Source organism: Paraburkholderia sp. BR13444 (assembly GCF_040948755.1).
Classification (GTDB): domain Bacteria; phylum Pseudomonadota; class Gammaproteobacteria; order Burkholderiales; family Burkholderiaceae; genus Paraburkholderia; species Paraburkholderia youngii.
Genome location: NZ_JBFPKM010000013.1, coordinates 1 through 113,045, shown reverse-complemented (window position 1 = coordinate 113,045; position 113,045 = coordinate 1). Strand labels below are relative to the sequence as shown.

The window sequence follows — 113,045 nt, the reverse complement described above, 5'->3', positions numbered from 1 at the left end:
GTCGAAACGAAGCAGTCGAAAAGGCGCCATTGCGCATGGTTTCTCGACCAACTTCGTGGCCTTGGGTATGAGCAGCGCGGCGAGTGGCTGTTTAATACGGCAAGGTTGGGTTATGTCTCGATTGGCCGGTATGTTGACAGCGTGCTGTCGGCGAACCCAAGAGCGTTAGCCGCGACGAGCGGCGGCCCGGACCTGGTCTTAAAGCTGAAGACCGGGGACGGCGCTGGACGGCCGGTTATGAAGTTCATGCAGCGTGTCGAGATGGATGCACACAAACTCGACGGACGCTTTTGTGTGTCGCTTCCCCTGATGGGGGGCGGTTTCCAGGAGAAGATCGTTCATCGCCTGTGGGTCATCGTGATCCTTGAGGTGGTTTCGCGCGCGGTACTCGGCTACTACCTCAGCATGAGGCGGGAAGTATCAAAAGACGACGTCCTGCGCGCGCTCAAACGGGCATTGAGCAGGTGGTGCGTGCGCCCAGTGAGTTTCTGCGACAAACCGTATCTGTCCGAAGCCGGGCTCCTCTCGGGGCTTGGCGACGATTTCGCCGGACTGTGCTGGGATGAAACCAGCGTAGACGGCGCCCTGGCGGAAACCTGCCAGCACGTGCGCGATGCGCTGCGCGATGCGGTTGGCGCCACGGTACTTGACCCAAAAAACTCGTTTTCGAAACGTCGAAGCAAGGACGATCGGCCATTTATCGAAGCTTTTTTTTCGTAACCTGGCGGGACAGGGCTTTCAGCGCCTTTCCAACACCACTGGCGGCAAGCCTCAGGACCGCAAGGGCCGGCAGCCGGAAGAGGTTGCCCTGGCGAGCCGATTCCAGTACGAGTATGCGGAAGAGTTGCTTGACGTGCTCGTCGCAAACTACAACGCCACGCCACACAGCGGCATCGGCAACCGGACGCCGCTGGCGTATGCGAAGTTCCTGTATCAGCATTCGCAGCAAACCTTGCGTCGAGCCGATCCTGCCGTTGTAGACGCACTATTGAGCATTCGCAAGCGCTGTATCGTGCGCGGCGGCGCGCAGACGGGGCGCGCCCCGTTTGTCGAGTTCTATTACGGACGCTACACGAACGAGGTGCTTCACAATCGGCACGACCTCGTCGGGTCCGCGATCTGGGTGGTCTGTCACAAGGAGGACGATTGCCGGGTCGCGCTCGCCTCCACGCTCGACGGCATGTTGCTCGGCGTGCTGCGGGCGGCGCCGCCCTGGAACATCTCGCCGCACAGTCTTTCCGTTCGAGCTGCAATCCGTCAGGCCTGTTCGCGCGGGCAGTTCACGATCCCGGCGGGCGCAGATGCCATCGATGCCTTCATGCGTTATGTAGAAAGCCACGCGCATCACCGCTTGCCCGTCCATCCGGCCTACCTGGAAGCACGGCGCATATTGTCTGCGGCTGCCGACCCGTCAATCGGGGCTGCCATGCTGGACGCAGCGATGGCTCGGGGCCAGCAGGCGGCCAGCGACGCTTCCGGCGACGACAGCACGGGCGGTAAGGCCACACGCAGCCCGGTGCGGCACGGCGCGGCGGCTCCACCGAAGCAGGCGGGTCCCGGCGCCACGCTCCCGCCACGTCGAATGGCGGAATCGCGGTAGGCCATGCGGTTCTCCCTGCCCGAGCGCGTCGATCCGCGACATTGCATCGTGACGAAGCAGTACGCGGTATATACGCCACCCATGCACGAAATGATCGAGCAGATCGGCGAATGGATCGACCAGCAACGACCGGGCGGCTACATCTATGGCGCCTCGCGGCTGGGCAAGTCGCGCTGCGTACAGTGGTATGTTGAAAAGGTGCTGCAAGAGCGCTTTAGCGCCGTGGTGCCACTGGTGGTGTGGAACCGCCGTCCGGACAGTCAGACAAGCGAGGCGGGATTCTGGCATCAACTGTTGCTCGCTTCACACTTCGAATTCGCCCATCCGACGAAACCGCCGAAAAAAGCGGAAGGGATCTACCTCTGCAAACAGCGCTTCATTGCTCTTGCGAATAACGCGAAGCGAAATTACGTGATGCTAATCATTGACGAAGCGCAGGATATCACGTTCCGGGAGTGGAAATGGCTGCTCGGTATCCAGAATGACCTCGATTATGAAGGCTACCTGCTGAGCGTTTTTTCCGTCGGCTCGCACCAGCTGAACTATCGTCATGAGTATATGGCGATCACGGGCAACGCCCACTTGGCCGCGCGTTTTATGGCTGCGCATGCGCGGTTTCATGGTCTGCGCCCGCCGGACGAAATCGCATACGTGCTCAACGGCTACGACATCGATTCTGAGTGGCCACCTGGGAGCAGCGTTTCATACCTGCAATACTTCGCACCGGGCGAATTCAGGGAAGGGCGCCGGCTCGCGGACTGCGCAAGTCACCTATGGAAAGCGCTTATTGAGCTTTCGCCCGAATCTGCACGCCGGCATTTCGAGTTTCCCATGCAGCATGTCGCCAGGGCAACCGAGGCGATACTCTTCCAGTTGGCCGTGGGCGAGACCTGGGACGAGGTGACGTCCTACGAAAACTGGCTGCGTGAACTCGCGAAATCCAATTTTTCGGATCACATGCGAATAATCGCCAACAGCAACTGACGGATATGGCTGCGTATCCCTCCGTCAACTGGTGGCCCGGCAATCTCCGCCCGTATGAGTCCAGGCTGTCGGTCCTTGTCCGTTTCCGGGAGTTGAACGGTATCAGCAGCGACAGGTGTTTGAGGTTCCTGAGCATTGCCCCGGATCCAGATTCGCCGCTGCCGCACGAGGAGGCAGTTCGTCTGTCGGAGATCCTGCACGAAGCGTTGCCTGATGTTCAGGCTTTCATTTCGCCGTCCGTCGTGTTCGTAAATTGTGGGCACTACGGCCCCCCGCCAAACAGGCGCGATCGTCATTGCGTGCGCTATTGCGACGCATGTGCACAGCGCGGCTACCACAGCTATCTGCATGAGCTGGGTTGGCTTTCCAGATGTCCGTTCCATATGTGCGAACTGAAAGACGCATGGGTCGGAGTGCATGCAGGTTCCGTCGCGGCCGGACACATGGCTGCACTCAAAATCGTGATGCAGGAGCACTGCGGGTCTTGGCCCCATTGCAACAACTCTTTTCCTTCTGGCGAAGATGAATATCTGTCGCTTCTTCGAGACTGGGTCACCCGCGCTAGCCTGGCCGCAGCACACATGGCGCGAAGAGAGATATGGCGCTCAGGAGACGATGGATTTCTGGGAAACCTCTCATTGGCCCAAGCTTTTGGCCAGTTGCGTGCTCTCGTGCCGATGCCTGAAGTAATTGAGTCTCTCCTTGTAAAACCTGGAGACACCTGGGGCATGGAGACCTGTCGTTTTCCACCGCAGACCAGGATCAAGCTCGAGCATCTCCGGTCACGAGGTCTCGGATTCGCCAGCGTCCTTGACTTCTACAAGTGCATCAGCGCGTTTTCCGTGGCTTCGCCTTCTTTTGTCACCCTCGCCAGGCATGCCCAGGATTCCCTCCGGGAACGCCACGGCATCTGTCGCTGTGAATGGAAACTGACGGTTGAAGGGTGGCACCCCAACTGGGTCAGGACGCATAGGGAGGACAGCAAACACTGGTCGTTCCGATGCCCATTTGACGTTGCTCTCGCTGAACTTGATCTCTGTTGGGCGCATCAGGATCCGGGGCAAATCGGCCGAAATCCAACTCAAAAACTGGCGCGTTTCGTCGGACTGGCTCACGAAATGCGTGCTGCGGGGCTTATCCGATATGTAAAGGATTCCAAGATATCAACCAAGGGGTACCTCTATACCGATCAGGAGATAGCATCGTGTTGCGCGTGGTTGCACGGTTCACCGCTCTCGGAGTTTCTCGAAAAGGCGGCAGAGTGGGAAGTCGAGGCCACACGCAGCGCTGTCTCGGTGTGGCTGGATAACATTGACCGTGGGCGTCCACCTGGGCAACGGGATGACCCAAAATATTGCATCCGCCTCCTGGAAACCGACGACGGATTGTCGCTCATCCGGTGGGTCAAGGAACCCGAAGGGCCGGTTCGTGCATGTACCTCGCCCGGGTGGCGAAAGACGGCCACCTGAATGCTGATTTTGTCTTCGCGCTGGCGATGAGGTACATGGTGACCGGCAGCCCCGATGACGAATGCAGTCTCTGGCGTCCTCATATACCATTGCAAAGATGCTGCCCGGGAGCCAATCATGGACGTGATCCGCAGCAAGCGCCCGATACAACCCGCAAATACCCGAAGGCCGCTGCGCAGGTGCGCGTGTTTTTGGGTCAGCCTCGATCGCGACACCAAGGGGGCGAGGAACAAAATTACTTGCAAAACGGGAACAAAGTTACTTGAACCAACGGCTGCGCCGTCAAACTGTTGCTGAGTCCGGAAAACCTGAAGCGTGCCGCCCGTTCGACCTTCGTACTGGATGCCGGTCTCAGCGCGTAGCGCTTGCAGACAGTCCCGGCTGTATTCGGCGAGGCGCACCATGCGCGCTTTGTTGATGGCATAACGTTCGGCCGTGCAGTTCTGCAGCATCTGCCACATCCACTGCAGCTGGAACTGCTTGTCCGCGTCGTCTGGGCGAATCGCGAGCGGTGCGTGCTTCTGAAACATCCATTTCACGGCTTTGAGCGGCACGCCCGGCGCTGCCCACGGCGCCGCGTAGCCGGGCGAAATCTGCCCCGCGTTCGCAAAACTCGTCTCCAGCGCGGGACCTCGTTCGCGGTCGATGACGGTGACCTCGTGTCCTGCACGTGCGAGATAAAACGCGCTCGTCACACCGACGACTCCACTGCCCAAAACAACAACTCGCATGGCGTCTGCCTGGTTGACAGTCTAGATCGCGCATCCTAGTCTGTGTGCAACGATGCACACATAAAAGTGCTCAGGAATGTGTGATGATCGGGTTCACTTCAACGATTTACCGATGACCTCGGGAGGTAATTATGGTTCTGCTTGCTCGCTTCACCCGGCACGCTTTGACGTGCCTGGCTGTAACCGGTCTTCTCGCTGTTGGCATCCCGGCTCACGCGGATGACGCCAGCGCCTGGCAAAGTGTCAAGAAAGCTGGTGTTCTCCGTTGCGGCGCGGCCATCGCGCCGCCCTATGTGATGCGTGACCCGAAGACGGGCGAATACAGTGGATTCTTTTCGGACCTTTGTCGCAGCTTTGGGCGGGACGTGCTTAAGGTAAAGGTTGAGTTCATCGATACCACCTGGGACAACATCGTCGCCGGTTTGCAGTCCGACAAGTGGGACCTCTCGATGGCGTTGAATGACACGCCGGAACGCGAAAAAGCCATTTCCTTCTCCGCCCCTGCCACGGACTACAACGTCTCCTTTGCCTACAACAGGAACAATCCAAAGATTTCCAAGGGCGCTCAAACCATCGCCGATATTGACAAGCCGGAAGTGACCGTCGCGGTCATGTCGGGATCTGCGCAGGACAAGGCGATTTCGGCCGCGCTGAAGCAGGCGCGCATCATGCGATTGCCGGGTAACGACGAGACCCGCCTCGCTCTCATGTCGAAGCGCGCGGACCTCCTCGCTGACGCAAACATCACCAACATGCTTCTGACGGAAGCGCATCCCGACTGGGCCGCAGTCATTCGTCCGCAGCCGCCGCTCGCGCAACAGGAAGTCGCCTTCGGTGTCAAGAAGGAAACGCCGGCCGCTGACATCGCCGTACTCAACAAATACGTGCAGGAACAGGTCAAATCCGGCGCAGTCGACCGCCTCATCAAGGTGTCTGTTCACGCCATGCTGGTCGCAAACAAGTAAAGCCACCGCCGGCGCGCACCGCGCATGAAATGCGCAGCGCCGAGTACGTTTGCAGAATCACGCGTCGATCAGACTCCGACAAGTTTGACGGCGTAACGCAGTACGCAAGACTGCGCATAGATTGAACAGGATCGCGAGATCGTTATCCGCCAGTTACCAAGCAGTACTGACTTGGCAGCGGCTGGCACGGTCGCCAGCCGTTGTTCATTCGAATCACACACCACGCGCCCGCGGGCGCGTTCGCTGGAGAGATTCCATGCATTCTTCGCAACCGCTGATCAGTCAACCCGATATTCCGTCGGGCGCGCTCGAATCAGCCAACTCAACCTTCGGCGATTTCGTGCAGTTTCGAGACGTCTACAAATCCTACGGTCCGAACCTCGTCGTCATGGACCACATGAACCTGGACATGCGCGCCGACGACAGGCTAGTCATCATCGGACCGAGCGGAAGCGGTAAAAGCTCGCTGCTTCGCGTCATGATGGGCCTCGAAGGCGTCCAGAGCGGCCAGATTGGCTTCCAGGGCAAGCCCTACATTTACGGAGCCGACTCGGGAAAGTCGAAGCGCATCGATACCAGGCTGCAGAAGCAGGTTGGCATGGTGTTCCAGCACTACACGCTGTTTCCGCACCTGTCCGTCCTGGGGAACCTCATCCTCGCCCCGATGAAGGTCAGCGGCATCACCAAAGCAGAAGCGACTGAGCGAGCTCGCAAGTATCTGGCCCGGCTCGGCCTTGAAAGCAAGCTCCACGCATACCCGAGCCAGCTCTCCGGCGGCCAGAAGCAGCGGGTGGCCATTGCGCGTGCCCTCATGCTCGAGCCCAAGCTGATGTTGTTCGATGAAGTCACGTCGGCCCTCGACCCGGAGATGGTCATCGAAGTGCAAAACGTGATGCTTCAGCTTGCGGAACAGAAGATGGCGATGATCATCGTGACGCACGATATGCACTTTGCGCGTGACATCGCCACTCGCGTGGTCTTCTGTGCGAGCGGAAAAATCGTCGAACAAGGCGCTCCGGCCGAAATATTCAAGTGCCCCAGGGAAGCTCGCACGCGTGAGTTCCTCGAGAAAGTGCTGCATCTCGACTGAGGTCCGAACATGAACTACCACTTCGATTTCCGCTTTCTCGAGGGCAGTTTCGGCGCACTGTTCGATGGCCTCAGAGTCACCATCGAGCTTGCTGTCGCCTCGAACCTCATGGGGCTTGTGCTCGGCTTCCTTCTCTGTCTCATGGCAATGAGCAGATGGGTCGCCGTGCGCTGGCCGGCTCAACTGTTCATCGAGTTTTTCCGCTGCACGCCGGCGCTCCTGCAGATCGTCTGGTTCTTTTACTGCATTCCGATGATGGTCGACGTCTTCATCGACCCCATCTTGATGGGGGTGCTCGCGCTTGGTCTCAACCTGACCGCGTTCAACGCTGAAGCCTACCGTGCAGGCGTCCAGGCGGTCCCCAAGGAACACCTCGACGCATGCGTCGCCTTGGGTCTCAAGCCGTGGCAACGCACCCTGTATGTCGTGCTGCCTCAAGCTCTTCGCAGCGCCATGCCGGTCCTCATGACCAATGGCATCGGCAGCCTGCAGCAAAGCGCGCTCGTCGCCATCGTCGCGGTCGCTGACTTGATGTATGTCGGCAAGAGTCTCGCGACGGAAGCCTATCGGCCGCTCGAAACCTACACGGTTGTCGCGCTCATCTACTTTGCCCTGTCCCTGCCCATCGCAAAGCTCGTCCATGTGATCGAGCGGCGTCAGGACCTGGCAGTCAAGCGTTGAGGAGAATGCCATGCACCTCGATTTCTCAGCTGTTCTTCCTTACTGGCTGGTCCTGCTCAAAGGGCTGGGTCTTACCGTTGCGTTCACGAGTAGCTGTGCCGTCATCGGAAGTCTCGCCGGGTTTGTGCTGAGCCTGCTTCGCATGTCGCCCAATCGCCTGCTCAAAGGTGCGACGACGCTTTACGTCGAGTTCTTCCGCGGCACGCCGCTGCTCATCCAGCTTTTTTGGGTGTTCTTCTGTTTTCCGGTCGTCTTCCGGGTCGATATACCACCCTATGTCTCGGTTGTAATTTCCTTGACCTTGTATATGGCGGCCATCACCAGCGAGACGTTCCGGGGCGCATTGAAGTCCATTTCCGCCGAACAGCACGATGCCTGTACTGCTTTGAGCCTGACGCCCCAGGCGAAGATCCTTTATGTGATTTTCCCTCAGGCGCTGCTGCGCGCGATTCCGCCGCTGCTCTCGAATGTCGTGAGTCTGTTCAAGGAGAGCGCGCTCATCTCGTCGGTGGGCGTAGCGGACCTGATGTTCGTCGGGCAGAACATCTCGAATAGCACAGCAAAGCCGGTCGAGTTTCTGACGACCGTCGCCATCATCTACTTCCTGGTGGCTTTTCCGCTTACGCGCCTCGTTGGCGTAGTCGAGTCGCGATTCCTCAGGCGCTTCGCTTACTAACCTTACCCGTCTACTGATGTTATTGGAGAAACACATGCAGATGAAAGGCATCCTGCCCGCACTCGTTACCCCGTTCAGCACTGCCGGTGCAGTCGACCACGACGTTCTCGCCAACATTCTTGAGTTTCAACTCAAGGCCGGCGTCGCCGGTTTTGTCCCTCTCGGTTCGACGGGCGAATACTACGCTCTCGCCCATGACGAGCGTCGCGCGATTCTCAAGACGGTTCTCGAAGTCGTCGGTGATCGCGGCACGCTCATCGCTGGTGCGAATGGTTCGTGTACTCGCGAAGTGATCGAGCAAACGCAACTGGTCCGTGACGCAGGCTACGAGAACGTTCTCATCGCTCCGCCGTATTACGCGCTGCCATCACAGGAAGAACTCATCGGCCACTACGAAGCCATTCTGAAAGCAGTGCCGGACGTCAACGTCGTCCTCTACAACTACCCGGTTCGCACGAATGTGGAGGTCGGTTTCGGCGTGCTGGATGCCTTCAAGGACAACCCGCGCGTCGTGGGGATCAAGGAAAGCAGCGGCAACCTGCTGCGGGCTATCGAAATTGGCGAGACGTACAAGGATAACTACCAGCTGTCCTGCGGTTCCGACGACCAGGCGCTCGACTTTTTCCTCTGGGGTGCGAGCAGCTGGATTTGTGGTCCGGCGAACTGTTTCGTGAAGCCGGTCGTGGACTTTTACAACAAGTTCTCCGCCGGCGACATTCGCGGCGCCCAGGACGTGATGCGCTCGCTCTTCCCGGTCATGGCGACGATGGAAGCTGGCAAGTTTGTGCAGAAGGTCAAGTATGGCTGCGAACTCGCAGGCTTCAAGGTGGGCTCTGCCCGCATGCCTCTGCAGCCTCTCACGGAACAGGAAAAGGCTGACTTCCGCAAGGTCTTCGAAGCCGCCCAGGCGTAAACGTGAAGCCGGCGGAGCAGTCCGCCGGCACTCTATCAAGGACAAGAGCGATGCGCTGGAACAGGACGCTTACGATGGTCGGTTGCCATGCGGAAGGCGAGGTCGGCAACGTCGTTACGGGCGGTCTGATTGACGTGCCAGGCAACACGATGTTCGAGAAGATGGTTTACCTTGAGGAGTATGGCGACGAGCTCCGCAAAATCTGTCTTTTCGAGCCTCGCGGCTCCGTGAATCACAACGTCAACTTCATTTTGCCTGCGACGGACCCGCGCGCGCAGATGGGTTACGTGATTGGAGAGTCCACCGAGTACGTCGCGATGTCAGGCTCGAACACCATGTGCGTGGCAACGGTGCTGCTGGAAACTGGCATCCTCAAGATGCACGAACCGGTGACCGAACTCATACTGGAGGCGCCAGCCGGACTCATCCACGCACGCTGCGAGTGTTCGAATGGCAAAGTAACGCGCGTCGAGTTCACGAATCAACCGGCCTTCGTCGCCAACCTGAATGCCGATATCGAAGTGAAGGGCCTCGGCAGTATCAAGATCGATGTCGCGTATGGGGGCATGACTTACGCTCTGGTCGACGCGCAGTCTCTTGGCTTCAGCATCACGCCGGATGTAGCGCGCGAGCTTTGCGAACTCGGCCAGAAAATCAAGGCAGCAGCCGTAGACCAGTTGCCGTTTTCACATCCTCTCAATCCGCTAATCAAGGGCGTCACGAACACCCAGTTCATGGGGCCACTCCAGCGGGAGAACGGCAAGCTCTTCGCGCGCAACACGGTGATTGTTTCGCCGGGACGATGCGACCGTTCTCCATGCGGAACGGGAACGTCAGCGCGCCTCAGTGTGCTGCACGCGCGTGGTCTGATCGACGTCGGTGAGACCTTCATTCACGAATCCATCACGGGGTCACGGTTCGAAAGCCGGGTTGCGTCGACGACACGTGTTGGCAACTACGATGCAATCGTGCCAGTGGTGTCGGGACAGGCATGGATTACCTCGATTTCGCAGGTTGGCGTTGACCCCACGGACAGGTTTCAGACCGGCTTCACCTTGGCAGACACCTGGCTTGAGGCGGTCGACAACAAGCTCATCAAATCCCACCAATCGATTGCAGGCTGAATCATGAAATCGTACGAACGACTTTTTATCGATGGTCGCTGGGTAGCGCCAGTCAAGAATGGCAGCTTTGAGACTATCGATCCGAGCAGCGAACAGGTTATTGCAAAGGTTGCGGCTGCGACCGCCGAAGACGTAGACCTTGCGGTGCAAGCCGCACGGAAGGCATTTGACGAAGGTCCTTGGCCGCGTATGAGCGGCGGCGAACGTGCCGAGGTCCTCCGTCGCATTGGTAGAGGTATTCGTGACCGCCTGCAGGAACTGGCGGAAATCGAAGTACGGGACAACGGCAAGCCACTTCCGGAGGCGCTCTGGGACGTGGGCGATGCCGCCGGCTGCTTCGAGTTCTATGCAAACCTGGCCGAGAAGCTTGATGAGAATGCCGAGACGCCGGTTGCTCTCTCTGATGAGCGCTTCAGCTCGGTTGCTCGCAAGGAGCCAGTCGGTGTGGCGGGCGCAATCATTCCATGGAACTTCCCGATGCTGATGGCGGCATGGAAAGTGGCCCCCGCGTTAGCGGCTGGCTGCGCCATGGTTCTGAAACCGTCGGAATTGACACCTCTCACGGCGCTTGAGTTAGCCAGCATCGTTTCCGCCGCCGACCTGCCGCCTGGTGTCCTCAACGTTCTGACGGGCCTTGGGAAGGACGCTGGCGCTCCGCTCGCCGAGCATCCGGACATCGACAAGCTTGCATTTACAGGCAGCGTGCCTACCGGCAGCCGCATCATGCAGGCCGCTGCGCGAGACATCAAGAATGTCAGCCTCGAACTGGGTGGGAAATCACCATTCATCGTTTTCGATGACAGCGACATCGAGGCGGCGGTCGAGTGGATCATGTTCGGCATTTTCTGGAACCAGGGGGAGGTCTGCTCCGCTACTTCGCGCGTGCTGGTGCAGCGTGGAATATATGACCGCCTGCTGGAGCGTCTGAAAGAAGAGACCCAGAAGCTCACCATCGGCAATGGCCTGCAAGACGGTGTGCTGCTCGGGCCTATCGTGAGCAAAGGCCAGTACGAGAAGGTTCGCGAGGCGGTCGAGCGTGGCGTGACCGAAGGCGCCCGGCTAGTGGTCGGCGGCGGCCGACCTGCTCACCTGGACAAGGGGTACTTCATGGAGCCGGTCGTCTTCGCGGACGTTCCGGCCGGCAGTTGGGTCTGGAACGAAGAAATCTTTGGGCCGGTCGTCTGCATCCGTCCGTTCGATGACGAAGCAGAGGCGGTGCGCTCGGCGAACGACTCCCGATTTGGTCTTGCGGCCGCGGTCATGTCGCGTGACAACACGCGTTGCGAGCGCGTGGCGAGGGCATTGCGCGCGGGGATTGTCTGGATTAACTGCAGCCAGCCGACTTTCACCGAGGCGCCGTGGGGCGGCTACAAGCAGAGCGGAATCGGTCGCGAACTTGGTGAATGGGGTTTGAACAACTACCTTGAAACCAAGCAGATCACGCGGTACGACAGTGATAAGCCCTGGGGCTGGTACATCAAGTAAGGTCTGTCAATCATGCGCTGGAAAAAGACGCTTCAAATCATCGACGTTCATTGCGAAGGCGAGATCGGCAAAGTCATCACCGGGGGAGTCATCGGAATCCCGGGTGCGACGATGCTCGACAAGATGAACTACATCAACGAGGTCGACGACAGCCTGAGAAGGCTCGTCGTCCTCGAGCCGCGAGGCTGTCTGCAGATGTCTGTGAACCTCCTGTTGCCGCCCACGCGTCCCGAAGCTCACGCGGGCTTCATCGTACTTCAGGCGGACAAGGCGCACCCCATGTCCGGGAGCAACGCCATCTGCGTTGTGACGGCGCTGCTGGAACTAGGCATGGTGGAGATGCAGGAACCTGAAACAACGGTCGTCCTTGACACGCCGGCGGGTCTGGTCACGGCAAGAGCCGCATGTAGTGACGGTCGTTGCACGGGCGTTTCACTCGATATGGTGCCGGCGTTCGTCGAGGAACTCGACTTCATTTTCGACACGCCGAAGTTTGGCAAAATCAAGGCGGACATCGCATTTGGCGGCGTCTACTATGCACTCGTCGACGTCGAGCAGGTGGGTTTGAAGATTGCGCCCGAGAACGCGCGCGAACTTGCCGAGTTCGGAGTCGGGCTGAAGGACGTTATCAACAGCCAGATCAGGATTCAGCATCCGCTTTTCCCGGAAATCAACGAAGTCGCCTATGTGATGTTCCGTAACCGGGTGAGCGAAGACCTTTACCAGACCTGCACAACGCTTCCGCCTGGTCGGGTGGACAGGTCACCGTGCGGCACGGGCAGTTCGGCCAATCTGGCCACTTTGTCGGCTCGCGGTCTCGTCGACGTCGGCAGCCGGTTGAAGTCGCGCTCGACCATCGGCGGCGAGTTCGTTGTCGAGCTGCGAGGAAAGACCGAAGTCGGCGGCAAGCCTGCCGTGTTGCCACGAGTGCAGGGGCGGGCCTGGGTCTATGGCATCCAGCAGCTTGGTGTCGACCCGGACGACCCGCTGGCTGCCGGTTTCATGCTGAGTGATACCTGGGGTTCCGGTTTTCCGAAGGCCTGAGGCGGCAGGAGCCCACACGATGATAAACTTGAAGGCGCGCCCGGCATTTCGGGCCCACGACTACGGCGGTGAAGCGATGAGCAAGGGAACGGAGACAGAATCCACCGTCCGCAGACACGGCGGGCGGTATATCTATGAGGAATTGCGCAAGCAGATTCTGACGTTGAAGCTCAAGCCAGGCGCGCCGCTCGACGAAGTCTCTCTGGCGGCGCAGTTTGGTCTGTCGCGCTCACCGGTGCGCGACGCGCTTGCGCGCCTCATCAGCGAAGGTCTCGTGACGATTCTCCCGAACCGCACGACGCTCGTGACGCCTTTCGAGATTGAAGAGTTCCCGAAGTACATCTCGGCGCTGGACCTGATTCAGCGCGCGGTGACGCGGCTGGCCGCCCAGCACCGGACGGAAGAAGACCTCAAGCGCATTCGAATGGCAGATGAGGAGTACATGCAGGCGGTCGAAAGCGGCGACTTCCAGGCAATGTCGGAGACGAACAAAGCTCTTCATATCGCCATCGCCCATGCGGCGAACAATCCGTACTTTATTGGGTATTACGAACGTCTGCTTGGAGAAGGGCAGCGCCTCCTGCATCTTCACTTCGACTTCACCGTTACGTCGCCGACCGCGACGAAGCTCGGTCGGGATCACGCGGAAATGATTGACGCGATTGCACAACGGGATGCCGACGAAGCCGAAAAACTGGCACACGAGCACACGATGCTGTTCCAGAAACGGTTCCTTGACTACATGCGGCAGAACATGACGGAATCGTTGGCTATCCTCTAATCGCCAGCCTAGCTCCTCCGAAGGCTGTTCTTTAACAAAGGAGCGGCCTTTTTTGTTACTGGTGAGAAGCGCTTCCCCGCAAGCCCTCCAGAAATGTCCAGAGTTCGGGAGCGTCAGATGTGGCCGCGTTAAACCTAAACCACTCGGACGTATGCTCGCCAGGGCGGAAGTATGAGCCGGGGGCGAGCCAGATTCCCTTTTTGAGGGCTTTGTTTGCGACCGCAATGCTGTCTTCCGGCCGGATCGGCAATCTGGCCCATAGAAAAAGGCCTGCGTTCGGCGTGTGAAATACCTCGAGACCGGCGCTGAGCATCGACTGCGTGATTTTGGCATGAGCGTTGAAGAGCCGCTCCCGGATATGTGCTGTGTGTCGGTCGTAGTGTCCCTCGATCAGAACATTCGCCACGGCACGTTCGGTCACCTCGGACGACGTTAGTCCGACCGCCATCTTCGTCAACGCAAAGCGAGACAGCAGCTCGCGACTGGCTGCAATATAGCCGACCCGCATTGCGGGCGTGATGGTTTTCGAAAAGCCAGACACGTAGATGACGCGTTGCAAACCCTCCATCGCGGCAAGGCAGGGCGCGCCCGCAGGCGCGAGCTCACGCGAAATGTCGTCCTCAACAATCCAGATGCCTTCACGGTCGGCAATCTGCAAAAGCCGGAAGGCCGAGGAAGCGCTCAGCGAAGTCCCAGAGGGGTTTTGCAGAACCGTGTTGACGAACATGATCTTCGGCTTGTGGGCCCTCACGACCTCTTCAAGCTGTGCACTGTCGATGCCTTCGGGCGTGCGCGGAACGCTGACGACATTGACGAAGGCGACTTTCAGGATCTCGAGCAGATTGCAGTAGCACGGATCTTCGACGAGCACAGTGTCGCCGGGTCGCAGCAGTGTGCGAACGATCAGGTCCAATGCCTGCGTGACGCCCTGGGTCAGCAGAACATCATCGCTGCCGACAGACAGCGAGTACCTTCTCAGTGAATTTGCGATGTGTTCGCGCAAAGACGCGAGTCCGTACGGATGACCATAGCCCCCGATACGCGGCCCGGGCACGCGGCTGACCACACGCAGGGCGTGCTGGAGACCGCTCTCGTTTATCCAGTCGTTAGGTATCCATCCGCAGCCAGCTTTGATGGGCACAGTCTTGTCCGCGAAAACATCGGACAGCAACCACGCCTTGTTGAGACTAGGTGCACTCCACGCAGGGGCGGCAGGTGGTTTCGCCGCCGGTGTAGCAATGCGGTAGCCAGCGCCGGCGCGCGCGATCACCAGGCCGAGTGAAACGAGACGCTGATAGGCCTCGGAGACCGTGTAGGTGCTCAGATTGTGGCTCTTCGCGAGGGCGCGGACTGAGGGAAGCGCAGTGCCCGCCGGAAATGTACCTTGTCTGAGTTCCTGTTCGATCGACGACACGATCTGGTCCACCAGCGTGCCTTCGTTCTTGCGGGAGCGCGACAGGTTCAGCTTGAACATTTCAATACAGTTCGAAGAGGATAATCAATACGGTCTGACTGCTCATTGCATGCTGTCCAGTGATTGTAGCGCGCTACCTGGATAAAGTTGGCTCACCTTCACGGAGTCACCAAATGAGCGCGAATCAACCGAACCTGGACCTGACGAAGTTCTGGATGCCTTTCACCGCGAACCGCCAATTCAAGGCTGCGCCGCGACTGTTCAAGGCTGCCAAAGGCATGTACTACACGACGGTCGATGACCGTCAGGTGATGGACGCGACGGCCGGACTCTGGTGCGTCAATGCGGGTCACGGCCGTACCGAAATCACGCGTGCCGTGAGCGAGCAGCTCGAGACGATGGACTACGCGCCAACGTTCCAGATTGGACACCCGCTGGCCTTCCAGGCTGCAGCGAAGGTCGCCGAGTTCATGCCGGCCGGCCTTGACCGCATCTTTTTCACCAACTCCGGTTCCGAGTCGGTCGATACGGCGTTGAAGATGGCGCTCGCCTATCACCGTGCTCGCGGCGAAGGTCAACGTACCCGTTTCATTGGCCGCGAGCGTGGCTACCACGGTGTGGGCTTCGGTGGCATTTCTGTGGGCGGCATCTTGCCGAATCGCAAGGCGTTCTCCGGCAACCTGATGCCGCACGTGGACCATTTGCCGCACACCTACAACGTTGCAGAAACGGCATTCACGCGAGGCCAGCCGACTTGGGGTGCCCATCTGGCTGACGAGCTCGAGCGACTTGTTGCGTTGCACGATGCCTCGACCATCGCAGCGGTCATTGTCGAGCCGCTCGCCGGCTCCACCGGTGTGCTCGTTCCGCCTAAGGGTTACCTCGAACGACTGCGCGAAATATGCACGAAGCACGGCATCCTGCTGATTTTCGATGAAGTGATTACGGCGTTCGGCCGCCTTGGCGCCGCAACCGCGAGCGAAATCTTCGGCGTCAAGCCGGACATCATCACGATGGCCAAGGCCATCAACAACGCGGCTATTCCGATGGGTGCCGTAGCGGCAAGCCGCACGATTCACGACACTGTAGTGAATGCCGGCCCCGAGAACGCGATTGAGTTTTTCCACGGCTATACCTACACCGCGCATCCGGCAGCTGCCGCCGCGGCGATTGCAACGCTGGACATCTACAGGCGCGACCGGCTTTTCGAGCGTGCAAAAGAGCTCTCCGGCGTGTTCGAAGACGCGGCGTATGAAGTGAAGGGTGCCCCGCACGTGAAGGACATCCGCAATCTAGGCCTGGTCGCAGGCATCGAGCTCGAGTCGCGTCCGGGTGCGCCGGGAGCGCGCGCCTACGAGGTCTTCCTGAAGTGCTTCGAAGCCGGTGTGCTGGTGCGTTACACCGGCGACATCCTCGCTTTCTCGCCGCCGCTGATCGTCGATGAGAAGCAGATTGACCAGATCTTCTCCACCGTGCGCAACGCCTTGCGCGACGTGGCCTGAGTTGAATCGCCCGGCCGTCATGGCCAAACTGGAATCCCGGAGTCTTCAAATGAACGTAGCAAGCGAAACGGCAAACCTCTCCGCCAAGCAGGTCAGCCACTTCATCAATGGTCAGGTCGTCGCTCCGTCGAGCGACCGTTTCAAGGACGTCTTCAATCCCGCCACCGGGGAAGTCACTGGCGCAGTCGCCCTTGCTTCTGTGGAGGAAGTCGACCGCGCCGTGCAGGCCGCAGCAGCAGCGTTTCCGAGCTGGAGCGAGATGGCACCGCTCAAGCGTGCGCGAATCCTGTTCAAGTTCAAGGAATTGTTGAACAGGCACCACGACGAACTCGCGATGCTCATCACCCGCGAGCACGGCAAGGTGTTCACCGACGCTCAGGGTGAAGTCGTCCGCGGCATCGAGGTCGTCGAGTTTGCGTGCGGCATCCCGAACCTCCTGAAGACGGACTTCACCGACCAGATCGGCGGCGGCATCGACAACTGGAATCTGCGTCAGCCGTTGGGCGTCGTGGCCGGCATCACGCCGTTCAATTTTCCGGTCATGGTCCCGATGTGGATGTTCCCCGTGGCGCTCGCTTGCGGCAACACATTCATTCTGAAGCCGTCGGAGCGCGACCCGTCGGCTTCCCTACGCCTTGCCGAGTTGCTCAAGGAAGCCGGTCTGCCGGACGGAGTGTTCAATGTCGTGAACGGCGACAAGGTTGCGGTCGATGCACTCATCGAGCATCCGGACGTGGCGGCCATCTCGTTCGTCGGCTCCACGCCGATTGCAGAGTACATCCATACGGAAGCGTCGAAGCGAGGAAAGCGCGTCCAGGCGCTCGGTGGCGCCAAGAATCACCTCGTCGTGATGCCTGACGCTGACCTCGATCAGGCCGTCGATGCACTCATCGGTGCAGCCTACGGCTCGGCGGGCGAGCGGTGCATGGCTATCTCGGTGGCGGTCGCCGTTGGCAATACGGGTGACCAGCTGATCGAAAAGCTGATTCCCCGCGTGAATTCGCTGGTCATCAAGAACGGCGAGAATCTCGATGCGGAAATGGGTCCGCTCGTGACGGCTGAGCATAAGGCGAAAGTCTCCGGTTACATCGAGTCGGGCGAAGCAGAAGGTGCAAAGCTCATCGTGGACGGGCGTGCTCATCCCGTCGCAGCGCAAGACGGCTTCTTCATCGGGGGCACCCTTTTCGATGATGTGCGTACCGACATGAAAATCTACAAGGAAGAAATTTTCGGGCCGGTCCTTGCCGTCATCCGTGTTCCGGATTTCGCCAGTGCGGTCAAGCTGATTAACGCACACGAATTCGGCAACGGTGTGTCGTTGTACACGTCGGATGGCGGTGTCGCCCGGGCCTTCACGCGTCAGATCCAGGTGGGGATGGTCGGTGTCAACGTGCCGATCCCGGTGCCGATGGCATGGCACTCGTTCGGCGGCTGGAAGAAGTCACTCTTCGGCGACCATCATGCGTACGGCGAAGAAGGCATCCGCTTCTATACGCGATACAAGAGCGTGATGCAGCGCTGGCCCGACAGCATCAGCAAGGGCGCTGAATTCACGATGCCGGTCGCAAAGTAATTCCAGCGCAGGTCAGGACCGATTTGATTCTTCAGGAGTGAACTCACTGTGGGTAAGCGAGAAGCGTGAGTGATTTCGGCCGGCTCCGTACCGAAGGCGCCGGCCCTTTTTTTGCCTCCAGATTACAAATCCCGGTCCGATCCGCGGAAGGCGACTTCGAATGCAATCGATTCCCGTGCTACCAGACAAGGAACACACTAATGACTCGTACAAATCTCGACGACAGTACGGCTGCTCAGGAACTTGCCATTGAGGGCGCGTTGGCACCGGCAGAGAGCCATGCTTCCAGCAACCCCATCGAAGGGCACACAGCAACATCACACCATCCTGACGCGCCCGGCGGCACCGTAGACGCGCGATTTGACTGGCTCGATAACGCTAGTCCGTTTGCACAGGTTGAATTTTAAAATCCCGGCGCCTTGATTTTGACGGTAACGCCGGCATTGGCAGCATTCTCGTTGAGGCGGTCGCTGAAATCGAGGCTGGACTCGCAATTGCCGCGCAAGTCGGTGGGTTGGACGGCCGCTCCAAGGCTGCAGGAAGCCTGAACGGTAGGAACGGACCAGTAAATCACAATTGCCTGTGCGATCGTTTTCCATGTGAGTGAGTGATTTTTACTGTTTATCGCCCATTTCAATTGAAAAATGACCACGCCGGCAGCGCCGGGAAAGCAGACTTTTACCAAAGGCAGAGTACGGCAATCGCCAAGTTGACACGAGAAGATGACCTTCCTAAACTGCATACATACTTGCACACAGCCAAACATACCGATTGGTGTATTTGGAAGGCTGTCTCGACGCCAGCCGCTGGGGCTGGAACCAGGTGCACTTCCAGCGTCGGCCAAGCATGGTTCCTGCCGCAGACGCATCAGCCAGGGTAAGACCTGGCGCTCACCTCGGACCGGTTCTCAGGGCAAGCGGTATCGCACCCATACGGAGGACTACTAATGGGGGCGGCGCCGTAGGTTGATTCGGAATTTGGGTGCAAAGCATTTGTTAGACCGAGGCGCAGGGGCAGACCGGAAGGCTTCGGAAATCGATGACGAAATTGTGATGGAGAATGAGATGAAATTGTCTGGTGTGATGCCGGCGTTGGTGACGCCGTTTGACGCGAACAACAAGGTCGACTTTAAGGCGCTCGAGAAGCACATGCTCAATCTGCGTGCTGCAGGAGTGACTGGTTGGGTACCCTTGGGCTCCACCGGCGAATACTTTTCGATGTCGAACGAGGAGCGCGAAGAGGTGCTCCGGTTCGTGAAGGACTTCGCCAACGACAATGAGGCCCTTATCGCGGGCACGAACGCACCAGCAACCCGCGAAGTCATAGAGAACACGGCGAAAGCAAAGGAAATCGGCTACGACACGGTCCTTCTGGCAACGCCGTTCTACACTCGTCCGACACAGGAAGAACTCCTTGCGCATTACCGGACCGTACTGGACGAGACCGGCGTCAACCTCATCCTCTACAACTATCCGCCGAAGGATGGCATCGAAATCTCGTTCGAGCTGATGGACGCGCTTGCTGATGACCCGCGCGTCATCGGCATCAAGGAAAGCTCGGGAGTTCTCCAGCGCGCTATCGACATCTACTCGCGTTACAAAGGCCGCATTGACCTCATCTCTGGCTCCGATGACGTCGCGCTCGATTTCATGTTCTGGGGCGCGGACACCTGGATTTGCGGTCCGGCCAACTGCATGGCGAAGGCTTGCTGTGACCTTGACCGTGTGTTCCGCTCCGGCGAGTTGGACAAGGCGCGTGAAATGATGGCAACGCTCTATCGTGCCATGAACATCCTCGAGAGCGGCAAGTTCGTTCAGAAAATCAAATACGGCTGCGAACTGCAGGGCACGCCGGTCGGTCATGCCCGTGCGCCTCTGGGAGAATTGACGGACGAAGAAAAGAAGGCATTCCGGGCAGCGATGGAGCCCATCCTGAACTGGTAGTGGTCATTGGCGGCTGGAGCGAGATCTCCAGCCAATTGCAAGCGTTCGCGGGGAGTATTTGTGGCACCTATCGTTGTCATCGGCGCTGGAATCATTGGAACCACCATCGCGTACGACCTGCAGCGACGCGGCCAGTCGGTTGTACTTGTCGACCGGGACGCGCCTGGTAAAGGGGCGTCGTTCGGCAACATGGCCAGTATTGCAGTGACGGAATTCATGCCGGCATCGCGCCCGGGAGTTTGGGCGCAAATGCCGAAGTGGATGCTGGACCCAGAAGGTCCCGTACGGATTCGACCCGGCTACATGCCGAAGCTCATACCGTGGTTCATGCGTTTTCTCTCTGCGAGCCGGCCTTCAAAGCTGCGTGAGCTGGAAGCCGCTGGAGCGGTACTGTGCGGCCGCGTCTACCAGGACCTGGACGCGCTTCTCAAGGAAACCGGCCTCGAGCACATGCTGAGCAAGGAAGGCTGCCTCAGCCTGTACACCGACGAGGCGGAGTTCCGGGCCGACCGCGAGCATATCGAAATCCTTGAGCGCTTTGGATTCCAGCATCAGGTCCTGGATGGGAGTGCCATTCGTGACCTGGAGCCAGCGCTGACGCACAAAATTGGGAAGGCCGTTCTCTTTCCGGACAACCGGTCTATCGCGGACCCATACAAGCTAGTCGTAGCGCTTTCAGATCAATTCAAGGTGCTCGGTGGTCGAATCGAACAAGGCGAAGTCGGCGGCTTCGAGCATGCCGAAGATGGAATCTCGGCGGTCAGACTGAAAGACGGTCGCCTACTGGAGGCGAGCCAGGTTGTGCTGGCCGCCGGAGCATTCACCGGTCGCCTATCTGCGCTACTGAATGAGCACATCCCGCTCGAAACCGAGCGAGGCTATCACACGCAGATCATGGCGCCGGGCATCTCCATGAAGCATTCGATCATCTGGCCCGCCAAAGCCTTCATGGTGACGCCTACTGCGGGTGGCATTCGCGTCGGTGGCACTGTGGAAATGGCAGGCCTCGACGCACCCCCGGACTATCGACGAGCGAAGGTTCTTGTGAAGCGAGCCAGGGAGGCGCTTCCCGAACTCAAGGCCGAACAGACCAGCGAGTGGATGGGTCATCGGCCAGCGCTTCCGGACACGGTCCCTGTCATGGGGCGGTCGGCCAGGCGTCGCAACGTGTTTTACGCCACGGGGCATGGACACCTCGGACTCACGTATGGCGCGACCACGGGCCGATTGATGGCCGACCTCATCACAGGCGTTACGCCGCCCGTAGACATGAGGCCCTATCGCGTCGACCGGTTTTAACTGATTTGAACTATCGGCAAGGCAATCTTTATGCGAAACGAACTTTACATCGATGGCAAGTGGGTCAAGCCCGTCAACGGCGAGACGCGCGATGTCATCAATCCGGCAACGGAAGAAGTCATTAAGACAATCAGCGCTGCCTCGGCTGAAGATGTGGACATTGCCGTCAAGGCCGCGCGTCGGGCGTTCGACCACGACGGTTGGCCCAGACTGAGCGGTGCTCAGCGCGCCAAATACCTCCGAGCCATTGCGAAGGGCATCCGCAAGCGTCAGGAAGAAATATCGCGTCTCGAATCCATCGATAACGGCAAGCCGTTTCCGGAAGCAATGTGGGACATTGGTGATGCTGCGGGCTGCTTCGAATATTACGCGGGTCTCGCAGAAGAGCTTGACAACCACCCCGAAGAAAAAATCCAGCTGTCCGATGGCCGATTCACGTCGAAGGCCGTGAAGGAGCCCATCGGTGTGGCGGGCGCAATCATCCCGTGGAATTACCCGTTGTTGATGGCGGCATGGAAAGTGGCGCCGGCACTCGCCGCAGGCTGCACGGTGGTCCTGAAGCCCGCGGAAGTGACCTCGCTGACGGCATTGGAGCTGGCAGCCATTGCGCACGAAGCGGAACTGCCGCCTGGCGTGCTGAATATCCTCACGGGCTCTGGCTCTGTTGCCGGTCAAGCGATCATCGACCACAAGGGCGTGGACAAGCTGGCCTTCACAGGCTCAGGCCCGATTGGTTCGCAAATCATGGCAGCCGCAGCACGCGACATCAAACGCGTGAGCCTCGAGCTGGGTGGCAAGTCGCCCTTCGTTGTTTTCGAGGATGCTGACATTGAACAGGCCGTCGAGTGGATTATGTTCGGCATTTTCTGGAACCAGGGGCAGGTGTGCTCGGCCACGTCGCGTGTCCTGGTGCAAAAGGGCATTTACAACAAGCTGCTTGCACGACTGATTGAAGAAACAAACCGCATCAAGGTTGGCAACGGTCTTGACGACGGTGTCCTTCTTGGACCGCTGGTTTCGAAGCACCAACACGAGCAGGTTGTGGCCGCCATCGAAGCCGCGAAGGCAGCGGGTGCGACGGTTGCTGCGGGTGGGACGCGCCCCAAAGGCTTCGACAAGGGCTACTACCTGCGTCCGACCATCCTGACGGATGTGCCGCTCGACAGCGATGCATGGGTCGAGGAGATCTTTGGTCCGGTCGTCTGCGTGCGTCCGTTTGAGACTGAAGAAGAGGCCGTCGCGCTCGCCAATGATTCGCGCTTCGGTCTTGCCGCGGCTGTGATGTCGAAGAATGATGCGCGCGCCGAACGGGTTGCCGCTGCCTTGCGTGCCGGCATTGTCTGGATTAACTGCTCGCAGCCAACATTCACCGAAGCGCCGTGGGGCGGTTACAAGCAATCTGGCATCGGCCGCGAACTGGGTCGCTGGGGCCTCGATAACTACCTCGAGACCAAGCAGGTGACCAGATTCGTCGGCGAAGAACCTTGGGGCTGGTACATCAGGAAGAGTTAAAGCAATGACCGTTGAGGGCCCCTCGGTATCGAGGGGCCCCATAAACTGCGTTAGTTCCGGCGAAGACGCGCTATCAGGTTGCGGAGCATGGCGGCGCGCTTGTTGCCGGAGACACGCGAGTTATCGATGACTCGTCCAGGCAGCCCGCGGTGGTCCGTGGCAGAGGGGAACCGCCGGCGAGTCCTTAGGCAGAGGGATTGAATTGAACAAACCGCTTGATGGTCAAACTATTCTCGTCACCGGCGCTACAGGCGGTATTGGCGCTGCCATCGTCGAGCGGCTCGCTTCTGAAGGCGCGCGGCCAATCATCCACTACGGTCGTGACAGAGCGAAAGCGCAGTCACTTTTAGCTCGCATCGAAGGCAACGGCGCAATCATTCAGGGCGACTTGTCGACTGCCGACGGCCCTTTTGAACTCTGGCGCGGAGCCATCGACATTGCTGGTCACATTCACGGCCTAATCAACAACGCTGGTATTCGTACTGAAGTCACGGTCGACGCCAGCCCTGCGGAGTGGCGCGCCGTTTGGCAGAAGGAGTTTCAAGTGAATGTTTTCGCTGCAGCCGACTTGTGTCGTGAAGCGGTCAAACACTTCAAATTGCACGGCGGTGGGCGGATCGTCAATATGTCGAGTCGGGCGGCCCAGAGGGGCTACGCGGCCAATGCCATGCCTTATGGCGCGACCAAGGCTGCGCTTGCGAACCTGACGAAATCTATCGCGCGCTCATTTGGGACCGACGGCATAACCGCTGTGAATATCTCGCCTGGGTGGGTGCTAACCGATATGGCAGAGGACTTCGTTGAAAAACATGGAATGTCCGCTGCAGTCGCCGATATCCCAATCGGCAAAATGGCTGCACCGTCGGAAGTGGCAGAACTGGTTTGCTTTGTCTTGCGGCCGTCGCAAGCGTCGCTGAACGGCGCGACTCTCGATGTGAACGGTGGTAGCTATATTCGTTAGCAGGATTCGCAAAACAGTGATGTGACGCCGAAGTCTCCGCTCGACGACGACCCAATGTAAAGTCGGATCGAGCAAACATATAACGCGTGAGTCTCCTGATGGAATCCAGCACGGTCCGCCTCAATCTCGATGAGTTGTACAGGCTTGCGTGTGAGGTGCTTCTGCGCAACGGCATGTCTCAATCCCACGCAACTGCGGTCGCAAAGTCGTTGGTGGCAGGACAGCGAGACGAGTGCCATTCTCACGGCGTGTATCGTCTGCTTACCTGCGTCAACGCGTTGCGTTCCGGGAAAGTCTCGGGCAACGCTGAACCGGAGGTCATTGATGCAGCGCCTGGCTTGGTGCGCGTCGATGCAAAGTCGACCTTTGCTCAAGTGGCTTTCGAAAAGGCGTCCCCACTGCTCGTTCGCAAAGCGAAAGAGAGCGGCATCGCCGCATTGGCCATCAATCATTGCTACCACTTCTCCGCTCTCTGGCAGGAAGTCGAACACCTGGCTGAGCATGGTGTCGCTGCGATGGCGATGACGCCCGCCCACCCCTGTGTCGCTCCGGCAGGAGGAACGAAGCCGCTGCTCGGAAACAATCCGTTCGCGTTCGCCTGGCCTCGACATGGTAAAAATCCGTTTGTCTTCGATTTTGCCACCAGTGTGGTCGCCCGCGGAGAGATTGAACTTGCCCGAAAGAAAGGGGAGTCGCTGCCCGACGGCTGGGCGCTCGACGAGAACGGTCAGCCAACCAATGACCCCGGGAAAGCATTGGAGGGCGCGTTGCTCACATTCGGTTCGCACAAGGGCTCGGCGCTGTCGGCAATGATTGAGCTTCTTGCCGGACCTTTGTTGAGCGACTCGATGAGTTTCGAGTCGCTGCAGTCGTATGCTGAAAGTGGGGTGCCGCTGCCTCGAGGAGAACTCATACTTGCGTTTTCGCTAGAGCGCTTTGCTGTTGGGACAGCTCGCGAGAATCAGGAGCACGCGGAGCTTCTGCTCGATAAGATCGTGGAGCAAGGGGCGAGATTGCCTTCGCAACGAAGATTTGCGGCACGAGCTAGAAGCATTGCCGATGGTGTGGTTCTCAGCGAGTCACTTTACAACGAGATTCGCGCGCTGTAGTGCTGGTTCGCCTCGGGGAATTTCGCCGCGTCGGGTCAGTTACATTCCGACATGTGAACGAAAACGTACCTGACTTTTTAACCATAGTTGGAGGAAGCTAACATGGCAGACGAGAAAGTCGCGCTGGTCACGGCGGGTGGTTCGGGTATGGGTGCCGCCGTCGCTCGACGGCTCAGCGCAGATGGCTACAAGGTTGGGGTGCTGTCGTCTTCAGGCAAAGGCGAGGCGCTAGCATCGGAACTCGGTGGAATCGGTGTGACCGGCTCCAACCAGTCGAACGACGACATCGGCAAACTGGTCGACCTGGCCATTGCGCGCTGGGGACGTATCGACGTGCTAGTCAACAGCGCAGGGCACGGTCCACGCGCCGCGCTGCTCGAGCTTACCGATGAGCAATGGCACCAGGGAATCGACACATACTTCCTGAACGTGGTTCGACCGACTCGCCTCGTCGTATCGCACATGAAGAAACAGCGCGCGGGCGTCATCATCAACATCTCGACGGCCTGGGCGTTTGAGCCAAGCGCGATGTTTCCGACGTCGGCGGTCGCTCGGGCAGGTCTTGCTGCCTTCACCAAGCTATTCGCAGACGAGCACGCGAGTGAAAACATCCGGATGAACAATGTCCTGCCCGGGTGGATTGACAGTCTTCCCGCGACGGAAGAGCGTCGTCAAAGCGTTCCGATGCAACGATACGGCACCAGCGAAGAGATCGCGGCAACGGTTGCGTTTCTCGCGTCGGACGGCGCGGCGTACATCACGGGACAGAACATCCGGGTCGATGGCGGGCTGATGCGCTCCATTTGATCCGTGCCCGTCTTAGCAGGATGTCCGGCCCCGGAAGAAAGGGGCCGCGTGCAATCTCGCCTGGATAGCGGCGCGATGGACGAGGCTGCCCGGAAAGTGGCGCTGCTCGGAAGGCAAGCATGGGAAAAGATATCGAAAAGTGCTCGTATTTCGATAGGAATTTGCAGAAAGGTCGTCGCGGCTGATTTTGGCTACCGGCTCGCATCACTAGGATGATTGCAGGCCAGCGCAGTGTTGCCTGGCCCAACGGGTCGTAGGTTCTGTCGATCCGTTCTGTCGATCCGATTTCCAGCCAACCTATCGAGAGTACGACCATGCAATCACCCCGGCCACTGATATGTCTCGCGTCTTTGACTCTTGTCCTGCAACCTCTCGCGGCTCACGCGGATTTGACGGTAAAGATCGGGCAGGTTTCCCCGCTTACCGGCGAGCTGTCCCACATCGGAAAGGATGACGAAAACGGTGTGCGGCTGGCGATCGAAGATCTGAACAGCAGAAAGATCCGGATTGGCGGGCAAAACGTTACGTTCGTGCTCGACTCCCAGGACGATGCGGCCGATCCCAAGACGGCGGTAACCGTCGCCCAGAAGCTGGTAGATGATGGCGTGGCGGGCGTCGTTGGCCACGCGAACTCTGGAACATCGATACCTGCTTCCAAAAGCTACTCGGATGCAGGTATCCCGATGATCACCGAATCGGCAACCAATCCGAAGCTCACGCAGCAAGGATTCACGAACGTTTTCCGTATGGTTGCGAATGACGTGAGACAGGGCTCGGTCATCGGTGCGTATCTGGTCCACGATCTTGGCGCGCGCAAAATTGCACTTGTCGATGATCGTACGGCATACGGTCAAGGTCTTGCCGATGAGATCGAAAAGTCAGTCAAAGCCGCCGGAGGCAGCGTGGTCGCTCGCGAATACGGCACCGACAAGACAACGAACTGGATGGCGATTCTCACCACCATCAAGAGCCGTCAGCCAGAAGGTATTGCTTTCACGGGTGGCGACACGCAAGCAGCGGCGTTCGTGCAGCAGGCGCAAAAGCTTGGCTTGAGGGTGAAGTTCATTGCCGGCGACGAAGCGTGCACGCCCCAGTTCATCAAACTGGCCGGGTCTTCGATGGACAAGGACGTCTACTGCACCCTCGCGGGCGTGCCGCCTGCAAAGATGCCGCAAGGACCCGAATTTTTCAAACGCTATCAGCAGCGGTTCGGTGTTCCCGTGCAGCTGTATGCCCCGTATGCCTACGACGCGGTGCTTGCGATGGCGGACGCAATGCAGGCTGCGGGATCGACAGACCCCAAGGTGTATCTGCCGAAGCTGCGGGCCTCGAAGCTGGACGGCGTGACGGGCGCCATCCAGTTTGACGAGAAGGGGGATATCCGTAACGGCGCAATTACCGTTCGCCAGTTTGATCAGGGCAACTGGACCGACAAGTCAGTCGTGCGTTGACGGCCTCAGCCTCCCACGGGAGCCACGGGTACACCGAGCCCTACCTTCACGTTGCTCATGCTCACCAGCGTCTTGAAGCGTTTGACGTTGTTGTTTGAGAAGAACAGTTGTCGCGTGAGGGCCGTGTACTCGTCCATGTTGCGGACCGTCAGAATCAGCACGAAGTCCCATTCTCCCGCGACGTAGTAGCACTGCTGGATTTCCGGGCACTGTGCGAACGTGCGCTTCATCGAATCGAGCAGATCGATCTGCTCGCTCTCGACCTCGACCGTCGCGATGATCGTCAGAGGATAGCCGACCTTTTCGGGCGCGACGATCGCGGCGTAGTTGCGAATGATGCCTTCGTCCGACATCCGTCGCAATCTGCGATTGACGGCGGCCGTCGACAGGTTGACGCGCGCGCCCAGTTCGTTCTGAGGAATGTGCGCGTCGCGTTGGACTTCCATCAATAGCTTGAGATCAAAATCGTCCAGGCTGAGTGTCATGGCGTTTCGGCTGGAAGCTTGAGAAAGAGATATATTTTTGCATGAGAGGGGTCGATTTAGAGCTTTTTTCTAGCATCCCGAGGAATATTATTTCCTGCACCGACATGAGCATTCCACGAACTTCATGAGCAAGGACGTCCGACAATGGAAAGCACTCTGCAAGGCCAGCTGAAGAGCTGGCGCCAGTATTTGCACCAACATCCCGAAACTGGCTTCGAGGAAATCAATACGTCTGACTATGTAGCGAACATTCTCACGACGCTCGGACTGGAGGTGCACCGCGGCATCGGCGGAACTGGACTCGTTGCCAACCTGACGGTCGGAGACGGGGGGCGGGCTATCGGCCTGCGCGCCGACATGGATGCGCTGAACATCGCGGAGCAGGCACCCGATCGGGCGCATGCTTCGCGCAGCGCCGGAAAAATGCACGCGTGCGGGGCACGACGGGCATATGTCGATGATCCTGGGGGCAGCGCGACTTCTTGCCGAACGGCGCGATTTCAACGGCACTGTCCGCTTCATCTTTCAGCCGGCAGAAGAGCATGGCCGTGGCGCTAAGGCGATGATGGCCGACGGCCTGTTCGAACGGTTTCCAGTCGATGCCATCTTTGGCGCGCACAACATGCCGGGCATGCGCGCGGGAACGTTTGCAACGCGTCCGGGGGGCATCATGGCGAGTGAAGACAACTTCGTCATTCACATCAAGGGGCGGGGCACGCACGCCGCACGTCCGCACATGGGGGTGGATCCGATCGTCATCGCTTCGCAGATCGTGATGGCACTGCAGACGGTCGTATCGCGCAATCTCGACCCGAGTTTGCAGGCAGTAATTTCCTGTACGGAATTCATGGCTGACGGCCTGAGAAACGTCATTCCGTCGAACGTCATCATCAAGGGCGATACGCGAAGCTATTCGCGCGAAGTCCAGACTCTGCTCGAGACTCGCATGCGTGAAGTATGCGAAGGCATTTGCCGCACGCTCGGGGCCAATTGCACTTTTGAGTACACACACGAGTTCGCTCCGACGGTGAACCCGGAGCAATACGTGGACGTCGCGGTCAAGGCGGCGCGCAATGTCGCGGGAACGGATGGCGTCGACGCCAATATTCAGCCAATGATGATTTCGGAAGACTTTGGCGCGTTCCTGCAGGTCGTTCCCGGCAACTTCATCTTTATTGGCAATGGCGAGTTGGCGGGCGAGGGCGGCACGCCGTTGCACAACGCCACTTACGATTTCAATGACGCGATCCTTCTGACAGGCGCCCGGTATTTTGCCGAGATCGCCCGGCTCGAGTTGCCGTGTGGCTAAAGATTGAAGGGATATAAATGAATACCTCTGTATCTTCCTCACCAAAACTCGACGGTGCGGTTCTGCTTCGGCAACTCCATCAACTCGGCGAACTGGGCGCCGATCGCGAGGTCGACGGACGGACTCGCATCGCACTCACTGACGATGAGCGCGCCGGTCGCGATCTTGTCGTCAGATGGATGCGCGAGCTGGACCTCGATGTCCGTATCGATCGCATCGGCAATATCTTCGGCACGTTGCGGTCCGATTCCGATGATGGCCGCCAGCGCCCGTTGATGATGGGTTCGCACATCGACAGCGTAAAGAATGCGGGCGCACTTGACGGTTGCTATGGTGTGCTTGCCGGACTTGCCGTCGCTCGGGCGTTTCGTGAGGCAGGTATCAGGCCGCCGCGTTCGATCACTATCGGCGCCTTCACCAACGAGGAAGGCGTCCGGTATCAGCCGGACATGATGGGCTCGCTGGTGTACGCCGGCGGCCTTTCCGTCGAGGCAGCGCTGGATACGGTTGGCATCGACGGCACCCGCCTTGGCGATGAGCTAGAGCGGATTGGCTATGCAGGCGAGCTCGAGCCCGGCGCAATCGTTCCGCACGAGTATCTCGAACTGCACATCGAGCAGGGCCCGATTCTCGAAGCTGAAAACATCCGCATCGGCGTCGTCGAGAGCCTCCAGGGTATCTCGTGGCAGCAGATTACCGTTGAGGGCAACGCGAATCACGCCGGTACGACGCCGACGCGTCTTCGTCATGATGCGGGCTGGGTGGCCGCTGCCGTTTCGACGTTCCTGCGGGAACTGGCCGTTGCTGCCGGCACCACGCTGGCCACGATCGGCATGCTGCGCATCGAGCCGAACGTCATCAACGTCATTCCGCGCAAGGCGGTGTTCACTGTGGACCTGCGCGATCCGGACGAACATCGCCTGCAGGACGCCGAGCGGCGCCTCGCGGAATTCCTGATAGCGGTAGCGGAAAAGGAGGGCGTGAGGATCACGACCGAACGCCTGGTCCGTTTCGAGCCGGTCGTATTCGATGTCGCACTGGCAAATGCGGTCGAAGCTTCGGCGGAGCGCCTGGGCTTCACGCATCGTCGGATGACATCGGGCGCCGGCCATGACGCCCAGATGATGGCGCGCATCGCGCCGGCCGCGATGATATTCGTGCCGAGCCGCGGCGGCATCAGCCACAACCCGCGCGAACACACGGACGACGATCAGCTCATCAATGGCGCCAACGTGCTGCTGGATGTCGTGCTCAGGCGCCTCGCAGAGAAGTGAGGCCGGTACCTGTTCGCCAATTCATATCATTCATTACTGGAGTATCACGCTCATGCTGGTAGTCAATCCACGTGCAACGCGCACCTCGTATCCCGGTGAGTTAAAAGAGATTCTCAGCATCGGGAAAGCACAGGAAAGCCGTGCCTGGCTTTCCTGCTGGGACAAGATTTCCCCCGAGCTAACCCCATTGCGTGAGTTGCCTGGGTTGGCCGCCAGGCTCAAGATCGACAGCATCGGCATCAAGGACGAGTCGGCGCGCTCTGTACTGGGTAGCTTCAAGGCATTGGGTGCGCCTGTTGCACTGGTCCGCCTGATTCAGCGGCTTTGGCCGAACCATGATCTCGACGCCCGTGGCCTGTTCGAAGGGCGCTATTGGGATCTGCTGACGCATTTCACGGTGGTTAGCGCGACGGACGGCAATCATGGGAAGGGTCTGGCTGCCGCCGCGCAGACGCTGGGTTGCCGTTGTGTGATCGTGCTGCACGCCAATGTCAGCGTCGAGCGCGAGAAGGCGATTGCCGCTTATGGTGCGGAGATTGTCCGGATCACCGGAAACTACGATGAGTCGGTTGAAGAAGCAGCCCGCCTGGCTTCTCTGAACGGCTGGCGCGTCGTATCCGACACGTCATACGACGGTTATGAAGACATCCCGCGTGACGTGATGCAAGGCTACGGAACGATTGCCGCGGAGATTGTGGAGCAGAGCGATAGCCAGCCGAACCAGCCGGCCTACACACATGTGTTTCTTCAGGGCGGTGTCGGTGGCCTCGCGGCAGGACTAGTCAGTTACCTGTGGGAATTCCATGGCGAGCATCGTCCGCGATTCGTCGTGGTCGAACCACAGCAGGCGGACTGTTTGTATCAGAGCGCATTGGCCGGACGAGCCGCACGTGCGACGGGTACCGTCGACTCCGTGATGGCAGGGCTCGCATGCGGGGAAACGTCGCCGCTCGCATGGAAGTTTCTGCAGCCTGGCGTCGATGCATTCATGACGATCAGCGACGACGATGCAGTGAACGACATGCGTATCCTGGCGGCAGGCAGCGATGCAGATGCACCGATCGTCGCTGGCGAGTCGGGCGTAGCAGGTCTCGCCGGTCTCATGGTATTGCTGCAGGACCAGGAGTTGGCGAGGCAAGTTGGCCTTGATGGCGGTTCCCGCGTATTGCTCGTCAATACCGAAGGCGCGACCGCGCCTGCTACCTATCGGGAACTGGTCGGCGAATCAGCCGAATCCGTCCTCGAGCGCCAGGTAGCCTGGTGCGCCAAAGCGATGGCCTGAGCGTACTCGCGCTCGCTTTCGCTCCTGGCTTGATGCCGCTCACCGGACCCGTTGTCCGCTCAAGACTTGCTCCAGCACTGCCGGGATTGGAGTTGCAGTGCGAGTGGGCCCGCAATGCCGTAGCGCCGTGGCCCGGAAGCGAGCCTGCTTGAGCGGCGCCTGCCATCTGCGAAGAGAGGGTGCAGATCACTTTGTCAGGATCCTCTCTACCGCTAAAACGACCCATTTCCCATCCTGTTCTTCGTAAAGCGTTGCCGAAGCGTTTCTGAGGTCGCCTGTCTGGGTGAATGCGATCGTGCCGGTGATTCCGTCAAAGGAATTCGATCGCAGGGCTTTGATGTATTGTTTTGGGTCGGTCGAGTCGGCCGCTTTCATTGCATTGATCATTGCCCATGCGGCGTCGTAGGCGAGCGGGGCGAACTGCACGATCCCAACGCCGAACCGGGCCTTCAGCCTGGCGTCGAGTTCGGCCGCGCGAGGCATCCGGTCGCGCGGAAGCCCGTATTCCCAGCTGAGCATTCCTTTCGCGCCCTGGCCGGCGAGTTGAAGAAAATGGTCGTTCGTGAATCCACCTTCCCCCATGAACCTGGCCTTGATACCTAGCTGACGAATCTGTTTCGCCAGGCCCGCGGCCTGAATGTCCTGACCGACATAGAAGATCAGGTCGGGGTTCAAACCCTTGATCGTCGTAAGCAGGGCTCGGAAGTCGATGGAGTTCGCCGTGGTGTACTGCCAGGTGACGAGTTGAGCGCCACGCTTCTGAATTGCCTTTACGTATTCCGTCACGAGGTTTGTGCCGTAGTCGGTGCTATCGTCAATGACCGCGATACGCTTCGCCCCTAACCGCTCAACCGAATAGGTTGCCGCGAGCAGCGCCATCTGATCGTCATTGCTGATTGTCCGAAAGGTGGTTTCGAAGCCTTGCGCGGTGTACGAAGGTGAACTCGACGTCGGCGAAATCTGCGGAATTCCGGCCCGCCGGTACACCGCGGATGCCGCGACCGAACATCCGGAATTGTAGTGACCAATGACCCCGTTCACACCTTCGTCGACAAAGCGCTGCGCGACCAGCACGGCGGTTTTGGGGTCCGCGGCATCGTCCTGGCCGTCGATCTGGAATGCGACTTTCTTTCCACCGATTTTGAGACTTTGCGCGTTGGCTTGCTCGAAAGCGAGACGAGCGGCGTTCTCGACATCCTTTCCGTTCGATGCCGAAAAGCCGGTCAGTGGTGCGGCGATTCCTATCTTGACTACCACCACATCTTCCGACTTTCCGATTTCCTGCGCGCCGGCGTCGAAAGAGAAAAGCAGGATGATCGCAAGAGCAAAGTGACGAAGAGACATGAGTGCTCCACAGGCAATTTTTTGTGCAAAGGGGTGTATCAGCCGTTAGCGTGCGCGGCCGGCCAACAGGCAGAAATCGCGGATCCATTGGGCGCTTGTCAATTTGTCTTGCCTCGACGTGCTTTAAGGTTCTTGAGGCGTCCGGCGGGATCCACTGGCTTTCGCCCAATCGCCGGCGAGTCGCGGTTCGCCAGATGAGCAGTGAGTTTCTTTCCCTCGGTCATGTTGTGCGCTTCGGCCAGTCTGCCCGCTTCGTCGACATTCCCTGCCAGAATCGCTTCGGCGATCGGGCGATGCTGTTCGACGATCGCGTCTCCATTCTCGACAAGGGAATCGCTCGAGCGGATATAGATCCGAATCTGACGCTCGATGACTTCGTACTGGCTTTTCAGTCGTCCATGATCGGCGAGATCGATCATGGCCTTATGGAACGCAAAGTCTGCTTCGGCAATGGCGCGTTCGTTCGAGGTGGCACAAGCGCGTTCGAGAGCAGCAAAGCAGCTGCGAATCTTGTCCCGTTTCGCGACGTTCAGCTTGGCAGCCACCAGCTGGGCGGCAAGACGCTCCAGGCTCGACCTCAGCGTGTAAAGCTCCCAGACGTCCTTCGGGTTCAGGGTGATGACCGTCCAGCCCGTGTACGGAACGAGTGTCGTGAGCCCTTCCTTGGCCAGGTGATGCAGCGCGGCTCTGACAGTCGCGCGCGAAAGATCCATCTGCTCCGCGAGCTGAATTTCAGTGATTCGCGCGCCAGCGGGCAAATCTCCGCTGATGATCGATTCGCGAAGGATGTCGACAGCTTGCGATCCCATGGACCGCTTGACGACCTTGGGTACATTCAGAACAGAGGACATTTGAATTGCTCCCACCTGGATAACTGCGCCACTTCAGCCAGACAGAATCGCTATCGTTGGAATTCATCATTGTAGACAATCCACAACTATCTACGCCGCATCTCGAAACCCGATCGTCATTCGCTCCATGCGCTCAAAAAGAAGAGTACAATTGTCGGCATTAAGTCGACAATGGTTCGAACAATTTTCGGCCCTGCGACAGACATGGCGGACAGGAAAATGGCAAAAGAGACGGTAGCGGACATTCAGGGCGCCAAGGAAACCGGCACGGCACGGGTTTATGTCACCTTGCGCAACGAAATCCTCACGATGAAGCTTGCTCCCGGGACGCATCTCGACGAGATGGGCGTTGCGGAACGCTTCGGTGTTTCGAGGTCGCCCGTGCGCGAGGCGCTGGTTCGTCTGTCGGCGGAAGGGCTCGTGAACATCCTTCCGAATCGGGGCAACGTCGTTGCGCCCATGGACTTCGGCCGGGTGCCGGAATTTCTGGATGCACTGGATCTGTTGCAGCGCGTGACGACCCGCCTCGCTGCACTGCACCGAACCGATGAAGATATCCAGACCATTCGCCTGGCGGCGAAGGCATACGAAAAGGCGGCGGCGTCGAGTATTAAAAAGCACAATAGCCTGGAGATGATCGAGAAGAACTATGAGTTCCACATGGCTGTCGCCAGGGCTGGAAGGAACGTGTATTTCGCAGATATTTATCGCCGGTTGCTGGAAGAAGGGCGACGGATGCTCAACCTTCACTTCCAGTTTCAGACCCTCGCGAACATGAGCTCCGAGCAAATGGCGAGCGACCATACGGAGATGGTGGCCGCGATCGAAGCAGGCGACGCCGACTGGGCCGAGGCCACCGCACACCAGCACGCGGTTCAGTTCAAAGGCCGCTTCATGCAATTCCTCGATAGAAACCTGACGGCCCAGATGCCCATCAACTATCCGACGAGCAAGTAGGCATGAAGTAAGGCGCGCTTCGCGCGATTGCTTCAGTTCGGTTTCACCACAAACAAGCCGGCCGGGAACGTAAGTCTTCACGGCAGGCTTCCTTGCTCGCGCTATCTTCAGCTTTTTTGCGTGTGAGCAGTTGCATGACCGGAAACCAGCCGGCCTCCGATCGCCCAACTTGCGTGCGCCCTTTCGTCGAATACGATTTGCACATCAGCGAGGGTGCATCCAGTGATGCGGACGGTTTCGCGCGTGAGCGCCTCGGCGAGTTCGGATTTTTGCTCCAGTGTCCTTCCTGCGAGCATTTCTACGTGAATGATGGGCATTACAGTTCCTTCAGCGGATGATGGTTGGGCGTTACTCAGGTTGCGATGCGAACGCCAGATAGGCCGTTGAGACGAGCCAGCCGCAATCGATCGGTAGCGTGACACCGGTAATCGCGGCGGCTTCGCCCGAACAAAGGAAGTAGACCGCGTCGGCGACGTCAGATGGCTTTACGAAGCGGCGCAGCGCCGAACGTTCGATCACGGCATTCGGATCACGTTGACCACAGTCGATGCGCGCCTGCATTGCCTGTGTCAGCGTGTAGCCCGGCGCGACCGCGTTCACACGAACGCCGCGCGGGCCCCATTCGGCGGCCATGGTTTCCGTCAACGCTTTGAGCCCTGATTTGCCAACGGTATAGGCGACCTGTGCGGACGAGCGGAACGTCGTCATCGAACATAGGTTGATGATCGATCCGCGGCCTGCTTCGCACATGGAAGCGCCGAATGCCCGCGATGCGATCAATGTCCCGCGCACGTTGATCTGGAACAGGCGGTCGAATTCCGCGAGATCCATGTCCAGCACGCGCACGGCGTTCTGCAGGATGCCCCCTGCATTGACGAGCGCATGGGGCGCACCGTATTCCCCAATCACCACCGATGCGAACGTGGCGACGTCGTCTTCGCTCGCCAGATCAACCTGATGAAAATGGGCGTCCAGTTTTTCGGCCCGCAGTTCTTCGGCAACACGCTTCCCGCCGGCGGCATTCACGTCCGCCAGGATCACACGATGCCCGGCGCGAGCGAAGCGACGCGCGCAGGCTTCGCCAATTCCACTTGCGCCGCCCGTTACGACGACCACTTCTTGGTTGACCGACATTTTCCTCTCCTAGATGGCCGGCGATTTTTGCGCCTGCCCGCACCAAAGCGACTTATTCAAGTCGACCTAATGACGACAATGATCGTGCTGGCAGATGCGTATGTCAAGAAATCCTGCGTTTCATTGCCGACACATGTTTACCCTGGTTCAAGGCTGAAACCCTTATGTGAAGGGAGTTTCGCATCAAATCGAACCATCGGTTTTAATTTTCACGTTGACATTGTCGGCTTTTGATCGACAATGCGATCCATGGACGAGATGCACTTGTCGCGGCGAAGGAGCTGTAGGGGCTGTGTCGACAGCCGCAGCAAATTATTGTCGCCAATCATCAATTCCATGTGAGCCGGCGTACCGCTATTTCTGGAATGCGCAGACGGTAAGCGGCGTGCACCTTCAACTTGGAATCCGAGCCAACACCAAGGTCTGATGGCCTCAGACGGCTCGAGAACGATCGGGAATCGATATGGCAAGCGCGAGAATTGGGGTCGACATCGGCGGCACTTTCACGGACCTTGTGTTGCTTGACGACAAGGGTTATGTGACTTTCACGAAAGTCTCTTCGACGCCCGCGGCGCCTGAGGAGGCGGTGCTGACGGGTGTGCGGCGCATCCTCGAACAGGCGGGGATGAAGACGTCCGATGTCACCGAGGTGCTGCACGGCACGACGGTCGGTTCGAACACCATGCTGCAGAAGGTCGGCGCGAAGTGCGGCCTCATCACGACGAAGGGTTTCAGGGATGTCCTCGAAATCGGCCGTGTGCGCACGCCGACCATGTTCGACCTTTCGTGGGACAAGCCGGTGCCGCTCGTCGAGCGCCGCTATCGTCTGGAGATTGATGAGCGGGTGCTGGCATCCGGCGATGTGCTGCGTCCGACACCGGTCGACCAGGTCATCGCGGCAGGCAAGTTCTTCCAGAGCGAAGGTGTCGAGTCCGTCGCGATCTGCTTCATCAATTCGTACAAGAACGGCGCGAACGAAAAGGCGGCGCTGGAAGCCTTCCAGCAAGCGTTCCCCGACATCAGCGTGACGGCATCGATCTCGGTGCTGCCCGAGCTGCGCGAGTATGAGCGCACCTCGACGACGGTCGTGAATGCCTATGTGCTGCCGGCATTGCGGACCTATCTGCAACGTCTGGAGTCGGGACTCGAGCGGATCGGCGTCAATGCGCCGCTGCTGGTGAGCAATTCGAATGGCGGTTTGTCCAGCGCGCGGATCGCTCAGGACACACCGGTGTTTTTCATCTCGTCCGGTCGCTCGGCAGGCGTGGTCGGCGCGGGGCGGCTCGGTGACGCGATCAATGAGAAAGAACTCGTCGTCTTCGACATGGGCGGTACGACCGCATCCGCGTCGCTGATTCATGAGGGGCAGCTGGCGCGCACCAACGAGTACGAATTCCGGGCTGGTATCTCGACGCCGAGCCGCTTCATCAAGGCGGGCGGCTACATGATGCGCGTGCCGACCATCGACGTCGCCGAAGTGGGCAGCGGCGCGGGCTCGATCGCGTGGACCGATGCGGGCGGCCTGCTCAACGTCGGTCCGGTGTCGGCGGGTGCGTTCCCCGGACCGGTGTGCTATGGCATCGGCGGCGAAAAGCCCACCGTCACGGATGCGAACGCCATTCTCGGTTTCCTGCCGCAGAAGCTTGCGGGCGGCACGATGGAGCTGAACATTCAGGCCGCGCGCGATGCAGTCGAAAAGTTGCTCGCGAAGCCGTTGGGCATCGGTGTCGAGGAGACCGCGGTCGGCATTCGCGAAGTCGTGAACGTCAACATGGCGCGGACCATCAAGGCGGTGACCGTGGAGCGTGGCGTCGATCCGCGCGATTTCACGCTCGTTGCGTTCGGCGGTTCCGGTCCCGTGCACGCATGCGATCTGGCTCGCGCACTCGACATGAAGCGCGTCGTGTTCCCTGCCGCGCCGGGCGTCTTTACCGCGATGGGCATGCTGGCAGGCGCCGTCGAGCGCTATTTCGTACGGCCGTCGCTGAGCTTGCTCGATACGCTGGACATCGATGCACTCGCGAACGTCGTGACGGAAATGCGCGAGGACGCGCGCCGTGCGCTGGCGGACGAAGGCTATTCGACCGACCGCATCGAATACGTGTTCGATCTCGACATGCGTTTCAAAGGGCAGGACTACGAGATTCCGGTCCGCATTCCCGCCGAACTGACCGACGGCTCGCGTGAAGTCTTGCGCCAGGGATTCCGCGACGCCTACGCCGCGATCTACGGCTACGCATCCAATGATGCGATCGAATGCGCGAACGTCCGCCTGCTCGCACGCGGCATTGCGACCAGCACGCTCGACTTCAACGACATCCGTAGCGCGAAATCAGCAGGAAGCGGCGAGGAAAAGAGCACGCGTCGTGTCTATTTCGACCGCAAGACCGGCTGGGTCGATACGCCCATCGTGCCGCGCTCCAAACTCGACAAGCCGCTCACGGGGCCTGTGATTCTCGAAAGCTCCGATACCACGATCGTGATCCCGCGGGGCTGGCGCGTGAGCACCGACAAGGTAGGCAGCGTGATTGCCTCACTCGACTGATTTCACTGGAGTAGTCATGACCCAACGTAACGTTGACCCGATCACTTTCGCGGTCGTCAAAAACGCGCTCGACACGATCGTCGACGACATGGCCTTCGCCGTGATGCGCACCGCCCGTTCGCCGATCATTCGCGACGTGCTCGATTATTCGGTCACGATGTGCGATGCCAAAGGCCGCATTCTCGCGCAGGCGAAAACGGTGGCACTGCATCTGGGCGCTGTGCCCGATGCGGTGGACGTGATCATCGACAGGTACGCCGCCTCCGTCGAGCCCGGCGACGTCATCATCCTGAACGACCCCTATGAAGGCGGCATGCACCTGCCGGACATCTTCATGTTCAAGCCGATCTTTCATGAAAAACGGCTGCAGGGCTTCTCGGTGGTCATCGCCCACCACTGCGATGTCGGTGGACGCGTGCCCGGTTCCAACGCGGCCGATTCAACCGAGATTTTCCAGGAAGGCATCCGCATTCCGCCGACGAAGCTCTACCAGCGCGGCGAGCCGAACGAGACGCTGATCAACATCATCAAGAAGAACGTGCGTCTGCCTGACCTCGTGCTCGGCGACCTCGACGCGCAGCTCGCCACCTGCAACATCGGTGAGCGCGAACTGCTCCGCATGATCGATCGTTACGGCGAAGAGAACCTGCAAAGCTATTTCGACGAGCTGCTGGACTACGGCGAAAGGCTGACGCGTCAAGCGATCGAGGCATGGCCCGACGGCGTGTACCAGTTCACGGATTACATCGACAACGATGGCTTCTCCGAGGACGCGATCCCCATCAAATGCGCGATCACCGTCGCGGGATCGAAGATCAGCGTCGACTTCGCCGGCTCGTCGCCGCAAGTGCGCGGCGCGATCAACTCAACGCTCTCGTTCGTGAAGTCGGCGACGTATCTCAGCGTGCGCTGCGCGCTCGAAGCCGATGTGCCCAATAACGCAGGCGTTTATCGCTGCATCGAGATCACCGCACCGGAAGGCTCGATCCTCAATCCGCGCATGCCAGCGCCGGTCGCTGCGCGCGCGCTGACGGGTTATCGCGTTGTCGATTGTGTGCTCGGTGCGCTGGCGCAGATCGCACCGAAGAAGGTGATGGCGGCGGGCGAAGGCGGCAATACGGTCATCGCATTGAGCGGCTATGCCAAAGGCTCGAGCGAACCGTTCATCCTGGTCGACATGATCAATGGTGCCTGGGGCGGCCGCTACAACAAGGACGGCATCGAAGGCGTGACCAACCCGTCGCAGAACATGTCGAACATGCCGATCGAGACGCTCGAAGCGCGCTATCCGATCGTGATGGAAGCGTACGGTTTCGCCACGGATTCGGGCGGTGCCGGCGAGTATCGCGGCGGCCTCGGGCTGGTGCGCGAATACCGCATCGAAGCGGAAGAAGTGGTCGCGCAGATCCGCTCGGATCGCGCGAATCATGCGCCCTATGGTCTGTTCGGCGGTGGCTCGGGTGCCTGCTCGGCGAACTATCTGCGCTCGGCTGAAGGCTTGTCGCCGCTGCCCAGCAAGTTTACGCGGACGCTGCACCGGGGCGCGATCATCCGTCACGAACAGGCAGGCGGCGGCGGTTATGGCGATCCGCTGGCACGCGCATTCGAGCGCATCGAAGCGGACCTCGCGAACGGCAAGATCACCCGCCAATACGCGCAGGAGCGTCACAGGGTCGTGTTCGACGGCGATCAGATCGACCGGGCCCGTTCGAACGCGGCACGCAACGCGAAGTAATCAAGAGGAGATGACTCGATGAATCAGAGTTTGAAAGACCGCCTGCACGAACTGGGCATCGCGTTGCCACAATCCGCGCCCAAGCCTGGTGCGAATTTCCTGCCGGTCAAGAAGGTGGGCAACCTCCTGTACGTGTCCGGTCAGGTGCCCGTGCTCGACGGCGTGGATCAGTACGTCGGCAAGCTCGGTAAAAGCGTCTCGATCGAGGACGGTCAGGCCGCCGCGCGACTCTGCGCGGTCAACATGCTGGCGCAGGTGGACCGCGCGGTGGAGGGCGACTTCAATCGTGTCGCGGGATGTGTCCGGCTTGGCGGCTTCGTCAACGCGACGGAAGACTTTAGCGACCATCCGAAGGTAATCAACGGCGCGTCGGATCTGATGGTGGCGGTACTGGGCGACGCTGGCCGGCATACGCGTGCCGCCGTGGGATGCGTCTCACTGCCGAGAGGCGTGGCGGTCGAGCTCGAGGGCATTTTTGAACTCAAGTAAGGCTTGAGCGTGTAGCAACAAACAAAACGATCTATTGAATCCCCTTATCACTAGAGGTTGATCATGTTGAAGATGTCTCGAATCCTTGGTCGCGCTTTGGTCGGCGCAACGGTGTTTGGCGCGCTCGCCGCCAGTTCGGGTGCCTACGCGCAGGACAGTTCCACCTGGCAAAGCGTACGGCAGGCGGGCGTGCTTCGCTGCGGTGTTGCCACCTCGCCTCCGTACACGATGAAGGACCCGAAAACGGGCGCCTATAGCGGCGTGTTTCCGGATCTGTGCCGTCAATTCGCCGAGCAGGTCCTCAAGGTCAAGGTCGAGTATGTGGACACCACCTGGGACAACATCGTCGCGGGACTGCAATCCGAGAAATGGGACCTCTCGCTGGCGCTCAATGACACGCCGGAGCGACGCAAGGCGATTTCATTTTCCGAGCCCGTGCTCGACTACAGCGTGACCTTCACCTACAACAGGAACAACCCGAAGGTGCCTAAGCAGATCCACACGATCGCCGACATCGACAAGCCGGGCACGACGGTCACGGTGATGTCGGGCACAGCGCAGGATAAGGCGATCTCGGCGGTGCTCAAGCAGGCGACCATCATGCGCTTGCCGGGCTTCGATGAGACGCGCCTCGCGTTGATGTCCAAGCGTGCCGATCTGCTCGCCGACGATAACATGACCAACCAGCTGCTGGTCAGCGCGCACCCGGACTGGGCGGAAGCCTTCAAGCCGAACCCTCTGTTGGCCCAGCAAGGCATTGCTTTCGGGATTCGCAAAGATACGCCTGCCGCAGACGTCGCCCTACTGAATCAGTTCATCGAGAAGCAGAAGCAATCCGGTGCCGTGAATCATCTCGTTGATGTGTCGGTGAAAGAAACGGTGGCCGCGTCGAAATAAGCGGCCTGGATTGATGGGGCCGCGGAGATCGCGGCCCCATCAGGTTCAGCCGACGGGTGAGACGTCATTGCTCGGTCGAGCGTTTGAACGAAGTTGCGAGCGCCAGCGTCGCGCTCCGCCGGAGGAGATCCTCATGTCGTTATCTCAGATAAAAGTACAACCGGTGGCAAGCTCGACCGGGCCGGGAACCGTCTCGTCTTTGCCATCGATGTCGGGTGATTTTGTGCAGTTGAGAAACGTGTACAAGTCATACGGCGAAAATCTGGTCGTCATGGACCGCATGAGCCTGAACATGCGCGCCGACGATCGCCTGGTCGTGATCGGCCCCAGCGGGAGCGGCAAGAGTTCGCTGCTTCGCGTGCTGATGGGTCTGGAAGGTGTGCAGGGCGGTGAGATTTCGTTTCAGGGCAAGCCCTATATTCGTGGGGTTGACGTGGGCGGATCGAAACGGATCGACCCGAAGCTGCAAAAACAGATCGGCATGGTGTTTCAGCACTACACGCTGTTTCCGCATCTCTCGGTGCTCGGCAATCTGATCCTCGCGCCGGTCAAGGTGCTGGGGCTTTGCAAGGCGGAGGCGACGGAGCGCGCACGGAAGTATCTGGCTCGGCTCGGACTCGAGAGCAAGCTGCAAGCGTACCCCAGCCAGCTTTCCGGTGGCCAGAAACAACGCGTGGCGATTGCACGAGCGTTGATGCTGGAGCCCAAGCTGATGCTCTTCGACGAAGTGACCTCCGCGCTCGATCCGGAGATGGTCATCGAAGTGCAGAACGTGATGCTGCAACTGGCCGAGCAGAAGATGGCGATGATCATCGTCACGCACGACATGCATTTCGCGCGAGACATCGCGACGCGCGTGGTGTTCTGTGCGAGCGGCAAGGTGGTCGAGGAAGGGGCGCCCGCCGAGATGTTCAAATGCCCGAAGGAAGCTCGCACGCGCGAGTTTCTGGAGAAGGTCCTTCATCTGGATTGAGCGAGGCGGGTCATGGGCTATCAGTTTGATTTCAGTTTTCTGAAGGGAAGCGCGGACGCGCTGTTGCAGGGTCTGAAGGTCACGTTGGAACTGGCGTTGGCTGCCAACGTGATGGGTCTCGTGCTCGGCTTCTTTCTGTGCCTGCTGGTGATGAGCCGCTGGCAGTTCGTACGTTGGCCGGCGCAGCTCTTTATCGAATTCTTCCGCTGCACGCCGGCGTTGCTGCAGATCGTGTGGTTCTTCTATTGCATCCCAATGATGGTCGATTTCTTCATCGACCCTATCGCGATGGGTGTGCTCGCACTCGGGCTGAACCTGACAGCCTTCAACGCGGAGGCCTATCGCGCTGGGGTGCAGGCCGTCCCACGGGAGCATCTCGATGCCTGTGTCGCGTTGGGATTGAAGCCGTGGCAGCGCACCTTCTTCGTGGTTCTGCCTCAGGCGTTGCGCAGCGCGTTGCCCGTGCTGATGACCAACGGCATCGGCACGCTCCAGCAGAGCGCACTGGTCGCCATTGTCGCGGTAGCAGACCTGATGTACGTCGCGAAGAGTCTCGCGACCGAAGCTTACCGACCGCTGGAAACCTACTCGGTCGTCGCGCTCATCTATTTCGCGCTGTCGCTTCCGATCTCGCGTCTGGTTCATGTGATCGAGCGTCGGCAAGACGCCGCCGTACAGCGTTAAGGGGATGGCAATGAATATCGATGTCGGGATCATCGGCTCATACTGGCTCGTGCTTCTGAAGGGCCTTGCCCTCACCGTGGCATTCACGGGGGGCTGCGCAATACTGGGAAGCCTGCTCGGCTTCGTCGTCAGCCTGTTGCGGCTGTCGCCGTCGCGCTGCGTGAAGGCGCCGACGTGGTTGTACGTGGAGCTTTTTCGCGGCACGCCGCTGCTCATACAGCTCTTCTGGATCTTTTTCTGCTTTCCCGTGGTGTTTCGTCTGCCGATCCCGCCGTACCTGTCGGTCATCATCTCGTTGACGCTGTACATGACGGCGATCACCAGTGAGACATTTCGCGGCGCGCTTAAATCGATCTCGGGTGAACAGCATGACGCATGTTTTGCGCTCAGTCTTTCACCTCAGGTCAAGATCATCCACGTGATCTTTCCGCAGGCCTTGCTCCGCGCCATTCCGCCGCTGCTGTCGAACGTGATCAGTCTCTTCAAGGAGAGCGCGCTGATATCGTCTGTCGGCGTCGCCGACCTGATGTACGTGGGGCAGAGCATCTCGAACGCCACGGCACGTCCGCTCGAATTCCTCACCACGGTTGGAATTATTTACTTTCTGGTTGCCTTTCCGTTGACTCGTCTGGTTGGTTTGATCGAGACGAGATTCCTGCGCCGCTTTGCATATTGAGCGCCCAGGGTATTCAATAAAAAAATCCGATTCAATTTGCAGCACGGACACTATCGAAGATGAACTCGCTACCTCGAGAGCATTTCTCCCACCCTTCGGCGGCTCCCGCATCGACTGAGCAGGCGGTTGTGATTGGTGGCGGAATCGTAGGAATCTGCTGCGCGCTCTACCTTCAGCGCGACGGCATTCAGGTCACCCTGATCGATCCGGCGGCCACAGGCGACAGCACGGCCAAATGGAGTTGCGGACAGATTTCGGTCGGCGAGATCATTCCGCTCTCGAAACCGGGCCTTCTGATGAAAGTGCCGGCTTGGCTGATGGATCAGACGGGTCCCCTCGCGCTGCGGCCGAGCGCACTGCCTGGAATCATTCCGTGGCTGCTTCGCTTCATGTCCTGCGCACGGCATTCGAAGATCGACAGCATCGCCCGCTCGATGGCCTCGCTGACGAAGGAGGTGTTCGCGGATTACGCACCGTTGCTCGATGCTTGCGACGACAAGGCGCTCCTCGTTCAGCGGCCCATCATGCAGGTGTTCGACGGACCCGAGGGTGTGGAACGCGAACGCGGTCATATGGAGCTTCGCGAGTCGCTCGGATTCTCTTCGCAGGTGCTCAATGCGTCGGAGATTGGCGATCTCGAGCCGGCGCTCCGCGGCCGATTTTCGCATGGCATCCTGCTGCCGCAGTGGCGCTTCGTGAGCGATACGGAGGGTTTCATCGCGGCGCTGACAGAGAGCTTCGAAAGCCGGGGGGGACGACGGATTCGTTCCACGGCAGTTTCGATCGATGAAGGCGCGGGGCGCGCTACAGGCGTCACGCTTGCAAATGGCGAACGCGTTGGCGCGACGCAGGTGGTGCTCGCTGCGGGCGCTGGCGCTACACGCTTCTTTTCCCAGCTCGGTATCAACGCTCCTCTCGAGGGCGTGGCCGGCTACCAGGCGCTTCTGCCCGAGCCCGGCGTCGATTTCCGGCATTCGGTGATCTATTCCGACGGTGGATTTTGCTTTACGCCGATGCGTCGCGGTTTGCAGATCGGCGGCACGATCGAGTTTTCCGGGCGAAACGCGAAACCGAATTTCAGGCGCGCGGAAATCATCCTCGAGAAGGCGCGTCGGGTTCTGCCGCAACTCAAGACCGACCAGCACGAGTTCGGTGTCGGTTATCGGCCGTTTCTGCCGGATACGAAGCCGATCATCGACCGGTCGCGACGTTTGCCGAATGTGCTGATGGCGATCGGTCATGGGCAACTGGGCTTGACGCTCGGAGCGACGACAGGCCGTCTGATTGCTGATCTGGCCATGGGTCGAACGCCGAAGCAGGATCTGGCGGCGTTCAGTGCGTATCGCTTCTGACGACGGATTTTGATGACCGACGCAACGTCGGATACGAAATACATTTCTAAGGTGAGTCAATCATGCGCTGGAAAAAGACACTTCAACTGGTAGGTGTGCATTGCGAAGGCGAAATCGGAAAAGTCATCACGGGTGGCGTGGTGAACGTCCCCGGCACGACGATGCTCGACAAGATGAATTACCTCAACGAGGTCGACGACAGCCTGCGAAAGCTCGTCGTGCTCGAACCACGCGGTTGCCTGCAGATGTCGGTGAACCTGCTGTTGCCTCCGACGCACCCGGAGGCGCACGCGGGCTTCATCGTGCTTCAGTCCGACAAGGCGCATCCGATGTCGGGAAGCAATTCGATTTGCGTGGTGACGGCTCTGCTAGAGATGGGAATCGTGCCGATGCAGGAGCCGGAAACCACCGTCGTGCTGGACACGCCGGCGGGCCTCGTTACTGCGCGAGCCACCTGCCGTGATGGTCGCTGCGTCGGGGTATCGCTGAACATGGTTCCGGCCTTTGTCGAGCATCTCGATCTGCCGATTGAAACAGCGGAATTTGGCAAGATCAAGGTGGATATCGCCTTCGGCGGCGTGTATTACGCGCTCGTCGACGTGGAGCAGGTCAAACTCGCCATCGCCCCGGAAAATGCGCGTCAGCTGGCGGACCTCGGCGTCAAGTTGCGAAACATCATCAATGAACAGGTGAGGATTCAGCATCCGCTCTATCCGGAGATCAACCAGATTGCTTACGTGATGTTCCGCAACCGCGTGAGTGACGTGGAGTATCAAACCTGCACGACACTGCCGCCAGGGAGAATCGACCGGTCTCCGTGTGGCACGGGCAGTTCCGCGAATCTCGCAACGCTTGCCGCTCGCGGGAAAGTGGACGTGGGAGGAAAGCTCAAGTCGCGCTCGACGATCGGAAGCGAGTTCGGCGTCGAGTTGCTCGGAAAGACCGAGGTGGGCGGCAAGGCTGCGGTGCTGCCTCGCATCAGCGGGCGCGCGTGGATTTACAGCGTCGAGCAGATCGGCGTCGACCCCGACGATCCGCTGGCGGCCGGCTTCATGCTGAGCGATACCTGGGGCGAAGGCTTTCCGAAGAAGTGACGCGTTTTCGACGCCTCCCCTGCAACATCACAGTTAGTGATACGAATGACGAAGGACTTTCATGATTACCGGAAAAACTGGCGTTTTCTTCATGGTGGCGGACCCGATTGAACAGGTGCGTACGCCGGAGATTTTCAACAAGGTATTGCCCCTTTGCGACGAAGATGCGGTCATGGTCCCGCTACAGGTCTCCCCGGAGAATCTCGAAGCGACGGTGCGCTCGCTCTTCAGTTCGCCAACGACGCGAGGCATGGTTCTGTCGATTCCCCACAAGACGGCGGCCGCGTCGATCGTCGACCGTCGCTCGAAGGGTGCGCAGGTTGCGAACGCGGTCAATGCCATTCGACGCAATGCGGCCGGCGAACTTGAAGGAGAGTTGTTCGATGGGCTCGGCTTCGTCAAGTCCATGGAGCGCTATGCGATGGAATACCGCGGCAAGTCGGTGTTCCTGGTTGGCGCGGGCGGTGCGGCAAGCGCTATTGCGGCTGCGCTGTCGGAAGGCGCGGTGTCCTCGATCGGTCTGTACGACCCCGATACCGCCAAGGCACGCCAGTTGGCTCAGTCGATCCAGAAGCAGTACGGCGTACCCGTTTCTGTGCAGCAGAGCAATGATCCCGCCGCGTTTGAAGTCGTGATCAATGCGTCGCCGCTGGGTCTCAAGACGAGCGATCCGCTGCCTGTGCCGACCGATCGCCTCGCACCGAAAGCGCAGGTGTGCGACATCCTGATGAAGAATCAACCCACGCCGCTGCTCAGAGCCGCTATGGATAAGGGAATGGCGGTTCTCCCTGGATTCGACATGTTGATTCTGCAAACCCCGTTGTTTCTCGATTTCTTCGGTGTGCACAAAGCGGCGGACCTGCTTCGCACCGATGATTCCTTCGCGCGAGATATGCTGTTCCCGGTGGAGCTTAGGGATCTGGTCAAACGCGCAGCGTGAATCGCTTAACAAGCAAAAGCCGGTTCTGCATTTGCAGAACCGGCTTTTTTCATGCGCCTCCCTCATCGACGCAAGGGACGCGGCTCAGCGCGCGAATTCGTCGAGGCTGAACCCATGCGCGTAAGGCTGCGAGTCATCCACGTAGTGTTCGCCCCGGCCGGTGATCCAGGCCTGTCCTTCGACACTTGGCAGTACCGCGTCGAGACCGCTGTCAAGCCTGGTGACCGCTTCGACCCGGCCGACGAAAGCGCTCATGATCAGGCTCTGATGAGTGAAGGTCTGCCCCTCGCGCAATAGCCCCCTGGCGAAGCGTTGCGCCACACGCGCGGACGTGCCCGTTCCGCAAGGCGATCGGTCGATCAGCGTCGCGCCGGCAATGACGACCGCACGGCCATCTGCGTCCTCCGCTTGTGGCGCGCCGGTCCACATGCAATGCTTCACGCCGCGAATCGCAGGCTTGTCGGGATGTACGACGTCGATCGTTTGGTTGACCGCTTCCTGCATCTGCCGACCGTACTCCAGCAGTTGCTCGGGCGAGAAATGCTCGCAGCCAGGAAAGTTGGGCTGCACTTCGACGATCGGATAGAAGTTGCCGCCATAAGCAATGTCCACGACGAGTTTCCCGAGTACGGGGTGATTCACCTCGACATCGCGATGGAGCAGGAAGCTCGGCACGTTGGTGAAGCGAACGGCTTTCACGCGGTTGCCGTCCATCTCGTAGCGTGCGGACAGTTGACCGGCTGGCACATCGACGACGACTTTTCCCGGTTGACGCGGCGTGACCAGACCCGTTTCGATGGCGAACGCGATCGAACCGATCGATGCATGGCCGCACATCGGCAGGAAGCCCGACGTTTCAATGAAGAGCAGGCTCATGTCCGCATCGGCTGACATCGGCGGATACAGGATCGTGCCTGACATATGCGCGTGTCCACGCGGCTCCATCATGAGGGCGCGGCGGATCCAGTCATATTCAGCGAGGTAGGCTTCCCGAACGGCGGCCATCGAAGCGCGCTTCAAGATGGGTGCGCCTTTTGTCACCATCCGCACGGGCATGCCTTCAGTGTGGCCTTCGATGCATTCGAAACGATATGTGGTCATGGAGTTTTCCAGAGTGGGCGGGCGACTCGCGCAGTTAAATGATTGCAAAAAAAACCAAAAAAGGCCCCGAACGATATTCGGGGCCTCGTCCAAAGCCATCTTAGGCCTGGCTGGGCTTTTCCCAGAGGTTCAACGACTGGCCAATACCCTTCTGCACGGCATTCTTGTACAGGTCATAGCCCCAGCTGATATCGAATACGGCCATGCCGCAAGCAATAAAGATCACCCGTTCCTTGCTGCTCTCGCGGCCGGGCTTCACGCCATTGACAACGTCGCCCAGACCGGTCGAATCGGCAAGGGAGGGCAGCTTGCCCGCATCGATGAGACGATAGAAGGGACCGCCGATGACGCCGTTGTAGTACGCCTCCTTGTTGCCGGACGCGATTGCATCCTCCACGTAGGCTTCCTGCAACGCGGTGTGATCGAAAACGATCTTGCAGTTGGTGAGGAACGACTCATCCGTGTTGAACGGGCCGGAGACGAGGATCGCGGCGCCTTCCTTGATCCACTCGTCCTTGAAGTAGAGCGGCTTCAGACGCGAGGCCGCGACGGTGATGACGTCAGCACCGCGAAAGCCTTGTTCGGATTCATCGACTCCGATGGCGCTGACGTGATACGTCGCTTCGACCCAACTCGCGAACTCGTTCGCCTTGTCGAGGAACACGTCGAAGCAGACCACTTTTTCGATTCCTTCGAGCTGGGTCATGATCGCGGTGAAACATGCCTTGTTGATCGGACCGCAACCGATCACGGAAGCCGTTTTCGCATCCTTGTTCGCCAGGTATTTCGCCGCCACGCCCGGCACCGCACCCGTTCGCGCCGCGCTCAACAGGTTCGCCGACATCAGCGCGAGCGGCGCGCCGGTGTCCTTGTCGTTGATCATCATCGTGAGGATCGAACGCGGCAGGCCCTTCTGCGCATTCGCGTGATTGGAGCCGTACCACTTGTTGCCACAGACGTCGAAGCGGCCGCCGAGATAACCCGGCATCGCGGCGAAGCGGCGATCCGGTCCTGCCACGGGCATGTTGGGGAACCTCGTCTCTTTCGGGAAAACGATGTTCATGCCGTGGTTGTTGTGATTGGCGCCGCCCATCAGATAGTCGCCTTTGCCCAGCAGGCTGAAGGTCTCTTCGCACACGGAAACACAACGTGCAGCGTCGAGAACACCGGCGGCGATCATGTCGGGTTCGGAGAGGTACAGGAAGTCAATCTTGGGGTACATGGACATACCTTTTGGCAAAAGAGGTGGTTCGTCTGAAACGTGTCAGCGAGGCGGTCAGAAGCGCAGAAGCGGCGCGATGTCATACAGACGGCATGCGGGACTTCGCCCGTTGGCGCGCATGAGGAAGTTGAGCTTTTCGATGCGTTCGCCTGAGCGCGGCGCACCGTTTTTCTGGAAAGGAACCTCGAGCCCGACGGAGAAATCCATCACGACGTCGTCCACAACGCCGCCCGAGCGGCCCGAGGGCACGGCGATCATTCCGTGTGCTTGCGCGAATCGATACGCATCCATCGCCTCGGTGATCGTGCCGACCTGATTGGGCTTGAGCACGAAGCCATCAACCGCATGCGTGTCATGTGCCTTGCGCAGCAGTTCGAGGTTCGTCACCGTGAGATCGTCGCCCAGCACGATGGTGCGTTTGAGTTCGCGCACGGCCTTGGCATAGCCGGGCCAGTCGTTCTCATCGAGCAGGTCTTCGATGAAGACGAGATTGAAGCGTTCCGTCAGATACTTCGCGTAGGCGATCAGTTCGTCAGAGGAGACGTGTTCGCCCTTGAGGAGATAGCGGCCGGTTTGCTTGTCGTACATCTCGCTCGACGCGCAGTCCAGCGCGAATGCAATACGGTTGCTGTATCCGCATTCGTCGATGGCCTTCTGCATGAGCGTCAGGATCATCTCCGGATCTTCGGACGGCGCGGCGTACCCGTAGGAGCTTGCCACTTGCGGCTTGTGCCCGAGATAGGTCGTCAGCACATCCGCCAGTTTCTGAAACACCGCCACTGCCATTTCGATCGCGAAGTCGATGCTGTCGGTGCCGTAGGGCACGATCAGGAATTCGTTGAACGACTGCGTAAAGCCTTCGTACCGCCCACCGTTGACAACGTTGAAGCAGGGCACCGGAACGGTTTTGATGTCGCGGCCGGCAATGTGCTCGTAAAGTGGAACGGCCAGTGCATCGGCCGCGGCACGAAACGCCGCGATGGAGACAGAATAGATCGTATTGCCGCCCAGACGGTGCTTGTCCGGTGTTCCATCGAGCGCGATCATCTTGTCGTCGATGGCGCGTTGATCGAACACGTTCATGCCGATCAATTCCGGACCGATTATTTTCACCGCGTTTGCCACGGCTTTGTGCACGCTGAGGCCGTTATACTTCGACGGATCGCTGTCTCGAAGGACGAACGACTCGTGCATGCCGACTGATGTACCGGTAGGCGCCGCGCCGCGTCCGATCGCGCCACTTTCGGTTCGAATCTCTACCTCGACAGCGGGACGGCATTTGCAGTCGATGATCTGTTGGGCGCGAACGGAGGTGATCTTGTCTTCCATTACTTGTTTTCCTTCGGTGCAGGAACGTACAGGATGTTCAAATCACAGAGATTGGTTCCCGTGTTGCCTGTAAAGATGGCGGAGTCAATGGAGGAGAGCGCTTCGTAACAGCTATGCTCGCGCAATGCCTGATAAAGACTGATTTCCTTCGCGGCAGCGGCTTTGAAACTGGTCGAATCCGTGATTCCGCCAGCGACCTTCGCGGTGCCGTCCGTCCCTTCGCTATCGATGGAGAGGAGACACGCGCCTTGGGTCTTTTCCGCAGTGATGGCGAAACTGACGGTCATCTCCTGACCTGGGCCGCCATGACCTTTGATCACGCTGTTGTCATCGATCAGCGTCGTCACTTCGCCCGAGCTCAGCAGTACGCAGGGTGCTTTGATGGGCCTGCCATAGACCTGCACCTCTCTCGCTATCGACGCGAGGAAAGTGCCCGCATCTCGGCTTTCGCCCTCGAGAAACGAGGTCACGATCATCGCCGGGATGCCCATTTCTTCGCAGATTTCCTTCGCGTAGATACAGGAATCCGGGAGCGTGTTGAGCAGGAAGTAGGTATTGTCGGGGAATGCCTTGGGCGTCTCGGCTTCTGGACCGGCGTGCATCAGATAGTCGACGACGCTCTTCGGCAGACGGTCCGCTACATTGCGGTTGACGATCGTCGCCCGAGCGTCGTCGAGCGTTGTCATGTCAGGGCCGATCGGCGTGCTCTTGTAGGCCGCGTAGGGCACCGCGATGTCGCCCGTGGCAGGAGAGCCCACCGCGTCGCTGATGCCGAACCCGATCAACTCGGCGCCGACTGCCTGAATGCGCTTCGCCAGCATGCCGCCGTTCAGTGCCGAGATGTGCCGGCGTACCGCATTGATTTCGTAGATGCCGGCGCCTGACTTGAGCAGCACATCGGTCGTGTCGATTTCATCCTGCAGCGTGATCCCATCGATCGGACACGACATGAGTGCAGAACTGCCGCCGCTGATGACCGCAATGAACAGATCGCCCGGCCCTGCCTGATCGACGAGATCGATGATCTTTCGCGACGCGCGATGACCCTCTTCGTTGGGCAGCGGATGGCCACCCACAAACACTTCCGTTCTGTTGAAGCGGTCCGATTCCTCGTGGATCTTCACGATGGCGATGCCGTACGTCAGGCGATCGCCGAGCACGTGATCGACCGCCATCGCCATGTGATTGCAGGCCTTGCCGGCGCCGATCAGATACACATTGCGCTTCTTCGACAGATCCCACGAGCGCGTGCCAATGTGCAGCACGTCGCCGTCGAGACGCATGATGCTTTGAATGCGTCGATAGCTATCCAGACGCTCGAGCGTACGATCCGCAATGTCGAGCACGATTCGGCGCGAATCAATATCGCCGTGCGAAAGAAGCTGTGCGGCGTTACGTATTTTCTTCATACGGGTATCTCTTGGGAATTGCGATCTCGCCAAATTCGTGTGGCGATAACGTAAAAGCAATTTAGATAAATACCCTGCACAGATACATGTACACTTGGATGGACACGCGGATCGCTGTATATGCGCCGCGACCTGTACACATCGTGTTATTCGGTCGAGTTTTTGAATGAAGCCATTTCTGTCGTTGGATGCCGGTGCTGAGACCTCCCTCACCATGCAAATCGTGGCGGGTATCGTCCAGGAGGTCGAAGAGAAGCGCTGGAGACCCGGCGCGCGCGTGCCAAGCATTCGCGCGTTCGCGGGCGCACACGGCGTTTCGACCTTTACGGTGGTGGAGGCCTACGACCGCCTGGTCGCGCAAGGGGTCCTGGTCGCCCGACGCGGGTCGGGCTTTTACGTATCAGACAGACGTTCCGGCTCTCCACAGAAGACGGTGGAAAAGCTCGACGAGAAAGTCACCAATGGATGGCTGGTGCGAAATTTTCTCGGCACCAACGAAGGGGCGATTCACGCGGGCGCGGGATGGCTGCCGGAAACGTGGTTCGACAACGAAGCGATCGCGCGTTCGCTAAGGCAGCTCGCGTCGCATCCTGAGCATCTTCTGGGTTACGGGCATGCGCGAGGTTTCGATCGGCTGCGCGAACAGATCGTCAGGCAGTTGGCCGAGTACGGAATAGAAACCGACGTCGATGGCGTGATGACCACGCTGGGTGCGAATCAGGCGCTAGATCTGGTGATCCGGCAGTGCACACAGCCGGGCGATGTCGTGATGGTGGACGAGCCTTGCTACAGCGATCTTCTGGTCGCCCTGCGTATGCGGGATGTTGAAACCATCGGCATACCGATGACTCCCGCCGGGCCGGACGTCACTGCGATCGAAGCGGCGCTCGCCACCCATCGCCCGAAACTTTACTTCACCAATAGCCGTCTGCATAACCCGACTGGCGCAAGCTACAACTCCGCGACCGCGCACAAGGTGCTGAAAGCGACCGAACGCTACGATTGCCTGATCGTGGAGGACGATGTGTCCGCTGATCTCGTGCAAGGCGGACAGTTCACGCTCGCGTCGCTGGATCAGTTGAAGAATGTCATTTACGTCGGCAGTTTCTCCAAGACGATAGGCGCGGGCCTGCGGGTGGGCTTTGTCGTCGCTGACCCTGCTGTTCTCGAGGGCCTGCTTTATCAGAAGCTGGTGTCAGGCATGTCGACTCCGACTGTCACTGAGCGGCTGGTTAGCGGGGTCTTGTCCGAAGGGCATTACCGGAAGCAGACCGAACAGTTGCGAGATCGTCTTGCTGCCGCGCAGGAAAAGACTTGCCGGAGGCTCGAGGCTAGCGGCTTCGAGGTCTTTTGCGAGCCTCGGGCTGGAATGTTCGTTTGGGCGAAGGCGGCTGGAATCGACCGTGATTCGTCGCAATTGGCCGAGTCGGCCCTGAAAGAACGGATTCTGCTGGCGCCCGGACATCTCTTCTTTGCGGGCCGCGTCAAGACCGGATGGCTCCGGTTCAACGTCGCGCATTGCAATTTCGATCGTTTATTCAACTTTCTCGCCGAATCCATCGGTCGTTGAGGCCTTCGATATCCAGTCTTTCCAACTGTGCAGCCGCGCGCACCTCTACAGGTATCGCGACGTGTACATGTCGCCCGCTATTTCGGCGGGCGAGCATGCGGTGAACGCACGACGCTAATGCACGCGCTCCATGCGCGGCTGGCAGATCACATGGAGAGAAACCGCATGAGTCACGACCTTTCACGGTTCGCGATCAATCAGATAACCACGCCCAGGTGGACCATGCCTGAAGCACTCGACGGCTACAAGCGTCAGGGCGTCAGCGGCATTGCGGTCTGGAGACAGTTCCTCGACGATTATGGCGTGGCGCGCACGCGCAAGCATCTCGACGAACTGGAGATGTGGGTGCCGTCGCTGTGCACGAGCGAGTGGCTCAACGTAAGCGTCGACAAGAGCATGGCTGAGGCGATCGACACGAATCGACGCCTGCTCGACGCAGCCGCGGAGATCGGCGCGGGCTGCCTGATGATGGTCGTTGGCGGCATGCCGCCGGATAGCAAGGACATTCAGGGCCAACGTGCGCGTGTGCGCGATGCGCTGTTCGCGCTGCTGCCGCATGCGCGAGAAGTCGGCGTAAAGCTGGGCCTGGAGCCGCTGCATCCGATGTATGCGGGAGACCGCAGTGTCCTCAATTCGATCAAAGTCGCCAACGATCTGTGCGATGAACTCGGGGAGGGCGCGGGTCTCGTTCCCGATGTCTACCACTGTTGGTGGGACCCAGTATTCGAAGCGGAGCTTCGGCGCGCGGGTCCGGAGCGCATCGTCAGCTTTCACTACTGCGACTGGCTCGTGCCGACGCGGAATCTGCGTGACCGCGGGATGGTTGGCGACGGCGTCATCGATATTCCACGCATCAAAGGATGGCTGGACGATATCGGCTATGCGGGGCCATTCGAGCTGGAAATTTTCTCCGAGCTGGATTGGTGGGAACGTCCTCCCGAAGAGACTGTCCGCGTGGCTATCGATCGCTGCGGGCCTCATGTCGGCACGGCTTCGTTCAATCAGGCGTAAGCACGCTCCGCTTTAATTTCAGGGAAGACCATGAATCGCTTATCCATCGGGAAAGGCGTGTGCGATGACGCGTGCGCGGAAAACGCCGGCGAGCCCAAAGCCGCGCATAAGGAAGACGTCGAGAATATGGTGCGAAAAGGCTTGGGCGTGGCCCTGCTGCCTCATCACCCTGCCATGCACTATGACTGGATGGATCATCACTCGATATTCGAAACGAGCGAATGGTAGTCGTGACACCGCAAACATCAGCGTCGAAGTCCACATTCATTTTCATCGGCGGATTCCATGTCGACCGGCCCCACGATTCCCGCTGATCGCCTTCCGGCGATTGGAGCGCAGAGTATTGACGCGCTGTATGGCAGAGTAACCGCGCGTCTGCTGACACTGTTCTTCTTGTGTTTTCTCGCTGCGTACCTCGATCGCGTCAACATCGGACTAGCAAAGCTGCAGATGCTCGATGCGCTCGGTTTCAGCGACCGCGTATATGGTCTCGGCGCCGGACTCTTCTTCGTCGGATACGTCGCCTTCGAGATACCGAGTAATCTGGTACTCGAGAAAGTAGGCGCCAAGGTCTGGATCGCGCGCGTGATGATCACATGGGGTGTGTTATCCGGTGCGACGCTGCTCGTCAAGACTCCGCTGCAATTCTATATTGCGCGATTCCTGCTCGGCGCTGCCGAAGCCGGGTTCGTGCCGGGCGTGCTGCTTTATCTGTCGCAATGGTTTCCCTATGAACGGCGCGCGCGGATCGTCGCGTTGTTCATGATCGGCATTCCCATCGCGAGCCTTGTCGGCAACCCGGTATCCGGCTGGCTGATGAACGTGATGGACGGTGTGCGTGGCTTCGGCGGATGGCAGTGGCTGCTTCTGATCGAAGCGCTGCCGGCGCTCATGCTAGGCGTCTTCGTGTTGCGGTGGCTGCCCAATAGCATCGAAAAGACAACATGGCTCTCGATCGAGGAGAAGCGAATCCTGCTCGATAACCTCGACAGTCATCCGCATATCGAGAAGATCTCGTCGCTCAAACATGTGTTCATCGACAGGAGACTGTGGATTTTGGGTCTCATCGACGCCTGCATCATGATCGGCGTATATGCGACGAGTTTCTGGCTGCCGTCGATCCTGCGCGACACGGGCCTGCGCGATCCGTTCGTGATCGGACTCTGGATGGTGCCGCCGAACGCGGCCGCCGTGTTGAGCATGCTGTGGTGCGGCCGCAGTTCTGACCGCGCGCGCGAACGCCGCTGGCACATGGCAGTGCCCTGTCTGGTTGCGGGCTGCGGTCTGTTCGCGATCGCGCTCACGCCTCACACCACGCTCACCACCGTCGTGCTTTTCTCGCTCATTAACGCGGGCGCGGCGGCGACGATTCCGGTCATCTGGACGCTTCCACCCACCTTTCTTAAAGGAACCGGCGCTGCCGCAGGTATCGCGATGATCACATCGCTTGCCAATCTGGGCGGCTTTATCGGCACGTATCTGTTGGGCTGGTTGAACGATGAATTTCATTCCCAGCGAGTCGGAATGGTTGGGTTCGGCATGTGCATGCTGCTGGGGTGCGCACTGGCACTTGCCTACCCAAAAACGGACGACGGCCGGAGGCAGGCACGACGTGCCGGGTAATGGCCAATCTGATAGGTCGCGCCGAACGCTGGCCGCTGACCACTAACGCAGTGAGCAATACATCGCCTGGAAGGTTGGAAGCGCGGCAAGCGAAGGAAGGTCCAATCGACGGGATTTTCCTGAAGGATTGAATGCACTGCCATCAGGCCGATGCGAAACAGCAGTAAAAAAACTACCTTGGAGATCTGAATGCATAGATGCAGGCTGGCGCTGGCTTCGAGCCTCGCTTTGTTATCCTTTCCCGTCTTTGCTCAAAGCTCGGTCACACTGTATGGTGTTATCGACGAAGGCCTCGACTTCACGAACAACGCCCAGGGAAGCCAGGTGTACAGAATGCAAAGTGGCGATGTGCAGGGAAGCCGCTGGGGCCTGAAAGGAACGGAAGATCTGGGGGGCGGACTCAAAGCAGTGTTCCAGATTGAAAGCGGCTTCGATGTCAATAACGGCAAGCTAGGCCAGGGAGGCCTCGCTTTCGGACGGCAGGCCTACGTTGGGCTCTCGAATGGTCAATACGGTACGGTTACATTAGGGCGGCAGTACGACTCGGTCGTCGACTACCTGGCGCAAACCACCGTCAACGGAAATTGGGGCGGATACCTTTTCTCCCATCCGTACGATAACGACAATACCGACAATACCTTCCGCGTCAACAACACCGTCAAGTACACCAGCCCATCGTTCGCTGGCTTCCAGTTTGGTGGAACGTACAGCTTCAGCAACGACACGAACTTCGCCAACAATCGACAGTACAGTGCAGGCGCGCAATACACCGTTGGAGGGTTGCTGCTCGCGGCGGCGTACCTGCAGGCCAACAATCCGTCCGCAACGTCATATGGTGCCATCAACAACGGCGGCGATGAAAACTTCGTCGCCAAACGTCTGCAAATTTTCGGGGCGGGCGTGAATTATGTGTTTGGCTCGACAACCGTCGGTTTCGCCTACACCAACACCTATCTTACGCAGCCACTCAGTTCCGCTTATGTTGGCCCGATCACGCCTGCTGGCGGTGCGACGTTGTCATCACTTCGCTTCAACAACTTTGAGGTCAACGCAAAGTACCAGTTCACACCGGCCTTCTATGTGGGCGGAATGTACACCTACACGCACGTGAGCTTCGATGCGACGAGCGGAAAATCGCACCCGGTTTTCCATCAGGCGGGACTCATGGCGGACTACAACCTGTCAAAGCGGACGGACGTCTACGTTCAAGGGGCCTATCAGCACGCAGGAGGTGACAAGACCGGCTCAGTACTGGACTTCGCCTATGTGCCCGGCGCCGCCGACGTATCCTCGACATCCAATCAAATTGTGGCCAGGGTCGGAATCCGGCACAAGTTCTAAGGCGGTGTTCGTCTGAGACGTGTGAGTGCGTCTCGGACGAAGAGCCTTTGACGAAGCTCGGTAACGTGAGCCTGGATCGACAGTGGGACCGTCGTTGGTTCAATACAGCAAAATGGTTATTACGACAGGATCTGGAATCAATCGAGCTACGACACCGTCGACTGATAGTTGGACTCGAAGCGAGTAAGTTCAATTGGTGGGGGAAACGACATGGAACGCAGCGAGGGTATGAAAGATAGCGAGGCATTTTGCCGGGAGGCAGGGAGGCAGGTTAACACCTGCGCTTCGGGATCATTGCAATTGTTGAGCCCGGTCATGTCGGCATCACCCCTCGCATTTGCTATAAGTGCTCATTTTGAGCCTCGATCCACGCCAGCCGGAAAACCGGAAGGGCCGCAATCGATGGGTTTGCCAGGACGGAGGGCATTGCAAAGGTCGCTGACTCATCGTGCGCATCGTCTCTGTCTCGAGTTGACGGTAATCCTCAGGCATACCGCGAGCAGCTACTTAAGTCGGTATAGTTGTTGAATTAAGCCATGCACGTCGTTAACGACAGCTATCGCCGCAGAAAGAAGCATGTTTTAGGGGGCCAGCTATAGCCGTTGCGACCCATCCGGCAAGTTCGATTTAGGCGGTGCGCACATTCAAGATACTCCGCGGCCAGCCCGATATCGAAGGGCGCGCAGTTTGCCTGCGGATTAGAGTGGTTCTGCGTCTTGGATGCGGTAGAGTAGATACCTCTACGCGGCGTCCTGGCACGTCATCAGGTCACACGCTCGACGGAACTGGCCGAACTCGGAAGTCCGTCCAAAGGACGCCGGATTATCCCATTCATTGGCTTCCCAGAATGACCCGAGCAGTCCTCGTCAAGCGCTCGAGAGGAGTGCGAATTGACGAACGGAACGCCTTGCGCTTGCGTGAGGCGCTGCCTGCAACGCCGGATTCACAATACCGCGTCACCAGTCGTTCGACTGACGCACAGCGAGGTCCAGACGTTCCGCGACGCGGCCGGGCTTGAGTCCCATCTCGACGATCGCCTGAATGACATTGAGTCGGTCCAGTTCTCGCATCGTCATCGTGATCGTCCCATTCGCGTTCATCGCCGGCTCCCTAAACGGGTGTCCGAGGGTCGACCGAGATTCGCGAATACCTGAAGCTTCGGGTATTCACGAATCGCGGCCAACCCTCATATTCAGGCGCACCTGACCGAAGACGAACTCTCCCCTGAAAATGTGATAAATGCGCTTCAACTTCCTCGCCCGACCATCTATCGCCTGTTTCAGCATGAAGGCGGCATTGGCGCTTATATCCGCCACCTGAGGCTACGCCATGCGGCCGATGAACTGATCCGGTATCCGCACTTGGCGGTGATGGAGATTGCCTACGGGCTCGGCTTCAAAAGCGCGTCCGATTTCACGCGCGCCTTCCGGCGAGCCTACGACATGGCGCCGCAGGATTTTCGGGCTCTGCACCACAAGATGGTTCAGACGCTGTGATAGGCGTCAACGCTTGCGTGACGGTTCAGGTTTCGAAGCGCCTTTCCTTGAAAAGCATCAGCGCACAGAAGCTCACCACGCACGCCGGCGCCACATACCAGGCTGGAGACATGGGATCGCCGGTCCACCTGATCAATGCCGTCACGATGAATTGAGCAGTACCGCCGAACAAGGCGACGTGCAGCGCATGCGAAACGGCCATGCCGCTGGCGCGCACCCGGGCAGGAAGCGCTTCGAGCACAAGCAGGGCGACCGCGCCGGCGCCGAACGCCACCACTGTGCTAATGAGCCCGACGCCGCACAGGACAGGCAGCGCGCTGGTCGCACGGGTAATCATCAGAAAGACCGGATAGACCAGAAGCGCCGTGCATCCGGAGGCGAGGAGAGCCAGTGGCTTGCGGCGAGGCAGACTGTCTATGAGACGGCCAGCCAGCGGCGGAATGACGACCAGCAGCAGCGCAGACAACGCGGAAGCCAGAAATCCGATGACGGGGGGCATGTGCATCACGCGAGTCGCATAGCTCGGCATGAAATAGACGATCGCGTAAACCGGTATGGTTTGCCCGATCATCATCAGCATCGCCAGCAGGATCGTCGTCCCATGTTCGCGACACAGTTCGGCGAGCGGTGTCCCGGCGTTTCTGGTGGTGTTGGTGGGAATCGGATCATCGCGCAGCCGGTAGCGAACGTAGAGGCCGACGGGCGCGATCAGCAGACCGATCAGGAATGGGATCCGCCAGCCCCACGAAGCAAGGGCGGCCGGCGACACCGTGCTGGTGAGAAGCACGCCCAGGGTTGCGCCTAGCAACGCGGCCGCGCCCTGGCTAGCGAGCTGCCAGCTGACCCGATAGCCGCCACGCGACACGGGCCCTGCCTCCAGCACGAAGGTCGCGGCAACGCCGATGTCGCCGCCGACGGCAAAGCCCTGCAACGATCGAGCGGCGATGACAACGAACGGCGCAATAACGCCCACGCTGGCAAATGACGGGCACAGGGCGAGAGCGGCGGCTCCCAGAGCCATCATCCAGCTGGTCCTCGTCATCGCGGCGCGGCGTCCCACGCGGTCCGCGTAAGCACCGATGATCATCGCGCCAACAGGTCGCATGAAAAAGCCGACGCCGAATGTACCGACGGCCCACAGCAATGAAGTCATCGGATCGTTCGCTGGGAAGAACCGGTCTCCAATCATCACCGCGAAGAATCCGAAAACGGTGAAATCGAACATTTCGAGGCCAGTGACAAGCGATGCTGCGACCACGGTTTTGAGAAGCTCGCGGGGATTTTCCTGATTGCCGGCAGGCTGGTCGCACGTCGCGAAGGGAGGCGTGAACATTTTTTTGTAAGGTCGTCAGTAAGGGCGCATGAGTTTCACGTTGAAAACGCATTCTCGCTACGCGGCGCGTTGCACGATACCACGTGCGCCCCTTCTCTGACCGGCTGCGCACATGGCTCTCGCCCCGGCAGTCTGGTCCGGTAACATGCCTTGCCAGATGAGGATATTCGATAATGTTTGCATCTTGACAAAGCGAATGTCCAACGAGGGGGCAAAGCCCTAATCCGCACTACACGGAAGTCGACGGACATAAACTGGTAACTGGGGGAAAGGCGCGGCAGCTTTCCCAGACGTTCATTCGAAACGTCATCGGCGATTGACTGGTGCTGGCCTTGGAACGGACCGTGGTAAATCTCGTCGGATCGGCTGCTTCACGCCCTGAGGCGGTCCGTCAAGGTTTTTCCGAGGCCAGATGCAGCCCACATCTCTGGCCTAGTAGCCTCGGGTGCCGCTCATTCATCGCAACTCCTTATTCGGATGAAAGTTGACTGAGGCCTTGTCTCGCTCGCTGACGATTTGCTTTTTTCAATTCTTCTAAATTCTTAGTGCTCCAGAACCGCGCTCAGGGCAAGCTCGTCGGCGATTTTTTTCAACCTCTTGTCCCGCGTCCAGATCGTCACACCAGGCTGTAGCCTCGCAGATGCGAGCAAGGATGCATCCACGTAGCCAATTCCCCGACTGAACAATTGCTGTTGCTCGATCAGATAGAAGACTTCGTCAGGCATGGCGACGGGCACGCGAGGCAGGTCATTCAAAGCACGAAGCACAGTGGAACGGTCGCGCAAACTGCCTAGCGATATTTCGCCGATCACATATGGATGGATCCGGACTCGGTCATGGAGCAGAAGGTCGACCATTATCGGCTCTGAACGATCGATGTGATCAATCCACACAGACGTGTCCACGAGGATCATTCAACCTCCTGCCGCCGGCGCGGCGCGGCAGTGATGCCCGGCTGACTGCCACCCAGGGCGGCGAGCCTGCGCGCAGCTTCACGTTCGATCAGCGCCTTCAATGCTTCCCGCACAAGAGCGGACTTCTCGTTCAATCCCGTGTAGTCTTGTGCCCGGGAGACCAAATCATCGTCCAAAGCAATTGTGGTTCGCATCATAACCTCCATGATAATGCACGATTATAGCATCGTTTGACGTCTAAATGTGTGCCTAACAAAGGAGGGAGTTGGACTAGATTTGACATAAAAGAAATGATCAACATTTGAACGGTCGTGCTTTTATTTCGCCCCATGGGACATCGATCCCGACGAAAGAATTGATCTCCGCCTCGATAACTGACAGCGTCCGTTACCGCCCGGATGAATGCATTCCGTGCAACGCACGCTGATGCATATTTACGTTACGCGTAACGAAATATAAAATTATCGTTACGAATAACGTAAAGTAGATGTGATCAACCACCTAGGAGGGATCATGTCGCCCCCGGCCAACGACAAGGTAACCGGCACCACGGAAAAACGTGGCCGTGGCCGGCCACGGAAGCCCGATGCACTGTCGAACGCCGAGCGCCAGGCGGCGTGGCGGGCCCGGCATGGTGTTCGCACAAAATCCGTTACTGTAACGAAAAATATCCCGCCGCCAACCGAGGCCTATGACGCCCTGGTGCGGGAGTGCGGCCAGCTGCATGGTGAACTGGCGCAGGCGCGGCGCGAGCTTGAGGCGATGTCACGGGCGACGCCGTCTGCCCGGGCGGCTTCGGACGCAGCGGCGGTCCTCGGACGTCGTCCGGGTCCGGAAGACCCCGGTTCTGGCGAGCGGCGTCTCTCCTTGACGATGAATGGCTCCCGAGTTTTCGCACTGGAACGGCTGGTCGCGCACGTTGGCCTATCCAGGCGCGCGGTGATCGAGCGCCTGATCGACTGGGCCGACGACGCGCTGTCGAGGTCATTTTACGAGGACGAGGCCGCATTTAACCGTTACATCGACCGTGGCATAACGAAAAATAGACCGGCCAGATAACCTCGAGGTGTTAAGGACGGGACATGAACGATCGCGCTTTTATTTGACCGAGGCGTCCCCGGGATTGCAATCATGCGCCCGTCAATCGCGGTTTACCGCCTTGCGAAGTCATTGACGGCTAGCCGTAGCGGCTCGTCCGGGCGCGCCGACAATTTTCTCAGCGCAACGGCGACGATCCGGTTACGCCCGTCTTCGAAAGTCTTGAGCGTACGGGCTGCATCGGCGCCGCGCGGCAACCAGAAATCCTGTTCAAGCGCGTGACGCGCGACGTTGCATTCGACTTGCCTGCGCTTTTAATGAGGTCAGCATACGCACACCAACCGTCCGTACGTGCGGCACCATCTTTGTCAGCGGGTTTTTTGGTTTGCTGTCTGTCTGCGCGATCGATATCGACCGTTAGTTGCGTATTTTCCACAGACGCCAGCCTTGATGGTGAGCATTTTCGGGAGCACGTTCGGACCCTTGTGATTTACTTCTCGCAAAAGAATGGGGGGCCGAGCAGTCATGCTGGACTTCTTGCGACTGGGACAAGTCGGCGTGAGAGCCTAGCGCCTTGAGCGCCACACGAGCCGATACAATTTTTGGCGAGCCGTCGTTGGGGACGGCCACCTGCCCGGCCGCGCTATCAAATGAGCATCAAATAGAAATTTCTACGCTAATCACTTGATTTTAAACACAAAAGCACCTGCTCCTATCCGACTTTTCGGCATCGTTGCGATGTCGGATCAAATAAGATCAGCTCGGTCTAGGCCCAATGAGGCACATACTTCATGTATTTTCGACCCGCCAGTTCGTCATAGGGTCGGATTACTCCGGCTTCGACCGCTTCCTTTATGTAGCGGGATGCTGTGGCACTATTTTGCGGCTCGATGCCAAACCGTTCTCGCAGCGACGTGTTAGTCATGTAGTCTCGCGAGACATATCGCAAGCACGCGTGTAGATAACATGCACGGATGCGATCGCGTTTGTCCATCTGGCCCAACTCCTGATGGGCGAACAGACAAGCTCGCGTACTTTCACTTGCCGTTGCGAAATCTGGAGCCGGAAGCTGATACAACTCTGTCTGATAGACGACTTTGTCGACGCCGCTCCCTCGCTCCTCGCAGATACCGAAACGCCGCATCAGGGAAGCAAGAGTTTCATTGCGGGATCGAGGAGGCGTATCAAGAAATCGGTCGACGTCCACCAGCGGAATACCTGGATTAGATATCTCCATCCGGTCAGCGAAAATCTCGATCATTGGTCCAGAGCCGCCGACAGTGAAGTCCTGGTGGATAAGGGCATTAGCTACCAGTTCGCGCACAGCCAACTCAGGATACATGGGTACGGTGCGACGCAGCGCTTTTCCGATGACCTCGTTCGACGGAACAAGATTATTTACAAATCCGATCAGTCCTTCGAACCCGGAGGCATACCCTTTATTGCCTACCTGCTCCTTCAGCGTTTCGATCCGGCTATTGCTCGCATACGCGATGACCCGGACTGCCTTCCGACGCAGATGTGGGAAATCATCAAGCCGCTTTGCAAAGAGAATCGCGCCAAGATTCGTGACGTCCCATCGACCGGAGATATTCCTGGTAACTAGCCCTTCACTTCTGAGACGCTCGAGTATCTGTGATCTGCTCTCTGGCAACGGCACTTCGGCCAGATCAAAATATGCTGGGTAGTCGAGTAGGGTAACAAGATCCTCCTCGCTCACATCCGGCGCTGCGATCATCGCTTCGAAAGGGGTTTCGTCAAAGATGCGCCAGAGCGTTCGCTCTTTTTCAGGGTGATCCTTGAGCTTCTTGCGATACGAACCGATCCGGATAAATTCCGTATTTTGAAATTGTACTGGGTGTCGGTACGCCCGCCCAATCTCCAATAATACGAGGCGTTTGTCGTCAATGACGATGTTAAAAAACTGAAACGGTACCTTCGGCGTCAACAACCGCAACAACCAGTTTTCCAGCTCCTCATTTCCGACTTTCGCTGACGTCGGATCAAACGTCGTGCCGACGATGGCATGTGTCCTGTCGTCTATTCCCCAAAGCAGATACCCAAATGCCTTATTTAACAACGCAGCAGAGTTCGACAGTGCCGATATATATTCGCCGATGTCTTCGGGCCGCTCGTTGTTCGCCTTGAACTCTACCCATCCTGTCTCGGACGGTAATCCAGCGAGTTCTCTAACAAGGCTGATGAGGCGTTCGGGGTGTCTGATCTGAATCATGTATGGTGCCAAGAATTGACCTGTATATTACCGCAGAGAGGAGCGTCCTGAAGATTCGACTCACCCTCGAAACACGATCCGCTAGCGCCTCCCTGTGCCTTTCCAATGGGAGGAGACGGGATACAGTTCATGGACTCTGCTGAGCGAACTCAGATCAAATTCGGCGCCGTTGAGGCATACGCGAAACGCCGCTTACGTTTGCAACAAGGATAGTGCGCGCTGGACCATGAAGTAGTCGCGGTCAGCAAAGCTGCCTGTGCGCGGGGTATCGATCCCCGCGTCGATGACGATGTTGCCTGAAGCATCGAACAGGAGCATCAAGCCCAGATTATTTCGGCTGTACGCTGTCGAACAGGAGCTGATTTCGCAGACGGGGTGCCACGGCCATCACTTGCGGATTGCCGAGTCCGTCAAAACTCTCTGCAGTGAAAGCGCGTACAGCTCGATATCGCGCTCTACAATGAGCGTGACGTTTCGCGAGTTTTCGCGTGGCCGGTCCGGCGCGCCCTGTCGGCTTTCGTACAGGAAGATTGCGCATAGCGGCCCCATGACGAGAGCGATGACAAAGCCGCTCAAAAAACAGTGCGCGGTCCCATGATCCATCTGGGCAGGTTTTTCCTGTTGGGCAGTGACAGCATGTTTACCTTGTTTTTATAGAGTTGGAGCGCTGCGACAGGAGGCTAAACAGAGTCGACCGGTAAATGCCGAACAACGAGGCGATAGATCTGGTCAACCTGCGCCCGCGAAAGCATCGGTTTGCGGCCGAACTTCGTGCCGCAAACCTTGGCCACAGCCCCGCCGCTGCTCTGAAAACCTCTCAGGTTCTGGCTGGCCTCGAAATCAGCCAGGACATTCAGCCCATCTCCTTATCGTGAAATGCATTCAGCCTGCGCGCCTCGGTGCGCAGGCACTTCTTTTTATCGCGCAACATCAAACGTAACGTCTGGTCATTCGTCGTCGGGCACTGACTCAGCCACACCACTCAAGCCCAATTCAAGGGTTTTGCCGCGCCAGATTGTGCCCAGGCCCGCCATATCACAGAGAATTGCCCACGCTATATAGGGAACGGGCGTTTCTCCGCTTATCCAGCGTCTGACCTGGCGGCCGCCATGCTCACTCAGCCCGAGCACTCGGGCAAGAGCCCGACCCGACAGGCCGATGCGGCGGACCACCTCCTGAACTTCAGCGCCTCGAGGCCGCTCCCATCCCTCATCCGCCGGAAGCAGACACTCGGCCCGAATGGGTGTATGAATATCAACCGTCATTTTTCTACCACCTTTTCTCTTAGTCGGACTTCCTGGTTCGGACGGAACTTCGCGCCCGGTCGATCGCGTCCGCAGCGACCTTTTCCTCCAGCCGTAATATGTGTGCGTGGAACTCATACTCTGGCCACCGCGCTTCGCACTCCTTGAGCGTCTTGACTGCCTGATCGCGAGTCATCGGGTGCGATACCCGGGCAGGTTCGTACACGTCGCCGCCGGCACTCGTCACCCGTATACGCACGGCAAGCTGGATGATCCAGTCGTCCGTCCAGATTTCGGGGGCTGCCGAAGATTCACCGGTCTCTATGCCAACCTCCGGCAGATTGCGCCCATCAAAGTGTCGCTCCCCGGTCGGCATGTCGAGCATGCGTAACGATCGCGTCGCCGAATCGTTCCTGCAGGTCAACTGCATCTCGCCATGCCTCCCCCGGATCGTCGTATTCCGCCAGCGTATCGCCCAACTGCGCGTGTCTGAATCCGACCGCGCCCCACTGGTCAAAACTGAGCACCACATCAACGTGGCAGTTCGCGTCGTCATCCCAGACCTGAACTCGAAACATGGTGCCCTCCTGATCCTGAACGATTCATTGCTGCGCCGGACCTCGATCCAGCCCTACGGCCTCGCCGCGGATGGAAACACGCAGCCTGCGGCTGCTTGACGACCCCGGCCACAGGTGCACAACGCCTCACCGGATCGTCCCTCCCCTGCACTCCGGTCCGGCGCTCTCCCCACGCTGCCGGCGCGGGTCCCCGTGCGCCTCGATCCGGGCGCGCAGGCGCGCGCGATACGCTTCCGGTCATTACGAGTCCTGGTTTAGCAGGAAGGAGGCGCCCGGCACAGATGTCTGCGATCGGGCTGACGAACCGGAGCCTGTCAGCCTCGGACCCGCCTACCAACCAACGTAGTTCAGCAGAAGCTCCGCTATCAAGCTTGCGACGAACAATGTCAAGCCCTGACAGGTCGGTAAAGCCCCTGATGCCTGCTTTCTCCCACAGAAGAACGCTATCGTCCGAGTTGTAGCGCAAATACAGCGCGCCAAGGAAGGTGCGCTCGCCGCTGCTGAGAACACCGAAGGCACCGAGAATGACCGCCCCATTGGGCGCGAGAGCCGACTTGTCTTTTGCGTTCTCAACGGCCTCTCTGGTGCCATCGCCGAAATAGACTGGACCGGCCAGCATGACAGCCTGGATCCATGCCTCAAAAAAGCCGCGCAGGCGCGGTAGTAAAGTGGGCGTCGCTTTTCTCCTGCTCGCGGCGGAACTGTTCGAGCACATAGGGGGAAATTTTCGATTTGTCGGTCATAGCGGCAATTCCTGTTGATAAAGGGCGGTGGTCACAGCTTCCGCCTGCTCGGTGGTCAGGGTAGACACGTCGACGGCCGTTGCATGTGTATAGATCATCTCGCCATCTCGGCAAGGTGACGCGCTTTCGGGCACAGCGCCGCGCCTTCTCCTGACGCCTGGCGGTTGCGCCATACGTTGATCGCCTGTTCAATCCCGGCAATTGTAAAGGTTGGCATGTCAGTCTCCGAAGCCCGCGCGCAAGTGTGTCCATACACACGTGGGCGGTTCAGCTTATTGGGCGAACAACACTTCGTAGAGTCCGCCCCGGTCGATCGACATTTCGGCATCCGGCAACTTCGCCACACCGCAGATGAAGTCAAACGGGCCGCTGTATGGCTGCATTTCAAGAATCGTCTGATTGCCGAACCATGTGCACAGCACGTCGCCGCGCTTCAGTTCGCAACCTCGCCTCAGTTCTGTCGTCATGCGGCACGCTCCCGAGTGTGGCGGACCGCTTCGTGAACCGCTACCAGAGGCGCGCGGGGTGGTACGCGGTCAAACTCCGAAAGCGCGGCGCGCGCGATCGCGCGAAGCTCTTCGCGGTGCATGTCGATCGCATGACCGTCCCGGTCGAGCATGTTGGCGATGCGGTGCAGCGCGTCGGCTGTCTTCGCCGCTGCATCCGCCGACAGCGCCATACGGAACAGTTCAGCACGCACGATGTCACGGTCCCCGTACTGGTAGACGGCCAGCAAAGGCAGAAGTGCGGTCAGCCAGGTTGGCCGAATTTGGGTCAGGTCCATTTCTTCCTCACTGATTTTCAGGTAGGGCGAAAACCCCAGCCCGCAGGCCGGGGCTGGCTGATTAGTCGATAGCGCGGAGAATGTTCGCGGCCTCTGCGTGCTGCGTCGCAAAGGCACGCAGGGAGTGGTAGTGGTCAATGATTCTGTCATCGCCGCACTTTTCCGCCAGGTGGCACAGGGCGAATAGCGTGACGACGATCCCGAACGCGTCCGCGCCCATCATGTCGCTGTAGCCGTTCATATGCCACCGCACGTGCACCCGTCCGCAGTTCGAGGGGGCCATATAAAAGCCGCCATTCGACAACTGGAAGAAGTCCCACGAACCGCCGTTGTAGGCACTCGATAGGCGCGCGGCCCAGTCGTACACCAATGCCTCGCCCTGGAGGTATCGCGCGCCCAGGTAGTGAGGAAGGAACTTCAGACGCAACTCATCAACAACAACGTTTGACGAGATTCTGGTTTCATTATCAATCACGGTTATCTCCGGTTATGGCCATCGCACCACGCGAGGCACAATTTAATTATAGTGACATTTTGTCCTAACGATAGCATATTCTTATTTTCATTTTAAATCGCTTTTGTTGTTCAATTAAAAAATTCAAATGATATCCATCAACATATTCTTTGTTTAGGTCATTATGTCCTTATAATGGTTATGTGCCTCGCGTGGTGCGATGGCCATAACCGGAGATAACCGTGGATCAAATCGTTGAAAACCGTACAACCGAAACCGTTCCCGAAAGCAGTTTCGGCAACGACACCCAGATCGAATACGTGCCGCTCGCACTGTTGTGCAAGTCACCGCACAACGTGCGCCGCAAAGCCCCTACCGGCATCGAGACACTGGCCGGGAACATCGCTGCGGCAGGCGTCATGCAAAACCTCGTCGCCCACGAGGTGAAGGCGCGCGGCAAGCAGCGCAAGCTGGGCGTATGCGCGGGCCAGCGCCGCCTGCTCGCACTGGAACTGCTGCGCACGACTGGCCGGGTCGATGACAGCTACCTCGTACCGGTCAAGGTTGTGAGCGAAGCCGATGCCGTCGCCGTGTCGCTGATCGAGAACCAGCAGCGCGAGCCGATGCATCCGGCGGACGCCTGTGAAGCATTCCGCCTGCTGGTCAATGAAGGCCGTACGGTGGACTACATTGCGGCTCTTTTCTCGCTGTCTGAAATCCAGGTGCAAAGGCACCTGAAACTTGCGAACGTGTCGCCCCGCCTGATCGACGTCTTTCGCGACGACGGCATGACGCTGGAACAGATCCGCACGCTTGCATTGACGGACGATCACGAACTGCAGGAACGCCTGTGGTTTGATGCCGCCCAGGCGTGGCAACGCAACCCGGCGCAGCTGCGCGCCGCGATCACAAACAACGAAATCGACGTGGCCGACAGCAACCTGGTTGCGTTCGTCACGCTCGACGCGTACGAGGCAGCAGGAGGCAACGTGCGCCGCGACCTGTTCAGCGACGAGCACAACGCCGGGTATGTGACCGATGCCGAACTGCTGCATCGTCTGGTCGCGGAAAAGCTGGTTTCTGTCGCGCAGACCTTGAGCAACGAGGGCTGGAGTTGGGTCGAAACACGTGTGCGCCGGGACTTTTCCGAAATGGCCCGCTTTGGCCGGTTGCCGTCTGTGTCGCGCGAGTACACGAAGAAGGAAAAGACCGAGCTTCGCGCGCTGGCGAAAGCGAGCGAACAGGCTGCAGCGGAACTGAACGCGTACTACGACGCCGAGGACGAATCCGAGGATGACGCCCGCCGCGACGCACTGGAAGTCGCAGCCAACGCAGCTTCCCAGGCGCTGGATGACTTCGCGGAACGTCTCGAAATCTGGAGCGACGACCAGAAGGCGCGGGCAGGCGCGTTCGTGACCCTCGACCATGACGGCAAGGCCGTGATCGAGCGCGGACTGGTCAAACTTGAGGACCGGGCCAGCGTGAATCGCGAAGGTGTGACGGGTGCTGACGAACTGCCAGCGCCAGCAGAAAAGCCGCTGCACGGCAAAGACCTCAACAAGCGATTGACGGCGCACCGCACCGCCGCCGTCCAGATCGAACTTGCACGGAACCCGGTGGCCGCACTGGCGGTATTGATGCACCGCCTGATCCCGGTTGTGTTCGATGACCGCTATGTCTGCGTCTACGACCAGCATGCCGCCGACGTGCGGGCCACGTGCGCACACAACCGCCTGTTGCAGACAGCGGACGACATGGAAGCCAGCGCGGCATGGAAAGAGATTTCGGCCGAGCGCGAAAAGTGGACCGCGCTGCTGCCGGAGCGTTTCAGTGATGTGCTGCCCTGGCTCATGACGCAGAGCGAAGACGTGCTGAGCAACCTGTTTGCCTTCTGCGTGGCCGCGACCGTCAACGGGGTAAGCGAATCGGATGGCACACACCCGGTGAACGTGCTGATGAATCTGCTCAACGTCGATATGACGCAGTACTGGACGCCGACGCGAACGAGCTATCTGAACCACGTTTCGAAATCACGTATCGTTGACGTAGTAGCGCAGGCGCTCTCCCCCGAAGCGGCGGCACCGCTGGAGAAATTGAAGAAAGACGCAGCGGCAGACACGGCAGAACGGTTGCTGGCCGATGCACACTGGTTGCCCGAGGTGCTGGTGAGCCGGGAAACCCCGGTCGTCTGGGACGACGAAGACGAGGAGGAGGAAGAAGCCTAAGCGAGCCCAGTACAGCGCCCCGGATGAAGCTGTTCCGGGGCGCTGATCGATACCCGGCTCATTTTCCAGAATCCCCTTTTATGCCTCCGGCGCGTCGTTCCCCACGACGCGCTTTTTCTATTTCTGCGAGCCCGAAGCCACGCAGACCGCTGTGATATCGCGCGCGCCTGCGCGCCCGGATCGAGGCGCACGGGGACCCGCGCCGGCAGGTGCGGGGAGAGGGCCGACCCGGAGCGCAGCGCAGGGACGATCCGGCTGGGCACAGTGCGTTACGCGGGGACTTTCTCCGCCGCAGCCGCTTCAGCAGCTACCTCCGCGCTGGCCTGCAACTCCACTTTTTTCTCATTTTCGCGCTCAGCGATGAAAGCGTCACCGCGTTTCTTGAGCGTGTGCTGCAAATCGTCGTCCGTCCTGAACTGATCGAGTGCCCATAGCAGCGCGCCGGTCAGCGTGCCGCGATCCACCGGAAAATTAGTCATCGAGACAATGCCACCTAGTTCAATCAGTTCGCGCGTGCGGGCCTTGCGTTGATCCTCGCGCCGTGCGCTCAGCATGCGGGCCGCTTCGGCCTTCATCGCGTCGGCCTTCTGGTTAATCTTTTCAAGCCTGACCAGCTTGTCTAACTGGCGGGACTCCTGCGCGGTCGGATTCGGAATTGCGGCCAGTTCGACCAGCAACGATTGGGTGGCGGTGGGCGACTTCAAACTCTTGATGTACTGGACGTGTTCCGTGAGCCATTCGGCCTTTGCCATCATTTCTCTCCTGGATCAAATTCACGTTGCATCGGGCGACAGCGCAGACCGACCATCGACCCCTTTCTGCCAAGCCATTTCAGATTATGAAAACCGCAAAAGCGAGCCAGCAAGGAGGCGCCACCCGGCAGTATCTGGCGAGCAAAGCGAGTCAAAGCGCGCTTCCGCGTTTCTATGCTAGCATAGAAACAGCTTATGATAAGACGAAAGCCAGACCGCCAATGCCAACGTACCACCTGAGCGTAAAAGCAGGCAGGAAGGCCGCCGCAGGGGAGCACGCAAAGTACATTGCGCGGGAGGATCACTATGCCTACATTTCCCGCGGTGGGAAGTTCGAGGAACGCGGCGACCTTAAGATGACCGAGAGCGGCAACATGCCGGCGTGGGCCGCGCACGATGCCAGCATTTTCTGGCAGGCAGCGGACACGTACGAGCGAGCAAACGGTCGCCCGTACACGGAGATCGAGGTTTCGATTCCGCGCGAACTGGACGATGAACAGCGCGTCGCACTCGTGCGTGAGTTCGTGGAAAACACCCTCGGCGAGCGGCACGCGTACACCTGGGCGATCCACAATCCGGCGGCAAGCGATGGACTGGAACAGCCGCATGCGCACATCATGTTCACCGAACGCGTGAACGACGGCATTTCGCGTGATCCGGCGCAATACTTCAGGCGCTGGAATGCGCAGGAACCCGAAAAAGGCGGTGCCGGAAAGGACCGCTACCTCACCAGCCGACAGTTTGTTCGCGACGTGCGGGAAGAATGGGCCGTCACGGCCAATCACTTCATGGCACGGGCGGGCATCGAGGCCCGCATCGACCATCGCAGTTACCGGACGCTGGGTATCGAGCTGGAGCCGTCCGTTAAAGTGGGCGTCGCGCGCTACGCGGGCGAGCGTGGCGTGATGGCCAGTGTGCTGAAAGAGAATCGCCAGCGCGCTTACCGCAATGGCCAGCGGCTGCTCATCAATCCCGCGATCGGCGTCGCCGCGCTGACGATCAATCAGTCCATCTTCTCGCGACGCGACGTCGAGCAGTTCGTGTTTCGCAATACCGATGGTGCCGAACAGTTCCGGCAGGTTTACGCACGCCTGATGAATTCGAAGGAACTGCTGGCGCTCAAGGATTCCGGCCGCCAGGGCGAGTGGTTCACGTCGGCAGATCTGCGTGCAATCGAGGTCCGGCTGGTCGAGCGTGCGCGTTCCATGAGTCGCGCCGGCGACGCGGCAACGGGCGACGCCGCGATTCGCAAAATGCTACGGGCGACCCGGAAGTTCAATGCGGGACAGGACGCGGCTTTTGTGGCGCTCGCCGGCAGCGGCCAGCTCGTGGTGGTGAATGGTGCGGCGGGTACCGGCAAAAGCTATGTGCTCGCCGCGGCACGCGAAGCCCTCGAGACGGACGGACTGCGCGTGATCGGCGCGGCCCTGCAGGGCAAGACGGCCGACGACATGCAGCGCGACGCCGGCATCGCAAGCCGGACGCTGCACAGTCTGCTTTCTGGCATAGAACACGGCACGGTGACGCTGGATGCGAAAACGGTTCTGGTGATCGACGAAGCCGGGATGGTTGGCTCGCGGCAGATGGAAAAACTGCTTGGCCACGCGCAGGCGGCCGGTGCGCGCGTGCGGCTGGTGGGCGATGCGTGGCAGCTGCATGCGGTCGACGCGGGCGATGCTTTTCGCGCCGTGTCGCGCGAAGCGGCCGCCGCAAACCGGCTCGAAAGCCTGACCGAGATCAAGCGGCAGGACGAGGCCTGGCAGCGCGAAGCAACGTCGGCGCTGGCCCGGCACGATGTGCAAACGGCCGTATCTGCGTATGCGGAACACGGTGGCGTGCAGCTGTATGCCACCGTCGCCGACGCGCGAGAGCAGCTGATCGAGCAATGGCAGGATGATCGCTGGGCAAGCCCCGGCAAAACCCAGCTGATGCTGACGCATACCAACGAAGAGCGCTGCGCGCTGAATGCGCGCGTGCGCGAATTGCGGCGGGCCACTGGCGAGCTGGGCGCCGAACAGACCGTGCGAACCGAGGAGCGGCACATCGCGATCGCCGCCGGCGAGCGGATCATGTTCCTGCAGAACGAATACGTAATGCAGGTCAAGAACGGGACGCTGGGCACGGTCGAGCAGATCGAGGTGCTGCCGGATAGGCACGCGGCAGGCATCGTGCTGCATGTGCGCCTCGATGACGGCCGGCGACTCGCGGTCGACACGGCGCAGTACGGCCATTTCGATCACGGCTACGCGCTCACAGTCCACAAGAGCCAGGGAGTGACGATCGATCGCGCCTACGTGCTGGCCACGAAGAGCATGCACGCGGAACTGGCCTACGTCGCGATGACCCGACACAAGGAAAATCTGATTGTGGCGGCCGGCCGAGACGAGTTTGCGGACGGCGCAGCGCTGATGCGCAGCCTGTCGCGCGCCGACGAAAAATCGTTCAGTGCGCAGCATGAGCTGCAGGCGGAACGTGATCGCCGTCCCGAACTGGGCTACCGGCACACGCTGAACCAGCGACGCGCGGAATTCTCCAATGCGCCGCGGCCGCAACGGGCCGAAAAGACCCTCGATCGTACAGTCGAGCAGTATGCCGATGCCCTCTCCGCTGCGGCGGCCGCAAACCGGGCAGGCAAGCCGGTGCCGGCGAAGGATCGTGCGGCGCTGAAGCGGGCGAGTGTTGGACTGAACCGACTCGATCCGGGAATGCGCCGCGAGATCCGCCACGTAGTCGAGCGGGATGACCGCGCCTGGCGCGCGCTCGTTGAACTCAGCGGCGCCGCGCGAGCGGCAGCGCTTGTCCACGAAGTAGCGCAGGCCCGGGCGCAACGCGCTGGCATCGACGCGGCAGCTGCCGGACACCCGCAACCGCCGACGCCAGCCACCGCATCTCGGCGTTTCGCCGACCTGACGCCAGAAGAACGTCAGGAACGGCGCAACGAGTTCAAGGCTCAACTGCGCGAAGCGGCTGGCCAGGCGGTCGAACGGGATAAGCCGCCGCGTGAGCGCACAGCATCGCGCGGACGCGGTGGGCCGGAAATCGGTGATTGATCCGGTTATCCAGGGGATTAGTCAACGTTAAATAAACCAACTGATTTTCACTCAGCCTTATGCTTAGGCGAACGCCCCCTGTCTCGGAATGGCGCTGTTTTACAGCTCGCACTTAATCAGGCGCGGGCTTTTGTATTGCGTTTTTCAGCGTAAAAATACCCCAAACAGGGTGCTGCCAAGATTCGGGCCTTTTCGTACGCCGAGCGTTCAGGGGTGCGTTTCGAACGTCGCTGACCGACCCTTCAGCGACATCCGTGATCCTGAACTCGTCGCCTCAAAGCGGTCAGTCGGACCCGTGCGGAGCCACCCGAAGGGGGCTCCGCAGGAGGAACACATAGGCAGACGACCGTTTGGTCGATTGAGCGTGAGCATCCAGCCGTCGCACTTTGACGCCGGCGATCAGTCGCTCGGAGGCTTGATCTCGTCGGTAGCCTCACCCGTGTCATAGAACATCCCTACGACAGATGTTTGTGGAGGAAGGCGGCGACGTTCTTTACCGCATAGTCGATCTGCGCCGGTTGATCGTAATAATCGAAATGGGTGCCGTCCCCCCACGCCAATTCCTTCACTGCCCCCAGAAGCGAGTAGAACTTCTTGGCCTGCTCAGGGAAGGCGCATCCGTCGGAGTGAACCATGATCGTCGGAACGTTGATGGCCGGCGCCTTGCTCACCGGATCGAAATCCAACCAGGGCCCGTGCGACATCACGGCGAACTCGTTCTTCCACTCTGGAACGCCGCCGCGCGCCTTGTTGAAGTAGTAGTCGTAGTTTCCCTTCGGGTTGTAATTCAGGGCGCTCGGATCATCCACGCTGTAGGTCGGCACCATCACCTGCTCTCCGCTCTGCTCGAATCTCAGCTTCGCCTCCGCTCCCGCCGCGCGACGCCGGTCAATTTCCGCCGTGCCGACAAGACGTTCGTTTAACTCGGGGTCTGGCAGGAATGCAGCGACGGTCGCAAACGCCTTGACGCGCGCATCGTCAGCGACGAGGTAGGCGCCGTTTCCGCCTGATGTGCACACTCCGACCATCCCGACAGCCTTCGTATAAGGCAAGGCAGTTAGATACGAGACGGCGGCTTTCAGATCGCTCAATTTGGCGGCGGGAGACTCCAATTGCCGAGGCTGCCCTTCGCTTTCGCCATAGTGACTGTAATCGATCACAAGCGCCACGAACCCGTTCTCCGCGAGCTTGCGCCCGTAAGCGCCCGCCATCTGCTCTTTAACCGAACTGAGAGAGCCCGTCACGACGACCGCCGGGTAACGGCCGCTCTCGTTGTTGAAGTTCTCGGGCTCGAACAGGTTTCCCGCCAGCGTCAAGCCATCTCGCTTGAAACTCACTTTACGCATCATCATGCTTCCTTCCAAGTTGTGTGGATTCCGTCCGGCCAGCGACGCGCAGCCCGCGACAAGTCCGGCGCCGCCTAGGGCCACGACCGCGAGAAAATCGCGTCGGGTTGGTTCATTCATCTTCGTTCCTTCTTGAGTTGGGCCGAAGGACGGCGGGGCGCTCGTTAGAAATCAGCCCGTCGCGATGGCGCGCCAGAATGCCGAGAAGCCGTCGGCGCAAGCGGTCTTGGCGAGCTTGGGCTCCGCGGCGATCGAATCGATAGTGGCCTCGGCCATCGCAACCATCAGCGCGCCGACGAATGCCGACGGCTGCTTGCGCAGCGCCCCCTGCGACCTGGCCTTCATCAACAGGCCGCTGACGACCTGGAAGCTTTCCGCGACCGACTCCCGCGTTGCGGGGCTGATTCGGTCGGAGACTTGGAGCTTCGTCATCGCCTGGCGCTGCGCTGGATGCGCCAGCCCCCAGCTCACGTAGGCGGACCAAAACTGCCAAAGACTTTCGCGCAGATCCTTCGAGCCCGGCAGGTCCGAATAAGCCAGTCGCAGCTGGCCTTTGAGGTCCAGATACAGCTGGTTGGCCAGTTCATCCTTGTTCTCAAAGTAGATGAAGATGGTCCCCTCGGCGACGCCGGCTGCCCTCGCGATGCGAGCTGTGGAGGCGGACAGTCCCTCCGCTGCGATCAGCCGGGTGGCCGCCTCGAGGATCGCTTGGCGCTTGTCTGCACTGAGAGGGCGGGCCATGAAGAACAATGAGTGAGTGAACGCTCATTATATGGAACGGAGCACATTCGTCAACCGACCGATTGCCGACAGGGTTGTCAGTCAGTTGCCGGGGAGTCGACAGTCGCCAAGGGCAGCTGATGGCCGAACCCGATCCGACATCGAACAGCCGGCGTGGTCTGGCCGAGCGCTGCCTCATCAGCCATCATGCCATGGGTAGTGAAAAGAGACTGTGATAAAGAACCGACAGTTAGATCTTGAGCTTCCCGACACTTATTCGATTGTCCATTGCAGCCTCTGTGGATAACGCCGCGGACCGAGCTGAAATTTGCCTTGCAGTCGACGCTGAGCATGCACGAATCCGCCGGTCACGGCCTGGATGGCGCGGGGCCGCCACGAATCGCAGTAGTTGGGCGAGCCACTGCCTCGCGATACGCGATGGCTCTGGTGAGTTTGGAACATGGTAGAGACTAGCTGGGTGGAGGCGCGAGCTGCTGACGAGCGAGCCGGAAACAGGCCTCGTGGTCCAGCGAAGGATCAACCTCCTTGAGCTGGCCGGCGCGGATCTGGACCTGGCGCTCGAACTCGAATTCGGCGTCGACGCCCATGCCACCGGACGATCGGGGCCGTGAGCGACAGGCACGGTCTGTTACACCGTTTTTTATGCCGGTCAACCAGAGTTGGCCACGGGCGTGCTCGCGCGCGTCGCGTGTATCGCGCCAGTGTTGCTTCGAGTCGGCGGCCGCCCGCCTCTGCTGACGCAACGCCGCTTTGCTACGCTCGTGCCGCAGCCATTTCGCGAGCCCAAAGGCACCGAAGAGCGCCGGCGGCACGAACCTGATCGCAGCTAGTCCTCTGTAGTCACCGTCCTCGCTGCGCTGGCAGCGAGGACGCACCGACGTCAGCCCTGCCTTCTGAAGGTCGCGCATTGCACGCTCCGCGCGCCGCTGATCAAGTCCAGCCTGCCCGGCAAGAAACGGCAGCGTCAGATTCTGCATGCCGTTGTCCGTCGACGGAACACCCACGCGCATGGTCAACAGATCGAGGTATTTGAGGCTCGCGCGCAGCAACTGCACGCACGCGACGCTGCGTTCAGTGCGTTGCTGGCGTGTCGAACCGTTCGCGCGGTTCAGGCTCGGCAACCACTCGTCGGGCGCATCGAGATAGCGCCCGAGGCGGTGCATCAGTTCGGTCAGCACGCGCGGGTGTCCGCCCACCCCGGTTCGGGGCGGGTTCGGCAACCCAGGCGGGAGTGCCGCGACGCGACGTGCGTGCAACCGACCGGACATACCGGAGCAAGTGCGGGATTAACGTGGCATCACGAACACGAAGGAAGAAACGGCTTTCGCCTGCATGGCCCTGTCTGCCAGGGCCGCGGAGATATTGCGGATGGAGCGGGTACGGGCTGTCTGGCCCGGTTGACAAGTCGTCGATTCATGCGGTCACCCATTTTTTGCGATCGGACGCCCACGGACGACGCTTGACACAGAGCGAAGAGTTGCTAAAATCGATTTCAATTCGCTGAATTCGATGTCTCTGGCACTTCTGTGCTGGCTGTCATCAAGAACTACCCTCGCTGCCAGGCGGGGGTTTTTCTTTTGCAGGTTCGGTTTTGTCGTGTGCTACGCAGTCCTGCTGAACAGAAATAGAAATCTTCCGACCGAAGCGGCTCATGACTTTTGTTTGCGACAAAAACGGTAAGCCGGCTCAGTAGCCCTCACCTCACCATGCAGACTCCTGCGCCGCTGATGATGCGGAAGCAACCGCCGCAGCTGCATTGACTTCGTCCAACGTATTGCCGGCGCGCGTCGATGGTTTTGCCGCACGGGCCAACGTCGGTGCTGGCAACTCTGGCATCTCCTCACCCGCACGCCAGATCCACGACGGCATGTCGCTTTCCTCGATCAAGCTCGACAGCGCATCCTCGTCTTCCTGTTCAACACCCGGCGGCTGCACATACAGCGCAACCGGCTTCGGCAACACGTCGGCAAGCACCGCGCACGCGAGCGGCTTGTTCGCGGCCAGGTTGTATCGAAGGCCCTTTACGAAGCGGCGCTTGTGCGCCGTGAGCGCATCGAGCATCAGCTTGTCGTAAGCATGCTCGAATGGAATCCATCTGGAAGACACGACCATGACGGCCAGCGTCTCGATCGAGGCGATCCCGGTCGGGTTCAGGCCGAACGTTGCAATGAACACGAGGTGCGAATCCTCAATGCTGTCCCACAGTGCCAGTTCATTCGCAAACCGCTTCTGGAGCCGCCGATGCAGATCCTCGCTCAGCATGAATGGAAAGTCTGGAAGGTGTTTGACGACGATCTTGAAGCCATAGCGCGACTCCGCAATCTCCTTCACTTCTCCGATCGCGATCATCAGCTTGTGGGCTTTCTTGCTGGTTGCCAACTCGGCCATGTGCGCGATGCGACGCTGCGTAACGCTTGCCGCGTGTTCCAACGAGAACGACTCGGGCACATACAGTAACCGCCCCAGCGGCTCCCCCTTTGACACCTTGCCGGCTGCGGCCTGCAGAAGAAATTTGCGCACGACGTACCAGCTGCGCTTGCCCTCCATCGCCGGATACCAGCGATTCAGGCCAGCTTCTTCCCACAGGTAGTGCAAGGTGCCGCGCAGCGTCAGTTTTGCACCGTCTGTACGTACCGTATCGGCCGCGGCGCCTGATGGAGCTGGAGCTGCCCTACCCCCGGCTTTCGAGAGGCTGAAATCGAGCTTGAGTGTGGTGATGCCATCCTCGATGTTCTCCTGAATAGCCTCACCTTTCACCTCGCCCAGCCCGGACAGTTCCGCTGGCGGTTCGTATGACACACAGTCCGGCGCATGTGCGCCTCCCGTGTTCGGCATACGCTTGATCACATGGTGTTCGCCGACTTTTGCGACATACATCGGGACACCTACCGGCGTACACATGCACAGAGGCCGAATCTTCTCGCCGTGCGCGTCGGCCAGGTACGTCTGCAGGTCATCGGCATTAGCCGCGACGATTACATCGTCAAATCGATACTCATGCATGATGCTCTCCACGTGTCAGACCCGCCCCATATTCACTTCCCGAATACCTTTGTAGTCGCGCAGCGCGATTGAGCGCGTTACGCATCTGTTCCGCGTTGACCATGCCCGGCAGACAGCACCGAGGGTTGCTCGAATCGCTCGTCAGGATGACGACCGTCCCCACGTTAAACACGCGCTGCCACCACGGATGAAGCGAGATCACATCCTGAATGCGGAACAGCTCGAGGCTCGAAACCTTCCTGGTCAGAATTCCCTGTCGGCAGGTAATCCGCTCCATGTCGTTCACGATTTCCGTGGGCGCCGTTTCGACGAATACAAGCGCGAGCCGCGCCAGGCAAAGCAGAAAAAAGGCGATAACTACGGCGGGAGATACCGGCCACCTCGGCACCACCCATGAAAAGACGACGGCCAGCCCACCGATCGCGACGCTGGTGCCAAACAGGTCCGGCATGTTGATAACGTGCGACGGCGCGCCGTGAAAAATCACGGTTGGCTGGGCAGATGCCGACATGAGGTTGGTCGTGCGCCCGGTCATAATTTAGTGGCGCCGCTAATGATTGCTGCAGTGCCGCCATCCTCCGGCGCAGGCGCTGGATTGACCGGTGCGGAGACCGCGGCCGACAGCTGAGCTTCGCGCAGCGGCGCCTCGATGTAGGCAGGCACGCGCACCGGATAGTCGCGCGCACCGAACCTGATTTTCGCGAGCGGCCAGTCCTTGCCGTATTTCAGATAACCGTTCAGGTCGGGCAGATTCGAGAGTTGCGACGACGTGACGACGAGCTCCGGATCGCGCTTGCGCTCACGTGTGTTGATACGCCACTGGCCCTGCACGCCGATCGGGTGGCGCTCCACTTCGTGCCAGCCGATCATCTCCGCCACATTTTTGGTTGTCAGTGCGTTGGCCCCTCCCAACGCAAGCAGACTGCGAAAACACGAGAGTGTTGCTTTCGCAGGTAGATCTCCCAATTGCTGATGCAACTGAATCAGATCCTGCAGATCCCCCACGACACACAAGCCATGCTTGCGCCCCTTCGATACCGCAGCCTCGAAACTGTAGAGGCGCCCAAGGGATGCCAGTTCGTTCTTGAACACCCACAGCCGCCGGTCGAACGTCGGCGCCTCACTCAGAATCATCGCGTAGATCAGGTCGAGCCAGACGGGGATCGTCGGGCCCAGAGCCGTACGCTGATCTTCCCGCCACGTAATCCAGATGTTCCCTCCGTTCTCGTCGCCCATCCAGCGCCGGATCGAGAAATCGCCATCAGGAATGCGACGCAGCGGCCGGATGTACTTGTTCACAGTAAAGATGATGCTGGCCGTCGCCCTATCCGCATCCTTCGCGAAGAAGCCCACCGAATCCGTATCTTCAAGGTACTTTTGCAACACTGGGCGCTGCTCGCGCACCAGCAAATCAGTAAGCGTCACCATGTCACGCATGTCGTCGCCGGCGAGCTTGTTCATCGTGTCCGCGAGTAGCGCGCGTGCATAGCCTGCCCACTCTTCGGCCTGATCGCCGTTCTGCGGTGGAATCGCCGAATGTGCGAGGCGTTCGAAGTCGAATCCGTGATCGACCTCGTTGAACAGCGACCAGCCGACGCACCGGGCGTCGTACGGGTTGATCACGATGTCGCCTGGCAAATAGAAGCGCGCCATGAGCGACCCATTAGGATCGACCACCACCATGCGGTCATCGCGGCGCAGTGCCGATGCGATCAATCCATTTATCGCCTGACTCTTGCCGGAGCCTGGCGCGCCCACGACTATCAGGTTCTGCGTTTCGAGGTCCGTCGGCATCTCGACGCCACAAACGGCGACTGGCGCGCGCGGCGCATCGCCGTGCTTCACGGCCTGTTTGCGGTACTGATTGTTATGGCGCGCGATGCGGCGGCTCAGCTGGTGCCGGTTTTCCATCTTCGTGCCACGGATAAACCTGGCATACCGGTAGCCTTCGAAGCCATTGAACAGGTATTCGTGGCATGCCCATGCCGCACCCACGGCAAGCGCCGCACCCGGCACCGCGCCCCAGAAAAGCAAGGGATCATGCACGGCCGCCATGAAGCCGTGAATGATCCCCGCAGGAAACGGCAGCGGCGGATACCCTGCCAAAGTGAAGGACACGCAAAGGCCAAGAACGAGCGCGAGCGCCGCGCCCGCCCACTGCATCATCACGATTTCGTGCTTTTGCATGTTTAGCCGATCCCGTGCCCTTCACGTTGCTTTCCCGGCCTGACGGCCTCCCTGGCCCGCTCCGAGACTGCCTGCTTGCCATCGCGCGTAAAGCCGGCCGACTCGCGCAGGTTCCCGAAGAACTCGGCTCGACGCTCAAGCTTTTCATGCGCATTCAGCTCCGCAAATTTCTTTCGTGGTCCGGCCTCTGCTCGCACGACGCTGGCACCTTCCACCTGCTGTGTCTTGCCCGCATCAGCCGACTTGCCGGCATCTGGAGCGCCCCGGTCGGCAGCATCCTTCGTTTTGTTACGACCAAGTTTCTTGAAACGCGCAACCCCGTCGACGGATTTCTTTGCCTCCGGTGTCTGGCCGCTGTTCTCAACTGCCGCAGCTGACGGCGTTCGCTTGCCGTTTTCCATTTCGATAACATTGGACTTTTGCGTGGCCGGTTTCTCCGCGGCCTTCTCTGCTACCTTCTCGACCGGCCCCATGCTCTTCCCGCTGCCGCGCGAGAAGAACGCATTGCGCGCAGCTTCGATCGCGGCCTTGTCAGGTGTCCCTGCTGCAGGCGCCCTGCCCGCGTTGGCTTCCCTCATTTCGCGCAGCATTTCAAGTGTGGCTTTGGCCTGTTCCGCACTGACCCCCGAGGTCTTCGCGACCGTATCGACAGTCGCCGCAAATTTAGCCGGATCTTTCAAGGTCTCCAGCGACGTATCAATACTGACGCTCTCTTTCGCGCCCGCTGCCACAGCCTTGCCCGCCGCTACTTCGACCGTGCGGTCTGCGGTCTTCTGCGCGGCCTGCTCCGCAACGGGCTGCGCCGCGGTCTTCTCCGGCCCCTCGATCGCACGGCGCACCTGCGCCCGTAATGCCTGCTCCTGTGCATCGAGCTTGATCTCGGCAAGCTCCAGCTCACGATTGCGGGCTTCCAGCGATTTCGCCCAGCCATCGAGCGTCTTGGGGTAGGTGTGCGTGGCGCCCTTGTCGTCGACCCGCGCCTGCGCTTTCGCGAACATGTCGGCTACTTCCTGCCGACTCCACTCACGCTGCACATTCAGATCCTTGTTCGCGTGCAGGATCTCGGCGGTCTTCTTCGCGTCGATCAACGCCAGCTTGTTCAGACCCGACAGAAGCGACGCCCGATCGGTAATCTGCTCGGCCCGCTGTGCCTGCTCGACTTCTTTTTCTGCTAACGCCTGCTCAAGCGCACCCCGCATCGCGGCCGTGTCGATCAGTTCACCCTCTTTCAGGCCGAAGCGTGTCTTGAGCGCCTTGGCATCGGTCGCGAGCTGCTTGTCTTCACGGCGCTGCTGGTCCTCGCGCTCGACTGCCTGCGCGACTGCGTGAGGCTCCCTTTTAAGCCAGTCCTGCCGGTATGCGAGATTCTTCTGGCGGGCCTCGAGACTCGCGCGACGCTGCGCGAGCGCCTGTTCCTGCTCCGCAAGCTGTTGCTGACGCTCCTTGTCACTAAACCGCAATACGGTGTCTTCAAACATAAAAACCTCCGTCAGTTCGACGCCTGCCCGGACCAGGGGCGCCCTTGGTTAAACCGGCTTTGCCAGTGCTGCTGATACGCCTGCGCGACGACCGGCACATGCCACATCACCACAGCGTTTTCGCTGTTGTACCTGGCCGCCGACGTCGTGTAATTGAAGCTGCCCGTCTCGACCGATTCACCGTCGATCACCATGAATTTGTCGTGATGGATCGGATACACGTCGATCGTCCGGACACCGACGCCCGCACCCGACAGAAGATCGAGCGCGATCCGGCCTTTGCCGCTGCGATCCTCGACCAGGTTGCTCTTCCGATCGGCAACCACCGCCACGTCAACGCCGCGCCGATGCGCGTCGATCAGCGCCTGCACGATCGCCGGCGACGTAAAGCTGTACGCCGACAAGTGCACTGAATGCCGGGCCGTACAGATGGCTTTGAGAACCAGCCGCTCGGCAGAACCTTCCGGCGAAAAGCCCGTATCGATTGCGGGACCGTCAGGGGCTACGCATGCCGCTTGAACACTGCTCGGGTAGGTCAGAAGGGGGAAGGCAAGAACCGCCAGGACCGACGTGACGGCTGCAGATCTGAGAGGACGATAGAGCCTGCTCATCCTCGCCCTCACCGACCCTGACCCGATAACTCGACGTGCTTCGCGACGGCGACGTCAACACTAGAAAAATTTCCTTGGGTCTCGCCACCGTGCCAGAGAATGTGTCTGGGCTTACCCTGAATAATGCAGCTAGCAATTCGCCATCCGGTCGGATGAACCAGTTCATACGGACCAACCCGTGTCCAACCATTCGCTGCCGCGTAAGTCATCCCCGCCACCCTGTTAGTAATGAATTCGTGTCTGAAACTGGCCCGCCTCGTACACGTCGACCGCTTTCGGCGATTGCGGCTGTTGCCAGACGACGTGGTCATACACAGTGACGGTGACTGGATCGCCGTCGTATCCGCCACCGTCCCGCCCGTTTCGCGAGCTCACAGCTAACGCATCGCCAGAGGGATCGCCATACACCTGATACGCACCGACCGGGCTGCCCACACAGGCCTGCGGCCCGTAATACGCGTAACCGCTATTGAGATCCGCCACGGAAGGCCTCGGCGTTCCGACCAGTGCGAAACCACTCATGCCGCTGTACGGACGGGCTCCGGCCTTGCGTTGTCCTTCGGCCACCCAGGCGCCGGCCACCGCAGCTGTCGTTCCAGCAGGGCACGGATCGTAAGGCGTGTTGTTCTGGCGGACCGTCATGTCGGAGTCTTTACATTGCGGCCAGCCGCGCCCGTGGCGGAGATCGTCCATCAAATGATCCATCGCCGGCCCGCAGGTAGACGGCGCCCACGGCCCGCCATTCGATGAGGGGTTGCCCAGACAGATCACAATGCGGCATCCGTAGTCGTCATCGGCACGGGCCATACCGGCGTGACCGCCAGCAGCGAGCACCGACATGACCAGCATCAGCCTGATTCCGTTTTTCATCGCCATACCCCACCCCCTTCCAAAGTAAGCGCCCTGCGTCTGCCCCTCATGTATCGCCAGGCACTCCACGTATTGCGCACGGCCAGACCCAACAGACAGAACGGTGACGCAGCCTCCGCACCCAGCCACATCAAGGCAAGCACGGGCGGCAGCACGATCCAGCCGCCGCTCTCCCGCACCAGCCGGGCTACCAGATAAAAGGACATAGGGAACATGAGCGCCGCGAACTGCGCTCCGGCCCCAGGCTGGTGATGCCACCATTGCGACGCCGCCACGCCCGCCGTGACGGCATAGACGTCCAGCACCAGGGCGGCAGCAAGCATGCGAAATTGGTTACTGGTCATCGACGGCTCCAGACGCCTTTACTGCCTTGCGCGAATCGCTATCGTGGCCATTGACCTGACCGTCTTCGTCGTTGTCCCCATAGGTCGTGAACCAGTCGTCTTTGGCCGCAGACTTTGCGGCGCGCTCCGGCCGTGCCACCGCGCGTCGTGTGGGTCCACCTGCAGGACGAACGTCCGGAACAACCTCGATCGGCTGCGCCCCCTGCACACCGGACGCCGGGACGGCAGCCGCCACCTTTTGCGCGTATGCGGCACCCCGCGTCAGATCGCCGCTGTAATAGCAGGAGAGCGCCGCACGTACCGCGTCATCAGCCTGCGCAAATTGCGGTTTCGCACGGGCGTAGCACGCTTTAAGAATCGCGGCACCGGTCTTGAGGTTCGTGCAGGGCTCGAAAATGCTCTCTGTGGTCTGTCCGTAACGGGCCAGATTGTGTACGTTGACCTGCACCAGTCCCATGCTGTAATTCCAGCCGCCGGCCTCGAGCGCCTTGACGGTGGCCAGCGCTTCCGGAAGGTTCTTTGGCTGTCGCGCAAGATGGCCACCGACGACGCCGATCGCAAACGGATTGCCGCTGCTCTCGACCGTCGCCACGCGCCCCAACAGCACGTGATGAACATCAGGGGCACACTCCTGAGCCAGCGAATCAAAGGACGCTGCCACCGGTGGGGAAGCGACCTGCATATCCTCTTGTGACGCTTGAGCGGACAGCAGCATCACACCCAGCGCCAGAAGCACGACGAGCGATTTAATGGGAGACATAGAGCACCTTGCCGATTCCCCGCACCCCATCGTCATAGCGATGCATCTGCACCACGACATCGATGAGACTGCGGGCATAGTCGATAATCTCGGCACGCTGCAAGGTCGAGCCGAAGCGCATGACCATCTGCGCTAGGCGTTCGAACATGTGTTCGGGGCTGGTTGCGTGCAGCGTCGTCATCCAGCCGCCGTGCCCGGAATTGAGCATTTCGAGCGCGACGTATGCTTCAGCGCCACGCAGTTCGCCCGGAATCACGCGATCAGGCGACAGGCGCAACGACGCTTCCATCAGTTCAACTGGCGTCACATTCGCCGTGCCCTGATTACCCCGCGAATACAGCAGGTTCACCGTATTGGCCTGCGGCGGCCGCAGCTCGCGCGCGTCTTCAATCGTCACGATCCGCTCATCCGGCGAGATCTCTTTCAGGAGCATGTTGATGAACTCCGTCTTACCCGCAAAAGTCGGTGCACTCACAACGATGTTCTTTTTCGCCTTGACGGCGAGCCGCAGGAAGGCTGGCCAGTTGCCGTCGCGGTATAGCATCGCCAGCTTCCTGCCCGTGTCTTCCGCATCGGGCAATGGTTCATTGACTCGCCTGAAGGCACCGCTTTCCTCGTAGTACTGCATCGTCAGATCAAGCGTTGACGGTTTGCGGATCGCAATCGCGATCGTGCCGGGCGGCACCGCTGGGGGTTGGACAACCTGAATACGGAAATCGCGATTCCCCGGCCCCGTCAGTTCCGAGGGGATCGAGGCCGCGAGAAGCGGGCGCTTCGCATCCGTCTCCTGGTCGGAGTGATGCGCCACCAGCTCGGCAAAGTCCCGCAACGTGCTTTCGGTCAATACTGGCGTATCCACCCGCTCCATGAAACGCATGCCCTTCCGGCCGGCCCATACGACACCCGGACCATTCACCGCGATCTCCGAGACATCAGCGTCATCAAAGAGCGGCCGGATGGACTCGGTCCGGTTGAAGAATGCCGGCACGATCGACATGTCAGTGCCCCCGGATGCGTTCAGCGCGGGCCACCGCACCGGCCTGTTGCACGGCTGGCCGATCGAGGCACACCTGCGCATCGAAACACTGGCGGGCAACGGCCTTAAGCTTTGCCTGCACAAGCATCAGGTGCCGTCCGTCATCCCGGGCGAAGTCCCTGAATATCTGTGCCTGCAACGCGTCGGCGACCGCGTCGTCCAGCTGGCGACGCAGTTCGCCTGCCGCGACTTCGCGTTGAACGCGCGAGATATTCGTTGTCATCAATCCCCCTCGCCATCCGGCTTGCAGTAGTCGGAGAAGTCCAGTTCGTGCTCGACCTGAATGCGCACGCGCGTGCCCTGGTCGTTTTTGAGCGTCGGCGGGATGTTGACGTAGCTGCCCAGCAGCTGCTGCGAAGACTGAGCCATCGACGACTGGACGTTCTCGCGGTACATCGCAGATGAGTTATTGCGGTCCGAGGACGACACCCCGTAATTCGATGCGCCCGCGCCAAGGATTGCCAGGGCCGCGCTCATGCCGAGGATCTGGCCAACGTGGTTATCAACGTCAGCGTCGATGCCCGCCGATCCGAGCTGATCGGCAACCGGTGAGTCGACAGGGATCTTTACGCCATCCGGACGCAAGGCGACGGCGCTTGCAATGAAGGTTCGCTCCTGCCCCTTGCGCACAGACGAATTCGGTTTGCCTGTAATGCGTGTGCCCCATGGCAGCAGCGGAATCCGGCCCTTCTCCCCATAAGCATCCCGATCCAGCATGATCGTGATTGAGCCAGGCAGATCGGAGATAATGCGTGGCAGCAAGTGGCCCTCAAGGATGGCCCCCGGCTCCATCTTGCATTGCAGGTTGTCGATCTTTTGCGCCTTGAACGTCGAATCGTCGGCGTTCGCAACACTACGCGCGAAGGCCGAATTCGGATCATTCGGGCCGTCGCCGCCAGAACGACGGCCGAGGCCTGCCTCACCCTGCTGAGCATCAGCGGAAGCGGCGCCTGCATCGTCCGAACCATCGCCCCCCGTGTCTGAACCAAACAGACCCGACTTCATCCTCGCCTCGTGCATTGCCTCGGCTTTTCTGCGTGCCTGCTCAGCTGCTGCGGCCGCTTGACGTTGACGCTCCGCAGCCCGTCGCACTTCGTCCGGATCAACGCCCGAGCTTGCCGCTGGTGCCGACGCAACTGCCGCCATCGACGCCGGAAGTTTCTGCCGGCCAGCGTCGAGCGGCGCGGCCTTCGTCGTGTCTTCGTCGATCTTCGGCTTGTCGGAACTACTCGATGGCGCCGGCGCGTCATGCTTCATCGCGTAGAAACCACCGGCACACAACAAGAACAGAATCGCGCCGGCGACCGTGAAAAAGGTCTGACGCCGGCCGCGGGCAGGATCGGCCGCGAGCGACGTCTGCCGCAGCGCATCAGCTGCGCGCCGGCGCTCATTCAGGCTGTCGCCTGCATCGCCCGGCTCGCCCCCTGGCTGCCCGCTGTCGCGAGGCAGATCATTCGGGTTATCAGGCGTATTCAATTTCCGCCTCCCCAGGGTGAACGCTGCGCCTGCGTCGCCGTACCCTGTTGCAACCGGATCACGCACAACGTGCGATCGCCATCGCGCAGGGTGAAGCGGTCAGCCATCTGTTCGACCACCAGATATGGCCCTTCCCTGCGCATGGGCGCAAGCGCCTCGGTGCCGTCGCGGTCCACTACGTAAATGCTCGGTTTGGGCTTGCCGATCGTGGTTAGAAAGTAAGTGAACTGTCCGTCGTCAAACACGCGCTGCAGCCCGAACGAAATTTCGTCACCCGACACCTGATAATTCCTGTTGACCATGCGGGGTTGCGAATACGACGCGTCAGAGACGCCGCCCGAATCGTCGCTCCATCCATCGTTGCCGTCAGCCGGATACAGGAAGCGCACCGCATAGGTCGCGCGTTCCGGATTCTTCGAACTGGACAGGCGGAAGTAATAGACGTGGTTGCTGGTCGTGACCGTCAGATTGGTTCTTGCATCAGGCTCGACCGGCTTGAGGACAAGATGATTGCGAAACTTCAGGACCTGCCAGCCGATTGAATCGCCGATCGCCTTGTTAAGGATCTTTTCCCCCGGCGCGAACTCGATCGTCGTCGCATAACCATAGACACCGGTGATTTCGTAGACCTGATTCGGATCGAACTGAAGCTGGCATACCCGGTTGTCCGTGATCACACAGCGCGGATTTTTGGCCGCTTGTGCGTTCACACCCATAACGGCGCACGCAATACCCACTGACCATGCCAGCATGCCGTGGCGACTCGTTTTCATGTCGTTCCCTCTCCTAGTTAGTACGCCGAGGGCGTCACGAAATGCACGATGTGCGCGGCCTGCAGCGCATCGTCAACAGACGCAATCTGTAGGTGGTAAGTGCCGCGCGTCGTCGTGACATTCAGCCCCATCTTCTCGCCCGGCCTGTCGGCCGTCACCTGCAGCGTGTCGCCCGTTCGTTGAACATGAAAAGCCGGTGCCGTGCTCTGCGCGATGGCCTTGATGTGTTCGTCGCGCGGAAAGTCAATCGCCAGCAAGGTCCTGTCAGCAACCGTCAGGTCGTAGATCTGATCAGGCATGTACGGCAGGCGCCGCACATTGCCTTCCGTACCCCGCAGGACAGGATCAGCAGCTGTTACTGCGTGAGCCACGGCCGACAGCGCCACTGCTACTGCCACTACCGTCAAGGCGCTCCTGACTGTTCGCATCTCACCCTCCAGATGGGGCCGGCGCACCCGGCTCTGTGTTCGGCTCGAAGCCGGTCACCATGAATCCCGTACCGTTGATGTAGCGGTTCTGCGGCGTCAACGCCTGCTTCACGAAGTCGTATCGAAACAGCACATGCCAGTACACAGTCTTGTTGTCGCCGTTGCCGTCGTTGTAGGTCGCGAACGTTGCTTCGGCCTTATGATCGTCCCGGTCGAGAATCCGCACGCGAACGTCCTTGACCCGGCGCACAGTCGTCTCGGCGATGCTGTAGTACGGGTTGTCTTTGTTCTTCGCGTCCATCTCGTGGTTAAAGCTGTCCGCCACGTTCGATGCAGAATGCAGCCTGACGTAATCAATATGGTCCTGGCGAAACGCGCGATCGAGCGTGTAGCGTTCCGTCACGTAACGGGCAAGCTCGCTTTCGATCACGGCATCTTTCGAACTGAGCACAGCAGGTGTGCCGATCTCGCTTTTTGCAACGTGGTTGTGCGTGTCAAGGGTGAGCACCACGGGTGGCACATACTCCTGATTAGCCTTGTCGTAGGCCATCGAAGCCAGCGCAAGGCCCGCGATCGGCCACGCTACCAACGCAAGCAGATATGCACGATTCCGGGATAGGCGAATCGCTTCATAGGATTCGGCTGGCGGTGCGTCAGGCGCAGACGCATTCCGTGCCCTGGATGATTTCTGAAGAATCGCGCTCACCATTGACCTCCATCAGATGCGTCGCTTGAAGGCGCCGTTCCGCCTGGGCCGCCCGGTTGCCCGGCACCCGATGGGCTCGACATGCTTGAAGGGCTCGTAGTGCCACCCGCGGAAAGCGCCCGCTCGATCCTGGCAAGCTGGTTGCCGTGAGCAGTTTGAGTATTGCTGATACTGGTCAGCGCATTCGTTGCGCCCGGATTTGCGCCGGCACCGCCTCGCCCACCGCCGGAAAACTTCGACATGATCTGGGACATCATGAAGCCACCAATCATGTCTGCCATGCCACTGCCGGCGGCGCCGCTCGATGTCAGGGCGGACGCCAGGGGGCGAATGGTAAAGGCCATGAAAAGCCCTATTGCGCCGGCGATAATGATTGCGGCGAAGGCATCCTTCGACGTCATCGCATTGGGATCCATCTTCGAGACAAACTGGTCGGTGATATCGAAGCTGAATTTCACGATGACACCAAGCAGGATTCCGACCAGTGCGAACTTCGCCATCGCCGCGAACCAGCTCATGCCGAATCCACGCGTGCTATTCCACATCAACGTCGGCACGAACAGCGGGAACAACAGCATCGTGACCGCAAAGCCCATGTCGGACCCAACCTTCAAGACCAGCGCGATCAGGACCATTGCTGAATTGACGATCTGCAAAAGTAATCCGAGAAGAACGATGCCAATGTTGAGCATCGACTGCTTCATCATCTGGCCCGATGCATCTGAAAACTTGTTGTAGTCGTTCTCCAGATATTGCGTCATTGACTGCCCACCCATCAGCGCACTTACGGTGTCGTCGCGCAGCTCCTGGAATGAGTGAAAGATCTGTCCGGCCAGCCCGCCCCAGTTCAATGCTGCAAACACGAACATGATCGTGAGCAGCATCCTCACCAAAGGCCACACGTCCGCTGGATCGCGCCCGGAATGAACGCGGATCACCTTCACCGCTACCCAGATCATCGCGAGGTACAACGCGGGTTGCGTGACTGCGTGCCCCAGCACCGGGTAGTTGGTAGAAAGAAACGTTTCCGTCCGCGACGGGATGCTGTCGAACAGCGTCTGGATGAATTGATCTACCGGATCGGCCATGTCACTTGCTCGCGCCGAAGAACCTATCGTTAAGCGCCGCGGCGGCGGCCGTGCAATCCCTTGCTTCCGGCGTGTCGGCTCCGACTCCGACACCCTGGTTCTTGCATTCAGCCAGTCGCTGCTTCATTTCGCCCTGGTGCGCGAGGTAATACGCTTCCGTCTTCGGCTCGAACGCCGGCGCGGTCTGTGCTGGCGGTTCGCCAGCGTTGCCAACCGAGTGACTGGTTTGAACGACGTAAAGGCGAACGAACATAAGGCCGCATCCAACGACTACGGCGGCCGCGAGAAAGTACCAACCAAGTTTGACTGTCTGCCACATATGCCTGTCTCCAGTTTCAATCACCCGTGCACCGGCAGGCCCACGGCGCTCCCGTTACGCCTGCTGCCCGATCGGATGAAAATCGCACGCGCACGGCGATTTCGATATCGCGCCGGAATGCGCACAACCGGCGAGACACGTGGCCCCGGCGATCAGAAGGTAAAAAGCGATGCGTCGCATGTCGATCCTCACTTCGATACGTTCTGAAAAAACTTCTCGCGTTCTGCGGTGGCCTGGTTACTCCCGTTGAGCTGGTTCGCCGTCAGATTCGCGTTGATGGCCTGCAATTTCGTCTGCGCGGACTGGGCCATCCCCAGTTCAGCCGACATGCGGTTCTGCAGATCGGCTGCATCCTTGACGTTCTGCGTTGTGTCGACCTGCTGCGACAGGTTCTGGAAGTTACGCAGGTGCGTTTGTGCCTCGTCGTACAGCGACTCTCCGCCGGCCAGTGCCGAGCGAACCGAGTCGGTACTCATTTTGTAGTTCGCGCCCTCGCCCTTGTCCGCGAAGTCATCGGGTGACATCGTGTTCATTACCTTTTCATACGTCGCCTGTCGGCTACCGTAGATGCCGCTCTTCTGCTGCGATACAACGTCCTGCCAGCTGCCCGGCACAATGGACGACGCGTCAATTGCATCGGTCAGCCCCTGCCCACCCCGCCCGTACGACCCGGTTACCGCGCCGTATTGCTGCTTGAGCGTGTCGTATTCCTGCTTGAGCTGAGCGAGTTGCGCGGCCAGCGCTGTCCAGGTCCCGGCATCGCCAACCGGAACGCCCGTTGCGAACGCTGACGTCGATATGGCCATCACTGCGATGGCCGCTACGAATGGTCCTTTCATTTCTGCGCCTCCACTTCCGGTTGTAAGGTCGATTCCGTCAATCGCGCTGCGCTCCCTGGCTTGCCCATCCAGTACAGCCTGATGCCTCGCGACCACGACCACGCATACACAAAACAAAGCGCGAGCACGCCGTACTGTTGCGATTCCCACGCCATCCAGAACCAGAAAGGTTGCCCTGCAAGCCCACAGATACAGGCCCACTTACGCCAGTGTTCGCGTCGGTCCTGCGACAGGAAAATGCTCGCCGCACCGAGTACACCAATTGCAATCTGTCCGATCACAGGTTCGCCTCACCACTCAACTCAAAGGTTGTGCGTCCGTTCAGATAGCGCACGTTTCATGAACACTGGAACCCATCGGCTCGGGTCCGTTGTGCCCAACTCAGCGCGGACACGATTCATCAGCTCAACCGACTTGTCATTCGACGACAGCACGGCCACGAGCTCAGGCATGTCGGACATATCAAACGAGGCGCGTACGCTGACTCCGCTGCCCTTCTTGATAAGTACCTTGTAGTCAGTAGGCGCAGCGCGCTCGATGAATTCGAACTCGCTCTGCGAAAAGTCCAGGTTATCGACGTAGTCCCGTCGATCTGCCTTGTCATTCGCGAAATAGAAGCTCGTCACCGCCTGATTCCTGACGGCCGCCACTGGCCGATAGAGAGCGCTCGGCTCGGGCGTAATGAAGAGCGTCACGCAGTTGCGCCGACGAAATGTCTCGCGATACAACTCGACCTTCTGTTGCCAGAACGGATTGCGAATGTACGTCTGGGCTTCGTCCCACACGATGATCGCGGGCGACCCGTCAAGCGACTGCTCGATACGGTGTGTCAGGTAGTTGAGCAGGATGGGAAGCTCTGGCCTTCCCTCCTTGTCTTTCATGAGCTCCCGCATTTCGTAGCGGTAGTGACGATGCGTTGTCACATCAAGCGTGTCGTGTTCGTTGTCGAAAACCGCAGCATTCGCGCCATCGCCATGCCACACGGCAATCGCCCGATACAGGTCCGAATTCTTCGCGCCGAAACGCCAGGCCAGATTCCTCAGGCGCCGGTCATCGAATTTAGTCTTGCTATCATCGAAGTTGTCATTAACCGCCGTGGCAATGCGTTCGATATCGTCGACCGTAAGCCTGTAGCCGTAGCACGTCGCCATCATCTGCAGCAGCTCGCGCAGCATCGCGCGGTTCCGTTCCGTGTCGGGCATCTTGCAGGGGTTGCCAAGGGAGCGTGACAGGCTGAGTACGATGTCGGCACCGTTCATTGCCTGCATGAACACGGTCGCGCCGTTCTCACGGTCAAACCAGTGCACCCGGGGTTCCACCTTATCGGCCTGACTGGTAACCATCGCGACAAACAACGTCTTGCCCACCCCCGTTTTCGCCGCGAAATTGCCATGCCCGGGCACCATCCCGGCGCGTTCCTCATGAAAGTTCAGGTAGTAGCCGGTCTGACCTTCAGTCGGCAGGACCATGAGGCATTCGCCCCACAGGTTTCCGTCGAAACGCCCTTGCGGAAAGCTGTGCAGCGATGCAAAGGCGGCAAACTGGATCGTCTCCACCTTGCCGACCCGGCCGTTGTGCCGCTTTCTGGCACCCGGTATCTGCGACCAAACGGCGCGCTCCATTCCGGTCGTCTCAACAACCGGTTTCACGCCCCAGCTCTTGAAGCACTCGCCCGTCTTGCCCACGGCATCATCCAGCGCTTCAAGCGCCTTCAGCGCCGCCTCCTGCGAGCGCCCTTCTACCGGCACATGAACGAGGACGCTCATGTGGTGTGTGCCAAGAACCGCCTTGTTGGCAGCCTGTCGCATACGCAGTGCCGTAATTTCCGCAGACATACCGGCAGTCGTCCGGTCGTGCGACAGTCGCGCCTCACTGGTCGACGTCGCCATGCTCGCGTCAAGCTTGTCGATCGGGAAAAACTTCTGCGTGACGATCAATTCGGCGGGCAACCGCTGAAACCGGTCTGCCATCCCGGCGACAGCGCCATCGGGCCAGCGCGACATGGCCAGCACCTGTCCGATGCGGCGATGGTTGAGCCCGTTGATCTCAAAAACGTCTTTCCCCAGGATCGGGTTGCGCCCGAAATGCAGATACGAACTCGCGATCGCCTGGGCCAGGTTGTATGAGTCAGCCAGCACGGGGCCGTCTTCCTGGGTGAGCAGATAGCGGAGGAAACGCGCGATCTCACAACAGGGTCCGATTTCCGTCTCGACGCGCCCCAGCCGGCGAGGGGCGTAGTGTGTCAACGATTTCATCAGCGAGTTGACCTTCTCTTCAAGGTCACGCGCCTGCCGCGACTCCGTTTCAAGCTTGTCGCTGGCGCCGGATGGATTGAACGCATTGAATACGCGATCGAGCCGCCCCACTACCCCGCTGTAGTGCCGGTAGCGCACGATGGCAATATAGATTTCGTGCTGATACAACGACCGCGTCTGAAACCCCGCTTTCAGCTTTTCATTGAGGAAATTCGGAAACCAGTTCGAATACTTGCCGGCTGGCCACCGGTTGGCCTTGCGCCGGATCTCGTACACGTAGATGCCCACATTGCTGTCAGCGATCGACTCCAGCGCGGTGTTCCGCTGATGCTTGTACGCATCGACGCCGGTGTCATCGAGCATTTCCGCGTAGAGACCCTGGAGACGCACAATCTGCACAAGTCCGCTGTCGAGCGAGCGCAACGTATGGCCGTTGTAGTACGCGTTCAGGCCAAAAGGGAGTTCGCGCGAGGCGTGCAGATCAGCCACATCATCCTTGTCTGACTCGCTCCGCTGAACGAATGGCGACGCGCCGAAATGCCGATCAAGAAAGTCACCGAGGGGCATAGGTCTTCGCTCCGCCCCAGTATTTGAGGCTACGTGGCTTTGCCGTCGCGCCAAAGCTCTGATACGCGACCGAGAACGCGAACATGTCTTTCGCGGTAATCAGATAGGAGCCGATGACCAGAAAGGGCACGGCGAGCATCACCGGCCACCATTTGAGGAACATGAAGACAACCGCGGGCAATACGAACGAGCCGAGGAACAGCTCAGCCAGGCAGCCCCATATCATCCAGGGTTGCACCATGCCTTTCGGGATTTCGTGTACTTCACGCATGACCTCACCTCAGATCTGCGAGGAAGCGACCGAAGCCGCATAGCGGACGATGGAAGGGACCGCGAAGAATACAAATGAGCAGATAACCGCGATCACGGCACCCTTCATCGGAATCCAACCCTTCGGCACCCCGAGGACACAGATGCCGAGAATCGCCATGAAGACATAGGGACCCGCGTCGACGAACAACCAGCTAACGAAGTCGCGAACCAAGCCAGTGCCTGTGCTGTAATCCATCGCATAGGCGTATTCGGGGAACAGCGCAGCAACGAACAACAGGGCTAGCGTGACCGCCGACTTTGTTTGCGAGCGAGTCAGCGAGGGTGGCTTGCTAAGCAAGAAGTGCTGAATTGCAGGGGCGGGCGTGACCGCGCCTATAATGGCGGTAGCCATAGTTAGTCCTCACAGGGTTGCGAAATGGTTAGGTTGGTGTCAGTGTTGGTAGCATCGACATCAACCGCTCGTATCGCTCTCCGGGTACCATCAACAACCTGGCCGAATCGCGATGCGAGCCGAATTAATCTCCTTCTGACACCTCCTCGTGTCGCGACGTTGGCGACGCCGGCGCATTCGATGCGCATCCCTTGCAGACCGCCTCATCTTCTAGTTCGGCCCGACGAGTACGCAGCTCAACAACCAGCTGCGCATTTTTCGACCGCGCCTCCTGCTTTGCTCGCTCGATGAGCCACTCATTTAGCTCTCGGGGGAGTCGACACTGCGAGCGAACGATGTCACCCATTCCCTCTCCTCTAGTGCTTTTTAGTCACTATTGTATAGTGACACTGTGTCACTATATTCCAGCGCCACCATAGTGTCAAATGTCACTATGAAAGACAGCTACCGCTCACAATTCCGGCTACCGTGGTCCCTCTACTACCAGTTGAAGGAATCCGCCACGAAGAATCGGCGCCCACTCAACGCTGAGCTGGTCGCTCGTTTGGAGTCGACCTATCCCCAGCTCAGCGTTCGCGACGATACAGATGTCGACGAAATGCGTGAAACCGTCACTACAATGTCTCTCGCCGAGCTCATGACCCCAGACGAGATAACGATGTTCGCCGAACGCATGCTCGCTATTGCCGCACGCAAGCGCACTACTAAGACAACACCGTAGTGACACTTTCCGGCAGATGGTGTGACGAATTCAAGAGGCCTACTTAGCCTTGCTACCGCCAGCGTTTTGTGCTAGTCGTTTGCGTTTGACAGCCTATGGTTCATGACCGAGAACCAGAGCGGTGGAATTAACGCCAGACCGAACATGTGCAGATAGCCGCCAGGAAGCGCTCTCCCGGTGTGAACCAGGCGATCATAGGTACGCGTCTGCTCTAAATGGTGGTGAGTGTGAAGACCGTTATTTACGAATAACCGGTTGGACAGCCAGAAATTAACATCCCACGCGACCTGATTTTCCAATTCATCAGGACTGCCACACAGGCCATAGTGCTGCAGATAGCCAACCGTTTCTACGACGAAAATGGAGACTATGCCTTGCCCGACGTAGAATACGACCCCATGCCAGCCGGCGAACCACGCGAAAAGAGCCGCTACCGCTACGCTGACCAGGACGATTTGCAGGAGCCGGCTTTCCCTCCAACCGCTAGCCTGGCGCACCTCGTAAGCGATAGCGGATCTCAGCGCCGAGAAAAAGGAACGGCCGACGTGACACCAAACCGACAGGCCAACATGGGCCGTTGAGCCGAATCGCGGATCGCCGACGTGACCATGGTGGAGTTGATGTACGACTCGGTAGTGAGGGTATCCAGCGACGGCTAGCGCAACGTCGGAGATCAACTTGGACCGACGCCCGCCCCGGTGCAATACCTCATGAATGTGCGCCATCGCAAAAGCACTCAACACCCCGGAGGCAATCACCAGTCCGGCAAACTCCAGCGGTCTCGCGCTCATCGCTCTTTCGAGGGCAACAAGCATCGCGACGCCCCACACGCAAATGTAAGTGACCGGAACCACGGGCCCGATCGGCGCTTGGCTTGCCCTCTGGTTTGTGCCCCCCACGTCCTGCCCGATAAGCGCGTCAGCGGCGGGAACCACCGCAACCAAGAGCAGCAAAAACGTCCAAGGATGCCGGCAAGAGAACAATGCCGCCGCAGTCGCTGGTAGTAGCGTCGATAGCCAGAACCCGCCCTTACTGTTGTGCAAAGATGTCATTTTCTTCCGCAAACCGCACCGCCGCGGTAATGTGCGAAACACCAATCTTTTCGTTGATCCGCCGGAACTGCCTATAGACAGTTGTGGAAGACACATTCAACTCGTCGGCGATCGCACCCGCATTGAAGCCAGATCTGACGAATCCAATCAACTGTACGTCCTGGTGCGAAAGGCCGCATTTTCTGATCGCATCTTCTCGCACTGCTCGCGATGACCAATCGAGAAGCTCCAGTGCCAAGGCCCGGAAAAACGCTCTCCCCTCCCTGAGTTTCGGCTCACCTTCCTCGGGCTTCGTGCTCGAGCCGAGGTAGAGAGCTCCAATCCGCCCTTTCTCGCTAGCGTGTGCAGGAATGAGGAATGTGCTGAAAAACCCGTGTTCCGCGGCCACTTCAAGCATCCGCTTTTGCCCAGCAGTCCGGACTGGCAACTCCGATCCCAACACTGGCGCCGTGTTCGATCGTGCGTAATCGAGACAAGGGTCCGTCAGATACCATCGGTTCGCGTTGTACAGTTGACACCATTCAGGGCGACATCCGATCAGGAATCGATGGGTGGAACGACTAGCTGAATGATCCGTAGGATGCAACGAAACGAACACAAACCATTCGGCCCCCTTCGATCGGATCGCGTCTCTAACAAGCGGTATCAACTCCAATTCATCCGCTGCGTTTATAACGGCATCAAAGCTCAGTTCCATTACGATCGATCCGTCTAGATTACGTCACTAACCCCATCCGCCCAGACAAGGTTTCGCACTTCCATATAAATTGCCCGCATCACCGAATGATGTGGGTCCGAAAGCACGAACTTTTCAAACTCGCCTTTTGATGAAACCGGCAAAATCTGAACCAGCATCAGTTCGTCACCCTGAATCAGATACCTTTCCGCAATGAAACCGCTTGGCACCTGATAGAGGCGAATGCCCACCTTCTCGACATCGGCGCTAACAGCTCGCTCATAGACAAGGTTCTTCATAATCCTCGCCTTCGATCTCGGGGCGATGTCCACACGCACGACACGTCCTATTCTTGACTTCATGCTCAGACAGAGACGAAATCACATTGTCTGCCACACATCTTTCGCACTCGAAGATCGACACGAGAAATTCCGCGTGGCAGACTTCGCACCTCATCCGATGGACGTCGTTTTCCTGCAAGACTTCCCATCCATCATCGCCGTGATTGGCCCCACAAGAGGGGCACACAATGCTGATACAGTCGCTCATAATTCCCAATCCAACAAATCTCATCACTCCGGCGAATCGCCCGGCCACTTCCTGCGCCCGAGTGCAACGCCAGCCTTCACCCAGCCCGAGCCCGTGCTGGATACGTATCGCGCGGTCGACTCGAACGCAGTCTTTGCACGTAATTGACGAACCGGTCTATCTCAGACTCGGCCATCCCGAGCCACGCGAATCGTATGGTCCCGGGCTCCCACGGGAAAATTAATTCGCGATCGATGCCGTGATGTTCGAGATACTGAAAGAACACGGACAGGTCATCGTCCTGCAGCTGCTTCAGCCACGTTCGCAGGCGCTGCAACTCCTCGCCAGTCAACTCCGCCGGCGACGTGTTTAGAACGCTCAATGCGAAACGAGTTGGGCAAGGCTCTCGCGGGACGTAGTAAAGATCGCAGTGGTCCTGGTGCGCTGTGCGGGGATCGGCGCCCAGTATGGGTAACGAAAGCCCCTGTTCCTTTGCATCCTTGGCGCGCTGAACCCACGGCCGATCGTCAGGGGATGTTGGCCAAATGCGTTTCAGGTCATCAGCCCGGTACTTCTCGCGGGACTCCCAGATCTCACGCAGCTCGCAGTACTCTCTCGATTGAGAGATCCGGTAAGCCGCATCGACAAGCGGGCTGTCGTGCCAGTGAGCGAGCGGCCTGGTGCGTTCCGTTGCATACATTCGCTGATGGTCATCTTCCAGATTGACGCCCGACTCTTCGAACAGTCGGCGAAATAGAATCAGTGATTTGCGGAAATACTGGGATGCGCCATCTGACTGCGCATACAGGCGTTCGGGAAATGTTTGAGCGTTATCCGGTGCGACATGGCCATTAGCCGCGTCTGTAATGCCGGTGACAAGCCAGAAAGCATAGTGCGGGAAAAGACGCGCCAGCGCCTCGATCATGTCTGGCGTGGGTCGTTGTCGACGATGAAACACCTTACGCCAGCGCTGAACGGAAATACGGGTGTATTCCGTCAGCCGCTCCAAATAACCGCGACCAGGCTCGGGCCTCGGGAGCAGAGTACCGAACGCCCTGCGCAATGCCCCCTCTGGCCTTTCGTCTTCACCTGGCGCGAGGCGTGCCTGCTCATTCAGGAGCAAGATCATGCGGTCTTCGATCGTCGTGGTCATATTCCGAAGCAATCCCAATCAGTCAATCTGTCCCGATTAGATCAATTCATAAGATATGACCATACCCGTCCTCCCTTGGCCTCCACCAATTCAGTTACAAACGGAAACACGAAGAAAGGTACCAACCGGTACAACGCGGAAATTTTTCTGCGCGCTATGTTTCTTGCATGGAAGATATGGAAAATATGCCCTATCCCACCCGTTTCGCGTGTGGTTTTGCGCCGAAGCAGCGGCTCTAGCGAACTTGAGATAAGGGCCTTAGCCGAAGCGCTCAATGAGCGCAAGCGCTACGGCGCGGAGACTGTCTGGTGACAGTTCCGGCAACTCAATGACGGGCGCATCTTCAAGTGCAGGGTAACTGCGCCTAGTCGAACGCGCATAGGTGGGATCGTAGTGAGCGGCCATGACTCGCTCGAACAACTCGGGTATTCGCCGTGATCTGGCCATTTCCTGCCACACCTCGAACTCTTTTCCTCCGACATGGCTCCGTAGAAAGGCGAGCTTTGATACGAAGGCATCGGGATCTTGCTCAAAATGGTGATAGTCCTCTCGCCACAATATGACTCGCTCGGCCATCGGCGCTTTCACGCAGACAAGCTTGCCCTTCTTATGCATCGTTTCGAGCAGCGCTGGCGGTAGCTGTACGTTGCCAATCTTCTTGCTCTCTGCTTCCACCCACACCGGGCGACCGGGCGAGAAGGTACAAAGCTTCTGTTGCAGCAGGCTATCAAAGTATTTCTGCGTCGGCTGCGGCGTACCGGGTATCGCACCAATGACCGAGCCCCGGTGAGATGCGAGCGCCTCCAGATTCAACACCTGCGCGCCGGCGGCTTCGAGTTGATCTAGCAGGCGAGTTTTTCCACAACCAGTCGAGCCTGACAGGACCACATACGAGAGCTCGCGCGGCAGCGTTGCCAGTTGCTCGTTTACCCAACGTCTATAGCCCTTCCAGCCACCAGGCAGGCGGTCCACCTTATAGCCGATCGTATCGAGAGCATCAAACCAAAGGCGACTGCGCTTTCCGCCGCGAAAGCAATACACAAGCACCCGGCCATGACGTGGGCGGCCCGCAATTACGGTGTCAAGGTGACGCGAAATGTTTTTCAGCGAATAGGAAACGCCGATCAGATAGGCCCGCATTTTGTCGGTCCGATGCAGGGTGCCGACCTCGGCGTATTCGTCATTGCTGACTACGGGTAGGTTGATCGCCCCAGGGATGTGGTCTACGGCGTATTCGCGTTCGCTACGCGCGTCGATGATAAGATCGTAATCTTCGAATCGGTACATGCCCACCTATCCTGTAACTTTTGGCGTACGGCTAATGTACTCTATGCTGACCGGTTGGGACTCAACGCATCGAGAGATTAAGCGCTCACGATGTCGTTGTACTGAAGGCCTCCCGCGAATATCGGGCGGCTTCAAGGATTCCCTAGATTACCCGCGAACGCTCAAACAAACAGAGGGAATGGCACCGCCCGCATAGTTGGTGCAGCGTGGACGAAAAACCTCGCAGGCAGGGTCAGGAGAGTCGTTGGTGTCGTCCTGCACGACCGTCTCGTAGTCCTGTCGCCCGTAGAGAATGCCGATCGCAGAGACCTGCTCCCTTCGACGTCGAAAACTATCTCTATTCTCTTGCCGTATTCCGTGGCGCGCAGGCCCTCGCGAATGTCATCCATTGGATTCCCACGATGCGGAAACGTCCGCAACTCTTCGTAGTACGTAGTGATTGCGTTGGTATAGCGTTCCGCGGTCACCGGCTAGGCCGCGGCCGCAACCTAGCGATACAGCTCGAGCAGCGCGGAATTACTCCGCCGCGCCCGCGATCTTGGCGCGTAACCATGAGGTATAAGCCGTTCGCTCCAAGGCGTTCTTGAATGTCCCAGTTTCGGGCTGGTAAGTGTTTCCCTTGCCTCCCTCTGCCATGTATTCGCCGGCGAACTTTTGCTTCTCCTCAAGCGTCAACGATTTGATTTTCGCAGTCGTCCGGCGCGAACGGTCTTCAGCAGAAGTATCGTTCTCGGCAACTGCGGGGTGTATTAAAGTCGATTCGGTCTGCCCATTTCGCTGAGACCCCGCTTCGATGCGAGCGCCCTTCTCGAATACGGTCCTTGCGTAGCCCCCAGCATTTCCGCGAATCTGTTTGCTTTTCGCCTTCGCTTCGACATAAATGGCTGTCTGTAACGCTCGATCCGGTTCCTGCTGAATCCAACTTATAGCCAGCCTGTCTCCGACTCCAAGGAGAGTGAGTCGCTTGAATGCTTCGGAGCCCCGAATAGATTTTTGCTCTTCATCCTCCTGGTTGTCGTACATGGACTTTTGAGGATTATCTTCGACTAGGAAGCGTATCTGGACGACGCGTCTTGCCTCTCGCTTGTACTCCGGAGACACGATAATGTTCGAGACCTGATTGATCTCTTTAACGGCCTTTTTGATCACTTCGGCGGAAAAATGTTTGAACTCATCGTACATACTTGCATCTGCGCCGAGCAGCCGACGCCATGTTTCCACCGAGATCCACCCCGTCGATCCCGTTCGCTTGAATCGAAGACAGTTCTCGTAAAGGGCAAGCGCGTAGCCTCCGCTGAACTGCCGCTGAACGTTGATGTTGATGAGGGTGTAGATATCAGGATTCGCGAGCTTCCCGGCGAGCCAGTCGCTGTACTCGTAGGAGCAAATGCCATTCTTGATGCCGGCGTATGCGATGAGCGGCGACGCTTCCCAGTCCGTTTTTCCGCCATCGTGCAAAAGGTCGAACGAGATTGGTGTTGACATTACCTTCAGCAACGCACGCTTCAATGCATCGTGATTCTTGCTGTCGAAACCCAACATTGTACAAAGGATGCCCACTGGCAACGTGTGGCGCTTCTTCGTGAGTAGATCGTCAAACGCGTTGAGTAGCAGGACGTTGACGATCTTGCGCTCGAGCAACGACAGTTCACCGCTGACGTGAACTGTCGCAACGTGCTTTTTCAGTTCGCTAGGCGGAAGACCGAGCGGCTTAATGTTGGGCATGCACTCTCCATAAGACTTTCCGGATTCTAGGAGCTAAAAGTCATGCCGGCAACCGTCTCATACTGACTTTTGTTGTATTTCCGTTTGACGTTCCCCATGAACCCTGACCTTTCCGGAACGGATTGCGAACATCGGGAAAGGTCAGGGTTTGTGGGGACGCCCATTGCGGCAGCGAAAAGTCATATTTTGTGGGTAGCTTTCGGCAGGTGAGGAATCGAAAGGTCATGGTTTGTGGGGACCTTTGCCGATGTGGGTGACGGAAACGGTAAAAGTCAGGGTTTGTGGGGCGAGACGATCCTGTGGGCCAGCGGGATCTGGCTTCGGTATATCGCATGACGCCCTTCAAGGCTGTGACCGCGGGTCATGAAAGGTCAGGGTATGTGGGGAGAACTGAGTTCCGCGCATAACAGCGGCCCCACCGCCCCATACACCATGACCTTTGCGAGGGGGGGAAAATTAGAAAATGTAGGCCAATCAATAACTTGCTCTACGCACATGCGATCGCCCCATAGACCCTGACCCAACCCCATGAACCATGACCCTTCGCCCCATGAAAGCTGACCTAAAGGTCCTGCATCTACCCATAAACCCTGACCGACCGCCCCATAGAATATGACCTGACCTCCTGCAAACCCTTGCCTGGCAAGCATCCGACGGACGTAAACGTTTTTAAAGTCGTTGTTTCTTAAAGAACAACAAACAGGTGTTGTTTCTCGGACGGTTGGTTAAAGCAGAAAACCAGCGGTTCAACTCCCTCCGAAGGTCCGTCGATATATTGACGATCTAACGTGGTTTCTAGGAAAAGCCCGTCATGCTCCGGCACACGGGACTCGTAGGAGTTGGCAAATTGTCACGTATCACTTGCGCTCACCCCGATTAACCACTAAGCTTCCGCGAAATTCAACATCGGATGCTGCTTTCAGTTCTCTGTGTTGAATAAAACATGTGACGGTGGTCGTTACATCGATAAGGGAGCCGTTGATGAACACAGCAGTCCGACGGGCTGAAAAGCCACAAATGTCGATAAAGCTCAAGCATGCACCGAAGCCGATGCCACTCAGCGCAATCAAATCGATTGCGGATAACGCCAGTGGAATGCTCGTAGATGTTCGCGAAAGCATGCTCGCCCCTCACCCGCGCAAGAATCCCCCCGTGTTTACGACAGCTCAGGTCGGCGACTTGTGCCGGATTGACAGGCAACGCATGCATTATTTGTCGAGAACGGAGTCGGGCCTGCCTCAAGGCACGCTCCGGCATAGTCGTAGCCGGGAATTTACTCTCTCTGAGGCGCGCGTGTGGATTGACCGCATTGGCCCCTATTTGAAGCGGCCGACGGGAGTCAATGGGAAGAAGATCGCGATTGGCAACTTCAAGGGTGGAGTTAGTAAAACCACCACCGCCATGACGCTTGCACAAGGCCTTTCTTTGTTTGGTCGCAGAGTCTTGCTCGTCGATCTCGACCCTCAGGCGTCACTTTCGGCGCTTCACGGCATCTTGGCAGACAGTGAAGTCTCGGATGAGCAAACCGTGCTTCCCTTGATCTATGGCGATGAGGAAGACCTTCAATATGCGGTTCAGTCGACTTACTGGGACGGCGTGGATCTCATTCCGGCGAGTGCGGCATTGTTTGGTGCGGAATTCTTTCTACCCTTCAAGCAGTCGAAGGATCAGTCATTCCAGTTTTGGAATGTGCTGAACAGGGGGCTCGAGCCACTCTTGCCTGAGTACGACGTTGTCATCATTGATACGCCCCCTGCCCTGTCCTACTTGACCATCAACGCTTTCATGGCCGCAGACGGACTTATTGTCCCCACGCCACCGAGTGCGCTCGACTATGCGTCGTCGACACAGTTTTGGAATTTATTTTCTGATCTGTCCGAAAGCATGCAGCAAGTCGCGCCCGAGCTCGTCAAGAGCTTTGACTTTATTCACGTGCTGTTAGCCAAAGTCGATCAGAGTCAAGCCGCGACGCCGATCGTGCGTGACTGGATTAACAAGACCTACGAAGGTCTCGTTCTCCCGATAGAGATTCCCACGACGGCGGTTACTCAAACGGCCGCCGCCGAATTTGGCACGGTATACGACATCTCGCGTTACCAAGGAAGCTTGAAAACTTATCAGCGCGCGAGAGAGGCGTACGATCGATTCGCAGAAATCGTCGATCAGCAACTCGTCGCACTCTGGAACGTACATCAGGAGGCCGAATGAGCATCAAAAACAGTCTTGCCGCAAAGTCTGCCACGATTGGAACACTGCCGCGGGCCCCGAAAAGCAACGAAGACGCGCCGGGCAGGCCGAAGACAGCACCAGGTCAATTGATGGCCTCACTGCCCTTGCTCGCGGAAAAGGAAAAGGAACTACAGGTCGCGATCAAACGCATTGAAGAGCTTGAGTCGAACGGCAGTGCGTATTCGGAAGAGGTGGAAATATCGACCCTCGTGGAGGTGCCCGGCCGCCGACGCGTGTTATCACAACAAGAGTACGGTGAACTTCGCGCAAATCTCGAAGCTAACCCTCTTATTCACCCGATCGTATTCCGACCTCTGAGCGACGGTCGGAATGAGATCATTTCCGGGAACAACCGGGTAGCTATCTACCGGGACGATCTGAAGCGAACCAAAATCCGAGCGGTGCCTTTTACCGGAAGCGACACAGAGGTTGAGCTGGGAGCCGCGTTTTCAAATCTGCTTGCGCCATCGCTTCCTGATTTTGAAAAGTATCGACAATTTCAGCGCATTCAAGAAAATCTGGGTCTCACACAGGCGGACATAATCCGAGCGTCCGGCCTAGCGCAGAGCCACGTTGCACGAATTCTCGCGTTCGAGAATCTTCCCGTGGCAGCCAAGACGATGATTGCGGCAAAGCCGCATCGACTTGGCGGTACCGCGGCGGCCAAGCTTGCCGCTTTGGCCCAGCAAGGGCACGAAGAAGCGGTCACAAGGGCGATCAAGGCGTTGATGGATTCGGACGAAATGACTCAGGAAAGGGCACTGGCGCTCGCGACTCCGGTTCGCCCGAAAGCTCCGCGGCCGACCGCGACCACCATTACTGTGGGTCGGAAGAAGTATTGCGACGTTACTGTGCGAAGCGGAGTGATCGGCTTAAGGTTTTCGGGTAAGGACGGCGAAGCGCTGGCGGAAGAGTGGAGTGAGCGAATCGCAAGCTTCATTCGTAGCGAATTGGACCGTCAAGGCGATCCACCATCCAATTTGGATGTCCAGTAAAATCAATAGCTTAGGCGGAAGTCCAGAAAGTAGGGGCGCGCCATCCAAATTGGATGTCCCACAAAATCAGTAACTTATGCGGAAACTGCGGTCGCCCGTGCAGACGCATCCATGCTCCTCGCTCGGCTAGCCTGTGGCATCGCACCCCGATTGCATCATTTATACGACGGCCGCCATCCGCCTGAGCCTTATTTGCTGCACTAGACCGAAACACGCTGGGTGCGCTGCGCGTCAGTCAGTCTTGACTGTCAGCCCTTTGCAATGACAAAACACCTCAATCAACGCCAGATCATGGTGCCCACAAACCATGACCTTTCGTGGCGAGGCGGACGGTGAGTGGGACTCAACAGACCATGCGGGGCAGTCGTTTTGCAGCAGGAAATAGCTCCCTCTGCATCGTTCCCATGAACCATGACTTTTGAGTCTCGCAGATGAATCCGGTGGCCGCAGTGGCGATCCACGCGGTGGACGGCGGCAGGAAGTGCTCCGTAGCTTGCCGAAATCGTGCTTTCGCTGTGAGCCGTTCCAACCCCGAGAGCGCCCGTCTTTGCGGCCTAGTCATTGGCAGGATCTGTTGTTCAGCCCGATTGACCGCTATCGTGCAGGTCACCGTTGCTAGCGGTCGTCGCGCGTTGAGCAGTTGAGGTGGACGCGAGCATAGTGCTGGGTGGCGAGTGCGGGGGCAGCCCTGTCGTTGGAAATAGCCGAACGCCTCGTGCAGCAGCCGTTGCTTTTCCGCCTGCAGATAGATTGTTGTTGTCTGAAGGGACGCATGGCCGGGAATGCGCCGAACGACATCCAGTGGCACATCGTGGGCGCCTGCCTGAGTGCCGAACATGTGCCGGACCGCATGCGGAGAGGTACCCGCCAGCGACTTCAATTCATCGGCGGTCAGATCCGGCATCCACGAAATGAACCGTTTTTGCGCCGATTCCATCATCGTGTTGATGGAGTCGGGATGGTAGGGTGGAGGCTTCCGTCCGCATGCTTTTTCCGGGCGTACCTAGTTCTAGGAATAAACGTTGGGGCCAGCGGTCGGTCTCCCATCCCGGCATTTAAGTCGAGGCAGAGCTCGCGTGAGTGCGACCGCTGTCAGCGTGCACGGTCGCCGTGCTGACAGGCATAATCCGCTCCCGGCTACGCTTGCCGGTCGTGCACAGTTGCCAGATCGTAATCCCATCGTCGTTGAGCAATGCAGGTGACATTTCTCCGTGGCGAGGATTAGCCCAATACCTCGCGCCGAAGCCCAGAGTTGCCGCCCAGCAACAGGGCGACCCGCACGGCCTGCCAGTACGCGGCCTCCGGTGCCTCGCATGAAGATCCGAATGCGACGCCACAAGGTGGCGGGCGAGGCGCGGCCGACCTTCATCACGTCGATCCACTGGACAATGAGATGATAGGTCACGCCATCCCGCGGGTTAGCGGCGAGGTGTCGCATCTTCACCTGCCGGGCAAAGGCGGCACGCGCACTGCATACTTCTGCGTCTCACCGCTCAAAACTGCAGACGCGAAAGGCCGCCACCGGCCCGCTTCGCGGGACCTCGTCGGATCCACGGACGACGGACGGACATTCCGAGGAAATCTTTGTGTGCCGCGCAGTCGTCGACCAACGATGAACTGATTGGCTCACGTATGCTGACCGCCACAGCAAAGAGCGTTCGAGTACCTTCGTGTAGGCGCGCACGGCCTCGATCATCTCGCGGCGATGTACGGAATGGTGGTGCACCGGTCGGTTCCGTTTATGCCGGAGAGTGCGTGCCTGACGGGCCATGCGCTTGAGCGACACAGGCCCGCGCGACGGACCCTCGATAAACCCACGCTCGCTGGCGGCGCCGCAAAGTGATCGTCGACCGCAATATCTGCGTAGGCGCACCCGTCGTGCGCGACCGGTCCCGATGCGCGGTACAGCACGCTACCAGCTGCCGTCGCGCAACTTGCGAGAAGTCGACAAGATCGGCGACGGTGCCGATGCACCCGGCCTTTAGGCACCCAGCCAGCATCGGCCCGCCGCGTTCCCCGCCTGCGTTTGCGCGATGGCGCGCGCGCAGTCGCCTGTTCGACCATTTTTAGGCTGTGCGCCGTCAGCCGGAAGCTGTCGTGGGCTTTAGTCGAAGCCTTCAGGTGTCCAGCCAGCACGGGGGAGGCATGCACAATCGCCAGTTCCATCCGATACACCTGCATACGCCGCGGGTACGACTCTACCCAGCCCGCGGTGGGTTCGTTGCCGTTCTCATCTTGGGCGAAGTACAGGCGTGCGATGGTGGCGGGCGCTGTGCGCCGCGCAAAGGCGCGCAGCATCGGAATGTCGCTGCGCGCGTAGGCCCGCGTGAGGGTGATGGCGTGGCGCTGGTTAGCCATGCTGTTATCCGGGCATGTTCAAATAATTCGGTGCACTCAATTGCCGCTGCAGCCAAGCGTCGTCGGCCAGCGCGTGCGCGACGGGCGGGGTAACTCGCTGCCACCTGCACCGAAATGCATCGTCGGCCGACGGGCTTAACCACATGCCCATTCGGGTGCGGAGTTCCGCCTGTGGGGTAAGTTTTGTCAGTGTGAGCGACGCGCGAAAAATGGAAAAAATGCACGTCGCGGCCTGAAACCAAGCCGAGCAGGGCGCGTCCGCTTCTCGCACCGTTCGAGTCGCCCGACACGTGGACGGTTTCCCCTCGCGTGATTGCGTCGCGATTCAGTTGCGCCGATGGGGCATACACATCCTGGCTCTGACATTGACCTTGCGAATATCGAGCGGCCTTCTGCCGTGACCGCTGTTTCGCGCCCGCCGCTCGCGAGCACACGGCGGCGCCTAGCCGGTGCATACCATTACCGCAGCGTACTGCGCATCCGATGGAGTGCAGCCGTAGATCGCCCGTAGCTTCCGGTGCCGCAAAGCATGTTGTGTCGACGTCTGACTTTATCCGAGTGAGCGTGTCATCGCCCCACCGGTGTCATGCAGTCGCATCTGCAAGGTCTCCCAGCTTGTGGCTTCGCGAGCGAAGTTCCGATGATCGAGCGCGACAATCGCAGCGGCGGGAACGTAGAGATAGCGCCGACGCGGCGCGTTTATGGCGAGTGCTTCCAATTGCAGCACGACTTCGCGCGGCAGTCCCACCTCTTGATCCAGTGCAGGATGGCCCGAGATTGTGGTGGCCGCCTTGATTTGCTGCATGGCAGTCTCCGAGCACCGAAGGATGATGCCACGATCTATGTCGAACTGCCTCGCGCTACGGGGGCTGGATTCGGACTCCGAAATAAATGTTCCGCGAGAGAAAAAACCGTGGAGCCTCACTCGTGAAACAGGCGGACAAACAGGCCGATACTTGCAAGGCATTGTTTCACTGAGCTTATTTATGTTCGCCGCAGAAATGTTTCACGACAATCGGTCAACATCGGGCTTGCGACGGGCTCTGTGGGCGGCAATTTGACGTGCCGGGAGTGGTCTGCCTCGCCGCGGGTGGGTGTTGTAGTGAATGATACATTGTTTGTGGTGTTTTTTACGCCGAAGCCGGGCGACGGCGCACACCCTAACAGCGGAACGGGTAGCAGGGCGATTGCGCAGTCTCAACCAGCCACGACAGCACGCACGGTATCGCCGGGCTGCGTTTTTTACCAGAACTTTAGCATTGCGTTGAGGGTTCGGGGCGGCTTGGTCAACGGGAAGGAGCGGGCAGAATGGCATGGCCCCACAGCATGTAGCCCTTATATTGCTCGCTTTGCGTCAGCGTTCGACCTCGACCTCTGCGCGACGCCCACCTACGCGAAGTACATTGCCCTCAGGCGTGATCTGACGGGGAATGTCGTCGTAGCGTGGCTCTCCCGTGCGGTGCCCGACCGCGGCGACGGATGCCTGTGGGCCGGGCGCTGCCGCAACGACGCGGTGCTGCAGCTGGCTACGCCCGGTTCGCATACTCGCGCGCCGATGCTTCGGTGCCTTGCGGACCGGTTGTACCCGCTGCGTGTCGCCTCGCGCCTCAGGCGGATTCCACACTTCAACGTACCGGGCGCCAGCAAACGCGGGAAAAGCGATCGCCAGAAGGAACATGCCGTACCTGATTACCGTGCCCATCCTTTCTCCGATTCAAAGACGCTGCCATTGGACACTTGGTGCGTGCTCGCCCACGCACGCTCACGGGAGCCCGTTGCGGTGTCCGCCAATCTTCTCACGGCTGGATTACACGACCGTGCGCTCCTGCGCCGTAGGTCCCGTTCATTCGCCGCGCCGGCGTCGTCCTCCGGATAAGGTCTGCTCCAGTAGCACGGACTATCGCGGAAAGACGACGGACGGGGAGGGGCTCGCGACGCCAGAATCGCCGATCACGGGGAAGACCTCGCTAGAATAGCCGCACTGTCACACCTACATTTTCAGACAACATGAGTTCCAGGCGAGGCGGAGCAGGTGTTTCGCGGCCACGAAAGCACCTCACCAAAGCGATGTTATTGCCGATGGACCAGGCGTCGGCGCGGGAGCAATCATTGACCTCCCATCTTGCCCTGGTTGCCTGCCGCGACGGTCACGGCAACGGGCATCTGTTTAACGAGCTGATCCGAACCGTGTACCTCGCATGGTTTCTCCAGCAGGACGGTTACGGAAGCGAACCGGTTGGGCGGTTCAAGGCGGCAGAATACGCCGTGGAAGCGGCGCTGAAACTGGCCCATGCGGCAAACGAGTGGGTGCTCGCGAAAGACGCTGTTCCCGCTTTTGAGAGCCTGCTGGCGTTGCACGATGCGCAGCTCGCCGCCGTACCCCTGCACAAGATAATCAGCGCAGAACGCCGCCTCAGGCAATTCCTCGCCGGCACCGCGAGGTCACCTGTTCCGGACGTCGATCCGGATGGAATGTCATAGCAGCCTTTGCGGGCGGTCGCAAAAGGATTGCAGAGATCAATTCAGGATAACTGATCGTTCAGGGTTATCTTCACCCCGGAAAGCGATGTGCACGCTTTCTGTGCCTGCCGCGATCGATGCGCTGTCGCCGCATGAACCGAGGTGCTACGGATGCGCATTGGGATCGATACCCCTGGAGGCTTGTGCGCAGCACTGACCCTGTGTGGGCAGTCGCGCGAGCTTCTGGCGGATTCCAGATTTCCGTGTAGGTGCCAACCGCAGCCGTCGACGCAAGTGCCGCCATTAAAACGCCCGGTCCGATTTGCTTCACACGTTCTCCTTGCCTGCCTGCCGTTGCAGCCACTCCGTGCAACCTACACCCTGTCCGACGCATCGGGCATCACAGCCGGGACAGTAATACCGGTCGCGTACGTCTGCGTTGACGCGCCACACATTGTCGTTCGCCGGACTTGCGGTGCCAACGGTTCGACCATTTTCACAGGCGTAAAACGTCGCCTCACCGGCTTTGCCACGCCGGACCGCATCGTCGACACATGCGTCGCCGAAGGCATCACGCATGTCTGCCATGAACGCCGCCATCTCCGGCATTGGATGGCCATCCTTCCGAACGCGAGCATCCATGTTCAGCCCCCGATTAAAAGTGCCTGTTCACTATCCTAGAATTGCGTGTAGCATACTGTATAAATATACAGGCTTTTTGATGCACCATGCCCACCGCTACCGTTCCGGCTGAAGAAATACACCCGTCCCTGTGGCGGGCTTCCCAGCTCGCGCGTGGCCGTGAGCGGGTCGTGGAAACGGGCTACCCGGCGCTGTCCGCCGAGTTGCCTGGAGGCGGCTGGCCGGTCGGCGCGCTCGTCGACCTGCTGGTGCAGCAAGCCGGCGTGGGTGAACTCCGGTTGTTGCGTCCCGCGCTCAGTGCCGCCGGGGAGCGGCCGGTAGTATTTGTCCAGCCACCGCATACCCCAGATGGACTGGGCCTGAGCTACATCGGCCTCTCCATCGGGCAGGTGCTGCGGGTGAAGGCGCAGAAAACCGCGGATGCGCTCTGGTCGGCGGAGCAGATTCTGCGAGCCCGAAGCTGCAGCGCACTGATTTTCTGGACGCAGTACGCACAGGCGTCATCGCTTCGACGCCTGCACCTTGCGGCGCAGTCATCCGAAACACTTTTCGTGATGGTCAGGCCTCTTGCCGCAGCGCAGGACTCATCGCCGGCGCTGCTGAGGCTGGCTTTGAGACCATCAGCCGACGGGTTGACTGTCGACATTGTTAAACGACGAGGGCCCTCCCGCGCAGAGCCTCTATCGATTCCGCTTCAACCAACCCCAGTTCTGCTTTCCCGACATGCGCGTCTTTCTCGCCGTTCATCTGCCTACGCTTCAGCTAGAGGTATTCCGACCGAAGTGGTCGCCTGAGCCGCCTCAGGGCAGTGCTGTGCTCGAGAAAGACAAGGTGGTCATTGCCGACAGTGCGGCGCGCGCGGCTGGTATTCGCCTCGGCATGAAGCGTGGCGGGGTGCTAACCCTGTCACCCGAGACAGAGATGCACGAGCGCGATGTGGGCCGCGAGAGCGCGGCGCAGCGCGAGGTCGGCATCGCGCTAGTGCGTTTCTCTCCAGAAGTTGCGCTGCTTGATGAAGCGTAAGCGGTCAATTAACGACGCCCATCAGAGTTGTTGAACAGGGCAATAGACTTACCGCAGTTCGGCGGGCATGCACCAGGGAAGAAGCGCGGCGTAGTCGTCGACGGTCTGCGCGAGCGGTAG

109 protein-coding genes and 5 pseudogenes (1 of these 114 running past the window's edge) are annotated in these 113,045 nt (G+C 59.3%); 55 read left to right on the top strand and 59 right to left on the bottom strand.

All coding sequences use genetic code 11. From position 1 onward, the window contains the following. The 3 genes in view from AB3X95_RS29530 to AB3X95_RS29520 are tightly spaced (at most 3 nt apart) and all read left to right on the top strand, a layout consistent with a single transcriptional unit that may run on beyond the window. Positions 1-720, top strand: the 3' portion of a protein-coding gene (locus tag AB3X95_RS29530) for a hypothetical protein (protein ID WP_368593259.1). Its footprint begins 453 nt before the window's first position; only the last 720 of its 1,173 coding nucleotides appear in the window; the start codon falls outside the window, past its left edge; the stop codon is at positions 718-720. Beyond that, entirely contained in the window at positions 647-1,600 is a 954-nt protein-coding gene (locus AB3X95_RS29525; RefSeq protein WP_368593260.1) for a hypothetical protein, read from the top strand. The genes AB3X95_RS29530 and AB3X95_RS29525 overlap by 74 nt, the downstream gene beginning before the upstream one ends. A 3-nt stretch (positions 1,601-1,603) precedes the next feature. Further along, positions 1,604-2,584 (top strand): ATP-binding protein, encoded by a 981-nt coding sequence (locus tag AB3X95_RS29520; protein WP_368593261.1) that lies wholly within the window; start codon positions 1,604-1,606, stop codon positions 2,582-2,584. A 782-nt stretch (positions 2,585-3,366) separates the two neighbouring features. On the opposite strand, the gene AB3X95_RS29515 is transcribed toward AB3X95_RS29520, so the two are convergent. Beyond that, the gene (locus AB3X95_RS29515) at positions 3,367-3,699 is read right to left on the bottom strand and encodes a hypothetical protein (RefSeq protein WP_368623236.1); all 333 of its coding nucleotides are present in this window, start codon (positions 3,697-3,699) and stop codon (positions 3,367-3,369) included. Positions 3,700-4,328: 629 nt separating this feature from the next. Next, positions 4,329-4,784: pseudogene (locus AB3X95_RS29510) on the bottom strand (FAD-dependent oxidoreductase); the annotation flags it as partial. A gap of 131 nt (positions 4,785-4,915) precedes the next feature. On the opposite strand from AB3X95_RS29510, the gene AB3X95_RS29505 reads away from it, so the two are divergent. The 9 genes from AB3X95_RS29505 to AB3X95_RS29465 all read left to right on the top strand — a co-directional run bounded on the left by AB3X95_RS29505 (position 4,916) and on the right by AB3X95_RS29465 (position 13,543). Beyond that, positions 4,916-5,749, top strand: coding sequence for a transporter substrate-binding domain-containing protein (locus AB3X95_RS29505; protein WP_368593263.1), 834 nt, complete (start codon positions 4,916-4,918; stop codon positions 5,747-5,749). A 256-nt stretch (positions 5,750-6,005) separates the two neighbouring features. Then, entirely contained in the window at positions 6,006-6,839 is an 834-nt protein-coding gene (locus tag AB3X95_RS29500; RefSeq protein ID WP_368593264.1) for an amino acid ABC transporter ATP-binding protein, read from the top strand. A gap of 9 nt (positions 6,840-6,848) precedes the next feature. Further along, entirely contained in the window at positions 6,849-7,520 is a 672-nt protein-coding gene (locus AB3X95_RS29495) for an amino acid ABC transporter permease (RefSeq protein ID WP_368593265.1), read from the top strand. 10 nt (positions 7,521-7,530) lie between these two features. Beyond that, positions 7,531-8,196, top strand: a complete 666-nt coding sequence (locus AB3X95_RS29490) for an amino acid ABC transporter permease (RefSeq protein WP_368593266.1) — start codon at positions 7,531-7,533, stop codon at positions 8,194-8,196. A gap of 34 nt (positions 8,197-8,230) precedes the next feature. Then, positions 8,231-9,109 carry a dihydrodipicolinate synthase family protein gene (locus AB3X95_RS29485; RefSeq protein WP_368593267.1) on the top strand — a complete coding sequence of 293 codons (879 nt, stop codon included), beginning with the start codon at positions 8,231-8,233 and terminating at the stop codon, positions 9,107-9,109. Between the two features lie 50 nt (positions 9,110-9,159). Next, positions 9,160-10,233, top strand: coding sequence for a proline racemase family protein (locus tag AB3X95_RS29480; protein WP_368593268.1), 1,074 nt, complete (start codon positions 9,160-9,162; stop codon positions 10,231-10,233). A 3-nt stretch (positions 10,234-10,236) separates the two neighbouring features. Further along, entirely contained in the window at positions 10,237-11,718 is a 1,482-nt protein-coding gene (locus AB3X95_RS29475) for an aldehyde dehydrogenase family protein (RefSeq protein ID WP_368593269.1), read from the top strand. Between the two features lie 12 nt (positions 11,719-11,730). Beyond that, on the top strand, positions 11,731-12,762 hold the full coding sequence (locus AB3X95_RS29470) for a proline racemase family protein (RefSeq protein WP_368593270.1): 1,032 nt from the start codon (positions 11,731-11,733) through the stop codon (positions 12,760-12,762). Between the two features lie 19 nt (positions 12,763-12,781). Then, entirely contained in the window at positions 12,782-13,543 is a 762-nt protein-coding gene (locus AB3X95_RS29465; RefSeq protein ID WP_368593271.1) for a GntR family transcriptional regulator, read from the top strand. A 55-nt stretch (positions 13,544-13,598) separates the two neighbouring features. On the opposite strand, the gene AB3X95_RS29460 is transcribed toward AB3X95_RS29465, so the two are convergent. Further along, on the bottom strand, positions 13,599-15,017 hold the full coding sequence (locus AB3X95_RS29460; RefSeq protein ID WP_368593272.1) for a PLP-dependent aminotransferase family protein: 1,419 nt from the start codon (positions 15,015-15,017) through the stop codon (positions 13,599-13,601). Between the two features lie 113 nt (positions 15,018-15,130). Here AB3X95_RS29460 and AB3X95_RS29455 point away from each other — a divergent pair, with 113 nt between their 5' ends. The 3 genes from AB3X95_RS29455 to AB3X95_RS29445 all read left to right on the top strand — a co-directional run bounded on the left by AB3X95_RS29455 (position 15,131) and on the right by AB3X95_RS29445 (position 18,439). Beyond that, positions 15,131-16,459 carry an aspartate aminotransferase family protein gene (locus tag AB3X95_RS29455; RefSeq protein WP_368593273.1) on the top strand — a complete coding sequence of 443 codons (1,329 nt, stop codon included), beginning with the start codon at positions 15,131-15,133 and terminating at the stop codon, positions 16,457-16,459. A 49-nt stretch (positions 16,460-16,508) separates the two neighbouring features. After that, positions 16,509-18,032 carry a CoA-acylating methylmalonate-semialdehyde dehydrogenase gene (locus AB3X95_RS29450; protein ID WP_368593274.1) on the top strand — a complete coding sequence of 508 codons (1,524 nt, stop codon included), beginning with the start codon at positions 16,509-16,511 and terminating at the stop codon, positions 18,030-18,032. 200 nt (positions 18,033-18,232) lie between these two features. Then, a complete protein-coding gene (locus AB3X95_RS29445) occupies positions 18,233-18,439 on the top strand; it encodes a hypothetical protein (RefSeq protein ID WP_368593275.1) in 207 nt (68 codons plus the stop codon). Here the strand turns inward: AB3X95_RS29445 and AB3X95_RS29440 are convergent. Beyond that, complete coding sequence (locus AB3X95_RS29440) at positions 18,436-18,876, bottom strand: hypothetical protein (protein ID WP_368593276.1); 441 nt, start codon at positions 18,874-18,876, stop codon at positions 18,436-18,438. The two genes, AB3X95_RS29445 and AB3X95_RS29440, sit on opposite strands and share 4 nt — an antisense overlap. A 220-nt stretch (positions 18,877-19,096) precedes the next feature. On the opposite strand from AB3X95_RS29440, the gene dapA reads away from it, so the two are divergent. The 7 genes from dapA to AB3X95_RS29405 all read left to right on the top strand — a co-directional run bounded on the left by dapA (position 19,097) and on the right by AB3X95_RS29405 (position 27,114). Next, a complete protein-coding gene (gene dapA, locus AB3X95_RS29435; protein ID WP_368593277.1) occupies positions 19,097-19,975 on the top strand; it encodes a 4-hydroxy-tetrahydrodipicolinate synthase in 879 nt (292 codons plus the stop codon). A gap of 60 nt (positions 19,976-20,035) precedes the next feature. After that, positions 20,036-21,274, top strand: a complete 1,239-nt coding sequence (locus AB3X95_RS29430; RefSeq protein ID WP_368593278.1) for an NAD(P)/FAD-dependent oxidoreductase — start codon at positions 20,036-20,038, stop codon at positions 21,272-21,274. Between the two features lie 30 nt (positions 21,275-21,304). After that, positions 21,305-22,786, top strand: a complete 1,482-nt coding sequence (locus AB3X95_RS29425; RefSeq protein WP_368593279.1) for an aldehyde dehydrogenase family protein — start codon at positions 21,305-21,307, stop codon at positions 22,784-22,786. A 202-nt stretch (positions 22,787-22,988) separates the two neighbouring features. Beyond that, positions 22,989-23,747 (top strand): SDR family NAD(P)-dependent oxidoreductase, encoded by a 759-nt coding sequence (locus tag AB3X95_RS29420; RefSeq protein WP_368593280.1) that lies wholly within the window; start codon positions 22,989-22,991, stop codon positions 23,745-23,747. 98 nt (positions 23,748-23,845) lie between these two features. Continuing rightward, positions 23,846-24,856 carry an Ldh family oxidoreductase gene (locus tag AB3X95_RS29415; RefSeq protein WP_368593281.1) on the top strand — a complete coding sequence of 337 codons (1,011 nt, stop codon included), beginning with the start codon at positions 23,846-23,848 and terminating at the stop codon, positions 24,854-24,856. 102 nt (positions 24,857-24,958) lie between these two features. Next, positions 24,959-25,663: an SDR family oxidoreductase gene (locus AB3X95_RS29410; RefSeq protein WP_368593282.1), complete on the top strand. Its 705-nt coding sequence runs from the start codon at positions 24,959-24,961 to the stop codon at positions 25,661-25,663. A gap of 314 nt (positions 25,664-25,977) precedes the next feature. Then, a complete protein-coding gene (locus tag AB3X95_RS29405; RefSeq protein ID WP_368593283.1) occupies positions 25,978-27,114 on the top strand; it encodes a branched-chain amino acid ABC transporter substrate-binding protein in 1,137 nt (378 codons plus the stop codon). 5 nt (positions 27,115-27,119) lie between these two features. On the opposite strand, the gene AB3X95_RS29400 is transcribed toward AB3X95_RS29405, so the two are convergent. Beyond that, a complete protein-coding gene (locus AB3X95_RS29400) occupies positions 27,120-27,599 on the bottom strand; it encodes an Lrp/AsnC family transcriptional regulator (protein WP_368593284.1) in 480 nt (159 codons plus the stop codon). A 144-nt stretch (positions 27,600-27,743) separates the two neighbouring features. Between AB3X95_RS29400 and AB3X95_RS29395 the strand changes: the two are divergent. The 3 genes and pseudogenes from AB3X95_RS29395 (at position 27,744) to AB3X95_RS29385 (ending at position 31,464) form a co-directional block, all read left to right on the top strand. Further along, a pseudogene (locus AB3X95_RS29395) lies at positions 27,744-28,908 on the top strand (M20 aminoacylase family protein). 17 nt (positions 28,909-28,925) lie between these two features. After that, positions 28,926-30,182 carry a Zn-dependent hydrolase gene (locus AB3X95_RS29390; protein WP_368593286.1) on the top strand — a complete coding sequence of 419 codons (1,257 nt, stop codon included), beginning with the start codon at positions 28,926-28,928 and terminating at the stop codon, positions 30,180-30,182. Between the two features lie 52 nt (positions 30,183-30,234). Further along, complete coding sequence (locus AB3X95_RS29385; protein ID WP_368593287.1) at positions 30,235-31,464, top strand: diaminopropionate ammonia-lyase; 1,230 nt, start codon at positions 30,235-30,237, stop codon at positions 31,462-31,464. A gap of 186 nt (positions 31,465-31,650) precedes the next feature. Here the strand turns inward: AB3X95_RS29385 and AB3X95_RS29380 are convergent, their stop codons facing one another. After that, entirely contained in the window at positions 31,651-32,808 is a 1,158-nt protein-coding gene (locus AB3X95_RS29380) for a branched-chain amino acid ABC transporter substrate-binding protein (protein WP_368593288.1), read from the bottom strand. 98 nt (positions 32,809-32,906) lie between these two features. Then, entirely contained in the window at positions 32,907-33,659 is a 753-nt protein-coding gene (locus AB3X95_RS29375) for a GntR family transcriptional regulator (protein WP_368593289.1), read from the bottom strand. A 219-nt stretch (positions 33,660-33,878) separates the two neighbouring features. Between AB3X95_RS29375 and AB3X95_RS29370 the strand changes: the two genes are divergently transcribed. After that, positions 33,879-34,616 (top strand): GntR family transcriptional regulator, encoded by a 738-nt coding sequence (locus AB3X95_RS29370; protein ID WP_368593290.1) that lies wholly within the window; start codon positions 33,879-33,881, stop codon positions 34,614-34,616. Between the two features lie 107 nt (positions 34,617-34,723). Here the strand turns inward: AB3X95_RS29370 and AB3X95_RS29365 are convergent, their stop codons facing one another. Both AB3X95_RS29365 and AB3X95_RS29360 read right to left on the bottom strand, forming a co-directional pair. Then, a complete protein-coding gene (locus AB3X95_RS29365) occupies positions 34,724-34,933 on the bottom strand; it encodes a tautomerase family protein (RefSeq protein ID WP_129962162.1) in 210 nt (69 codons plus the stop codon). A gap of 31 nt (positions 34,934-34,964) precedes the next feature. Beyond that, positions 34,965-35,750 (bottom strand): SDR family NAD(P)-dependent oxidoreductase, encoded by a 786-nt coding sequence (locus tag AB3X95_RS29360; protein WP_368593291.1) that lies wholly within the window; start codon positions 35,748-35,750, stop codon positions 34,965-34,967. Here AB3X95_RS29360 and AB3X95_RS29355 point away from each other — a divergent pair. The 11 genes from AB3X95_RS29355 to AB3X95_RS29305 all read left to right on the top strand — a co-directional run bounded on the left by AB3X95_RS29355 (position 35,661) and on the right by AB3X95_RS29305 (position 47,135). After that, positions 35,661-35,984 (top strand): hypothetical protein, encoded by a 324-nt coding sequence (locus AB3X95_RS29355; RefSeq protein WP_368593307.1) that lies wholly within the window; start codon positions 35,661-35,663, stop codon positions 35,982-35,984. The genes AB3X95_RS29360 and AB3X95_RS29355 overlap by 90 nt on opposite strands. Before the next feature lie 229 nt (positions 35,985-36,213). After that, positions 36,214-38,295, top strand: a complete 2,082-nt coding sequence (locus AB3X95_RS29350; RefSeq protein ID WP_368593292.1) for a hydantoinase/oxoprolinase family protein — start codon at positions 36,214-36,216, stop codon at positions 38,293-38,295. Between the two features lie 16 nt (positions 38,296-38,311). Then, complete coding sequence (locus AB3X95_RS29345) at positions 38,312-40,030, top strand: hydantoinase B/oxoprolinase family protein (protein ID WP_368593293.1); 1,719 nt, start codon at positions 38,312-38,314, stop codon at positions 40,028-40,030. Positions 40,031-40,048: 18 nt separating this feature from the next. Then, positions 40,049-40,519: a RidA family protein gene (locus AB3X95_RS29340; RefSeq protein WP_368593294.1), complete on the top strand. Its 471-nt coding sequence runs from the start codon at positions 40,049-40,051 to the stop codon at positions 40,517-40,519. A gap of 63 nt (positions 40,520-40,582) precedes the next feature. After that, on the top strand, positions 40,583-41,416 hold the full coding sequence (locus AB3X95_RS29335; protein ID WP_368623243.1) for a substrate-binding periplasmic protein: 834 nt from the start codon (positions 40,583-40,585) through the stop codon (positions 41,414-41,416). A 133-nt stretch (positions 41,417-41,549) separates the two neighbouring features. Continuing rightward, positions 41,550-42,389: an amino acid ABC transporter ATP-binding protein gene (locus AB3X95_RS29330; protein WP_368593296.1), complete on the top strand. Its 840-nt coding sequence runs from the start codon at positions 41,550-41,552 to the stop codon at positions 42,387-42,389. A gap of 12 nt (positions 42,390-42,401) precedes the next feature. Continuing rightward, positions 42,402-43,073, top strand: a complete 672-nt coding sequence (locus tag AB3X95_RS29325; RefSeq protein WP_368593297.1) for an amino acid ABC transporter permease — start codon at positions 42,402-42,404, stop codon at positions 43,071-43,073. 10 nt (positions 43,074-43,083) lie between these two features. Next, on the top strand, positions 43,084-43,749 hold the full coding sequence (locus AB3X95_RS29320) for an amino acid ABC transporter permease (RefSeq protein WP_368593298.1): 666 nt from the start codon (positions 43,084-43,086) through the stop codon (positions 43,747-43,749). A gap of 59 nt (positions 43,750-43,808) precedes the next feature. Continuing rightward, a complete protein-coding gene (locus AB3X95_RS29315) occupies positions 43,809-45,101 on the top strand; it encodes an NAD(P)/FAD-dependent oxidoreductase (RefSeq protein ID WP_368593299.1) in 1,293 nt (430 codons plus the stop codon). 62 nt (positions 45,102-45,163) lie between these two features. Further along, entirely contained in the window at positions 45,164-46,195 is a 1,032-nt protein-coding gene (locus AB3X95_RS29310) for a proline racemase family protein (RefSeq protein ID WP_368593300.1), read from the top strand. Between the two features lie 61 nt (positions 46,196-46,256). Then, positions 46,257-47,135: a shikimate dehydrogenase gene (locus AB3X95_RS29305; protein ID WP_368593301.1), complete on the top strand. Its 879-nt coding sequence runs from the start codon at positions 46,257-46,259 to the stop codon at positions 47,133-47,135. An 84-nt stretch (positions 47,136-47,219) separates the two neighbouring features. On the opposite strand, the gene AB3X95_RS29300 is transcribed toward AB3X95_RS29305, so the two are convergent. Genes AB3X95_RS29300 through AB3X95_RS29285 form a run of 4 tightly spaced genes read right to left on the bottom strand, consistent with a single transcriptional unit; the run spans position 47,220 to position 52,412 of the window. Beyond that, positions 47,220-48,335: a 4-hydroxyproline epimerase gene (locus AB3X95_RS29300; protein ID WP_368623235.1), complete on the bottom strand. Its 1,116-nt coding sequence runs from the start codon at positions 48,333-48,335 to the stop codon at positions 47,220-47,222. A 1-nt stretch (position 48,336) separates the two neighbouring features. Continuing rightward, the gene (locus AB3X95_RS29295) at positions 48,337-49,458 is read right to left on the bottom strand and encodes a tyramine oxidase subunit B (protein ID WP_368593643.1); all 1,122 of its coding nucleotides are present in this window, start codon (positions 49,456-49,458) and stop codon (positions 48,337-48,339) included. A 54-nt stretch (positions 49,459-49,512) separates the two neighbouring features. After that, positions 49,513-50,787 (bottom strand): enolase C-terminal domain-like protein, encoded by a 1,275-nt coding sequence (locus tag AB3X95_RS29290; RefSeq protein WP_368593642.1) that lies wholly within the window; start codon positions 50,785-50,787, stop codon positions 49,513-49,515. Further along, a complete protein-coding gene (locus AB3X95_RS29285) occupies positions 50,787-52,412 on the bottom strand; it encodes a glycerate kinase (RefSeq protein ID WP_368593641.1) in 1,626 nt (541 codons plus the stop codon). Before AB3X95_RS29285 ends, AB3X95_RS29290 begins: the two co-directional genes overlap by 1 nt. Here AB3X95_RS29285 and AB3X95_RS29280 point away from each other — a divergent pair. From AB3X95_RS29280 to AB3X95_RS29265, 4 genes are all read left to right on the top strand, one after another. After that, the gene (locus AB3X95_RS29280) at positions 52,363-53,766 is read left to right on the top strand and encodes a PLP-dependent aminotransferase family protein (RefSeq protein ID WP_368593640.1); all 1,404 of its coding nucleotides are present in this window, start codon (positions 52,363-52,365) and stop codon (positions 53,764-53,766) included. The two genes, AB3X95_RS29285 and AB3X95_RS29280, sit on opposite strands and share 50 nt — an antisense overlap. 165 nt (positions 53,767-53,931) lie before the next feature. After that, on the top strand, positions 53,932-54,777 hold the full coding sequence (locus AB3X95_RS29275) for a sugar phosphate isomerase/epimerase family protein (protein WP_368593639.1): 846 nt from the start codon (positions 53,932-53,934) through the stop codon (positions 54,775-54,777). Positions 54,778-55,062: 285 nt separating this feature from the next. Further along, positions 55,063-56,400 carry an MFS transporter gene (locus tag AB3X95_RS29270; RefSeq protein WP_368593637.1) on the top strand — a complete coding sequence of 446 codons (1,338 nt, stop codon included), beginning with the start codon at positions 55,063-55,065 and terminating at the stop codon, positions 56,398-56,400. A 189-nt stretch (positions 56,401-56,589) separates the two neighbouring features. Further along, positions 56,590-57,741: a porin gene (locus AB3X95_RS29265; RefSeq protein WP_368593636.1), complete on the top strand. Its 1,152-nt coding sequence runs from the start codon at positions 56,590-56,592 to the stop codon at positions 57,739-57,741. Positions 57,742-58,659: 918 nt separating this feature from the next. Here the strand turns inward: AB3X95_RS29265 and AB3X95_RS29260 are convergent. After that, positions 58,660-58,841: pseudogene (locus tag AB3X95_RS29260) on the bottom strand (helix-turn-helix domain-containing protein); the annotation flags it as partial. A gap of 132 nt (positions 58,842-58,973) precedes the next feature. Here AB3X95_RS29260 and AB3X95_RS29255 point away from each other — a divergent pair. Then, positions 58,974-59,237, top strand: coding sequence for a helix-turn-helix transcriptional regulator (locus tag AB3X95_RS29255; RefSeq protein WP_368593635.1), 264 nt, complete (start codon positions 58,974-58,976; stop codon positions 59,235-59,237). Between the two features lie 25 nt (positions 59,238-59,262). Here AB3X95_RS29255 and AB3X95_RS29250 read toward each other — a convergent pair whose 3' ends face one another. The 3 genes from AB3X95_RS29250 to AB3X95_RS29240 form a co-directional block, all read right to left on the bottom strand. Continuing rightward, positions 59,263-60,570 carry an MFS transporter gene (locus AB3X95_RS29250; protein WP_368593634.1) on the bottom strand — a complete coding sequence of 436 codons (1,308 nt, stop codon included), beginning with the start codon at positions 60,568-60,570 and terminating at the stop codon, positions 59,263-59,265. A gap of 542 nt (positions 60,571-61,112) precedes the next feature. Further along, the gene (locus AB3X95_RS29245) at positions 61,113-61,484 is read right to left on the bottom strand and encodes a type II toxin-antitoxin system VapC family toxin (protein ID WP_368593633.1); all 372 of its coding nucleotides are present in this window, start codon (positions 61,482-61,484) and stop codon (positions 61,113-61,115) included. Then, on the bottom strand, positions 61,481-61,678 hold the full coding sequence (locus AB3X95_RS29240) for a type II toxin-antitoxin system VapB family antitoxin (RefSeq protein ID WP_086910444.1): 198 nt from the start codon (positions 61,676-61,678) through the stop codon (positions 61,481-61,483). Before AB3X95_RS29240 ends, AB3X95_RS29245 begins: the two co-directional genes overlap by 4 nt. A 319-nt stretch (positions 61,679-61,997) precedes the next feature. On the opposite strand from AB3X95_RS29240, the gene AB3X95_RS29235 reads away from it, so the two are divergent. Continuing rightward, on the top strand, positions 61,998-62,543 hold the full coding sequence (locus AB3X95_RS29235) for a hypothetical protein (protein ID WP_368593632.1): 546 nt from the start codon (positions 61,998-62,000) through the stop codon (positions 62,541-62,543). 92 nt (positions 62,544-62,635) lie between these two features. Here the strand turns inward: AB3X95_RS29235 and AB3X95_RS29230 are convergent. The 3 genes and pseudogenes from AB3X95_RS29230 to AB3X95_RS29220 all read right to left on the bottom strand — a co-directional run. Further along, positions 62,636-62,818 (bottom strand): annotated as a pseudogene (locus AB3X95_RS29230) (DUF1488 family protein); the annotation flags it as partial. 470 nt (positions 62,819-63,288) lie between these two features. Then, positions 63,289-64,755, bottom strand: coding sequence for an ATP-binding protein (locus AB3X95_RS29225; protein WP_368593631.1), 1,467 nt, complete (start codon positions 64,753-64,755; stop codon positions 63,289-63,291). 192 nt (positions 64,756-64,947) lie between these two features. Then, positions 64,948-65,076 carry a hypothetical protein gene (locus tag AB3X95_RS29220; RefSeq protein WP_368623234.1) on the bottom strand — a complete coding sequence of 43 codons (129 nt, stop codon included), beginning with the start codon at positions 65,074-65,076 and terminating at the stop codon, positions 64,948-64,950. Positions 65,077-65,456: 380 nt separating this feature from the next. Between AB3X95_RS29220 and AB3X95_RS29215 the strand changes: the two genes are divergently transcribed. Further along, on the top strand, positions 65,457-65,630 hold the full coding sequence (locus AB3X95_RS29215) for a hypothetical protein (protein ID WP_368593629.1): 174 nt from the start codon (positions 65,457-65,459) through the stop codon (positions 65,628-65,630). Between the two features lie 72 nt (positions 65,631-65,702). Here AB3X95_RS29215 and AB3X95_RS29210 read toward each other — a convergent pair whose 3' ends face one another. Together AB3X95_RS29210 and AB3X95_RS29205 are read right to left on the bottom strand one after the other, a co-directional pair. Then, complete coding sequence (locus tag AB3X95_RS29210; RefSeq protein ID WP_368593628.1) at positions 65,703-66,020, bottom strand: XRE family transcriptional regulator; 318 nt, start codon at positions 66,018-66,020, stop codon at positions 65,703-65,705. 19 nt (positions 66,021-66,039) lie between these two features. Beyond that, a complete protein-coding gene (locus AB3X95_RS29205; RefSeq protein WP_368593627.1) occupies positions 66,040-66,384 on the bottom strand; it encodes a hypothetical protein in 345 nt (114 codons plus the stop codon). On the opposite strand from AB3X95_RS29205, the gene AB3X95_RS29200 reads away from it, so the two are divergent. Then, positions 66,383-66,676, top strand: a complete 294-nt coding sequence (locus tag AB3X95_RS29200; RefSeq protein ID WP_368593626.1) for a hypothetical protein — start codon at positions 66,383-66,385, stop codon at positions 66,674-66,676. The two genes, AB3X95_RS29205 and AB3X95_RS29200, sit on opposite strands and share 2 nt — an antisense overlap. Positions 66,677-67,414: 738 nt before the next feature. Here the strand turns inward: AB3X95_RS29200 and AB3X95_RS29195 are convergent. The 4 genes from AB3X95_RS29195 to AB3X95_RS29180 form a co-directional block, all read right to left on the bottom strand. After that, a complete protein-coding gene (locus AB3X95_RS29195; RefSeq protein ID WP_368593625.1) occupies positions 67,415-67,537 on the bottom strand; it encodes a DUF3717 domain-containing protein in 123 nt (40 codons plus the stop codon). Between the two features lie 55 nt (positions 67,538-67,592). Further along, positions 67,593-67,787 (bottom strand): hypothetical protein, encoded by a 195-nt coding sequence (locus tag AB3X95_RS29190; protein WP_368593624.1) that lies wholly within the window; start codon positions 67,785-67,787, stop codon positions 67,593-67,595. Further along, on the bottom strand, positions 67,784-68,104 hold the full coding sequence (locus AB3X95_RS29185; RefSeq protein WP_368593623.1) for a hypothetical protein: 321 nt from the start codon (positions 68,102-68,104) through the stop codon (positions 67,784-67,786). The genes AB3X95_RS29190 and AB3X95_RS29185 overlap by 4 nt, the downstream gene beginning before the upstream one ends. Positions 68,105-68,165: 61 nt before the next feature. Further along, entirely contained in the window at positions 68,166-68,579 is a 414-nt protein-coding gene (locus AB3X95_RS29180) for an antirestriction protein (protein WP_368593622.1), read from the bottom strand. Between the two features lie 221 nt (positions 68,580-68,800). On the opposite strand from AB3X95_RS29180, the gene AB3X95_RS29175 reads away from it, so the two are divergent. Continuing rightward, positions 68,801-70,783, top strand: a complete 1,983-nt coding sequence (locus AB3X95_RS29175; protein ID WP_368623233.1) for a ParB/RepB/Spo0J family partition protein — start codon at positions 68,801-68,803, stop codon at positions 70,781-70,783. 269 nt (positions 70,784-71,052) lie between these two features. On the opposite strand, the gene AB3X95_RS29170 is transcribed toward AB3X95_RS29175, so the two are convergent. Then, complete coding sequence (locus AB3X95_RS29170) at positions 71,053-71,538, bottom strand: conjugal transfer protein TraD (RefSeq protein ID WP_368623232.1); 486 nt, start codon at positions 71,536-71,538, stop codon at positions 71,053-71,055. 218 nt (positions 71,539-71,756) lie between these two features. Here AB3X95_RS29170 and traA point away from each other — a divergent pair, with 218 nt between their 5' ends. Further along, on the top strand, positions 71,757-74,585 hold the full coding sequence (gene traA, locus AB3X95_RS29165; protein WP_368623231.1) for a Ti-type conjugative transfer relaxase TraA: 2,829 nt from the start codon (positions 71,757-71,759) through the stop codon (positions 74,583-74,585). Positions 74,586-75,040: 455 nt separating this feature from the next. On the opposite strand, the gene AB3X95_RS29160 is transcribed toward traA, so the two are convergent. The 12 genes from AB3X95_RS29160 to virB11 form a co-directional block, all read right to left on the bottom strand. Next, complete coding sequence (locus AB3X95_RS29160) at positions 75,041-76,051, bottom strand: alpha/beta hydrolase (protein WP_368593618.1); 1,011 nt, start codon at positions 76,049-76,051, stop codon at positions 75,041-75,043. Positions 76,052-76,102: 51 nt separating this feature from the next. Continuing rightward, a complete protein-coding gene (locus tag AB3X95_RS29155) occupies positions 76,103-76,672 on the bottom strand; it encodes a TetR/AcrR family transcriptional regulator (RefSeq protein ID WP_368593645.1) in 570 nt (189 codons plus the stop codon). Between the two features lie 449 nt (positions 76,673-77,121). Beyond that, on the bottom strand, positions 77,122-77,850 hold the full coding sequence (locus AB3X95_RS29150; RefSeq protein ID WP_368593617.1) for a hypothetical protein: 729 nt from the start codon (positions 77,848-77,850) through the stop codon (positions 77,122-77,124). Between the two features lie 523 nt (positions 77,851-78,373). Further along, positions 78,374-79,675, bottom strand: a complete 1,302-nt coding sequence (locus tag AB3X95_RS29145; protein ID WP_368593616.1) for a DUF1173 domain-containing protein — start codon at positions 79,673-79,675, stop codon at positions 78,374-78,376. Beyond that, positions 79,668-80,186, bottom strand: a complete 519-nt coding sequence (locus AB3X95_RS29140) for a PH domain-containing protein (RefSeq protein ID WP_368593615.1) — start codon at positions 80,184-80,186, stop codon at positions 79,668-79,670. The genes AB3X95_RS29145 and AB3X95_RS29140 overlap by 8 nt, the downstream gene beginning before the upstream one ends. A 20-nt stretch (positions 80,187-80,206) precedes the next feature. Further along, complete coding sequence (locus AB3X95_RS29135; RefSeq protein ID WP_368623230.1) at positions 80,207-81,862, bottom strand: type IV secretion system DNA-binding domain-containing protein; 1,656 nt, start codon at positions 81,860-81,862, stop codon at positions 80,207-80,209. A gap of 2 nt (positions 81,863-81,864) precedes the next feature. Then, entirely contained in the window at positions 81,865-83,340 is a 1,476-nt protein-coding gene (locus AB3X95_RS29130) for a hypothetical protein (protein ID WP_368593613.1), read from the bottom strand. An 11-nt stretch (positions 83,341-83,351) separates the two neighbouring features. After that, complete coding sequence (locus AB3X95_RS29125; RefSeq protein WP_368593612.1) at positions 83,352-83,951, bottom strand: phospholipase D family protein; 600 nt, start codon at positions 83,949-83,951, stop codon at positions 83,352-83,354. Positions 83,952-84,173: 222 nt separating this feature from the next. Continuing rightward, positions 84,174-84,827, bottom strand: coding sequence for a hypothetical protein (locus AB3X95_RS29120; RefSeq protein ID WP_368593611.1), 654 nt, complete (start codon positions 84,825-84,827; stop codon positions 84,174-84,176). After that, on the bottom strand, positions 84,818-85,165 hold the full coding sequence (locus tag AB3X95_RS29115; protein WP_368593610.1) for a hypothetical protein: 348 nt from the start codon (positions 85,163-85,165) through the stop codon (positions 84,818-84,820). Before AB3X95_RS29115 ends, AB3X95_RS29120 begins: the two co-directional genes overlap by 10 nt. Further along, a complete protein-coding gene (locus AB3X95_RS29110) occupies positions 85,155-85,925 on the bottom strand; it encodes a lytic transglycosylase domain-containing protein (protein WP_368593609.1) in 771 nt (256 codons plus the stop codon). Before AB3X95_RS29110 ends, AB3X95_RS29115 begins: the two co-directional genes overlap by 11 nt. Then, positions 85,912-86,922, bottom strand: coding sequence for a P-type DNA transfer ATPase VirB11 (gene virB11, locus AB3X95_RS29105; RefSeq protein WP_368593608.1), 1,011 nt, complete (start codon positions 86,920-86,922; stop codon positions 85,912-85,914). Before virB11 ends, AB3X95_RS29110 begins: the two co-directional genes overlap by 14 nt. On the opposite strand from virB11, the gene AB3X95_RS29100 reads away from it, so the two are divergent. Further along, positions 86,897-87,214: a hypothetical protein gene (locus AB3X95_RS29100; RefSeq protein WP_368593607.1), complete on the top strand. Its 318-nt coding sequence runs from the start codon at positions 86,897-86,899 to the stop codon at positions 87,212-87,214. The two genes, virB11 and AB3X95_RS29100, sit on opposite strands and share 26 nt — an antisense overlap. Here the strand turns inward: AB3X95_RS29100 and AB3X95_RS29095 are convergent. From AB3X95_RS29095 to AB3X95_RS29075, 5 genes are read right to left on the bottom strand one after another with little or no spacing between them, the layout of a single operon-like run. Further along, positions 87,184-88,437: a TrbI/VirB10 family protein gene (locus tag AB3X95_RS29095; RefSeq protein ID WP_368593606.1), complete on the bottom strand. Its 1,254-nt coding sequence runs from the start codon at positions 88,435-88,437 to the stop codon at positions 87,184-87,186. The two genes, AB3X95_RS29100 and AB3X95_RS29095, sit on opposite strands and share 31 nt — an antisense overlap. Continuing rightward, the gene (locus AB3X95_RS29090; protein ID WP_368593605.1) at positions 88,434-89,210 is read right to left on the bottom strand and encodes a TrbG/VirB9 family P-type conjugative transfer protein; all 777 of its coding nucleotides are present in this window, start codon (positions 89,208-89,210) and stop codon (positions 88,434-88,436) included. Before AB3X95_RS29090 ends, AB3X95_RS29095 begins: the two co-directional genes overlap by 4 nt. Positions 89,211-89,227: 17 nt before the next feature. Then, positions 89,228-89,638: a TrbG/VirB9 family P-type conjugative transfer protein gene (locus tag AB3X95_RS29085; protein ID WP_368623229.1), complete on the bottom strand. Its 411-nt coding sequence runs from the start codon at positions 89,636-89,638 to the stop codon at positions 89,228-89,230. A 1-nt stretch (position 89,639) separates the two neighbouring features. Continuing rightward, positions 89,640-90,347, bottom strand: coding sequence for a type IV secretion system protein (locus AB3X95_RS29080; protein WP_368593604.1), 708 nt, complete (start codon positions 90,345-90,347; stop codon positions 89,640-89,642). Continuing rightward, positions 90,341-91,432: a type IV secretion system protein gene (locus AB3X95_RS29075; protein ID WP_368593603.1), complete on the bottom strand. Its 1,092-nt coding sequence runs from the start codon at positions 91,430-91,432 to the stop codon at positions 90,341-90,343. The genes AB3X95_RS29080 and AB3X95_RS29075 overlap by 7 nt, the downstream gene beginning before the upstream one ends. On the opposite strand from AB3X95_RS29075, the gene AB3X95_RS29070 reads away from it, so the two are divergent. Further along, positions 91,431-91,958, top strand: coding sequence for a hypothetical protein (locus tag AB3X95_RS29070; RefSeq protein WP_368593602.1), 528 nt, complete (start codon positions 91,431-91,433; stop codon positions 91,956-91,958). The two genes, AB3X95_RS29075 and AB3X95_RS29070, sit on opposite strands and share 2 nt — an antisense overlap. On the opposite strand, the gene AB3X95_RS29065 is transcribed toward AB3X95_RS29070, so the two are convergent. From AB3X95_RS29065 to AB3X95_RS29045, 5 genes are read right to left on the bottom strand one after another with little or no spacing between them, the layout of a single operon-like run. Continuing rightward, positions 91,940-92,590: a type IV secretion system protein gene (locus tag AB3X95_RS29065; RefSeq protein WP_368623228.1), complete on the bottom strand. Its 651-nt coding sequence runs from the start codon at positions 92,588-92,590 to the stop codon at positions 91,940-91,942. The two genes, AB3X95_RS29070 and AB3X95_RS29065, sit on opposite strands and share 19 nt — an antisense overlap. After that, complete coding sequence (locus AB3X95_RS29060) at positions 92,587-92,871, bottom strand: hypothetical protein (protein WP_368623227.1); 285 nt, start codon at positions 92,869-92,871, stop codon at positions 92,587-92,589. Before AB3X95_RS29060 ends, AB3X95_RS29065 begins: the two co-directional genes overlap by 4 nt. A 21-nt stretch (positions 92,872-92,892) precedes the next feature. Then, positions 92,893-95,412, bottom strand: a complete 2,520-nt coding sequence (locus tag AB3X95_RS29055; RefSeq protein ID WP_368623226.1) for a hypothetical protein — start codon at positions 95,410-95,412, stop codon at positions 92,893-92,895. Next, positions 95,399-95,683, bottom strand: a complete 285-nt coding sequence (locus tag AB3X95_RS29050) for a VirB3 family type IV secretion system protein (RefSeq protein WP_179741880.1) — start codon at positions 95,681-95,683, stop codon at positions 95,399-95,401. Before AB3X95_RS29050 ends, AB3X95_RS29055 begins: the two co-directional genes overlap by 14 nt. Before the next feature lie 9 nt (positions 95,684-95,692). After that, on the bottom strand, positions 95,693-96,076 hold the full coding sequence (locus AB3X95_RS29045) for a mating pair formation protein (protein ID WP_368593599.1): 384 nt from the start codon (positions 96,074-96,076) through the stop codon (positions 95,693-95,695). A gap of 433 nt (positions 96,077-96,509) precedes the next feature. Between AB3X95_RS29045 and AB3X95_RS29040 the strand changes: the two genes are divergently transcribed. Continuing rightward, positions 96,510-96,797, top strand: a complete 288-nt coding sequence (locus AB3X95_RS29040) for an Arc family DNA-binding protein (RefSeq protein WP_368593598.1) — start codon at positions 96,510-96,512, stop codon at positions 96,795-96,797. 71 nt (positions 96,798-96,868) lie between these two features. Here the strand turns inward: AB3X95_RS29040 and AB3X95_RS29035 are convergent, their stop codons facing one another. From AB3X95_RS29035 to AB3X95_RS29010, 6 genes are all read right to left on the bottom strand, one after another. After that, on the bottom strand, positions 96,869-97,588 hold the full coding sequence (locus tag AB3X95_RS29035) for a fatty acid desaturase (protein WP_368593597.1): 720 nt from the start codon (positions 97,586-97,588) through the stop codon (positions 96,869-96,871). A gap of 238 nt (positions 97,589-97,826) precedes the next feature. Beyond that, positions 97,827-98,546 carry an autoinducer binding domain-containing protein gene (locus AB3X95_RS29030; protein ID WP_368593596.1) on the bottom strand — a complete coding sequence of 240 codons (720 nt, stop codon included), beginning with the start codon at positions 98,544-98,546 and terminating at the stop codon, positions 97,827-97,829. Positions 98,547-98,560: 14 nt separating this feature from the next. Beyond that, positions 98,561-98,824: a hypothetical protein gene (locus AB3X95_RS29025; RefSeq protein WP_368593595.1), complete on the bottom strand. Its 264-nt coding sequence runs from the start codon at positions 98,822-98,824 to the stop codon at positions 98,561-98,563. 326 nt (positions 98,825-99,150) lie between these two features. Further along, positions 99,151-100,206, bottom strand: a complete 1,056-nt coding sequence (locus tag AB3X95_RS29020) for a hypothetical protein (RefSeq protein ID WP_368593594.1) — start codon at positions 100,204-100,206, stop codon at positions 99,151-99,153. Positions 100,207-100,464: 258 nt separating this feature from the next. Next, the gene (gene mnmH / locus AB3X95_RS29015) at positions 100,465-101,493 is read right to left on the bottom strand and encodes a tRNA 2-selenouridine(34) synthase MnmH (protein WP_368593593.1); all 1,029 of its coding nucleotides are present in this window, start codon (positions 101,491-101,493) and stop codon (positions 100,465-100,467) included. A 516-nt stretch (positions 101,494-102,009) separates the two neighbouring features. Next, on the bottom strand, positions 102,010-103,218 hold the full coding sequence (locus tag AB3X95_RS29010) for a replication initiation protein (RefSeq protein ID WP_368593592.1): 1,209 nt from the start codon (positions 103,216-103,218) through the stop codon (positions 102,010-102,012). A gap of 981 nt (positions 103,219-104,199) precedes the next feature. On the opposite strand from AB3X95_RS29010, the gene AB3X95_RS29005 reads away from it, so the two are divergent. Then, positions 104,200-105,426 (top strand): ParA family protein, encoded by a 1,227-nt coding sequence (locus tag AB3X95_RS29005; RefSeq protein ID WP_368593591.1) that lies wholly within the window; start codon positions 104,200-104,202, stop codon positions 105,424-105,426. Then, positions 105,423-106,442: a ParB/RepB/Spo0J family partition protein gene (locus tag AB3X95_RS29000; protein WP_368593590.1), complete on the top strand. Its 1,020-nt coding sequence runs from the start codon at positions 105,423-105,425 to the stop codon at positions 106,440-106,442. Before AB3X95_RS29005 ends, AB3X95_RS29000 begins: the two co-directional genes overlap by 4 nt. 343 nt (positions 106,443-106,785) lie before the next feature. Here AB3X95_RS29000 and AB3X95_RS28995 read toward each other — a convergent pair whose 3' ends face one another. From AB3X95_RS28995 to AB3X95_RS28985, 3 genes are all read right to left on the bottom strand, one after another. Continuing rightward, entirely contained in the window at positions 106,786-107,382 is a 597-nt protein-coding gene (locus AB3X95_RS28995) for a tyrosine-type recombinase/integrase (RefSeq protein WP_368593589.1), read from the bottom strand. A 752-nt stretch (positions 107,383-108,134) separates the two neighbouring features. Further along, positions 108,135-108,800, bottom strand: a complete 666-nt coding sequence (locus tag AB3X95_RS28990; RefSeq protein WP_368593588.1) for a hypothetical protein — start codon at positions 108,798-108,800, stop codon at positions 108,135-108,137. 550 nt (positions 108,801-109,350) lie between these two features. Next, a complete protein-coding gene (locus tag AB3X95_RS28985; protein ID WP_368593587.1) occupies positions 109,351-109,605 on the bottom strand; it encodes a hypothetical protein in 255 nt (84 codons plus the stop codon). A gap of 1,304 nt (positions 109,606-110,909) precedes the next feature. On the opposite strand from AB3X95_RS28985, the gene AB3X95_RS28980 reads away from it, so the two are divergent. After that, a complete protein-coding gene (locus tag AB3X95_RS28980) occupies positions 110,910-111,281 on the top strand; it encodes a hypothetical protein (protein WP_368593586.1) in 372 nt (123 codons plus the stop codon). Between the two features lie 306 nt (positions 111,282-111,587). On the opposite strand, the gene AB3X95_RS28975 is transcribed toward AB3X95_RS28980, so the two are convergent. Next, positions 111,588-111,902, bottom strand: a complete 315-nt coding sequence (locus AB3X95_RS28975) for a hypothetical protein (RefSeq protein ID WP_368593585.1) — start codon at positions 111,900-111,902, stop codon at positions 111,588-111,590. Positions 111,903-111,988: 86 nt separating this feature from the next. Between AB3X95_RS28975 and imuA the strand changes: the two genes are divergently transcribed. Together imuA and AB3X95_RS28965 are read left to right on the top strand one after the other, a co-directional pair. Further along, on the top strand, positions 111,989-112,696 hold the full coding sequence (gene imuA, locus AB3X95_RS28970; protein WP_368593584.1) for a translesion DNA synthesis-associated protein ImuA: 708 nt from the start codon (positions 111,989-111,991) through the stop codon (positions 112,694-112,696). Then, positions 112,626-112,922, top strand: a pseudogene (locus AB3X95_RS28965) (DNA polymerase Y family protein); the annotation flags it as partial. The gene imuA and the pseudogene AB3X95_RS28965, both read left to right, overlap by 71 nt. Positions 112,923-113,045 lie beyond the last annotated feature (123 nt).

Excerpts from the sequence above, each read along its gene's own strand:
- AB3X95_RS29520 (WP_368593261.1), top strand. The coding sequence starts at position 1,604 with ATGCGGTTCTCCCTGCCCGAGCGCGTCGATCCGCGACATTGCATCGTG.
- AB3X95_RS29505 (WP_368593263.1), top strand. The coding sequence starts at position 4,916 with ATGGTTCTGCTTGCTCGCTTCACCCGGCACGCTTTGACGTGCCTGGCT.
- AB3X95_RS29500 (WP_368593264.1), top strand. The coding sequence starts at position 6,006 with ATGCATTCTTCGCAACCGCTGATCAGTCAACCCGATATTCCGTCGGGC.
- AB3X95_RS29495 (WP_368593265.1), top strand. The coding sequence starts at position 6,849 with ATGAACTACCACTTCGATTTCCGCTTTCTCGAGGGCAGTTTCGGCGCA.
- AB3X95_RS29490 (WP_368593266.1), top strand. The coding sequence starts at position 7,531 with ATGCACCTCGATTTCTCAGCTGTTCTTCCTTACTGGCTGGTCCTGCTC.
- AB3X95_RS29485 (WP_368593267.1), top strand. The coding sequence starts at position 8,231 with ATGCAGATGAAAGGCATCCTGCCCGCACTCGTTACCCCGTTCAGCACT.
- AB3X95_RS29480 (WP_368593268.1), top strand. The coding sequence starts at position 9,160 with ATGCGCTGGAACAGGACGCTTACGATGGTCGGTTGCCATGCGGAAGGC.
- AB3X95_RS29475 (WP_368593269.1), top strand. The coding sequence starts at position 10,237 with ATGAAATCGTACGAACGACTTTTTATCGATGGTCGCTGGGTAGCGCCA.
- AB3X95_RS29470 (WP_368593270.1), top strand. The coding sequence starts at position 11,731 with ATGCGCTGGAAAAAGACGCTTCAAATCATCGACGTTCATTGCGAAGGC.
- AB3X95_RS29465 (WP_368593271.1), top strand. The coding sequence starts at position 12,782 with ATGATAAACTTGAAGGCGCGCCCGGCATTTCGGGCCCACGACTACGGC.
- AB3X95_RS29460 (WP_368593272.1), bottom strand. The coding sequence starts at position 15,017 with ATGTTCAAGCTGAACCTGTCGCGCTCCCGCAAGAACGAAGGCACGCTG.
- AB3X95_RS29455 (WP_368593273.1), top strand. The coding sequence starts at position 15,131 with ATGAGCGCGAATCAACCGAACCTGGACCTGACGAAGTTCTGGATGCCT.
- AB3X95_RS29450 (WP_368593274.1), top strand. The coding sequence starts at position 16,509 with ATGAACGTAGCAAGCGAAACGGCAAACCTCTCCGCCAAGCAGGTCAGC.
- AB3X95_RS29445 (WP_368593275.1), top strand. The coding sequence starts at position 18,233 with ATGACTCGTACAAATCTCGACGACAGTACGGCTGCTCAGGAACTTGCC.
- dapA (WP_368593277.1), top strand. The coding sequence starts at position 19,097 with ATGAAATTGTCTGGTGTGATGCCGGCGTTGGTGACGCCGTTTGACGCG.
- AB3X95_RS29425 (WP_368593279.1), top strand. The coding sequence starts at position 21,305 with ATGCGAAACGAACTTTACATCGATGGCAAGTGGGTCAAGCCCGTCAAC.
- AB3X95_RS29415 (WP_368593281.1), top strand. The coding sequence starts at position 23,846 with ATGGAATCCAGCACGGTCCGCCTCAATCTCGATGAGTTGTACAGGCTT.
- AB3X95_RS29410 (WP_368593282.1), top strand. The coding sequence starts at position 24,959 with ATGGCAGACGAGAAAGTCGCGCTGGTCACGGCGGGTGGTTCGGGTATG.
- AB3X95_RS29405 (WP_368593283.1), top strand. The coding sequence starts at position 25,978 with ATGCAATCACCCCGGCCACTGATATGTCTCGCGTCTTTGACTCTTGTC.
- AB3X95_RS29400 (WP_368593284.1), bottom strand. The coding sequence starts at position 27,599 with ATGACACTCAGCCTGGACGATTTTGATCTCAAGCTATTGATGGAAGTC.
- AB3X95_RS29390 (WP_368593286.1), top strand. The coding sequence starts at position 28,926 with ATGAATACCTCTGTATCTTCCTCACCAAAACTCGACGGTGCGGTTCTG.
- AB3X95_RS29385 (WP_368593287.1), top strand. The coding sequence starts at position 30,235 with ATGCTGGTAGTCAATCCACGTGCAACGCGCACCTCGTATCCCGGTGAG.
- AB3X95_RS29380 (WP_368593288.1), bottom strand. The coding sequence starts at position 32,808 with ATGTCTCTTCGTCACTTTGCTCTTGCGATCATCCTGCTTTTCTCTTTC.
- AB3X95_RS29375 (WP_368593289.1), bottom strand. The coding sequence starts at position 33,659 with ATGTCCTCTGTTCTGAATGTACCCAAGGTCGTCAAGCGGTCCATGGGA.
- AB3X95_RS29370 (WP_368593290.1), top strand. The coding sequence starts at position 33,879 with ATGGCAAAAGAGACGGTAGCGGACATTCAGGGCGCCAAGGAAACCGGC.
- AB3X95_RS29365 (WP_129962162.1), bottom strand. The coding sequence starts at position 34,933 with ATGCCCATCATTCACGTAGAAATGCTCGCAGGAAGGACACTGGAGCAA.
- AB3X95_RS29355 (WP_368593307.1), top strand. The coding sequence starts at position 35,661 with ATGCCCGGCGCGAGCGAAGCGACGCGCGCAGGCTTCGCCAATTCCACT.
- AB3X95_RS29360 (WP_368593291.1), bottom strand. The coding sequence starts at position 35,750 with ATGTCGGTCAACCAAGAAGTGGTCGTCGTAACGGGCGGCGCAAGTGGA.
- AB3X95_RS29350 (WP_368593292.1), top strand. The coding sequence starts at position 36,214 with ATGGCAAGCGCGAGAATTGGGGTCGACATCGGCGGCACTTTCACGGAC.
- AB3X95_RS29345 (WP_368593293.1), top strand. The coding sequence starts at position 38,312 with ATGACCCAACGTAACGTTGACCCGATCACTTTCGCGGTCGTCAAAAAC.
- AB3X95_RS29340 (WP_368593294.1), top strand. The coding sequence starts at position 40,049 with ATGAATCAGAGTTTGAAAGACCGCCTGCACGAACTGGGCATCGCGTTG.
- AB3X95_RS29335 (WP_368623243.1), top strand. The coding sequence starts at position 40,583 with ATGTTGAAGATGTCTCGAATCCTTGGTCGCGCTTTGGTCGGCGCAACG.
- AB3X95_RS29330 (WP_368593296.1), top strand. The coding sequence starts at position 41,550 with ATGTCGTTATCTCAGATAAAAGTACAACCGGTGGCAAGCTCGACCGGG.
- AB3X95_RS29325 (WP_368593297.1), top strand. The coding sequence starts at position 42,402 with ATGGGCTATCAGTTTGATTTCAGTTTTCTGAAGGGAAGCGCGGACGCG.
- AB3X95_RS29320 (WP_368593298.1), top strand. The coding sequence starts at position 43,084 with ATGAATATCGATGTCGGGATCATCGGCTCATACTGGCTCGTGCTTCTG.
- AB3X95_RS29315 (WP_368593299.1), top strand. The coding sequence starts at position 43,809 with ATGAACTCGCTACCTCGAGAGCATTTCTCCCACCCTTCGGCGGCTCCC.
- AB3X95_RS29310 (WP_368593300.1), top strand. The coding sequence starts at position 45,164 with ATGCGCTGGAAAAAGACACTTCAACTGGTAGGTGTGCATTGCGAAGGC.
- AB3X95_RS29305 (WP_368593301.1), top strand. The coding sequence starts at position 46,257 with ATGATTACCGGAAAAACTGGCGTTTTCTTCATGGTGGCGGACCCGATT.
- AB3X95_RS29300 (WP_368623235.1), bottom strand. The coding sequence starts at position 48,335 with ATGGCTTTGGACGAGGCCCCGAATATCGTTCGGGGCCTTTTTTGGTTT.
- AB3X95_RS29295 (WP_368593643.1), bottom strand. The coding sequence starts at position 49,458 with ATGTACCCCAAGATTGACTTCCTGTACCTCTCCGAACCCGACATGATC.
- AB3X95_RS29290 (WP_368593642.1), bottom strand. The coding sequence starts at position 50,787 with ATGGAAGACAAGATCACCTCCGTTCGCGCCCAACAGATCATCGACTGC.
- AB3X95_RS29280 (WP_368593640.1), top strand. The coding sequence starts at position 52,363 with ATGAAGCCATTTCTGTCGTTGGATGCCGGTGCTGAGACCTCCCTCACC.
- AB3X95_RS29285 (WP_368593641.1), bottom strand. The coding sequence starts at position 52,412 with ATGGTGAGGGAGGTCTCAGCACCGGCATCCAACGACAGAAATGGCTTC.
- AB3X95_RS29275 (WP_368593639.1), top strand. The coding sequence starts at position 53,932 with ATGAGTCACGACCTTTCACGGTTCGCGATCAATCAGATAACCACGCCC.
- AB3X95_RS29270 (WP_368593637.1), top strand. The coding sequence starts at position 55,063 with ATGTCGACCGGCCCCACGATTCCCGCTGATCGCCTTCCGGCGATTGGA.
- AB3X95_RS29265 (WP_368593636.1), top strand. The coding sequence starts at position 56,590 with ATGCATAGATGCAGGCTGGCGCTGGCTTCGAGCCTCGCTTTGTTATCC.
- AB3X95_RS29250 (WP_368593634.1), bottom strand. The coding sequence starts at position 60,570 with ATGTTCACGCCTCCCTTCGCGACGTGCGACCAGCCTGCCGGCAATCAG.
- AB3X95_RS29245 (WP_368593633.1), bottom strand. The coding sequence starts at position 61,484 with ATGATCCTCGTGGACACGTCTGTGTGGATTGATCACATCGATCGTTCA.
- AB3X95_RS29240 (WP_086910444.1), bottom strand. The coding sequence starts at position 61,678 with ATGCGAACCACAATTGCTTTGGACGATGATTTGGTCTCCCGGGCACAA.
- AB3X95_RS29235 (WP_368593632.1), top strand. The coding sequence starts at position 61,998 with ATGTCGCCCCCGGCCAACGACAAGGTAACCGGCACCACGGAAAAACGT.
- AB3X95_RS29225 (WP_368593631.1), bottom strand. The coding sequence starts at position 64,755 with ATGATTCAGATCAGACACCCCGAACGCCTCATCAGCCTTGTTAGAGAA.
- AB3X95_RS29215 (WP_368593629.1), top strand. The coding sequence starts at position 65,457 with ATGCCGAACAACGAGGCGATAGATCTGGTCAACCTGCGCCCGCGAAAG.
- AB3X95_RS29210 (WP_368593628.1), bottom strand. The coding sequence starts at position 66,020 with ATGACGGTTGATATTCATACACCCATTCGGGCCGAGTGTCTGCTTCCG.
- AB3X95_RS29200 (WP_368593626.1), top strand. The coding sequence starts at position 66,383 with ATGCGTAACGATCGCGTCGCCGAATCGTTCCTGCAGGTCAACTGCATC.
- AB3X95_RS29205 (WP_368593627.1), bottom strand. The coding sequence starts at position 66,384 with ATGCTCGACATGCCGACCGGGGAGCGACACTTTGATGGGCGCAATCTG.
- AB3X95_RS29195 (WP_368593625.1), bottom strand. The coding sequence starts at position 67,537 with ATGCCAACCTTTACAATTGCCGGGATTGAACAGGCGATCAACGTATGG.
- AB3X95_RS29190 (WP_368593624.1), bottom strand. The coding sequence starts at position 67,787 with ATGACGACAGAACTGAGGCGAGGTTGCGAACTGAAGCGCGGCGACGTG.
- AB3X95_RS29185 (WP_368593623.1), bottom strand. The coding sequence starts at position 68,104 with ATGGACCTGACCCAAATTCGGCCAACCTGGCTGACCGCACTTCTGCCT.
- AB3X95_RS29170 (WP_368623232.1), bottom strand. The coding sequence starts at position 71,538 with ATGATGGCAAAGGCCGAATGGCTCACGGAACACGTCCAGTACATCAAG.
- traA (WP_368623231.1), top strand. The coding sequence starts at position 71,757 with ATGCCAACGTACCACCTGAGCGTAAAAGCAGGCAGGAAGGCCGCCGCA.
- AB3X95_RS29160 (WP_368593618.1), bottom strand. The coding sequence starts at position 76,051 with ATGAATGAACCAACCCGACGCGATTTTCTCGCGGTCGTGGCCCTAGGC.
- AB3X95_RS29155 (WP_368593645.1), bottom strand. The coding sequence starts at position 76,672 with ATGGCCCGCCCTCTCAGTGCAGACAAGCGCCAAGCGATCCTCGAGGCG.
- AB3X95_RS29145 (WP_368593616.1), bottom strand. The coding sequence starts at position 79,675 with ATGCATGAGTATCGATTTGACGATGTAATCGTCGCGGCTAATGCCGAT.
- AB3X95_RS29140 (WP_368593615.1), bottom strand. The coding sequence starts at position 80,186 with ATGTCGGCATCTGCCCAGCCAACCGTGATTTTTCACGGCGCGCCGTCG.
- AB3X95_RS29135 (WP_368623230.1), bottom strand. The coding sequence starts at position 81,862 with ATGCAAAAGCACGAAATCGTGATGATGCAGTGGGCGGGCGCGGCGCTC.
- AB3X95_RS29130 (WP_368593613.1), bottom strand. The coding sequence starts at position 83,340 with ATGTTTGAAGACACCGTATTGCGGTTTAGTGACAAGGAGCGTCAGCAA.
- AB3X95_RS29125 (WP_368593612.1), bottom strand. The coding sequence starts at position 83,951 with ATGAGCAGGCTCTATCGTCCTCTCAGATCTGCAGCCGTCACGTCGGTC.
- AB3X95_RS29120 (WP_368593611.1), bottom strand. The coding sequence starts at position 84,827 with ATGGCGATGAAAAACGGAATCAGGCTGATGCTGGTCATGTCGGTGCTC.
- AB3X95_RS29115 (WP_368593610.1), bottom strand. The coding sequence starts at position 85,165 with ATGACCAGTAACCAATTTCGCATGCTTGCTGCCGCCCTGGTGCTGGAC.
- AB3X95_RS29110 (WP_368593609.1), bottom strand. The coding sequence starts at position 85,925 with ATGTCTCCCATTAAATCGCTCGTCGTGCTTCTGGCGCTGGGTGTGATG.
- virB11 (WP_368593608.1), bottom strand. The coding sequence starts at position 86,922 with ATGTCGATCGTGCCGGCATTCTTCAACCGGACCGAGTCCATCCGGCCG.
- AB3X95_RS29090 (WP_368593605.1), bottom strand. The coding sequence starts at position 89,210 with ATGAAAACGAGTCGCCACGGCATGCTGGCATGGTCAGTGGGTATTGCG.
- AB3X95_RS29085 (WP_368623229.1), bottom strand. The coding sequence starts at position 89,638 with ATGCGAACAGTCAGGAGCGCCTTGACGGTAGTGGCAGTAGCAGTGGCG.
- AB3X95_RS29080 (WP_368593604.1), bottom strand. The coding sequence starts at position 90,347 with ATGGTGAGCGCGATTCTTCAGAAATCATCCAGGGCACGGAATGCGTCT.
- AB3X95_RS29070 (WP_368593602.1), top strand. The coding sequence starts at position 91,431 with ATGTCACTTGCTCGCGCCGAAGAACCTATCGTTAAGCGCCGCGGCGGC.
- AB3X95_RS29075 (WP_368593603.1), bottom strand. The coding sequence starts at position 91,432 with ATGGCCGATCCGGTAGATCAATTCATCCAGACGCTGTTCGACAGCATC.
- AB3X95_RS29065 (WP_368623228.1), bottom strand. The coding sequence starts at position 92,590 with ATGAAAGGACCATTCGTAGCGGCCATCGCAGTGATGGCCATATCGACG.
- AB3X95_RS29055 (WP_368623226.1), bottom strand. The coding sequence starts at position 95,412 with ATGCCCCTCGGTGACTTTCTTGATCGGCATTTCGGCGCGTCGCCATTC.
- AB3X95_RS29050 (WP_179741880.1), bottom strand. The coding sequence starts at position 95,683 with ATGCGTGAAGTACACGAAATCCCGAAAGGCATGGTGCAACCCTGGATG.
- AB3X95_RS29045 (WP_368593599.1), bottom strand. The coding sequence starts at position 96,076 with ATGGCTACCGCCATTATAGGCGCGGTCACGCCCGCCCCTGCAATTCAG.
- AB3X95_RS29040 (WP_368593598.1), top strand. The coding sequence starts at position 96,510 with ATGAAAGACAGCTACCGCTCACAATTCCGGCTACCGTGGTCCCTCTAC.
- AB3X95_RS29035 (WP_368593597.1), bottom strand. The coding sequence starts at position 97,588 with ATGAGCGCGAGACCGCTGGAGTTTGCCGGACTGGTGATTGCCTCCGGG.
- AB3X95_RS29030 (WP_368593596.1), bottom strand. The coding sequence starts at position 98,546 with ATGGAACTGAGCTTTGATGCCGTTATAAACGCAGCGGATGAATTGGAG.
- AB3X95_RS29025 (WP_368593595.1), bottom strand. The coding sequence starts at position 98,824 with ATGAAGAACCTTGTCTATGAGCGAGCTGTTAGCGCCGATGTCGAGAAG.
- AB3X95_RS29020 (WP_368593594.1), bottom strand. The coding sequence starts at position 100,206 with ATGACCACGACGATCGAAGACCGCATGATCTTGCTCCTGAATGAGCAG.
- mnmH (WP_368593593.1), bottom strand. The coding sequence starts at position 101,493 with ATGTACCGATTCGAAGATTACGATCTTATCATCGACGCGCGTAGCGAA.
- AB3X95_RS29010 (WP_368593592.1), bottom strand. The coding sequence starts at position 103,218 with ATGCCCAACATTAAGCCGCTCGGTCTTCCGCCTAGCGAACTGAAAAAG.
- AB3X95_RS29005 (WP_368593591.1), top strand. The coding sequence starts at position 104,200 with ATGAACACAGCAGTCCGACGGGCTGAAAAGCCACAAATGTCGATAAAG.
- AB3X95_RS29000 (WP_368593590.1), top strand. The coding sequence starts at position 105,423 with ATGAGCATCAAAAACAGTCTTGCCGCAAAGTCTGCCACGATTGGAACA.
- AB3X95_RS28995 (WP_368593589.1), bottom strand. The coding sequence starts at position 107,382 with ATGATGGAATCGGCGCAAAAACGGTTCATTTCGTGGATGCCGGATCTG.
- AB3X95_RS28990 (WP_368593588.1), bottom strand. The coding sequence starts at position 108,800 with ATGGCTAACCAGCGCCACGCCATCACCCTCACGCGGGCCTACGCGCGC.
- AB3X95_RS28985 (WP_368593587.1), bottom strand. The coding sequence starts at position 109,605 with ATGCAGCAAATCAAGGCGGCCACCACAATCTCGGGCCATCCTGCACTG.
- AB3X95_RS28975 (WP_368593585.1), bottom strand. The coding sequence starts at position 111,902 with ATGGATGCTCGCGTTCGGAAGGATGGCCATCCAATGCCGGAGATGGCG.
- imuA (WP_368593584.1), top strand. The coding sequence starts at position 111,989 with ATGCCCACCGCTACCGTTCCGGCTGAAGAAATACACCCGTCCCTGTGG.